The organism is Mycolicibacterium sp. XJ870 (assembly GCF_053483975.1).
Genome location: NZ_JBEFTI010000001.1, coordinates 454,825 through 567,920 on the forward strand (window position 1 = coordinate 454,825; position 113,096 = coordinate 567,920).

Consider the following 113,096-nt stretch of genomic DNA (forward strand, 5'->3'; position numbering starts at 1 on the left):
GACGTGGTGTTCTCGGTCGAGGCATTGAACGCCTACATCGCGGCCAACACCGCGAATACCAAAGAGGAGGTGTCGGCCTGATGGCGACCGTGACCGACCCCCGCGACATCATCCTGGCCCCGGTCATCTCGGAGAAGTCGTACGGGCTGATCGAGGACAATGTGTACACGTTCGTGGTGCACCCCGATTCGAACAAGACCCAGATCAAGATCGCGATCGAGAAGATCTTCAAGGTCAAGGTCGACTCGGTGAACACCATGAACCGTCAGGGCAAGCGCAAGCGGACCCGCAGCGGTTTCGGTACGCGCAAGAGCACCAAGCGCGCCATCGTCACGCTGGCCGAAGGCAGCAAGCCCATCGACCTGTTCGGAGCGCCGGCCTAGCCGGCAGAGAGACCTAGAGAATCATGGGAATTCGCAAGTACAAGCCGACGACCCCCGGTCGTCGCGGTGCCAGCGTCTCCGATTTCGCCGAGATCACTCGTTCGACTCCGGAGAAGTCGCTGGTTCGTCCGCTGCACGGCAAGGGCGGCCGTAACGCACACGGCCGGATCACCACCCGGCACAAGGGCGGTGGCCACAAGCGCGCTTACCGCGTCATCGACTTCCGTCGCCACGACAAGGACGGCGTCAACGCCAAGGTCGCGCACATCGAGTACGACCCGAACCGCACTGCGAACATCGCACTGCTGCACTTCCTGGACGGCGAGAAGCGCTACATCATCGCGCCGCAGGGCCTCAAGCAGGGCGACGTCATCGAGCAGGGCGCCAACGCCGACATCAAGCCCGGCAACAATCTGCCGCTGCGCAACATCCCGGCCGGCACCGTGATCCACGCTGTGGAGCTGCGGCCCGGCGGTGGTGCCAAGCTGGCCCGCTCGGCCGGCGTCAGCATCCAGCTGCTGGGTAAGGAGGGCACTTACGCCTCGCTGCGTATGCCCTCGGGTGAGATCCGTCGCGTCGACGTGCGCTGCCGCGCCACCGTCGGCGAGGTCGGCAACGCCGAGCAGGCCAACATCAACTGGGGTAAAGCCGGCCGTATGCGGTGGAAGGGCAAGCGCCCCACCGTTCGTGGTGTCGTGATGAACCCGGTCGACCACCCGCACGGTGGTGGTGAAGGCAAGACCTCTGGTGGTCGTCACCCGGTGAGCCCGTGGGGCAAGCCCGAGGGCCGCACCCGCAAGCCCAACAAGCCGAGCGACAAGCTCATCGTCCGTCGCCGGCGCACCGGCAAGAAGCGCTAGGAGTTAGATAGCGATGCCACGCAGCCTGAAAAAGGGTCCGTTCGTCGACGACCATGTTCTCAAGAAGGTCGACGTCCAGAACGAGAAGAACACCAAGCAGGTCATCAAGACCTGGTCGCGTCGGTCGACCATCATCCCGGACTTCATCGGGCACACCTTTGCGGTGCATGACGGCCGCAAGCATGTCCCGGTGTTCGTGACCGAGGCGATGGTCGGGCACAAGCTCGGCGAGTTCGCTCCGACGCGCACCTTCAAGGGTCATATCAAGGACGACCGGAAGAGCAAGCGGCGATGACCAGTACAACAACGAATCCATCCACTTATCCTTCTGCGCTGGCGAAGGCGCGCTTCGTGCGCGTCTCGGCCAGCAAGGCCCGTCGTGTCATCGACCTGGTCCGCGGCAAGAGCGTCGAGGATGCCCTCGACATCCTGCGGTGGGCGCCTCAGGCCGCCAGCGAGCCGGTCGCCAAGGTGATCGCCAGCGCTGCCGCCAACGCGCAGAACAACGACGGCCTGGATCCCGCCACCCTCGTGGTGGCCACGATTCACGCCGACGAGGGCCCGACCGCCAAGCGCATCCGTCCGCGCGCCCAGGGGCGGGCGTTCCGGATTCGCAAGCGCACCAGCCACATCACCGTGATCGTCGAGAGCCGTCCGCCCAAGCAGAAGGGCGGGGACAAGGCTTCGGCTTCGTCCGCGACCTCCGCGCGGTCGCGTCGTGCGCAGGGCAGCAAGGCAGCAGCTGCGAAGTCGACCAAGAAGACCACCGAGACAGCAGCTTCTGAAGAAGCGAAGGGAGGCTCGCAGTAGTGGGCCAGAAGATCAACCCCCACGGTTTCCGGCTCGGCATCACCACCGACTGGAAGTCCCGGTGGTACGCCGACAAGCAGTACAAGGACTACGTCAAGGAAGACGTCGCGATTCGTCGCCTGCTGGCCACCGGCCTGGAGCGGGCCGGCATCGCCGATGTGGAGATCGAGCGCACCCGTGACCGGGTCCGCGTTGACATCCACACCGCGCGTCCCGGCATCGTCATCGGCCGCCGCGGCACCGAGGCCGACCGTATCCGCACCGACCTGGAGAAGCTGACCAAGAAGCAGGTGCAGCTCAACATCCTCGAGGTGAAGAACCCCGAGTCGCGGGCGCAGTTGGTCGCCCAGGGTGTTGCCGAGCAGCTGTCCAACCGTGTCGCGTTCCGTCGCGCCATGCGCAAGGCGATCCAGTCGGCAATGCGTCAGCCCAACGTGAAGGGCATCCGGGTGCAGTGCTCGGGCCGCCTCGGCGGTGCCGAGATGAGCCGCTCGGAGTTCTACCGCGAGGGTCGGGTTCCGCTGCACACGCTGCGGGCCGATATCGACTACGGCCTGTACGAGGCCAAGACCACCTTCGGCCGTATCGGCGTGAAGGTGTGGATCTACAAGGGCGACATCGTCGGTGGCAAGCGTGAGCTCGCCGCTGCCGCCGCGCCTGCCGCTGACCGGCCGCGTCGTGAGCGTCCGTCGGGCACCCGACCGCGCCGTAGCGGTGCGTCGGGTACCACCGCGACGAGCACCGAAGCAGGCCGTGCTGCGACTGAAGAGGCACCCGCAGCGCCTGCGATCGCCGAGGCGACCGGTGGGACCGAAGCAGCAGCCGGCGCTACCGAGAGCACGGAGAGCTAAATCATGCTGATTCCCCGCAAGGTCAAGCACCGCAAGCAGCATCACCCGCGCCAGCGCGGCATCGCCAGTGGTGGCACCGCGGTGAGCTTCGGTGACTATGGCATCCAGGCACTGGAGCACGCCTACATCACCAACCGGCAGATCGAGTCCGCTCGTATCGCCATCAACCGGCACATCAAGCGTGGCGGCAAGGTGTGGATCAACATCTTCCCGGACCGTCCGCTGACCAAGAAGCCCGCCGAGACCCGCATGGGTTCCGGTAAGGGCTCGCCGGAGTGGTGGGTTGCCAACGTGAAGCCCGGACGCGTGCTGTTCGAGCTGAGCTACCCCGACGAGAAGATTGCCCGGGACGCACTGACCCGCGCGATCCACAAGTTGCCGATCAAGGCACGCATCGTGACCAGAGAGGAGCAGTTCTGATGGCAGTGGGAACTTCGCCTGGTGAACTGCGCGAACTGACCGACGATGAGTTGACGGACAAGCTGCGCGAGTCCAAGGAAGAGCTGTTCAACCTGCGCTTCCAGATGGCGACCGGCCAGATGTCCAACAATCGTCGGCTGCGCATTGTGCGCCAGGAGATTGCACGGGTCTACACCGTGCTGCGTGAACGTGAGTTGGGCCTGGCATCCGGGCCTGTAGGTGAGGATTCGTAATGGCAGAGACAAAGGGGCCCAAGTACACCCCGGCCACCGAGCAGACGCGCGGCCGTCGTAAGACCGCCATCGGCTACGTGGTGAGCGACAAGATGCAGAAGACCATCGTGGTCGAGCTGGAATCGCGTAAGAGCCACCCGCTCTACGGCAAGATCATCCGGACCACCACGAAGGTCAAGGCGCACGACGAGAACGGCGATGCCGGTATCGGCGACCGCGTCTCGCTGATGGAGACCCGACCGCTGTCGGCCACCAAGCGGTGGCGGCTGGTCGAGGTTCTGGAGAAAGCCAAGTAGAGGCTCGATTCCTCCGCGCGAGCAGACACGAAAGCACCCGAAACTGCAAGGTTTCGGGTGCTTTTGCGTCTGCTGGGCATGATGTGCTGATGGACGAAACCGTCGCGGTGTACGACGCACAGGGCAATGTGGTTGGTACGGCTCCGCGTCCGCGGGTGTATGCAGACGGTTTGTGGCACGCGAGTGCCGGGGTGTTGGTGCGCTCGACCGACGGCCGACGGATCTATGTGCACCGCCGTGCCGACACCAAGGCGGTATTCGCGGGCATGCATGACTGTCTGGCCGGGGGGGTGGTGGATCCCGGTGAAACGCCGCTGCAGGCGGCCACCCGCGAACTGGCCGAGGAACTCGGCATCACCGGGCTGAGTCCCGTTGCGGTGGCGTCCGCGGCATGGAACGGGCAGTGGGCCGGAAAGCCCATGCGCTGCCATCTGTTCGCTTATGAGGTGCGCTACGACGGGCCGATGCGGCACCAGCAGGACGAGATCGCCGACGGATGGTGGTGGACCGACGATGAACTCGCAGACCGGCTCGCAGACCCGAGTTGGCCGTTCGTACCGGACACCCGGGTGCTGATCGCCGAGTTGTTGCGTCTGCAGAACCGTTGACGGCCAATGGCCTCGGCGTCATAGTCTGGTCAGGATGTCTGCGCTGATCGTCATGATCGTTCTGGCTCTGGCCGCGGCGTTTCTCTTCGCGCTCGCGGCGCACCTTCAGCGGCGCGGTGCGCACGAGGTGATGGCCGGAGCCGGTGCGCCGCTGCAGGATTCGTCAGGCGCCAAAAGGCTGTTGAGTGGGCTGCCGGGAAACCGAACATGGTTGACGGGCGTGGCCGCCAACTTCGGTGCTTTCGCTCTCCAGGCTGCGGCGCTGGCAAAAGGATCCGTCGCGACGGTGCAGCCGCTGATCTCGACTCAACTGCTCTTTGTGGTCGCCATGGGCTCGGTCCGGCAACGTGAATGGCCGCCGCTGCGCGACTGCCTGTCCGCGCTTGCGGTATGCGCGGGATTGGCCTGGCTGCTGGCGACCGAGGGCCGGATAGTGCTGCACGGGCAACCTGACCGGGGGCGAATTCTGTTGACCGTGGTTGTGGTCGTCGTCGTGATCGCCGTGCTCGTGGCTGCAGGCAGGGCGTCGCAGGCGTGGCTCGCCAGCATGCTCCTCGGGGTTGGCACCGGGTTATTTCAGGCGATGAGCGCCGGTTTCATGAAATTGGCTCTGCGCGATTACGCGGCAGGCGGGCTGCAGGCCACGGTGCAGGACTGGCCGCTGTACGCCGTACCGGTATCTGTGCTGGGCGGTGTGGTCCTGGGCCAGCTCGCATTCGCCACCGGCAGTCTGCCGCCCGCCGTGGCCGCGATGAGCGTGACCAACCCGGTCGCCAGCCTGACGTTCGCCCTCTTCGCGTTCGAGACCTTCCCGCGTGACGCCGGACTGCTGACCGCTGTCGTGCTGTCAGGTGCTCTGATCGCCGCCGGCATCATCGGTATCGCCACAGCCCCCGGTACCCGGCAAATGTTGAATGCCGACGTCACGCTTCCGGAACGGCCTCATTGACTCGGTAGAGCCGCCAAGTCGGTTGATTGTCACCGTCATTCGGTATCTCGAGTTCCAAAGTCGCGACGTCGGCGCCGGTCTCGTACAGGGTCGGATACCGCAGGTTGAGGGCATCGGATACGCCGCGTCCGGTATTGGGTACGGCGAGCAGGTATTTGACCCCGAATGCCGACGGGTCGTTGAGCACTTTGACGAAGTCGTCGTCCGACGGGATGACGAACGTCTTCGGGTTACGCGCCGCGACGATGACGGCGAATCCGTATACGGTGTCGGTGATCACCGACCCCTCGGGCAGGTTCAGACCGTCGAGATGCTTTGCGATCTCGCGTTCGGTAGAGAATGTCGCTGCGATCCGGCGTTCCGCGGAGGCCTTCGGGCTCACGTCGTGAGGGTCGGGGTTCAGCACTGCGGCCAGCGAGTACTCCTGTGGCGCATACCGTTGCAGGCTCATCCCCCAGCCGGCGACCGGCAGGCAGATCGCGAACACGCACGCCAAACCGACGTATGCGTAGCGCGCCGGTCGCGTTGATGGTTCGGCGGCAGGGGGCACGGCATACTTGCCGCGACGTTTCGGCACGGCGAGCGCACCATCGGGTACGGCCAGCATCGCCAGGCACGCGGCGAAAGGGATGGCGACGATGTAGTACCGCAGGAATCCGAACGTCTGGCCGGTGGCGTAGCTGTACGTCTGGAACGCCAGCACCCCGCCGAACACCACGATGGGGACGACCAGCACGGCCCAATTGGGCCGTTGCCACCGCATGTAGCCCGCCCATATCGCGATCGGGATCAGTGTCGGCGCCAACAACGACATGCAGATGACTGCGTACTGGACGCCGGTGCCGAAGCTCGCGGGCCCGGTACCACCCGACTGGAGGAAGATCGCCGCGTTGCCGTATTGCGAGGAGAACTGGGCGAACGCGTTGCCCGTGATCAGCCAACTTGCGATGGCCCATCCGACGAATGCTATGAATCCGGGACCGCTGACCAGCATGAGGTCAAGAAGTGCACGGCGTATTCGCGGAGGGCGGGGGGCACGGAGATAGGTGGTGAGGGCAACCACGAAGCCGACTGACGCGATCGCGCCGACCGAGTCGTAGCGCACCAGGTACGCCAGGCTCAGCGCGATGAACCCGGCCGCGACGAGGTGGTGCACATCGTCGTCGACCATCCACAGGATCAACCGGCGCACCGTCCAGACGAGAAAGAAGATGAAGGGCGCTTCACTCATTCCGTTGGAGCCGTAAAAGATGATCATGGGATTGAGCGCGAAAAGTGCGGTGATGGCGACGGCGTACGGCCTGGGCAATCCGCGGTCGGTCCCGATCGACAGCACCTGAACGACGGCGCCCGCCATGAACAGTGCCGAGGCGATCGACGCGACGAAACCGTACGTCACGAGGTCCGGCCACAGCTCGCGGAAGAAAATGCCGGGAATGTCGACCATCGCGGTCAGCGGGGTGAAGATGAAGCCGATGGCGGCCAGATGCGGCTGACGACTGTCGATCACGGCCTCGGCGGCCTGCACCCGGGACAGCGCATCACCGATGATGAATCCGTGCCGCACCTGCAACCAGTAGCCTGCCGCAGCGTAGACCAAAAAGCTTGCGGTGAAAGCTACTTGCTTACACCGACGGTCGGTCAGCCAGCCGTTCATTTGGCGGTGGCGAGGTCAGCCGACTCGGACGCGGGTTCTTCGGCCGGACGCTCTGACAAACCGTGGAACGTCTTCTCCCAGTAAGACGGATTGCGGATGAGCTGATAGACGCCCTTGATCGCCGCGACGCTCATCATCACCCAGAACGCCGGTACGGTCAGCGCCGCCACCAGAAGATCGGAGCGGTCGTCCTCGCGCAAGGTGATGAGGTTCATGTACAGGGTCGCGACGTTGCCGAGAATGAGACAAACGAGCGCGGGAAAGTAGACATACCAGGGGAATATCGCGCCCACAGCCGCGGGCTGCCCCAGGAACCACAACACCGTGATGAACCAGAACATCAGGTTGAGCACCGCGATGATCGGAGTCCCGGCGAGTACCAGATTGAACCGCATGAAACTGCGGAAACCCAAGGTGCGCAGCAACCTGATCGGTCGACGGATGTGCACCAGCCAGGTTTGCAGATAGCCCTTGTACCACCGGGACCGCTGCCGAACCCAGTTGATCGGATCGCTGTTGGCTTCCTCCAACGTCGTCGAATCGACCACCGCGGTGTGAAATCCGGATGCGGAGATGCGCAGGCCGAGGTCGGCGTCCTCGGTGACATTGAACGGATCCCAGCTGCCGATCGTGTCGAGCACATCGTGTCGGAGGTGATTGGACGTGCCGCCCAAGGGAATCGGCGATGAGCTGTTCATCATTCCCGGCAGCAGATAGCCGAACCACAGCGCGTACTCGGCGGTGAACCATCCGGTGAGGAGGTTCTGATGACCGTTGTGATACGCCAGTTTCGCCTGCACGCATGCGATGTTGTCGGGAAGCCGGCGAAAGGCGCCCACCACGCGACGCAGTTGCAGGGGGTCGGGGAGATCCTCGGCGTCGTAGATCGTGACGATGTCGCCCGTGGCGAAATGCAGACCGTAATTGCACGCTTTCGGCTTGGTGCGCGGGTCCGCCGGCGGCACCAGAACGATCGTGATGAGGTCCGACTCGGCGCATCCCTTCGCGGCGTTGATCGTGACGTCGTCGTCGGCCTCGAGCAGCAGAAGCACTTGCAACTTGTCCCTCGGGTACTCCATCGCCGCCATGGCGCCGATCAGATCGGCGACGACTTCGGGTTCGTTGTAAGCCGGTACGAGCACGGTGTATCGGGGCAGTTCGGCATCTGGGATCGCGCGGGCCTGCTCATCGGTGATCGTGATCGGTCGCGACGCCAGTCCCTCCTTGAACATCAACACCCTGTCGAGCATGGTCATTACGTAGCCGAGCGTGCACAGACCCATCAGTGCGACGGCGGTACCCGTCGGGTGCCAGATCGCACAACCGATCGTGATCAGCAACAGTGCCCAGAGCACCGGCCGCTGCCAGCCCCACAACGGGACAGCGGCGGACTCGGTCGGATGTTCTTCGCGCAGCCCGTCGATGGCCCGGTGCAACGCGTATTCCCGATGCTCCGGATTGTCCATGTCCAGCGGGGTACGTGTGGTCCCGAACGTCGTCATCGCGCGGCCTCGGGGGGCTCGACTTGGGCGCTCACCAGGGCCCGGCCGAACTCGCTGAGCAGGACCTCATCCTTGATGACGGGATCTACGTCGGCTGTCGCGGAATTACCGCGAAACAGGATGGTGAACAACGAATTCAACGTGCGAACTATTCCTCCAGTCGGCTGCGGGAAAGGCGCGTCGTCGTCGTGGTTGTCCACGGACAAGACTGTCACCCGCTGCTCGACGGAGCCGTTGGTCCAGACCCACGCCATCGCATCCCAGGTGAGGAGAATCTCGTCATCGACCGCCGTGATAAAGGTGCTGGTGACGTCATGTCCGAGGTCCACCTGCAGGGGATCCGAAATTCGAACTCCGTGGACGCGGTACACCATACGTGCAGGAAATGTTGAGAGTGACGGCACGCGCGTGGTGGTGATCGTATCGACCACAACCGCGCGCGGACGCGCGAACTTGTCGAACCGAGGATCGCCCTCATTCGAAACCATCTCTTGGCGCACCAGCTGCGCGCCTTCGCCATAGATGCGAGCAACCCAGGGGTAGGTCTGAGTTTCGGCAATGTGCCAGCCTGCGGGTGTGTTCAGCGTGGGACTGAGCTGCAGTGAGTCGATGCGCACCGGCGGGGGGAGGCCTGAGGCCGGGAGTCGGACGAATGACAGGGCGACAGCGACCACAAGAACCAGCGGCACGGCCGACCAGACCTGTCTGGACGCCAGCGGCTGGATATCGCGGTCCATAACGCGAAAGGGCCTGCGCCACCGACTCAGAAAGAACATGGCACCCGCGGCCACGGTTATTGCCGTAAAAGCTGGGATCAACTGAAAGGCCAGCAGCGGTGCGTCGGTAAGAAACACCGCAAAGAATCCGAGCATGGCCAGACCCCCGGCCCACGACACCAACGCACCAATGACCCCGCGGCCCCAGTTCCAGCCGACCGCGATTGCGGTGCCGACGGCGGCGACGAGCAGCGTGCCCATTCCCGCCGCGACGTGCGAACCACCGAGCGCGAGCACGAGCACGTGGTATGGCAACGGGAAGACCGCGAGCAACAGCAACCACGGCCAGGCGAACCGCGTGACCGGCCGAAGCCCGAACAGCGCGATGCTCGCGCTGAGCATGAACATCCACCACGCCACCAGATCGAGCCTCAGCAGATCGAAGTACAGCGCATACCGCTGCAGCAGCACCGCGTGCAGCAGGAGCGCCAGTACCAGCCCCATGATCGCGACGATGATGTCGGTCTGACGGTCGTGGATGGGCAACTCGGTACGGTTACGTATTGCCACCCCCGCAGCAGCCAGCACGGACGCCGCGGCCACCATCCAGATGTAGCCGTTGAGTCCACCGTGGGCAGTGGTTTCGATCAGGCTGTACAAAGTGCGGTGGAAGGCAATCAGGCCCACGGCCACGATGAAGGCCCACCGCATGGCGGCCTTGGCGATCTTCTTCTGTGAATCCGACCAAGTGCGGTGTTTCACCGCAGCGGGTGGGGGCGACTGGGTGGGGGCCGACATCTCAGCCCTCCGGATTGCGACGCCTGCGGAGCCACAACCACCAGGCGGTTGCTGCCAGCAGCAACACCAGAACACCACCGGCGAACACCCAGGGTGCCAGGGTTGGCGCCGCGCCCCCTTGCGGTGACGGCGGGGTGTTTTGACCGCTGAGCACTGTCACCGGAGCCCGACCGGGCACCGATATCAGCGCAACACCGTCGAGGTTCGCCGGCCGTTGCCGGTTGACGTGGAGCCAGCGCAGCAGCTCATCGAGTTGATCGGGCGCACGGTTCGACGTGGCCACCAACACAGTGCGCTTACCGTCGAGAACCGTTTGGAGCGAACCGAATCGGAATGCCGGGTCGAGTGTCAGCGTGGTGGACTGACCGCTGTCGTCTGTGACATCGATCGTCATCGGAATGACGTGTGGGGCCACCACCGGCAACGTGATCTCCGGATGGTTCCAGTCGTTCGCATCGATCAGCACGGCCGGATTCGGCGATTCGATCGCCTCCTGCAGGGGTACGACCACGGTATCCAGTGGCAGAGCGCTGAGCCGTTGCAGTCCCGCGATGATCGATACAGCGCGAGCGGTGTCGTCCGACGAGTCAGGATTGATGCCGATCTGGAGCCGCGGCATCAACGCTTGAGGCAGCGACTGAAAGCCGAGCGGGACCGGGGGCGACGCGGGCTCGCTCGCCACCTCGGTCTCGCCGTCGATCGTCAGGGTGAGCGGCTGAAATTCGCCGCAGTAACCGGTATTACCGGCGATTTCGAGCTTGACCCGGAGATTAGTGAACCGCTCCAGGAGCCGGTCGGGTATGTCGACCCACCGGTCGATCATGCCTTCGTTCGTGACCTCCCATCGGTCGATCGTCTCCGCTCCGATCGAGGCGACGAGACGACCGCCCATGGCCGCCGGCAGAGGGGTGTACGAACCCCGTAGATGTACCCGCACGTTGTGCGAGGAGCGGCCCAGCCGCGTCTGATCAAGCGCGATGTAGACCTCGGGGCTGACAGCCGACGAATTGACGCCGGGCTGACCGAGTTCGCGGATGGTGGTCAGGTTTTTGGTCAACTGCGGAGCCGGCCGCAGCGGCCCGGCAACCGCCGACGAGCTCAACGCGTACCGTGCCACTCCACTGGTGATCAGGCGAGCCTGATTGGTCAGGTCCGCGGCTGGGCCTGAGACCAAGAGCGACGGCATGCCGCTCTCGTTGGGTTGCAGCGAAACCCCAGCTTTGCCCCCTTCGGCGATCACTATTTGACGTTCGAACGCGCGTCCGGTTCCGGGTGGGGCCTCTGACGCAGGGTTGAGGCGGGCCAACGTGATTTCCGGATACTGCGGGCCGTAGTGGGCGGCAACTGACGCTGCGAGCTGAACAGCCGCGTCGGCCACTCCCTGCGAAACCTGCGGCGCGACGTAGATGGTGAGTCTGCGCAGGATCGGGGGCAGGAAGTCCGCTACCGCGGTGGGGGCCGATTCCGCGCCTTCATAGCCCACTGTCATATCGGTCAGACGCATGGGATTGTTCGGGTCCAGGCAGTACCCCTCCAGCGGTCGCAGGAACGACCGCAGCATCAGCGTCACCGAATTGTCGACCACGCGCACCCCGGGCAGCGGGATCGTCAATGGCACCGGTCCGTCTGTAGGCACGTCGAGCCGCGCGATGACCCGGTCGTCCTGCAGCACCGTGAGTGTCGCTGTTCGGACGAACACCGGCACAAGTGCCGTCATGTTCAGCACCGTGGGTGTCGTGCCCGGCAGCACCGGGATGTTCACCGTCTGGACGCCCGAGTCCCCGTAGAGCTCGATGTCGGGGTCGGAACCCAGATCGCGCAGCGACAGTGTCGGGGCATTCGCCAGGCCGTCGCCCGGCGCTCCCACCGCAGGCGGGCTCAGCAACAACACCAGAGTACCCACCACGGCTACTGCGATTGACCGGCTCAGGAGTCTCGTAAGCATCGATGGTCAGCCTAAAGCGCGCGGGGCCGACATGACTAGCAACTCACCGATTCCTTCATCGTCGACAACATATGGCAAGCGGGCCGGCGCGTCGGCTGCCCGCGCGGGTGCTGCCCAATCACGGTGATTACCAGCGGGATTGGCACCGCCCTATTCGCGGGCCAGCATCGCGTGTGCCTCGATCTCCTCGTTCACGAACTTCTCACCCTCTTCGAGCGTGATGGTGACATGGTCGATGGTGAAACCGTCCGGTTCGAAGCCCGAGCCGTACTCCTTGCTGACCGGATCAGCCGTATCGCGGCCGACCGCGAGCCCCTCACCGGCCAGGCTGAACTTGCCGGGTTGAGTACGCAGGGATCCGGACGCCACCTCGGTACCGTCTACCGACAAGTGCAGAGTGCCGTTGGCAACCCCGGCCGGATCCTCGTTGTCCTTGATGAATTCCGCGGCCACCGAATGCTGGCCCGGGGTGGTGGCCTTGTCGGCGGTAATGAGCGTCTCTTTGATGCCCAGGAAGTTGTACGCGTAGTGCAGCTTCCCGTCCTTGAGGAACAGCGAATACCCGCCGAACCGGCTGCCCTGCGACACCACCACCCCTTCCGCGGCGTCGCCGGTGATCTCGATCTCGGCGCGAACCTTGAACGAGCGGTTGCGCATGTTCGGCGCCACGCCTTCGGGAATGTCGGAAGTCCCCGGATAGTAGGTGAACTCGGTGCGGCCCTCGGTCGCACTGGGTCTGGGCAGGACGAGCCGTTCCCGCGCGGTGCGGTCGTCGAGCGGGAACACGTTGTTGCGCCCGGCGATTGCGAACCACATGCCGACCATCTCGGCGACCTTGTCCGGATGATCGGCCGCGACGTCGTGCATCTCGGCCCGGTCGGTTTCGGTGTGGTACAGCTCCCAGCTGTCCGTCCCGAACTTGCCGACTCCGGACAGCGCGCCATGGCGCGCAACGATTTTCCAGCCGTCGTGGTACAGCGCCCGGGTACCGAGCATCTCGTAGTACTGCGTCGGCCGGGTGCTCTCGGCGTCGGGTTGGTCGAAGCTGTACCGCATCGAGGTGCCCTGGATCGGGTACTGGGTGACGCCGTCGATCGCATCCGGCGGGGTGATCCCAGCGCAGTCATACACGGTCGGCACGATGTCGATCGCATGGTGGTACTGGTCGCGGATCTGCCCGCCGACCGATCCCGTCTGCGTCGGCCAAGAAAGGATCAGCGGATCGGCGATGCCGCCTTCCAGGGTGTAGCGCTTGAACATCTTGTATGGGGTGTTGAAGGCCACCGCCCATCCGCTGGGGTAGTGGTTGTACGTGTCGGGTCCACCGAGCAGGTCGAGCTTTTCGAGGTTCTCCTTCAGATCGTCCGGCCAATTGTTGAAGAACTTGTTCTCGTTGACCGAACCGTTCGGGCTGCCCTCACCACTTGCGCCGTTGTCGGACACGACGACGATGACGGTGTTGTCCAACTGTCCTGACTGCTCGAGGTAGTCGATGAGCCGGCCGAGCTCGTAGTCGGTGTAGCTGGAGAATCCGGCATACACCTCGGCCATCCGGGCGAACAGATTCTTCTCATCGTCGCTCAGTTCGTCCCACGGCCGCACGAGATCGATTTCGGCGATCACGTCCGGTGCCGGCCATGGGTTGATCGGGGCCATCTCGGTATCCGGTGGGACGACGCCCAGTTGCTTCATCCGTTCCAGGGTCTTCTCGCGGTAGACCTCGTATCCCTCGTCGAAGGCGCCCTTGTACTTGTCGACCCACTCCTTCGGCGAGTGATGCGGCGCGTGGTTGGCGCCGAAGGCGAGATACATCAGCCACGGCTTGTCGGGATTGACCTGCTTGCCGTCGCGGATGAACTCGATCGATTTGTCCACCAGATCCTTGGACGGGTGATAGCCGTCGTCGGGTAGGTAGGGCTGGTCTACGGTGTGGTTGTCGTAGACCAGGTCCGGGAACCACTGGTTGCTCTCACCGCCGAGGAACCCGTAGTAGCGCTCGAAGCCGCGGCCCAGCGGCCAGGTACGCCGCGAGGAGCCCATGTTCGACTCGTTTTCTGGGGTCAGATGCCATTTGCCGACGCAGTAGGTGCTGTAGCCGTTGTCCCGCAGTACCTCTGAGACCATGCCGGATTCGCGTGGGATGACGGCGGATTGTCCGGGATAGCCGCCGGCACCTTCGACGATGCAGGCCATGCCGTTCATGTGCGCATTGCGTCCGGTCAACAGTGACGAGCGCGTGGGTGAGCACAGTGCGGTGGTGTGCCAGTTGGAATACCGCAAACCCCGCTCGGCGATCCGGTTCAGCGTCGGCATCTCGATCTGTCCGCCGAACGTGTCCCACGCGCCTATCCCGGTGTCGTCCCACACCACGTACAGCACATTCGGTGCGCCTTGCTGCGCCGCCGGTGGTTCGAACGGACCCCAGTCCTCTTGTGAATCCCGCACATCCATGTTGATCACGCCATTGAACTTCGGAGCCATGTCCACGCCTTCCTCGTCAGATCGTTCGAGCGCTGTACTGCGATCTCGTGCTGTCCCCATGGCAACACGATTTCCGTTGGCACGCAGCGTCATCACCCAAAATTGGGTTGGCGGTAACGCATGAATTCGTGTAGCGACGCAGCCAATCTCAATTGTCTGAAATCGCTACCGCACTCGGAATCGGCGATATCGTCGCAAGCGGGATTGTTCATCCTGAAGTTGTGGCATATGTGAAAAGGCGAAGGACGCTTACATTTTCACTACCCGCTGGGTGAATGAACTACCGAACGAGGTACCGGCATGAGGTCGCGTGATCAATCCTGGCAGCCGCATCGGATCGAGAAGATTTCATGACAGGAGAGACAATGAGTTGGGATATCTCAAGGCGTTTGGCGTTCCGAACAGCGGGATTGGCGGCAGCGTCCGTCAGCGCAGGCCTGGCGATGACGGCGTGCTCAGGTGACAACGACGCATCGCCCGCATCGCCCGAAGCGTCGCCGCCCGCGCCCGACGAACAAGCCGCGCCGGCCCAGGACGCGGCGAAGGTCACCCAACCGGCGACCGGAATCGTGATGACTCCGGGTTATGCCAGGACAATGGCGCAGACCGCGTACATCTGGGGCTGGCCGATGGTGAACATGCTCAACCGGCGAACCTCGATCACCCAAGCACCCGAACCGGGATTGCTCAATGGCGTGCTGCCGGTGGCACCTCAGGGCCGGGTTGCCATGCTGTCGGACTACATCGACCCCGCAGAAACCTTCGTCACCTGCCCCAACCAGGACGTCGTCTACGGTCTGGCGTACTTTTCGCTCGACGAGCAGCCCGTCATCGCCCAGGTACCCGACTTCGGCGACCGATTCTGGGTGTACGCGCTCTACGATGCGCGCACCGATCAGTTCGGCGAACTCGGCAAAGCCTATGGCACCAAGCCGGGGTTCTATCTGCTCGCTGGTCCGAACTGGGAGGGTGAGAAACCCGACGGTGTGGAGGCCGTGGTGCGCAGCTCCACCGCATTGGCCAACGCGATACCCCGTGTCTTCATGGATGACACCCCCGAAGATCGTGCCGCCATTCAGTCGGTGATCAATCAGATCGTGATCTACCCGCTCAGTGATTTCGACGGCCAGATGAAGACGACGGAGTGGGCGAAACTTCCCGCCATCCGCGGACCGGCGTCAGAAGGCGGGGAGACGAAATGGGTTGTCCCGGAACGCTTTTTTGACGAGTTCAGCACGGTGCTGGAGCAGGTTCCGGCTCTGCCCGGCGAGGAAGCGCTCTACGCGCAGTTCCGCGTCCTGCTCGACACCGCCGCCCAGAACCCCGACATCAAGAACACGCTCGTGGAGACGGCCGTTGCCACCGAACGCGATGTCATCGCACCGTTCTTCGCGTGGATGCACAACGGCCGCCCAGTCGGGAACCGCTGGAATCGGTCCACGAACAACGCTCAGTGGGGCATCGACTACTTCAACCGGACGGGCACCGCGAAGTCCAACATGTTCGACAACCGCCCAACTGAGACCCAGTACTTCTACACGGACAACGACGCGACCGGCGCCGGCATGCAGGGCAACCGCAACTACCGGGTTACCTTCCCGGCCGGCCAGGAGCCCCCGGTCAAAGGGTTCTGGTCGCTGACCCTGTACAACGACAAGCACCTCTTCCATCCCAATCCGCTGAACCGCTACTCGCTGGGGACCAAGAACAAGGACCTCAAGCGGAACCCCGACGGCTCGCTAACCCTTCATGCCGGTGCGAAATCGCCTGGGCCCGAAATCGAATCGAATTGGCTGCCCGCGCCCGACGGCCCCTTCTCGCTCTTCATCCGCGCCTACTGGGGAGAAGAAGCAATCCTCGACGGGTCCTGGCAGCCGCCGCCGGTGGAAGTGGTCTAGGGCAACTTGCACTCCTGTTTGCCGCCATTTCGTCACAGCGATATTGCGGGTCCGGCCGGACATTCGCTCACGTGAATTGCATTCCGCGGATGGAACCTGGGAGTGAGTTCGGGCAGCTGTCCAATTGCATTCACTGACAACGCATTTTTGGGCGTTCGAATCGTAATCTGGTCCGGGCCGCGTTTCGCCTGTGAATCTAGGGCCGCATGGGCATAATTCGATTGCATGGATCAAGCCCCGGATACTCAGTCGACTGACATCAGCGATACGAACAGGACTCACGGGCGCGTCACCAGGCGATCAGCCCTTGCGGTGCTCGGGCTCGGCACCGTGGCGGCATCGAGCGTGCTCGCTGCCTGCGACAGCGGAAACGGCGACGGCGGTGGAGGAGCCAACGGCTCGGGAACCATCGAGACCAACAACGAGCCCAAGGCTGCCACCGAGGCGACGAAGGCCGCCAACCAGAAGCTCGTCGATACGCTGCCGTTCAACGACAAGGCCGACTTCGACGACGCAAAACGCGGGCTCATCGCCCGCCCTGAAACGCTGACGATCAAGAACGTGGATGGCGACGTTGTCTGGGACCTGGAGGAGTACAAAAAGTACATCGGAGACGACAAGCCGGCACCGGATACCGTCAATCCGAGCTTGTGGCGAAATGCGCAGCTGTGCATGGAGTACGGGCTGTTCGAGGTTTTGCCTGACCGGATCTATCAGGTGCGTGGCTACGACCTCTCGAATGTCACGTTCATTCAGGGCAACACCGGCTGGATCGTGATGGACACCGCGATCTCGCCGGAGACCGCCAAAGCGGCCTACGATCTGGTCACTCAGCATCGTGGCAACAGGCCGATCCTCGCGGTGATACACAGCCACTCGCACGTCGATCACTATGGCGGAGTTCGAGGCATCATCTCCCAGGCCGACGTCGACTCGGGCAAGGTGAAAGTGATTGCGCCACAGGCGTTTGTCGAGGATGCGGTCAGTGAGAACGTGATCGCGGGCAATGCGATGTCCCGCCGGGCGGTCTACATGTACGGCGCGTTGCTACCCCGTAACGCCCAGGGCGGTGTGAACGGTGGTCTCGGGATGACGGTCTCAACCGGCCTGCCGACTTTGATCATCCCCACTGACATCATCAGCACAACCGGCACGAAGATGACCATCGACGGCGTCGACATGGAGTTCCAGATGACTCCGGGCACCGAGGCGCCCACCGAGATGAACACCTTCTTCCCGCAGTTCAAGGCCATGTGGATGGCCGAGAACACCACCAACACCATGCACAACCTTCTGACTCTGCGCGGCGCGCAGGTACGCGATGCCCTCGTCTGGGCCAGCTTCCTCGATGAAACGATCAGGACCTACGGCCCGAACACTGAGGTGAAGTTCCAGAGTCACCACTGGCCCAAGTGGGGCAATGCCAACATCATCGACTACTGGAAGCGTCAGCGTGACATGTACAAGTACATGCACGATCAGTCCGTCCGAATGATGAACCAGGGCCTCGTCGGCTCCGAGATCGCCGAAGAAATCCAGTTCCCGCCCGAGCTCGACAACTACTGGCCGGACCGCGGCTACTACGGCACCCTCAAGCACAATTCGCGTGCGGTGTATCAGCGCTACATGGGCTGGTACGACGGCAATCCGTCCGACCTGGACGACCTCCCGCCGCAGCAGGCGGCCGAGAAATACGTCGAGTACATGGGTGGTGAGGAAGCCATCCTGGAGAAGGCCAAGAACGATTTCGACAACGGCAACTATCGCTGGACCGCGATGGTCCTCAAGCACGTGGTCTTCGCCAACCCAGACAGCGTGCACGGCAAGAACTTGCTGGCCGACAGCTATGAGCAGATGGGCTACCAGGCTGAATCCGGACCATGGCGGTCGGTGTACCTGCAGGGCGCCTACGAGCTACGCAACGGCGTTCCCAGCGCCGGAGGTACCGATACGGCGAGCCCGGACACCATCAATGCCATGCCGCCGGAGATGATGTTCGACTTCTTGGGAGTGCGGCTCAACGGTCCGAAGGCCGCGGGCAAGAACATCACCCTCAACGTCGATTTCACCGATTTGAATAGGCAGTATGGACTGATCGTGGAGAACGGCGTGCTCAACTACGGGCCTCCGATACCGAACGCCAATGCGAGCCTCAAGCTCACCAAGCCGACCATGAACGATATTCAGCTGGGGAAGTTGAGCCTCACCGACGGCATCGATCAGAACAAAGTGACGCTCGACGGCAATCGTCAATCGGTCGAGGAGTTTGTGGGATTGCTGGACACGTTCTCGCTCTGGTTCAACATCGTGACGCCATAGTTCTCTGCGCACGCTAGTCTGGCCGGTTCCCTTTGTTCACCGGGAAAACGTGGGTGATTCGCCAATGTTGGAGCGTGATCGACGAACTCGTCACTGCGTATGACGCCGCGGCAACGTGCATTGCCCGGCGCCATGTTCACGAGCCGCGGTACACGACAAGCTCGTTCATGCGTGTGCCGGGGTTCAATTTCATTCACTGCCAATGAGTTTTCGGTTTCGAAACGCAAACTGATTGGATGCGCGTTTCGGGCGTCGATATGGGCCGGAATGGGCATAATGCGTTTACATGGAAGAAGCTCGGGACACCCAGCCATTCGACATCAGCGATACGGACCGGACTCACGGGCGCGTCACCAGGCGATCAGCCCTTGCGGTGCTCGGGCTCGGCACCGTGGCGGCATCGAGCGTGCTCGCTGCCTGCGACAGCGGAAACGGCGACGGCGGTGGAGGAGCCAACGGCTCGGGAACCATCGAGACCAACAACGAGCCCAAGGCTGCCACCGAGGCGACGAAGGCCGCCAATCAGAAGCTTGTCGACACGTTGCCGTTCAACGACAAGGGCGATTTCGACGATGCGAAGCGCGGTCTTATCGCCAAGCCCGACACGCTGACCATCAAGGACGCCAATGGCAATGTCGTTTGGGATCTTGAGGAGTACAAGAAGTACATCGCGGACGACAAGCCGGCACCGGACACCGTCAATCCCAGCCTGTGGCGCAACGCGCAGCTGAACATGCAGTACGGATTATTCGAGGTGCTGCCTGACCGGATCTATCAGGTGCGTGGGTACGACCTGTCGAACCTCACGTTGGTCAGGGGTGACACGGGGTGGATCATCGTCGACACGATGGTCTCACCGGAAACCGCCAAGGCTGCTCTGGATTTCGCGAACGAAAAGCTCGGACCGCGACCGGTATTGGCTGTAGTGCACAGTCATTCGCACACCGACCATTACGGCGGTGTCCGCGGCGTTGTCTCGCAGGCTGATGTCGACTCGGGCAAGGTCAAGGTCATCGCGCCCGCTGGTTTCGTCGACCATGCGGTGAGCGAGAACGTGATCGCCGGCAACGCGATGTCGCGCCGCGCGGTGTATATGTTCGGTGCGCAACTGCCCCGCAGCGCCCAGGGCGGCGTTAATGCCGGTCTGGGACAGACCATTTCGAATGGCATTCCCACCCTCATCATTCCCACCGATGTGATCAGCACAACCGGTACCAAGATGACGGTCGACGGGGTGGACATGGAGTTCCAGATGACTCCGGGCACCGAGGCGCCGTCCGAGATGAACACCTTTTTTCCGCAGTTCAAGGCCATGTGGATGGCTGAGAACACAGTCAACACGATGCACAACCTGTTGACGCTGCGCGGAGCGCAGGTGCGTGATCCGCTGAAATGGTCGCAGTTCCTGGACGAGACGATTCGGTTGTACGGCCCGAACACCGAGGTCAAGTTCCAGAGCCACCACTGGCCTAAGTGGGGCAACGCCAACATCATCGACTACTTCAAGCGCGTACGCGACATGTACAAGTACATGCATGACCAGTCGGTGCGGATGATGAACCAGGGCTATGTGGGTTCCGAGATCGCCGAAGAAATCCAGATGCCGCCAGAGCTCAACAACTACTGGCCCGACCGCGGCTATTACGGCACGGTGAAGCACAATTCGCGTGCGGTGTATCAGCGCTACATGGGTTGGTACGACGGCAACCCATCCGATCTCGACGATCTGCCGCCCACCGAGGCGGCGAAGAAGTATGTCGAGTACATGGGTGGTGAGGAAGCCATTCTGGAAAAAGCGAAGAACGACTACGACAACGGCAACTATCGCTGGACCGCGATGGTGCTCAAACAGGTCGTGTTCGCCAATCCCGACAGTGTGCACGGCAAGAACCTGCTCGCCGACAGCTACGAGCAGATGGGCTACCAGGCCGAGTCGGGGCCGTGGCGTTCGGTTTATCTGCAGGGCGCCTATGAGCTGCGCAACGGCGTGCCGGACGTCGCCGCAACCAATTCGGCGAGCCCGGACACCATCAAGGCCATGCCGCCGGAGTTGTTGTTCGACTACCTCGCGGTCCGCCTGAACGGCCCGAAGGCGGCGGGCAAGAACATCACCATGAATGTCAACTTCACCGACCTGAGGAAGGAATACGGGCTGACCGTCGAGAACGCCGTCCTCAACTACGCGCCGGCACCGGTACCCAATGCCAACGTGAGCCTCACTCTCGACAAGGTGACACTCGATGACATTCAGCTCGGGAACCTGACGATGGAGGACGCCATCTCGCAGAACAAGGTCACTATCGACGGCAACCGCGGGTCGTTCGACGAATTCATGGGCCTGCTCGACAATTTCCCGTTCTGGTTCAACATCGTGACGCCCTAGGCCCCTGCTCGCGGGTTAGGTGGGGGTGGGGGTGGGCGGTACCGGCACGGCTGCAGGCGTTCTCCTTCACCTACGGCTGAGCCACCGCACCATCGAGCGTGTCGAAGTATCTGCCCTGCTTCTCGATTTCCTGCCACCACGGCCAGCGCTGCGCCGTCGCGTGGACGTCGTCGCGCATGTTGGCGAAAACCGTGCGCACGTTGTTCTGGGCAAGCTCGGTGTCCATGTCCCGCAGGCCGTCAAGGATCGTCGAGGTGACCAGTGGAAGCTGATGCAGATCCAGTACCACGGTCGTCACGTGCGGCACCGCGGTCAGGGCCATTTCGCGCACGGCCTCGGAGTTGGTGCGCAGATTCGCCGAATACAAGCCGATCTCGAATCGCAGCACCAGCGGATCGCCCGGCGCGCCGTCACGGGCAACCCAGACGTTGTCGCCATAGCGGACCAGTGGTACGACGTGGGCTCGATTGAGTTCGCGCAGCACGAGGTACAGCGTCAGCAGGACGCCGACCGCGACCGCGGGCAACAGGCCCGCGGTCAGCCCGAACAGCGCGACGATGAGCGCCATGGCGAAGTCGACCTTGTCGAATACGTACAGGCGTTTGAACGCACCGAGATCGATCAGGCCGACGACGGCGACCAACACCATCGCGCCCAATGTGGCCTCGGGCAGCTTGCTCAGCACCGGCGCCAACAGCACCGCCACGAGCACCGCCAGCGCAGCGGTCACCAACCCGGATACCTGTGTTCTCGCCCCCGCACGTAGGTTGACGCCGGTCTGGGAGAACCCGCCGGCAGGAGGCAGGGCGTGGAAGAACGAGCCGAGGACCGCCGCAAGGCCGTTGGCCGAGAGCTCCCGATCCGGATCGACCTGCGGTTCACTGGATTTGCGCACGCCGCGAGCCACCGACACGGTCTCCAGGAACGCCATGAGAGCGATGGCCAGGGCCCCCGGTATCAGCCCGCCGATGTGGTCCAACGCAGGCAGGCCGGGTAGCGGGATGCCGCGCGGCACTTCGGGTATGACGGTGACGCCGCGATCGGACAAACCGGTGAAGGCAACCAGGCCGATACCCAACGCGACCACGATGAGAGGTCCGGGAATCGAGGGCAGGAACCGGCCGATGAGTACCAGAACGACGATGGTGCCCGCCGACAACAGCACCGTGGCGAGGTTGGCCTGCGCCAATTGTTCGACGGCCGAATCAACGACGCGGAAGAAGCCCTCCTCCTCTGGATCGGGCTGCACTCCAAGCAGTTTGGGCAGCTGCGCGGCCGCCACCGTCAACCCCACGCCCGCCTTGATGCCCACCAGAGTCGCTTCGTTCACGCTCTCGATCAGCGAGCCGAGCTTCAGCAGCCGGGCGGCCAGCAGGATCAGCCCGACCAGCAAGGTAAGGGTGATCAATTCTGCTTGCGCATCGGGTGAACCGGCGACGATGCCGGCCCCGACCATGGTCGAAGCGGTCAGGGTGGCGATGGTCGACGTGCTGGTGACGCTGGCGGTACGCGATCCGCCGATGAATGCGTAGACCACCAAGGGCACCATGCACGTGTACAGGCCGATCTGTACGGGCATGTTCGCGACGGTGGCGTACGCCATCGCCTGCGGAATGACGACCGCTCCGGTCGCAAGCCCGGCCAGCACGTCGGCCCGCAGCCAGTCGCGGCGGTACGGCAGTAGCCCGGGGGCGGCGCGCAGCGTCATCTAGTGAATGTTGTCAGACCTTCAGTCCTCAGACCGCGCAATCTTGACTGCGATGCCGTCGAGCAACTGTTGCAATCCGGAACGGAATTCGGCACGCGGTGCGTCTTCTGGGCCGTCGAACACCCCGGCCGCGAGCGCGTTGGCCAAGGCGGGGAACCGGGACCCGTCCAGCAGGCGCTGCAGCAGCGCTGTGTAGTCAGCGAAGCCCTCCTTGGCTTCGAGCGCCACCGCTGCCGCGCCGCGGATGTAGTGGAGGACCGCCATCACGGCCGTGAGCTTGTCCCGCTCGGTGAGCCCGGTATCGCCCAGTGTCGCCAGGCCGGCATCCAGCCAGGCCAGCTGCCCGGGGTCGGCGGGTGGACCGGCCGAGGCCGTCTGCAGCACCCACGGATGCCGGTGATAGACGCCCCAGAGCCCATCGGCCCAATTCGACAGGGCGACACACCAATCGGTGCCAGGGGGCGGTTTCGGGGGTTGGCCCGGCGCGGCTGACACCATGAAGGTCACCAGCTCGTCCTTGTTGGCGACGTGGCGGTAGAGCGACATCGTGCCGCAATCCAGCCGTTGGGCGAGCCGGGCCATCGACAGTGCGCCCAGGCCGTCCGTGTCGGCCAACTCGATGGCCGCGTTGACGATGCGGTCGCGGCTGAGCCCGGACGAGCGCCGGGGAACTGCCGGCTCATGCCAGAGGATTTCCAGGGCGCGGGGAATCGGATCGTCGTCAGCCATCACGACCAGATTAGGGGAGTGCCAATCGATTGCGTATGAAGTACGCTTCTGCGTATGACATACGCAACGCGCGCTCCTCGGTGGCTCGCTCCGGCATTGGCGCTCGTCGTGCTCGCCTTCTTGGCGTACTCCCTGCCTCCGTACTTCACCGGCGGCACGCGCGTGCCCTCGACCTTCGGGCTGCATTACCCGCTGCTGGTCGGTCACGTCATGTGCGGAACCGTCGCGATGATCGCCGCCGTGGTCCAGCTCTGGCCTGGCTTGCGACGCCGTCACTCACAGCTGCATCGCCGGGCCGGGCGGATCTATGTGTGGACGGCAGTCCCGGCCGCGGTGTGCGCGGTGGTGATCGGTGCGGCGTCCCCCTTCGGGCCGATCCTCGCGGTCAGCAACGTCGTGTTGGGCACGCTGTGGCTCTGGCTCACCATCGGCGCCTACCTGGCCGCCAGGCAGCGTCGCTTCGCCGAACACCGGCGCCTGATGATCTTCAGCGTGACGTTGACATTGTCGATCATCACCAACCGAATCTGGACCCCGATCGTCTTCATCGCATTGCTTCCCTTGCAGGACAGCATGTTTGGCGGCGACGAAGAGCGTTACATCTGGTTGGTCGCGGGGTTGGTGGGCTGGCTGGGTTGGACCTTGCCGCTCGGTGCGGTGTGGTGGTGGCTCAACCGCGAATCCAAAGCCGTTTCGCCGCCCGTGCCGGCCGGTCAGCGGCTGTAGCGTCGCCTACCCTGAACGCATGCTGACCGAACTCGTCGAGGTCCCCGGTGGGACCTTCCGGATGGGTTCGATCGCGTTCTACCCGGAAGAAGCCCCGGTGCACACCGTGACGGTCGCGGATTTCGCCGTCGAGAGGCATCCGGTCACCAACGCCCAGTTCGCCGAGTTCATCGACGCCACCGGGTATCTGACCGTCGCCGAGCGGCCACTGGATCCCGCCCTGTACCCGAGCGTGGCGGCCGAGGATCTGCAGCCCGGAGCATTGGTGTTCCGGCCCACCGCCGGGCCCGTCGATCTCCTGGACTGGCGGCAGTGGTGGGACTGGGCCCCGGGCGCCAGCTGGCGTCATCCGTTCGGACCGCACCGCGATGGCTGCAAACCGGATCACCCGGTCGTCCAGGTCGCATATCCCGACGCGGTGGCCTATGCGGCGTGGGCCGGACGACGGCTGCCCACCGAGGCCGAATGGGAGTACGCCGCACGTGGGGGAGTCGACGGTGTCTATGCCTGGGGCGACGAACCTTCCCCCGACGGCCGCTTGATGGCCAACACCTGGCAGGGCAGATTCCCGTATCGAAACGACGGGGCCCTCGGGTGGAGCGGCACGTCTCCGGTCGGGACGTTCCCGCCGAATGCGTTGGGCCTGCTCGACATGATCGGCAACGTGTGGGAGTGGACGTCGACCCGGTTCTCAGCGCACCACAGCCCGGGTCACGCCGAACAGGCGTGCTGCCCGCCGGCCGGCGGGGATCCCAGCGTGAACCAGACACTCAAGGGTGGTTCGCACCTGTGCGCCCCGGAGTACTGCCATCGGTACCGCCCCGCAGCACGTTCACCGCAATCGCAGGACAGTTCGACGACCCATATCGGGTTTCGCTGCGTGATCGAGGCGCGCTGAGATTGCACCGAGCGTGCGCACAGATCGCCGAATTGCGCGGAACTGCGATCTGACCGCACACTCGGCGGGCTGGATTGTGCACCGATTTGGTGCATTGCCCGTGCTCACCTACTATGTAGGGGTTGCCTTGGGCAGACCTCGGTTGAGCGCTGTTCTGATCTTCAGTTCCGCCCAGCCCTGCGTGCCCTTCGGTAGCAAAGACCGCGTACGTCCAGGTCGGTATCTGGCGTGCATACAAAACCAGGTCAGGAGATCGAGTGATTCAGCAAGAATCGCGGTTGAAGGTCGCCGACAACACGGGCGCCAAGGAGATCTTGTGCATCCGCGTACTCGGCGGCTCGGGCCGGCGCTACGCCGGCATCGGTGACGTCATCGTCGCGACCGTGAAGGACGCCATCCCCGGCGGCAACGTCAAGCGTGGAGACGTCGTCAAGGCCGTCATCGTGCGCACCGTCAAGGAGCGCCGCCGCGCCGACGGCAGCTACATCAAGTTCGACGAGAACGCGGCCGTCATCATCAAGCCCGACAACGACCCGCGCGGTACCCGCATCTTCGGGCCGGTCGGTCGCGAACTGCGCGAGAAGCGCTTCATGAAGATCGTTTCGCTTGCCCCGGAGGTGCTGTAAATGAAGGTGCACAAGGGTGACACCGTGCTGGTGGTCTCCGGCAAGGACAAGGGCGCCAAGGGCAAGGTCCTGATGGCCTACCCCGAGCGCAACAAGGTGCTCGTCGAGGGCGTGAACCGGATCAAGAAGCACACCGCGCAGTCGCAGAACGAGCGTGGCGCATCGTCCGGTGGCATCGTCACTCAGGAGGCGCCCATCCACGTGTCGAACGTGATGGTGGTGGACTCCGACGGCTCCCCGACCCGCATCGGCTACCGCGTCGATGAGGAGAGCGGCAAGAAAGTCCGCGTCTCCAAGCGCAATGGCAAGGACATCTAGAGATGACTACCACTGAAAGCCCCGCGAAGACCCTTCCCCGGCTCAAGCAGCGCTACCGCGAAGAGATCCGCGACTCGCTGCAACAGCAGTTCGAATTCGCCAACGTCATGCAGATCCCCGGCGTGGTCAAGGTTGTCGTCAACATGGGTGTCGGCGACGCCGCCCGCGACGCCAAGCTGATCAACGGTGCGGTCAACGACCTTCAGCTGATCACCGGTCAGAAGCCGGAGATCCGCCGGGCCCGCAAGTCGATCGCCCAGTTCAAGCTGCGTGAAGGCATGCCCATCGGTGCCCGCGTGACATTGCGCGGCGACCGGATGTGGGAGTTCCTCGACCGGCTCATCTCGATCGCGCTGCCCCGTATCCGCGACTTCCGCGGTCTGTCGCCCAAGCAGTTCGACGGCACGGGCAACTACACCTTCGGGCTGACCGAGCAGTCGATGTTCCACGAGATCGATGTGGACTCCATCGACCGGCCCCGCGGCATGGACATCACCGTCGTCACCACGGCGACGAACGACGACGAAGGCCGCGCGCTGCTGCGGGCGCTGGGCTTCCCCTTCAAGGAGAACTGAGCATATGGCGAAGAAGGCGCTGGTCCACAAGGCCAACAAGAAGCCCAAGTTCGCGGTTCGCGCGTACACCCGGTGCAACAAGTGCGGGCGTCCGCACGCGGTTTACCGCAAGTTCGGGCTGTGCCGTATCTGCCTGCGCGAGATGGCGCATGCCGGCGAGCTGCCAGGCGTGCAGAAGTCCAGCTGGTAACAGCACCGCTCAACACAGACCCAATCCAAACAGGTTGCGGTAGGCCCCCCAAGAAATTGGACACAGTGGGAACCGCCGCGAGGAAGGTGAACCGGTTGTCATGACGATGACTGACCCGATCGCAGACTTTTTGACACGTCTGCGCAACGCCAATTCGGCGTACCACGATGAGGTGACTCTGCCCCACTCGAAGATCAAGGCCAACATTGCCGAGATCCTCAAGAAAGAGGGCTACATCAACGACTACCGCACCGAGGATGCCCGCGTGGGCAAGTCGCTTGTGGTCTCGCTCAAGTACGGCCCCAGCCGTGAGCGCAGCATTGCGGGCCTGCGCCGGGTGTCAAAGCCCGGCCTGCGGGTGTACGCAAAATCCACCAATCTGCCGCGGGTGCTCGGCGGCCTGGGTGTGGCGATCATCTCCACATCCTCGGGCCTGCTGACCGATCGTCAGGCAGCACGATCCGGCGTGGGCGGCGAAGTCCTCGCCTACGTGTGGTGAGGGGGTAGAAGACATGTCGCGCATTGGTAAGCAGCCGGTCCCGGTTCCCGCCGGGGTCGATGTCACGATCGACGGGCAGAACGTCTCGGTCAAGGGCCCCAAGGGCACCCTGGTCATGGACGTCGCCGAGCCGATCACGGTGTCCCGCAACGACGACGGCGCCATCCTGGTGAGCCGGCCCAACGACGAGCGCAACAGCCGCTCGTTGCACGGGCTTTCGCGCACCCTGGTGGCCAACCTGGTCACCGGTGTCACCGAGGGCTACACCCGCAAGATGGAGATCTTCGGAGTCGGCTACCGCGTGCAGCTCAAGGGTTCCAACCTGGAGTTCGCGCTTGGCTACAGCCACCCCGTTCTGATCGAGGCGCCCGAAGGCATCACCTTCGCGGTGGAGACGCCGACCAAGTTCTCGGTGTCGGGTATCGACAAGCAGAAGGTCGGTCAGATCTCGGCGGTCATCCGTCGTCTGCGCCGCCCGGACCCGTATAAGGGCAAGGGTGTGCGTTACGAGGGTGAGCAGATCCGCCGCAAGGTCGGAAAGACAGGTAAGTAACCATGGCTAGCAAAACTGAAGCCGCTCAGCGTAAGCAGGTCGGGCAGAACATCTCCGAGACTCGGCGTAACGCCCGGCTGCGTCGGCACGCCCGCCTGCGCAAGAAGGTCTCCGGCACTGCCGAGACCCCGCGCCTGGTGGTCAACCGGTCGGCACGGCACATCCACGTGCAGCTGGTCAACGACCTGACCGGCACGACGGTGGCTGCTGCCTCGTCGATCGAGCCCGACGTGCGTGCAGTTGACGGCGACAAGAAGGCCCACAGCGTGCGGGTCGGTCAGCTGATCGCCGAGCGCGCCAAGGCTGCCGGTGTCGAGGCTGTCGTGTTCGACCGCGGCGGCTACACCTACGGCGGCCGGATCGCTGCGCTGGCTGATGCCGCGCGTGAGGCGGGGCTGAAATTCTGATGACTGTCAACGAGAGGACTGCATGATGGCCGAGCAGGCAAATAGCGCCGGCGGCCCAGGCGCTTCCGATAACCGTGGTGGCGGCCGTGGCCGCCGCGACGACCGCGGTGGCCGTGGTGGCCGCGACAGCGGTGAGAAGAGCAACTACATCGAACGCGTTGTGACGATCAACCGGGTTTCCAAGGTCGTCAAGGGCGGCCGCCGGTTCAGCTTCACCGCGCTCGTGATCGTCGGCGACGGCCATGGCATGGTCGGCGTCGGCTACGGCAAGGCCAAGGAAGTTCCGGCCGCCATCGCCAAGGGCGTCGAAGAGGCTCGCAAGAACTTCTTCCGGGTACCGCTGATCGGCGGCACGGTCGTGCACCCCGTGCAGGGCGAGGCCGCTGCCGGTGTGGTGATGCTGCGTCCGGCCAGCCCCGGTACCGGTGTCATCGCCGGCGGTGCGTGCCGCGCGGTGCTGGAATGCGCCGGCGTGCACGATGTCCTGGCCAAGTCGCTGGGCAGCGACAACGCGATCAACGTGGTACACGCCACCGTTGCCGCGCTGAAGCTGCTGCAGCGTCCGGAAGAGGTGGCGGCCCGTCGCGGCCTGCCCATCGAGGATGTTGCGCCGGCCGGCATGCTCAAGGCCCGGCGCGAGAGCGATGCGCTGGCCGCTGCGGCTGCGCGTGAGGGATCGGCATAAATCATGGCAGAGCTGAAGATCACCCAGGTGCGCAGCACCATCGGTGCGCGCTGGAAGCAGCGGGAGAGCCTGCGGACCCTGGGCCTGAAGAAAATCCGCCAGTCGGTGGTGCGTGAGGACAATGCCCAGACCCGTGGCCTCGTCAAGACCGTTCACCACCTCGTTGAGGTAGAGGAGGTCAGCAAGTAATGAGCGTCATCAAACTTCACGACCTGCGGCCCGCCGCCGGCTCGAAGACCGCCAAGACCCGCGTTGGTCGCGGTGAGGGTTCCAAGGGTAAGACCGCAGGCCGCGGTACCAAGGGCACCAAGGCCCGCAAGAACGTCCCCGCGACGTTCGAGGGCGGCCAGATGCCGATCCACATGCGGTTGCCGAAGCTCAAGGGCTTCAGGAACCGCTTCCGGGTCGCCTACGAGGTCGTCAACGTCGGCGACATCGCCAAGGCTTTCCCGGAGGGCGGCACCATCGGTGTCGACGAGCTGGTTGGCAAGGGCCTCGTTCGCAAGAACACCCTCGTCAAGGTGCTCGGCGACGGCAAGCTGACGGTCAAGGTCGACGTCACCGCCAACAAGTTCAGCGGTAGCGCCCGTGAGGCGATCACCGCTGCCGGCGGTTCGGCCACCGAGCTGTAATTTTCTCTGCGCGAGCAGACACGGAAGTGCCCCAAAACGCCTGTTTTGGGGCACTTTTGCGTCTGCTCGCGCGGCAAACGGGCGCAGGTACGCTCGAACCATGTTGGACTTTCTCCCCGGACTTCCCGGCCCAGACGATCTGCGTGCGCTTGTTCGCCGAGTAGACACCGTCCGGCACAACGGCGTCCCCAGCGGGTGCGTGCTCGAACTAGATCTGCAGTCGGTACCTCCGGAGACCATCGGGTTCGATCCTTTCGCGATGATCGCCAGCGGCGGGCGGCCGTTGGTGCTGCGCCAGGCCGTCGCCGCGATCCATCGCGCCGCCGAGGACGACCGCGTCGCCGGGCTGATCGCCCGGGTGCAGATTCCCGCCGCGGCACCCGGCCCGGTGCAGGAATTGCGAGATGCGATCGCCGCGTTCGGCGACGTCAAGCCGACGCTGGCGTGGGCGGAAACCTATCCGGGCACACTGTCCTACTACTTGGCATCGGCATTTCGCGAGGTGTGGATGCAGCCGTCGGGAACCGTCGGCCTCGTCGGCTTCGCCACCAGCGCGATGTTTCTGCGCGACGCCCTGGACAAGGCCGGCATCGAGGCGCAGTTCGTGGCCCGCGGTGAATACAAGTCGGCGGCAAACCTTTTCACCCAGGATCGGTACACCGACGCACATCGGGAAGCCGACGGCCGGTTGATCGAAAGCGTGCGCGACCAGGTGTGGCGGGCCATTGCCGAGTCGCGGCACCTCGAGGCGCAGGCACTCAACGCCCTTGCCGACAAGGCGCCGTTGCTGCGCGACGACGCCGTCACCGGCCGGCTGATCGACCGCATCGGCTTCCGCGACGAGGCCTACGCGCGCATCGGTGAGCTCTCGGGCGGTCCGGAGAACGTCGACGCCGACGCAGACGACGCTCCACGGCGTCTCTACCTGTCGCGGTACGCGAAGGCGACATCCCCGAAGCCCAGCCCGCCGCTGCCGGGACGCAAGAAGCCGACCATCGCCGTGGTCACGCTGCACGGTCCGATCGTCAGCGGCCGGGGCGGCCCGCAGGGGCTGCCGCTCGGCAACTCCAGTGCGGGTGGCGACACGATCGCGGCAGCCCTTCGGGAGGCGGCCACCGACGACGACGTGTCGGCGATCGTGCTGCGGGTGGACAGCCCCGGCGGCTCGGTCACGGGCTCGGAAACCGTGTGGCGCGAAGTGGTTCGGACCCGCGAGTCCGGCACGCCCGTGGTCGCGTCGATGGGTGCGGTCGCCGCTTCGGGCGGCTACTACGTGTCGATGGGCGCCAACGAGATCGTCGCCAACGCAGGGACGATCACCGGATCCATCGGTGTGGTGACGGGCAAGCTCATCTCGCGGGAGCTGAAGGACAAGCTGGGCGTCGGCTCGGATGCGGTGCGCACCAACGCCAATGCGGACGCGTGGTCCACCAATGCGCCGTTCACCGACGAGCAGCACGCCCAGGTCGAGGCCGAAGCGGACCTGTTCTACACCGACTTCATCGAGCGGGCTGCCCACGGCCGCAACCTTTCCGTCGAGGCGGTGGACAACGTCGCCCGCGGACGCGTCTGGACCGGGGCCGACGCCAAGGATCGCGGACTGGTCGACGAACTCGGCGGGTTGCGCACCGCCGTCACCCGCGCCAAGGTGCTGGCCGGGCTGGATCCCGACACCGAAGTGCGCGTGGTGAGCTATCCGGGCTCCTCATGGCTGGACATGCTGCGGCCGAAGGCATCGTCGCAACCGGCGGCGGCATCACTGCCACAAGCAGTAGGTGCGTTGCTGGGTCAGTCGGTTGCCGGTGTGCTCGATCAGGCGCAGCGGTCCGTCACCGGCGTCAGCGCATTGTGGCTGGGGGACTACCGGTTCTGACACGCAACACGGACGCGGCAGCGCCACGTCCGGCACAAGGTTGGTAACGTCGGTTTCTGGCAACTACTGAATTGTCGACGAAACGACGGCCTGACCCTGCGGTGTTGATCCCAGTCAGTCCATGCCGTAAGAGAGCGCACGGCGGGAACGGTGTCGTCAGACACTTGGAGGAATCGTGCCTGCGCCAAAACACCCGATGAAGGGCTTCGGCGATAAGCCGGAGATCGATTACAGCGAACCGGCCGAGAACGCGCCGGACCCAAAGGTACTCAAGCGGGCCATCGCGGCGTCGGCGATCGGCAACGCCACCGAATGGTTCGACTACGGCATCTACGCCTATGGCGTGAGCTACATATCCGCTGCTATTTTCCCAGGCGACACTGCGCAGGCGACGTTGCTGGCGCTCGCCACGTTCGCGGTGTCGTTCCTGGTCCGACCGCTGGGCGGATTCGTCTGGGGCCCGCTCGGCGACCGCGTCGGCCGCAGGCAGGTCCTGGCGATCACCATCATCCTGATGGCTGGTGCGACATTCTGCGTCGGCCTTGTTCCCTCCTACGCCGCGATCGGGCTGTGGGCCCCGGCGATCATGGTGGCCCTGCGGATGATCCAGGGCTTCTCCACCGGCGGCGAGTACGGCGGCGCCGCGACATTCATGGCCGAATACGCGCCGTCACGCCGTCGTGGATTCCTCGGCAGCTTCTTGGAGTTCGGCACCCTGGCCGGCTTCTCGTTGGGTGCGATCTTGATGCTGACGTTCTCCTCGGCGCTCAGTGAGGACCAGATGTCGCAGTGGGGTTGGCGGTTGCCGTTCCTGGTGGCCGCGCCGCTGGGCCTGGTCGGTGTCTACCTGCGATCCAAGCTGGAGGACACCCCGATCTTCCGTGAGCTCGAACAGACCGGGGAGCGGGAAAGCGGGCCGGTATCGGAGCTCAAGGACCTGGTGGTCGAGTACTGGGGTCCGATCCTGCGACTCGGCGGTCTGGTCGTCGCCCTCAACGTGGTCAACTACACGCTGCTGAGCTACATGCCGACCTACCTGGAGCAGTCGATCGGCCTGTCGAGCAATCTCGCCCTGATCGTGCCGATCATCGGGATGCTGACCATGATGGTGTTCCTGCCGCTGGCCGGTCATATCTCGGACCGGGTTGGCCGCAAGCCGATGTGGTGGTTCTCGCTGATCGGCTCGTTCGTCATGGGGATTCCGATGTTCCTGCTGATGTCGACGAACATGGTGGGTGCGGTCATCGGGTTCGCTGTGCTCGGGCTGCTCTATGTGCCGCAACTGGCGACCATTTCGGCGACGTTCCCGGCGATGTTCCCCACGCAGGTCCGGTTCGCCGGCTTCGCGATCGCCTACAACGTGTCGACGTCGCTGTTCGGCGGCACCGCACCGGCGGTCAACAATTGGCTGATCAACCTCACCGGCGAGAACCTGGTGCCGGCCTTCTACATGATGGTGGCGTGTGTGATCGGGATGATCGCGCTGATCAAGGTGCCCGAAACCGCCCGGTGCCCGATCAACGGCACCGAGATACCGGGCACGCCGGACGCGCCGCCGCAGCTCGATTACGAGACCGAGCCGCAGGGTTCAGCCGGCCGGTAGCGGTGCGGTCAACCGGTTGACGGCTTCTTCCATGTGGGCGATGAGCAGCTTGTCGGTGAGCTGCTCATCGCCCGATTGGATCGCGGCCGCGAGGGTTCGATGTTCTCCGACCCGATCGTCGGGCGTGGGATAACTGTCGGTAAGCGCGTCGACACACATCCGGGTCTCGACGATGAAAGTCTGGTGCATCCGGGTCAACCGGGGGCTGTCGGCGAGTCCGACGAGGCATTCGTGGAACCGGACGTCGGTCTCGTTGATCTCGGCTGGAGTCGTTGCGGCAGCCATCTCTTCGACGATCGCCAGTAGTGCGTCCCCGGCCAGGACGTGATTGCTCTGCAGGATCTTTCGTGCCGCAGCGCGTTCGATCGCTTCACGCGCAAGGTAGGTATCGCGCACGTCGTCGTCGGTCATGTTGTTGACGAACAGTCCACGGTTGCGGATCGAGACGAGCAACCCTTCCTGGGTCAGGCGCTGCATCCCTTCGCGCAGCGGGCCGCGGCTGACGCCGAACCTGCGGGCCATCTCGGCTTCGGTGACCTGGGTGCCGGGTTCGAGCTCGCCGTGCGCAATGGCCTGCCGAAGCCTGTCGGCAATGATGCTCGGCGTCGACTCCTGTACGACGGGTGCGATGAACTCGGTCACTGCGCCGCTCCGAACAGGCTGCCCAGACCGGGGATCGGCGGAACCGGGGTGATCATTTGCAGGCCTTTCCAGACGGTCACCTGATTGGCGGTGAGAACCGGTTTGCCGACCGCCGATTCCAGACGATCGATGAAACCCAGTGTGTGCATGGCGGTGTCGGGGACCAGCACCGCCTGGGCATCGGGGTGATCGGCCGCACGGACCATCGCGACCACCTGCTCTGGCTCCAATGTGCCGACCTCGGCGGCGGTGATGATGCCGTGGCTGCCCATCGCCACCACGTCGGCGCCCTCGGCCGCCAAGAAAGCCACGAAGTGCCGAGCGACGTCCTCGGGATAGGACGCTGCCACCGCGACCCGGTGAATCCCCAGGTGCCGCAGTGCATCCGCGAAGGCGATCGAGGTGGACGACGCCGGAACACCCGCTGTGGCGGCGAGTTTGTCGACTTGCTCGCGCGCTCCGTCGGGACCGAACACGAAGCTGCCGGACGTACACGCCCACATCATTGAATCGGGCTGCGCCGCGGCCAGCCGCACAACGCCGTCGGCCAGGCGTTCGGCCCCGCCCAGGTCCAGCAGTGCGTCCACACGATGCGCGTCCTCGCCGACCGTGGTGATCGCGACCGGGAGCCGGATTGCGGTGCCCAAACGCGCCTCCAGCGAAGGAAATTCGTCCTCCGCGCTATGACCCGGATAGAGAATCCCGACGGTTGCCATCCTCAAACCTCGAGCAACCGCTGGCCGGTACCGACGGCTTTGCGGCCGGCGACTGCCAGAGCGGCCCACATCGTCACCTGATTGGCGGTGACCACCGGCTTGCCGAGTTCTGATTCCAACCTGGCGATGAGGTCGTAGGTCGGCAGGTTGGTGCAGCTGATGACGATGGCCTGAGCTTCGGGCACGTCGGTGGTGCGTACCAGATCGGCAGTGGTCTCATACGGCACCGCCCAGATCCTGGAGGTCATGCCCAGCCCGGCGGTGGCGACCACCTCGACGCCTGCCTCCATCAGGTAACTGGTCAGGCCGATGGTCAGGTCCGACGTGTACGGCGTGACGGTGGCGACTCGGCTCACTCCCAGATGCCGTAGCGCCGTGAGCATGGCGCCGCTGGTGGTGACCGCTGCGGGGGCGCCCGCCGCGCGCATCGCCGCAACCAAGGCTGCCTCGCCGGCCATGCCCTTGACGAAGCTGCCCGCAGTGCACGCGTACGCGGTGACGAGGGGAGACACCGCGAGCACGTTGGCAGCGCCCGCGACGACCTGCTCGGGTTCGGAGATGTGGACGGCCATATCGACGGTCACCGCGAGAGGGGCGTATCTCAACCGGGTGACGTAGAGGCTCACGTCATCAGGCGTCCAGCGCCAGAGTTCGCGGTCGAGCGCGAAGTCATATGGCGTTACGACACCTATCCCGACCTGCTGCAATGGCGGGGGTAGGACCAGTTCCCCGAGCTTCATTTCCACAGTGTGAGGCCAACGGACCCAACCGGCAACTGATTGTTGACAATAAGACGAACTCGCCTAGCCTCGAAGGGATGCCGACCACCCCCGACCAGGCCGAACGGCCCGTCGTCGCGGTGTTGTGTGAGCGTGCGACAGATCGACCGCCCGGTCTGGCGGGTGTGGACGTGGACTTCCGTTACTGCAGTGCCGACGGCCTGGCCGAGGCCCTCCACGGAGCCAGGGCGTTGCTGATGTGGGATTACTTCTCCACCGCACTGCGCGATGCGTGGCGAGGCGCCGACACCCTGGAATGGATTCACGTCACCGCCGCGGGCGTCGACACCCTGCTGTTCGCTGAACTACGGGATTCCGATGTGGTGGTCACCAATGCCCGCGGCGTATTCGACCGTCCCATAGCCGAATACGTGCTCGGCGCAGTGATCGCGTATGCGAAGGGCAGCCAGCGCAGCTTCGATCTGCAACAGCGTCATCAGTGGCAGCACCGCGAAACCCGGAGTATCACGGGCGCGCACGCACTGGTGGTCGGCACGGGCAGCATCGGTCGGGAGATCGCCCGCCTGCTGCGCGCGGCCGGACTCGTCGTGCGTGGGGCCGGCCGGGTCGCCCGGGCCGAGGATCCCGATTTCGGCGATGTGGTGGCGGCAGCGGACTTGGCCACTGCGGTCGGCTGGTGCGATCACCTGGTGCTGGCCGCCCCGTTGACGGACGCGACCCGCGGACTGGTCGGCGCGACGGTGCTGGCGGCCATGAAACCCGATGCACACCTGGTGAATATCGCTCGCGGCCCGATCGTCGACGAGGCGGCACTTCTCGCAGCGCTGGCCGCCGGAAGTATCGGCGGTGCCACCCTCGACGTGTTCGACACCGAACCGCTGCCGTCCGATCATCCACTCTGGGATGCGCCCGGAGCCGTCGTCACCGCGCACATGTCCGGCGACGTCCTCGGATGGCGGGACACGCTTGCCGCGCAGTTCGCCGACAATGCCCGGCGCTGGCTGGCCGGGCGGCCGATGCTTAATGTGGTGGACAAGAAACTCGGCTACGTACCAACGGGCGCAACGTGATACCGCAGGCGGTCGAGCTGGCGGAAGGCTACCGGACGAAGTCGCTCTCGCCGGTGGAGGTCACGAGGGCTGCCCTGGACGCCATCGACCGCTACGACCGCGCAGTCAACGCCTTCGTCCTTGTCGACGAGGAGGGCGCCCTGGCCGCGGCGCGGGAGTCGGAGGCGCGCTGGCAGGCCGGACGGCCGTTGGGCCCCGCCGATGGCATTCCCACCTCGATCAAGGATGCGTTGTGGACGCGCGGCTGGCCGACGTTGCGCGGCAGTTGGCTCATCGACGCGGCCGGGCCGTGGGACGAGGATGCGCCGTGCGTTGCGCGGCTGCGTGATTCGGGCGCGGTCCTGCTCGGCAAGACCACCACCCCCGAGTACTCGTGGAAGGGTGTCACCGATTCGCCGCGCTACGGCGCGACCGGCAACCCGTGGAATCCCGACGTCACTGCCGGCGGGTCGAGCGGCGGCAGCGCCGCGGCCGTGGGACTCGGGATGGGGGTGTGGTCGGTCGGCACCGACGGCGGCGGTTCGGTGCGCATCCCCGCGGCGTTCACCGGAACCGTGGCGCTCAAGGCGACCTACGGGCTCATACCGCTGTATCCGCCAAGCCCGTTCGGCACACTCGCGCACGTAGGCCCGATGGCCCGGACCGTGGCCGACGTAGCCGCACTGCTGGACGTGATCACCGGATTCGACCCGCGCGACTGGTCGGCGATGCCAACGCCGACAGCCTCATTCCTCGGCGGGCTCGACGGTGGGGCGGCCGGACTTCGGGTCGCCTATTCGCCCAATCTCGGGTTCGGCTCGAACGATCCCGAGGTCGACGCCGCCGTACGAGCCGCAGTGAACGTGCTCGCCGCCGCTGGGGCGCAGGTCGAGGAGGTTGACCCGGGCTTCGCCGACCCGGTGCAGGCATTCCACGTGTTGTGGTTCGCCGGCGAGGCAAAAGTGTTGGAGGGCAAGCTGAGTGGCCGCGAGGCGCAACGGCTCGATCCGGGCTTACGGCGCACCGCCGAACTCGGTGCGACGTTCTCGGCGTCGGACTACCTGGACGCGACCGCGGTGCGGATGAAGCTCGGTGACCTGATGGGGCGGTTCCACCAGGCCTACGATGTGCTCGTCACTCCGACGTTGCCGCTGACCGCGTTCGCCGTCGGACAAGATGTTCCCGACGGCTCGGCCTCGCCGGATTGGACGAGTTGGACGCCGTACACCTATCCGTTCAATCTGACTCAGCAGCCGGCACTTTCGGTTCCGTGCGGGTTCAGCTCGGACGGTCTGCCGATCGGCCTGCAGATTGTGGGTCCCCGGCACGCGGATGCCTTGGTGCTCCGGGTCGGGCAGGCATATCAGAACGCCACCGACTGGCATCACCGGGTGCCGGCATTGCTTACAGAGGAGGTTGGATGAGCCGGTTGATCACGGTGTCGCTGGACAAACGTGGGGTCAGCTGCGTCGCTCGGCTGCTTGACGACGCGGCGCCGCGCACCTGTGCGGCGGTGTGGGACGCGCTGCCACTGTCGGCGCCGGTGTTTCACGGCAAGTACGCCCGCAACGAGATCTACACGTTGCTACCGGCATTCGGTGCCGACCCCGGTAAGGAGAACACCACGGTGACACCGATCCCCGGCGACCTGTGCTGGTTCTCGTTCGACTCCGACGATCTGGGCAATCCGGCGTACGGGTACGAGAACACCACCGGCACCGGGACAACCGGCGGAATCGTCGACCTGGCGCTGTTCTACGGGCGGAACAATCTACTGATCAACGGCGACCAGGGCTGGGTGCCCGGCAACGTGTTCGGGGAGATCGTGGAGGGATTGGCAGACATGGCAGCCGCGTGCCAGGACCTGTGGATGGGCGGAGCCCGTGGTGAAACGCTGAGTTTTGCGCGGGCGACCTGAGGGTGTGTGGGGCTCTGTCGGGGATGTGTCGTTGTGCCCGGCTATTAGCGACAAAGTCGCTGAAATCGACTCACAGGCAACAATAGTCGCGCCAACCACAACGTGTTGGTCCCATCCGTCTCCCTGAAATCAGCGGTCACGCCAGCCTCGTAAACTGCCGTGCCCGCATTGCAGCGACACTGTCGCTGACGCACGTCACGCCAGTAACGGTGTGGCGGAGAATCGCACCTCACACCGCCACAGCGTTACTGGCGCGATTGTGCTGGACCATGTTCGCACAGCCCCCTCGGGCAAAGTGCCGATCATCTGTCGCTATGTCAAGGGTTGCGGTCAGCATGTGGCTGTTGCATTTTCTGCGCGGCTGATGATTCCCCTGGCATGCCTTGGTCCTGCCGGAGGTTCTCCTGTTCCCGGTGTGCTGGCTAGGTGGCCGGCTGTGCGTTGTTGTGGAGGCGCAGGAGGTTGATGACGGCGGCTGCGAGGTGCAGTTCTGCGGTGACGGCGGCCAGTCCTCGTCGGGAGAAGCGGCGGAGTTTGATCTGGTCTTTGAGGTGGGCGAAGACGGGTTCGACGGTGGCGCCGCGGCGTTTGTAGCGTTCGGCGTTGGCGGGGTTGCGGAGTCGGTGGCGCATGGCGTCTTTGGGCGAGAGGTCTGGCGGTGGGGGCCCGTCGGTGGGATCCTGGCGTGCCTCGATGTGCAGGTCACGGTTCTTTCCCGGGGCGATAAGTCGCTCAGGACCCGCGGCGGTGAGGTTTTCGTCGCTGAAGTAGCCGGAGTCCATGAGCACCAGGCCGATCTGCTTGCCCAGCGTGCCGGCCTGTGTGGTGGCTTGGGCGATGGCCGGCAGATAGCAGTGGGTGTCGTTGGCGTCCTGGCTGGTGTGCACGGCGAGGATGTAGTGGTCGTCGGTGACGGCGAACTGGGCGTTATAGGCCTGCACCGATCCACCGCCGGACCCTTCGAGCATCAACCGGGAATCGGGATCGGTGGTGTTGACCGGATCTGCCGGGGCGCCGCGGGCATGTGCCCGTTTGGCCCGAAGATCGCGTCGCTGGGCGGCCCTGCCGCGCAGGTCGGGCTGGTGTCCGGCAGCAATGTCTGCCTGGACCTTGTCCAAGGCCTTCTGCGCGGCCTTGAGCTTGAAGCGGGCATCGCGGCGGGTTTTAGCGGCGGCCGCACCTTTGATGCCTTCGACGGAGTCAACAAGGTTGTGGCAGCGCTGAATTCGTGCCTGATGGTAGCGCACTGGATCCACATTGCCCGGAGGCCGCCCGACCGGGCCACCGGCGACGACCCGAGCCAGGTACTCCTCGGCGGCAGATGCATCGGCGGCATCGGCCTGCGCTTCGGCGTCGCGGCGGCGGTGCAGCTCACTGACGGCTCTAGCGATGTTGGCCGCCCGGCCACTGTGACTGGCGAACTGTTCGGGCAGCCCATCACGCCCCTGGCCGCCGGGTCGACTGTCCTGTTCGGCGTCTTCGGCGGCATCGGTGGCTACCGCTTCAGCCACGACGGTCTCGGCGATCTGTCGGCTGATCCGTTCGACCTCGCGCTGCACCGATTCCGGTGACCGGTTGGCTCCCCGGGACGCGTTGGCGGCGATCTTGCTGCCATCGATGGAGACCACCCCGACCTTGACCATCCCTGCAGCCGAACACAATGCCAGGACCTGGGCGAACAGCGCCGTGAACGCGTCGTGATGGGCGGCGCGGAACCGGGCGATCGAGGTGTGGTCGGGAGCATCCTGGGCACACAGCACCCGGAAGGCCACATGGTCGCAACACAGCCGTTCGATACGGCGTGACGAGCGTTCCCCGCTGGCGTAGGCGTAGATCAGTAGCGCCAGCAGCATGTCCGGGTCATAGGCCCGCCGGCCTGCCCGACCCAGCTTGCGGCCCGCGTGGAACGCCGTCGTATCCAACTGCTCGACGACCGCGATCACGAACCAGACCAGATGATCTTCCGGTAACCAATCAATCATGTTGGGCGGCAACAGGAATTGCTGATCCCGATCCACCGGACGATACCCACGAGCCACACCCCAGTGTCTCGAGAACTCAGCGCCAAGTCACGCACCCCGGCCGGTTCAGCAGCCGCCGATTTTGCAACAGCCACCATGTGGCAGTATTCCTCGGCCTAAACGCTTTTCGATTCCTGGGCTGCATCGACCAATGCACATCCGAAACCGCCGCATTCGCGGCCGCATCGGGGAGCGACTTTGTCGCTGTAATGCGGGCAAGGCAAATCGCGTTGCTGAGGTGACTGGTGAGGCGAGGGGAGTCTCGAGTGACTCGTAGCGTGGGGCTGACGGGACAATCGTTGCGCAAGAGGCATTTTCAGCGACATTGTCGCTAATAGCCGGGCGCAACGGCTCTATTCCAGCGGCCGGGTGGGACTTACGGTGTCAGCCCAACGTCCCACTGATGTAGACGATCTCACCCATCGGATCGTCATCGTCGAATTCCGGCACCGGAAGGCCGTATCGGGCGAACAGGGCTGACCGTGCGACCCCGGTCATCTGCCAACCTTTGGCGCCCAGATAGTCAGCGGCGGAATGCCGTTCGCCGTGATAGATCAGCGACGGCATATCCAGATCCAAACCGAACTGGCGGAAGGTGGCCGTTGCGGCGCGGGCCTTCTCCTCGTCGAAGTCCTTCAATGCGGGCACGAACTCGGTGGCAACAAAGCTACCCGGAGCGCTGAGCTGATTGATGTTGTCGAACAGCCGGTCCTGGGCCTCGGCCGGCAGGTAGATCAGCAGACCTTCGGCACACCATGCGGTCGGCGCGGCCGGATCGAAACCGGCGGCCTGCAGTGCGGCGGGCCAGTCCTCGCGCAGATCGATCGGCACCGTGCGCCGCTCGGCGGTCGGCTCGGCGCCCAGCCCGGCAAGGGTTCGGGTTTTGAACTCGATCACGTCGGGCTGATCGATCTCGTAGACCACGGTGCCCGAAGGCCACGGCAACCGGTAGCCACGCGAATCCAGACCCGAAGCGAGAATCACGGCCTGACGAATGCCGGCCTGGGTGGTCGCCACGAAGTAATCGTCGAAAAACTTTGTCCGCACAGCCATCTCGGCGATGTTCGCTTGAACCCGAGGGGCCGCATCGGGAGCGACATCCTCGATGTTGAGCGTGCCGTCGACCATCATCGTGAAGGCCTCGATGCCGACAGCCCGCACCAGCGGTGCCGCGAACGGGTCGTTGATCAGGCCATCGGGATCCCTACTGACGATTGCGCGCCCAGCCGCCACCAGCGTCGCCGTCGCACCCACGCTGGACGCCAGGTCCCAGCTGTCCCGGTCTGAACGTGTCATCGCAGTCCCTACTTCAGTGTCGCCGACAGGTAGCCCGAATCGCCGGCGATTTCGGCCAGGTCCTCGGGGAGTTCGAAGCCGTAGCCAGCGTAGGCCTCCCGCGTGGACGCCACGTTCGGCTGCCAGCCGTGCGTGCTCAGATAGTCGCGGGCAGTGTGGCGCTCGCCGGAGTAGAACAGGTCCATCAGGTCGACGTCCGAGCCGACGCGCTTCGACCAGTCACTGACCTTCTTCGTCCAGTCCTCCGAGAGCATGTTCATGTCCATGTGCTCGGTGGCCAGCCGGCTGCCCGGGGCGGACAGCGCGGTGATGTTGTCGAAGAGCCGGTCCTGGGCCTCGGGCGGCAGGTAGATCAGCAGTCCTTCGGCGATCCAGGCGGTCGGGGCTGCCGGATCGAAACCGGCGGCCCGCAGGGCGGAAGGCCAATCCTCGCGCAGGTCGATCGCCACCGCGCGGCGTTCGGCGCTCGGCTGGGCACCCAGGTCGGCCAGCGTGCGGGTCTTGAATTCGATGACGCCGGGCTGATCGACCTCGAACACCACGGTGCCTGCCGGCCAGTCCAGCCGGTAGGCGCGAGTGTCGAGCCCGGACGCGAGAATCACCGCCTGCCGGATCCCGGCCGCGCCCGCGGAAGTGAAGAAGTCGTCGAAAAACCGGGTGCGCACGGCGATCTGCTCGCACATCCGCTGCCGGTCGAGCATCTGGTCGCCCTCGACGCACAGCTCACCGCTGGCGAGCTTGATGCAGTGCTCCAATCCGACGGCGCTGACCAGCGCGTCGGCATAGGGGTCGCTGATGAGTGGATCGGGTTGCTTGGTCGCCAGGGCGCGGGATGCGGCCACGCCGGTCGCCGTCGAACCGACGCTGGTCGCCAGATCCCAGCTGTCACCGTCAGTGCGTGCCATCGAACTCCTACTTTCGTGTTGCGGTTATTGCCAACGAGCCACGCATCGCTGCGTTGTCGTCGGTGTCGGGGAAGGTGCGCCCGTAATCGGCGAACACCTCGGTTCGGGGACGCGCGGTGACCTGCCAGCCGCGCTGCTCCAGATATCCGTCCACCGGGTTGCGGTCGCCTTCGTACCAGAGGTCGGACAGGTCGACGTCGAAGCCGTGATCGCGCCACCGCTCACTCATGGCTCGGCCGCGTTCGCGAAACGTCGATCCGACGTCGAGGTGGTATTCGGTTGCCAGTCGGCTGCCTGGGGCGCTCAACGCCGTGATGTTGTCGAACAGCCGGTCTTGTGCGTCGGGCGGCAGGTAGATCAGCAGGCCCTCGGCGATCCATGCGGTCGGCGTCGCCGGATCGAACCCGCCGGCGCGCAGCGCAGCGGGCCAGTCGTCACGCAGGTCGACGGCTACTGCTCGGCGCTGCGCGGTCGGCGTCGCTCCGATCTCCGTCATGGTCGCGCTCTTGGCCTCGATCACCTGCGGCTGGTCGATCTCGTAGACGACGGTGCCTGCCGGCCAGTCCAACCGGTAGGCACGCGCGTCAAGGCCGGACGCCAGGATCACGGCCTGCCGGATGCCCGCAGCGGTCGCGTCACGAAAGAAATCGTCGAAGAACCGGGTGCGCACCGCCATCACCGCGATCATCATCTCCGCCGCGGTCGCGTCCTCACCCTCCAAGGACACCTCGCCGTCGATCAACTTGACGAAGAAGTCGACACCCACGGCGCGGACCAGGGCAGCGGCGTACGGATCGTCGATCAGGGGAGTGCGCTCGACACTGGCGAGCGCGCGGGCGGTGGCCACCATGGTGGCCGTCGCGCCCACACTCGAGGCCAGATCCCAGCTGTCGGTATCTGAGCGGGCCATCTCCGGATTACCTGTCGGCGCTGATGTACATGACCGACGCGAACTGCTCGTCCTCGTCGATCGGCGGGAGACCGGTGCGGATCAACAGGTCGTTGGTGCCGATGCCTGCGGTGCGCCACCCGTGCCCCTCCAGGTAGGACGTGACGTCGGTCCGGTCGCCCAGGAAAATCAGTTCGCTGAAGTCGAGGTCGAACCCGTGCGCCTTCCAGCGGTCGGTGAAGTCCTGCATCCGGGCCCGGAGCGCGTCCTGATCCTGCGCTTTTGAGGTGGGTACGCCTTCGACGCCGACCCGGCTGCCCGGTGCACTGAGCTCGGTGATCTGGTCGAACAACCGGTCCTGAGCCTCCGGGGGCAGATAGCCGAGCAGTCCCTCGGCGATCCATGCCGTCGGCTTGGCCGGGTCGAAACCGGCCTCACACAACGCCGTCGGCCAGTCGAAGCGCAGGTCGATGGCGACCGGGCGGCGGTCAGTGGTGGGAGCGGCGCCCAACCCGGCGAGCGTCTGACCCTTGAAATCGATCACGTCAGGCTGGTCGATCTCGAAGACCACGGTGCCCGCCGGCCATGGCAGCCGATAGGCCCGCGAATCGAGGCCCGCGGCCAGGATCACGGCCTGCCGGATTCCGGCGCGGGCGGCGTCGAGGAAGAAGTCGTCGAAGAAGCGGGTGCGCGCGGCCATTCCGTTGGCGAATCGGGTCAGCGCTTGCGCGCTCTCCTCTTCGACGGCCGTCATGTCGAAGTCGCCGTCCACCAGCTTGGTGAAGAAGTCGACGCCGACGGCGCGCACGAGGGGTGCGGCGAACGGATCGTCGATCACGGGATCGGGCGCGTTGGTCGCCATTGCGCGTGCCGCCGCAACCATCGTCGCGGTGGCTCCCACGCTGGAGGCCAGATCCCACGTGTCGTTTTCCGTCCGCGCCATATAAGGCCCCCTCCGTTTTAGTTAGGTGATGTAACGAGCCATCGCCGACTGTACGCTCCGAAACTGAACGATCCCTTGGCCCGAACCCGGCGCTTAGCGATGCGGGGCGAGTCCGGGGCAACTGTTACTCTCGTAGACTGTTTGACGGCTGACTTCGCAGGCTGTGCGCTTGCCGGGCCGCCGGATATGACTTGACCAATACGCTGGACCCACCAGCCCCATTTGGCACGCCGCGCTGAGAAGTCGGCTGCGCAGGAGGAAAGAGTGCTCTCGGCTTTCATCTCGTCGCTGCGGACAGCCGACTTGAGGCGCAAGATCCTGTTCACGCTCGGCATAGTGATCTTGTACCGCGTCGGCGCCACGCTGCCGTCTCCCGGCGTCAACTACCCGAACGTCCAGAAGTGCATCGAGCAGGTCAGTGGCGGTGATTCCGGACAGGTCTACTCGCTGATCAACCTGTTCTCCGGCGGTGCGTTGCTGCAGCTGGCCGTGTTCGCGGTCGGCGTGATGCCCTACATCACCGCGAGCATCATCGTTCAGCTGCTGACCGTGGTGATCCCGCGGTTCGAACAGCTGCGCAAGGAGGGTCAGGCCGGACAGGCCAAGATGACCCAGTACACGCGCTATCTGGCGATCGCGCTCGCCGTCCTGCAGGCCACCAGCATCGTGGCGCTGGCCGCCAATGGTGGGCTGATGCAGGGCTGCACGCTCGACATCATCGACGACAGCTCGATCTTCGGGCTGATCGTGATCGTGCTGGTGATGACCGCCGGCGCGGCCCTGGTGATGTGGATGGGCGAGCTCGTCACCGAGCGCGGCGTCGGCAACGGCATGTCCCTGCTGATCTTCGCGGGCATCGCGGCCCGGATCCCGTCCGAGGGCCAGATGATCCTGGAGGACCGCGGCGGTCTGGCCTTCGCCGCAGTGTGTGTGGCGGCGTTGGCGATCCTCACCGGTGTGGTGTTCGTCGAGCAGGGCCAGCGACGCATCCCGGTGCAGTACGCCAAGCGCATGGTGGGCCGCAAGATGTACGGCGGCACGTCGACCTACCTTCCCCTGAAGGTCAACCAGGCCGGCGTCATCCCCGTGATCTTCGCGTCGTCGTTGATCTACATCCCGCAGCTGATCACCCAGCTCATCCAGAGCGGTAGCTCCAACCCTGGAACCGGTTGGTGGGACAAGTTCGTCGCCGAGAACCTGACGGATCCATCCGACCCGATCTATATCGGCATCTACTTCGGTCTGATCATCTTCTTCACGTACTTCTACGTCTCGATCACGTTCAACCCCGATGAACGAGCCGACGAGATGAAGAAGTTCGGCGGCTTCATCCCTGGCATCCGACCGGGCAAGCCGACCGCCGACTATCTGCGCTACGTGTTGAGCCGGATCACCCTGCCCGGTTCCATCTACCTGGGCGTGATCGCCGTTCTGCCGAACCTGTTCCTGCAGATGGGTAGCGGGGCTTCGTTGCAGAACCTGCCGTTCGGCGGTGTCGCAGTTCTGATCATGATCGGCGTGGGCTTGGATACGGTCAAACAGATCGAGAGCCAGCTCATGCAACGAAACTACGAAGGGTTCCTGAAGTGAGAGTCGTCCTACTCGGACCGCCCGGTGCGGGCAAAGGCACGCAGGCGGAGAAGCTGTCCGAGAAGCTCGGCATCCCGCAAATCTCCACCGGTGATCTGTTCCGCAAGAACATCGGCGACGGAACCCCGCTGGGCCTGGAGGCCAAGAGTTACCTCGACGCCGGAAACCTGGTGCCCGCCGAGCTGACCAACCGGCTCGTGGAAGACCGGATCGACCAGCCCGACGCCGCCGCCGGGTTCATCCTGGACGGCTACCCGCGCTCGGTCGAGCAGGCCGGCGCGCTCAAGGACATGCTCGCTGCCCGCAACACCAAGCTCGACGCGGTGCTGGAGTTCCAGGTTTCCGAGGACGAGTTGCTCACCCGGCTCAAGGGGCGCGGTCGCGCTGACGACACCGACGAGGTGATCCGCAACCGCATGAAGGTCTACCGCGACGAGACCGAGCCGCTGCTGGAGTACTACCGCGACGATCTGAAGACCGTGGACGCGGTTGGTGCCCTCGACGAGGTGTTCGCCCGCGCACTGCGCGCCCTGGGTAAGTGATCAATCTGCCGGGGCTGCGGAGCCGCAAGGTCGTCGCACAGCGCAGTGCCGCAGAGCTGGACGCGATGGCGGTGGCGGGCGCACTGGTCGCCAGTGCGCTGCGCGCGGTGCGCACCGCTGCCGCCCCGGGAATGACCACGCTGGACCTGGATCAGATCGCCGAATCGGTGATCCGCGACGGCGGTGGAACGCCGTCGTTCCTGGGCTACCACGGCTTTCCGGCGAGCATCTGCTCGTCGGTGAATGACCGTGTGGTTCATGGCATTCCATCGGCCGACGAGGTGCTGGCAGCCGGCGATCTGGTCTCCATCGACTGCGGCGCGATCGTCGACGGTTGGCACGGCGACTCGGCCGTCACTTTCGGCATCGGCACCTTGATCGACGCCGACGAGGCACTCTCGGCGGCGACCAAAGCGGCGATGGAGGCCGGGATCGCCGCGATGGTGCCCGGCAACCGGCTCACCGACGTTTCGCATGCCATCGAGGTCGAGACGCATGCCGCCGAAGCCCGCCATGACCGCAAGTACGGGATCGTCGCCGGATACGGCGGGCACGGTATCGGCAGGCAGATGCACATGGACCCGTTCCTGCCCAACGAAGGTCCGCCCGGTCGCGGCCCCTACCTGGCCCCCGGTTCGGTGCTGGCCATTGAACCGATGCTGACCCTCGGCACCAGCAAGTCCGTGGTGCTGGAGGACGAGTGGACCGTCGTCACCGCCGACGGCACGCGCGCCGCGCACTGGGAGCACACGGTCGCCGTCACCGAAGACGGGCCCCGCATTCTCACCCGATAGCGCTCTTTCAGCAATCACTACCTGTTTTTGCCCGAACTCCGGTGTGGTGTGCGCGCGCAAAGGTAGTAATGAACTGGATCACCGCCAACGTCGTATCAAAGACGGAGGTTGGGAATGGACGATCCGGAGGCTGCCACGATGCGGGCGCTCTATGACGAGCATGCCGGGGCATTGTGGCGGTACGCTCTGCGGCTGACGGGCGACCGGGCCCGGGCCGAGGACGTGGTACAGGAAACGCTGCTGCGGGCTTGGCGTCACCCGGATGTCACCGCCGACGTGGACCGTTCGGCCCGCGCCTGGCTGTTCACCGTCGCGCGCAACATGATCATCGATGAACGCCGGAGCGCCCGGTTTCGCAACGAAACCGGTGTTCCGGATCCAGAACAGGTTGCTGACCACCTTGGGTCGGCAGCCGCCCCTGACCAGGTGGATACCGCATTGGACCGGCTACTGCTGAGCACCGCGCTCAGCCAACTCTCCGAAGAACACCGAGCGGTGATCCGCCGGGCCTACTACCAGGGCTGGACGACCGGGCAGATCGCGACCGATATGCAGATTCCCGAAGGAACGGTGAAATCGCGATTGCACTACGCGGTCCGCGCGCTACGACTCAACTTGCAGGAAATGGGGGTGACACGATGACACGATTCGGTGTACCCCATGGTGCCGATTCAGTTGATCCCGACCGCTACACGACCTGGGACGCGGCCTACGTGCTCGGCTCCTTGTCCGACGACGAGCGCCGTGAGTACGAAACTCACCTGGCGGACTGCCCGCAATGCCGTGGTGCGGTCGCCGAACTGAGCGATATGCCCGCGCTGCTGGCCCTGCTCGATCTGAACGACGTGCGTGCCCTCGACGAGGATCAACCTGACCCGCCACTGCGTCCCGAGGTGCTTTCGTCGGTGCTCGACCAGGTCAGCGCGCGGCGGCGCCGTTCGCGGTGGGTGACCTCGGCAGCGGTCGGGCTTGCCGCTGCGCTGCTGGCGGTCGGGGCGGTGATCGCGATCCGCCCCGAGGTCATCGGCCTACAGCGCGGCACCGAGCAGCAGACTGCCCAGATGCTGGAGATGACCAAGGTGTCCGAAACACCGATCAACGCCAGCATCGCGATGACCAGCTACGGCTGGGGTACCCGCATCGACATGGCCTGCACGTATGGGGACTGGGGCCAGCGCGGCGCCCCGCCGCAGAACCTCGGCATGGTGGTCGTCGGCCATGATGGCAGCCGCGAGGAGATCGCGACGTGGCTCGGGTTGTCCGGAGCGACCGCGCTGCCCAGCGGTAACACCCAGATGCCCATGGAGGAAATCGCTGCGGTGCAGATGGTTTCATCGCCCGACGGGAAAGTGTTGCTGGAAAGGCAGCTCTGAGGGGGTCCGGTAACGCCCGCAATTGAACCGAACCCTACTCGCCGGTCGTATTACCGGCAGAGGACGGGAGTAGGTGGCATATGGCCAACGGGCAGAGGGTGGCCGACCACATCGTCGGCTTTCTCGCAGCGAGCGGCGTCTCACACATCTTCGGCGTCGACGGCGCCAACATCGAGGATCTCTACGACGCGGCGTTCTTCCGTGACGACATCACCGCGGTGCTGGCCAAACACGAGTTCTCGGCGGCGACGATGGCCGACGGCTACAGCCGCAGCGGCGCCGGCCTCGGCGTGTTGGCCGCAACCTCCGGGGGCGGGTGCCTGAACACCGTGCCGGGTCTCGGTGAGTCGCTGGCCAGCCGGGTGCCGGTGCTGGCACTGATCGGGCAGGCTCCGACGGCCCTGGATGGGCGGGGGGCCTTTCAGGACACCAGCGGCGAGAACGGCGCACTCGACGGGCTTGCGTTGTTCTCGGCCGTCTCGGTGTACTGCCGCAGAGTCGTGAGGCCGGCCGATATTCTGACCGCACTGCCGGAGGCGGTGGCCGCGGCACGTACCGGCGGGCCCGCCGTGTTGTTACTGCCCAAGAACATCCAGCAGGCAGTACTCGGCGAGCAGGCGCACACCAACGGCAAGGTCAACGGAACCCACGCGGGCACAGAGCTTTCCGATCCTCGGATGCTGGCCGAGGCGTTGCGCGGCGCGGATGGGCCGATCACCATTTTCGCCGGTGAGCAGGTCGCGAGGGATGATGCCCGCCTCGAGCTGGAACGGTTACGCGCTACCCTGCGGGCGCGCGTGGCGACGGTGCCCGACGCCAAGGACACCGCGGGCACTCCGGGCCTGGGCTCGTCGTCTTCGCTGGGCGTCTCCGGCGTGATGGGGCATCCGGGAGTCGTTGCGGCAGCTGCCCAAAGCGGGATGTGCCTGCTGGTCGGCACACGGATGACAGTGACTGCACGGGCGGGACTCGACGACGTGTTCGGCTCGGTTCCTACTTACTCGATCGGAGCCGCCCCGCCGTATCTGCCGTGCCCGCATGTGCACACCGAAGATCTGCGCGGCTTCCTGACCCTGCTCACCCAGGCGCTGTCCGGAAACGGCCGACCGACCAAGGTCAGTGTTCCGGATATGGTGCCCAGCAGTGAGTTACGACCGCCGTCACATGACGGCCCGGGCATTCGCTACCGCGACGCCATGCGCATACTCGACGACGCGTTGCCCGACGGCACCGACGTCGTCGTCGACGCCGGCAACATCGGGGCCTCGGCCATCCACTACCTACCCGTTCGCAGGGACGGCCGGTTCATGGTCGCGCTCGGTATGGGCGGTATGGGCTACAGCTTCGGTGCCGGGATCGGGATGACCTTCCACCGCGCTCGCGGCGGCCCATACCGCACCGTGGTGATCGCCGGTGACGGCTCATTTTTCATGCACGGCATGGAGATTCACACCGCGCTGCAGTACCGGCTGCCCATCACATTCCTATTGTTCGACAACCACGCGCATGCCATGTGCGTGACCCGCGAGCAGCTGTTCTACGAAGACCGGTACAGCTACAACCGGTTCGGGCCCAGCAGGCTGGGCGCCGGCCTGGCGGCGATGTTCCCCGGCCTGACCGCACTCGAGGTCGACGACATCGATCGGCTGCCTGATGCATTGTGCATCGCGCTGGACTCCGACGGCCCGTCGGTGGTCAGCGTGGAGTGCTCGCCTGACGAAATCCCGCCGTTCGCAGCATTTCTCAACAAGACCGTCAGCACGCCTTCCACAGCAGAGGAGAACACGTCCCATGTCGCTGCCCGCGCTTGATGACATCACGACCCATCGGGGAACCACCGAACCCCTCGACGGGCTCATCCGGATCGAGACCTCGCCCAAAGAGAAGGCGACTCCGATCATCATGGAGATGATGAGGTCGGTCTACCCGCACGACCAGGTGTTCGGCGAGTACTGCACCGTCAACGACTACATCGACTGTCCACCCGCCGAGCTCTTCGACTACCTCGCCGACACCCGGTGCCTGGAGGAGTGGACCTACAGTTTGCGTGGTTTCGCCCCCACCGAGGAATCCGGTCTGTGGGTGGCTCACGACCGGCTCGGCGCGGGCCCCGGGGGGCCGGGAAGTGCGATCTACACCCGCACGGCCGCCAACCGCGAGGCGATGACCGTCGACTACCACTGCGCCTGGGATCAGGGCAAGCACCTGTGGATGATCTACCTGATGCGGATCGTCGACGCCCAGGTGGTGTTCGACAAGCCGGGATCGGTTGTGCTCTGGACGAATTGCCACCACCCCTTCTACGACCACAACCCGTATCCGCAGACCGCGCCGCCAGGACGGCCGGTGTGGGTGGGTGACTTCTGGGACATGTTCGGCCCCGGCCACCTGCTGGAACTGAAGAACCTGAAGGCGATCGCCGAGTACCGGCACCGCAACGGCCTGCCGCTCACCCCGGCCTGGATGAAATGAGCCTGTGCATGAACGAGACCGTGAGCCTCATCGACGTATCGACGTACCTGCCCGGCGATCCGCTCGGCGCCGACTACTACGCACAGTTCGCCGACTCCGACGACTTGCGGGACAACCTGATGTTCCGGGCACCGCGGTTCCGCCACCATGTGGCACCCGACGAGAGCGCCATCGACATGGTCGAGCGCGCCGCCGCGGGGCTGATCGAACGTCACGGTCAGGACGCTGTCACGGGCGCGGACGTCTTGATCACCCACACGCAACTGCCCGATATGCCGTTCTATGGCGGTGGTGGCGGGATGGCCAATCGGCTTGGTATGAAACCCAACTGGGTGATCGACCTGCACAACGGCGGTTGCGCGGCCTTCGTCCTCGGGCTAAAGCTGGCGCGGAATCTGCTGGCGTCCGGAGAGGGACGCACCGCCCTGATCGTGGTGGCGCAGAACGCGGCTGGAACGGTGTTCGATCAGGAGACCGTCCGGTGTAAGGCGCAGGCCTCGGTGCCGGGTGACGGTGCGGCGGTCGGATTGGTGACACTGTCGGACTCCTCGCCGATTCTGGACGTGGAATGCCGCACCTACGGGGAGTACGCCGGCGACATGACGCTGTCCATCGACCCGGCGCGCAAATGGTGGCAGGCCGGACCGGGGGAGGCCTGCATCGGTTTCACCGAAAGCAAGATCACCAAGGTGCTGGCCCGCGGCAACCGGCAGGTGCCCGAGGTGTCCTACGCGGTGTGTGATCGAATTGGCATGCAGCCCAAGAATATCGACCTACTGGTCACCAACCAGCCGAACCGGGTCTTCCTGCGCAACTGGCGTGAGGCGCTGGAGCTGCCCAAGTCGAGACACGTCGATACCTTTGATGAATGCGGAAACCTGTTCGCTGCAGGCATTCCCGTCAACCTGGACCGGGCCGTCTCCGAAGGCCGCGTCAAGGCCGGTGACACCGTGCTGATGGCGGCATTCGCACACGCCGGTGATTTTGCCGGCGCTGCGGCGGTCCGGTGGGGCGGACGAAACTGATGGCCGCACCACCCGGGACCCCGCTCGACGCCGTCGGCGCGCTGCCCGCTGCCATAAACCCGTTGGCATTGTCTCTCAACGAATGCCCCTTTCCGCCACTTCCGGCAGTTCGCTCGGCATTGAGTGCGTCCAACGACGCTGTCAATCGGTATCCGGAGTTTCTGCCCGAACGGCTGCGGACGCTGATCGCCGGTCACGTCGGGGTGTTTGAAGATCAGGTGGTCATCGGCGCCGGCGCCACCGGCGTCGTCATGCAGGTGCTGCACGCGGTCACCAGTCCCGGCGACACCATAGTGATGTCGGTACCCACCTTCGACGGCTACCCGATCTTCGCGCAGATGGCCCGATTGCGATCGGTGACGGTCCCGCTCGACGAGCACGGCCATCACGACCTCGACGCGATGGCCGAGGCCGCGGAGCGGGCGAGGGTGGTGGTGGTGTGCCGGCCGCACAACCCGACTGGGACCGTCGAACCGGCGGAAGACATCGAACGGTTCCTCACTCGGGTCCCCGCGGACACCGTTGTGCTGCTGGACGAGGCCTATGTGGAATTTCTCTCCGCGGAACATCGCATCGACGGGCCGAGCCTGGTCGAGCGGTTCGGCAATGTCGTGGTGGTGCGCACCTTTTCGAAGGCCTACGGGTTGGCGGGGCTGCGGATCGGATACGGTTTCTGCGCCCCAGAATTCGGCCGCCGGCTGTGGACCATGCAGTTGCCGTTCGGGATCGGCCTTAGCGCGCTGGTGGCGGTGGCGGCCTCCTATGATGCGGAAAGTCAATTGCACCAACGTATCCGGATGATTTCCACTGAACGGCGGTACCTGCAGAGGCGGCTGCGGGCCATGGGCATGTACAGCACCGACGCGCAGGCCAACTTCATCTACCTGCCGGCCGGCAGCACACCGTGGCCGGAGGTCTTCGACGGCACCGGGCTTCAGGTGCGCCACTACGCCGACGGCGGCGTGCGCATCACGGTCGGGTCCCGGCAGTCCACCCGGGCGATCGCGCGGGCGTTGGCCAGCGCGTCGGAGTGACTTCCGCTGTATTTGCGCGGGCGGAATGAGGTATGAAGAGGCGTGCCCTCCCCGCCGGATAAGCGTGACCCGATCGCGCTGGCGCGCGCGAACTGGGAAGCCGCTGGTTGGGGCGAGGTGGCCGGCGGCATGGTCGCGGTGACCTCGGTGATGCGGGCCCATCAGATCCTGCTGGCCCGGGTGGAGAGCGCGTTGCGGCCCTACGATCTGAGCTTCTCCCGGTTCGAACTGCTGCGGCTACTGGCCTTCAGTCGGGCCGGCGCATTACCGATCACCAAGGCCTCGGACCGGCTTCAAGTGCACGTCACGAGCGTCACGCACGCCATCCGCCGACTGGAGGCCAATGGTCTGGTGGAACGGATCCCGCATCCCACCGACGGCCGCACCACGTTGGTGCGGATCACCGATCTGGGCCGCTCCACCGTCGAGGACGCTACGGTCACGCTGAACGAGCAGGTGTTCGCTGACGTCGGGATGTCCGATGCGGAATCCCGGGCGCTGGCCTCGTCGATCGAAACACTGCGGCGCAACTCCGGGGATTTCTGAAAACTGTCGCACTACGCTTGAACTCAATCGAGGGGAGCGCGATGACCGCCAGGCATCTGGGGTTGGTGTTGGCCGGTGCCGCGGTGGTGGCAGCCTGCACCACCACGACGACGGGCGTTGCTACGGCACCCGATGATGTAACCCCGTTCACGTCAACGTCCAAGCAGCCGACCAGAACGGCCACCAAGACCGCGACCGCCACTCCGCCGTCCGGGCTGCCACCGGAAGCGTTCGCCGAGGTGCGGGCTGCCGGCATCGACGGGTCGGACGCGGCCATCAGTGATCAGGTGATGATGGCCTGCATCATGGGAGAGGGCAGTTTCAACGATTCGAAGCAGGATGTGGTCGACGTGCTGATCCAGATGGGCAGCCCGCTGCCGGCTGAGGCGCTCATGGTGATCGTGGACGTTGCGCTCAAATACGAGTGTCCCGAACTCGCTGGGAAACTCGGCGGCTAGCCCGGTTGTGCTGGTCCGCGAGATCGACGAAATGGCTGCTGTCGCAACCTGATTACGACCATTGCGTCGATCTCGCGGTGCCGAGTTCTACGGGCGTGCGGGTAGCGCGGCGAGACCCTTGAGGAGCTCCGCATGGAACGCCTGCGGATCCTGCATCTGCGGCGCATGGCCGAGATCGGGGAACTCGACGAGCGTCGCGTCCGGAATGGCCTGCTGGGTGGCCTTGGCCAGTTCCGGGTAGTGGCCGATCTTCGCCTGCACCTCTGGCGGCGCGGCGTCCTTGCCGATCGCGGTCGTGTCTTTGAGGCCGATCAGCAGCAGCGTCGGCACCCGAAGCTGGCCGAACTCGTAAAGCACGGGCTGCGTGTAGATCATGTCGTAGAGGAGTGCCGAGTTCCACGCCACCTGGGCCTTGTCCGGCCCCCGATACATGCCTGCCAGCATTTGCACCCACGGTTCATATGACGGGCTCCACTGCCCGGCGTAATACGTGGCCTGCTCGTAGCGGCGGATGCCGTCTGCCGTCGTCTTGAGCTCCCTGGCATACCAGTCGTCGACGGACAGGGCCGGCACGCCCTTGGCCTTCCAATCCTCGAGCCCGATCGGATTCACCAGCACGAGCTGCTCGGTCTCCTGCGGGTACATCAACCCGTAGCGCACCGCGAGCATGCCGCCTGTCGAATGGCCGATCACCGTCGCGCGGTCGATGCCGAGCGACTCGAGCAGCGCGTGCGTGTTGCGCGCGAGTTGGTGGAAGCTGAACTGGTACGCACCGGGCTTGGTCGACTTACAGAACCCGATCTGATCCGGCGCGATCACGCGATAGCCGGCGGCGGTGAGTTCGCTGATCGTCTGCTCCCACGTCGCGGCGCAGAAGTTCTTGCCATGCATCAACACGGCCGTGCGGCCGTTGGGGTTCGCCGGCTGCACATCCATGTAGCTCATCTGCAGCGATTTCTGTTGCGAGGCGAACGTGAACTCGTGGACCGGATGCGGGTAATCGAAGCCCTCGAGTTCGGCGCCGTAGGCGGGCTCGGCGGAATCCTCGGCAGTGGACTGGCAGCCGGCGACAACGCAGGTGACGATGGCCACGGCGATGACGGCGGAAAGCTTGTGGATCAAGGTCATTGACTATGACTCTACCGTGATACGTCGTGCGAGCCGCCGGCTCAGGAGCTAGCTCGCGATCTCCAGGCTGAGGAATTCCGGTGCTTTGATCACCCGGCGCAGCATGAACCGGATGAATGCGGGCATGTCGGCGGCGGTCTCGTCGCGGTACACCGCGGGGTCGGTGAGTTGGTAGGTGTGGCGCCGGGTTTCCAGTTCGCACCCGCCTGCGGCGAGGACGTTGCGCACCCAATCGGCTTGTGAGCCGTACGTCAGCGCGATCACGTACCCGGGTGGCCGTTTGAACGCCCACAGCGGCGTGCGGAAGGTGCGGCCGGACTTGCGGCCACGGTGTATGACGACTGCCCAACCCGGTGCCCAAGGTGCGATGAACCGCGTGAGCTTGTTCAGGCCGATCTTGTTGGCACGGGCCACCCATCGCGGAGCCGGCATGGCAGAAACTCCTCGGTTGTTGAATTAATGCGTCAAATGTAATGCCGAGGCATTGACAAGTCAACGGTTGTTGAATTCCGTCCTACTCGATGACCGAGGGAAGCGGGATCGTCGCCGTCACCGCCGTGCCGGCCCCGGGCCGGGAGCGGATGTTGAGCCGGCCGCCGACGATCTCGGCCCGTTCGGCCATCGACAGCAGGCCGTAGCCGCCCATCTCGTCGCTGCCCAACGGATGTTCGAAGGTGTCGAAACCTATACCGTCATCCACGATTTCGAGCCGCGCCACATTGTCGTCGACGGCGAAGGTGAGCCGGGCCCTGGTGGCCTCGGCGTGCTTGACGACGTTCTGCAGGCACTCCTGGGCGATGCGGTACAACGCCAGTTCGATGTGATCAGGCACCCGCGTCTCGGCGAGGTCGACCTCAAGTTCGACGCGCGGAATGGACCGGGCCAGGCTGGCCAGCCCGCCGGACAGGCCGAGGTCGTCGAGCACCGGCGGCCGCAGCCCGCTGATCGCGGCGCGCGCCTCCTGCAGGGTGAGATCCACCAATTCGCGGGCCTTCTCGAGTTGTTCGGCCACCGCCTGCGGATCCTCGAACGCCCGCGCCGCGGCATCTAGCCGGTACGACAGGGTCACCAGCCGTTGGGAGATCCCGTCGTGAATGTCGGCCGCCAGGCGACGGCGTTCGAGCTCCTGCGCCTCGATGACCTGCTCGACGAAATTCTCGTGTGCCCGTTCGCGCGCCACCAGCTGCCGGTGCAGCCGGGCCTGGTGCAGCGCGCCGGCGATGAGCCGACCGATCACCACGAGTAGTTCGACGTCGCGGGCGGTGAAATCGCGCCGCTCGACGGTATGCACGTTGAGGACGCCGACCAGCCCGCCCGGACCGGCCTCCATCGGCACCGACACCATCGAGGTGAAATCGCGGCCACGTAGCGACTCGAACGGCAGGTAGCGCGGGTCGGCTTCCTTGCTGTGGCCGATCACCACGGGTTCGCGGTGGCTGGCCACCCAGCCGGAAATGCCGTGCCCGAGTGGGAGCCGGATCTTGCCGACCTCGCTGTCGAACGGCGGAGTGGCCCCGGCCAAAGTGAGGGAGCGGTCTGAATCGTCGAGCACATGCACGAAACACACGTCGGTGGCGGTGGCCGCGGTGATCATCCGCGCCGCGGCGGCGGCAAGCGGCTCCACACCCGGACCACTCGATGCGGCCTGGATGAGCTCGCGCAGAAGCGCGAGCTCGCGGTCGGCGTCGACCAGGTCGCGTACCGGCTTCACTGGGTGGTTGCGGCGTGGAAGCCCCTGAGTTTGGCCGGGGCAGCGGGCGTCGCTTCTCCTTTCGTTGATTTGTCGGTGGTGATCGATATGTTGCCAGTGTGTCGCGGTATCGGTTGCTTCCCACTCGTGAGCAGGCGGTGGTGTTGGCTGAGCATTGCCGTCACGCCCGGTTTGTGTGGAACTTGGCGGTCGAGCAGCACTCGCATTGGCAGCCGGGGCGCCGGGCGCCTGGCTATACCGAGCAGTGTGCTCAATTGACCGCGGCCCGCGCCGAACACGATTGGTTGGCGGCTGGGTCGCAGACCGTGCAGCAGCAGGCGCTGCGGGATTTCGCCCAGGCCATGCGCGGCGTTTTCGCCGGCACGCATCGACGTCCGACGTGGCGTAAAGCCGGTGTGCACGAGGGGTTCCGGCAGGTCGGGGTCAAGCCGCACCACGTCGAGCGGTTGAATCGCCGGTTCGGGCGAGTGTGGGTGCCCAAGGTCGGCTGGGTGCGCTTCCGCATGTCGCGTCAGGTCCCGCTGGGCGTGAAGTCCTACCGGGTCACCTGTGACCGTGCCGGCCGCTGGCATATCGCCTTCGCCCACATCCCAGATCCGATCGCCGGTCCGGGTGATGGCTCGGTGGTGGGCATCGACCGCGGGATCGCGGTGTCGGCGGCGTTGTCGACCGGCGAGCTGCTCCACGCTCCAGGCTTGAGCCCCGGTGAGCACAAGCGGTTGAAGGTCTTGCAGCGGCGGCTGGCGCGCGCCGAGCGCGGTTCCAAGCGGCGCGCCCGCACCAAGCGCGCAATTGCCCGGTTGAGTTCCCGGGAGACCGACCGGCGCAAGGACTGGGTCGAAAAGGCCAGCACGAATATCGTGCGGCGCTTCGACACTATCCGCATCGAGGCCCTTGATGTGCGGGCGATGAGCCGCAGTGCGCGGGGCACCGTGGAGCGGCCCGGACTGCGCGTGGCCCAAAAGCGGGGCCTCAACCGAGGCATTCGCCGATCCGGGTGGGGTCTGCTCGCCGGACGTTTGCAGCACAAGGCTTCTGGTCGGGTCGAGCAGGTCCCGGCCGCGTACACGTCGCAACGATGCTCGGCGTGTGGGCATGTCGCTCCCGGAAACCGCAAGAGCCAAGCGGTATTCCAGTGCCAAGCCTGCGCTGTGGGTCCGTGCAACGCCGACGTGAACGCCGCACGCAACATTGCCGCCGGGCGGGCGGTGACAGCACGGGGAGACTTTGGCGCTGGCCGGTCTGCGAACTGTGAACCTCAACTCTGCCCTCCTGACGCATAGGCAGGAGGTGGGGTTGGAATCCTCTGGCATCCGCCAGCGGAGGACGTCAATGATATATGCCTTCGCGCAGCGCGGTGGCGACCGCGCCCGCGCGGTCGCTGACCCCGAGCTTGCGATAGATGGACCGCAGGTGGGTCTTCACGGTTTCCTCGCCGATCACCAGCTTGTTGGCGATGCCGCGGTTGGACAGGCCGGCGACGACACAGGACAGAATCTCGCTCTCCCGCTGCGTCAGCCCCTGCCGGACCCCTGGCCAGAACTCGTCGCGCTGCAGCCGGGCCGCGGTCCCGGCCGCCCTTGCCGCCATCCCGGGGTCGATCGCGGTCTCGCCGCTGTGGGCGAACTCGAGCTGGCGGACCAGCTCGTCGCTGCTGATGCTCTTGAGCAGATAGCCGGCCGCACCTACCCGCAATGCCTGGAACAGGTACTGCTCGTCGTCGTAGACCGACAGCATGACCACCTTGCGGTCGGGGTCACGCTCGCGCAGCACCCGGCACAGGTCGAGCCCGCTCGAGCCCTGCATCCGCACATCGGACAGCACGATGTCGGGATCGAGATCCTCGACAACACTGAGCGCCCGCTCAGCGCCTACGGCCTGGCCGACCACCTGCACGCGGTCGGCGAACGCGGCGAGCATGGCCTTGAGACCCTCGATGACCATTTCGTGGTCATCGACCAGCACAAGGCGCACTGGGCTGGAGGGCGCCATGGCATCACCCTAGAGGCGGGAATCATTTCCGTAGCGCAACTTGGCCTGCCCAATCCCCCTTAGGGGGGACGCGGGCCCGGTGTGATGTGAGCCACTCTCGTCTGGTGCCCTCAATTCACGAGAAAACATGGCGTGCCGGCCGCTTCTGGTGGGACTGTTCGCAGCAGGCCGACACCAGCGCGTATCCGCTGCGGGCGGTGATCTTCGACCTCGAAGCGCTGTCCGATCTTGACGTCGACGGGCATCGTGTCGTCTTCAACGCTGCCTTCGCCGCACACGCGCTGCCCATCGAATGGAGTGTGACGAGGTACCGGCAGCTGCTGGCATTGCACGATGAGCGCCAGCGGGTCACCGCAGAGCTGCGTAAACGCTGTGTCGGACCGGACTGCGACGTGCTCACCGAACTGCTCGCAGACGAGATCTGCGCGACCAAGGACATGATCTTCGACGAGATGATCCTCGACCTGGGGCTGACGCCGAGGCCCGGCCTGGTGGACCTGGTGATGGATGCCTTCGCCGAAGGAATCCCGGTCGCTGTGGTCTCAGGCGGGCGCCGGCGCTGGGTCGACCCGCTGGTCCGGCAACTGGTCGGTGAGGGTCTGGTCGAGACCATCATCACCGGGGATGACGTGAGCAAGCCCGCTGACGGATACCGCCACGCACTGGGCGAACTCGGAGTGGCGCCGCATGACGCGCTCGCCGTCACCGGCAACGCGACGGGTCTGCGGACCGCCAACTGCGCCGGGCTCGGCACCGTGCTCATCGACCCCGATGCCACTGCGACGGGGGCCCGCTCGGCCGCCGCCGTGCGGGCGGATTACGCCGGGCCGGACCCACTACGGATGTCGACGTGTCAGCGCCTGCACGCGCAATGGTGGGCCCAGCACAACCCGTCAGCCGCGTAGCGTCTCGATCACCGCGCTGAAGTCCTTGTCGGCGTTGTCTTCGGCGAACTTGGCGTAGATCTCGGCGGCGTGGGTTCCCAGTGGGGCGACCGAACCCGTCGAGGAGACCGCCGCCATCGCCAGCCCGAGATCCTTGTTCATCAACGCGGTGGCGAAGCCCGGCTTGAAATCATTGTTGGCAGGGGAGGTCGGAACAGGCCCTGGCACCGGGCAGTTGGTGTGCACGGACCAACAGTTGCCGGTGGCGCCGGTGATCACGTCGAACAGTGACTGCGCGGACAATCCCAGCTTCTCGGCCAGCACGAACGCCTCGCCGATCGCGATCTGCTGCACCGCGAGCACCATGTTGTTACACAGCTTGGCCGCCTGTCCGGTGCCCGACCCGCCGCAGTGGATGATCTTGCCCGCCATGGGATCCAGCACGGGCCGGGCACGCTCGACGGCATCATCGGAGCCGCCGACCATGAACGCCAGAGTGCCCGCCGTGGCACCCTTCACCCCGCCCGAGACCGGGGCGTCGAGGTGTGCGTGCCCGTGTTCGACGGCCAGGGTGTGCATGGCCCTGGCATCGTCGACCGAGATCGTCGAGGTGTCGATGAACAGCGTCCCGTTCGGCGCCGCGGGCAGCACCTCGGTGTAGCACGCCTTGACGACCGCGCCGTTGGGCAGTGAAGTGATGACCACCTCGGCATCCGACGCCGCCTCGGCGCCTGTTCCGAAAACCTTGGCGCCCTTGGCTTCTGCTGCCGACTTCAGTTCAGGAATGGGGTCGAAGCCACGCACGGTATGGCCTGCGGCGACGAGGTTGGCCGCCATCGGGCCGCCCATGTGACCCAAACCCAGGAAAGCAATCGTCGCCACAGTGTCTCCTATGCTGAGGCGCGGGTTCGGGAAGGTGCGGCCGAACTGCGGGCTCCGCCCGCGACCGCCCGCCCGATCACCACGCGCATGATTTCGTTGGTTCCTTCAAGAATGCGATGTACCCGCAGATCGCGGACGATCTTCTCCAAACCGTACTCACGAAGGTAGCCGTAGCCGCCATGCAGTTGCAGGGCCTGATCGGCCACCTCATAGCAGGTGTCGGTGACGTAGCGCTTGGCCATCGCACACAGGGTCACCTTGTCCGGGTGGTCGGCATCGAGCGCAGATGCCGCCCGCCACAACATGTTCCGTGACGTCTCCAGGCCGGTCGCCATATCGGCCAGCGTGAACCGGATGGTCGGTTCGTCGAGGAGTGCACCGCCGAACGCCTGCCGGTCGGCCAGATAGCTCACCGTCTTGTCGTAGGCGGCCTGAGCTCCACCCAGTGAGCACGCGGCGATATTGATGCGGCCACCGTTGAGCCCGTTCATCGCGATGCCGAACCCGGTGCCCTCGGTGCCCCCCAGCAGCGCGTCGGCCGGCACCCGCACCCCCTCGAAGATCACCTGAGCGGTCGGCTGGGCATTCCACCCCATCTTCTGCTCGTCGGCGCCGAAACTCAGTCCAGGCGTGTCCTTCTCGACCACGAACGCCGAGATGCCGCGGGGGCCGTCGGCGCCCGTCCTGGCCATCACCACGTAGACGTCGGACGTTCCGGCACCGGAGATGAACTGCTTGACACCGTCGAGCACGTAATGGTCGCCGTCTCGGACTGCCTTGGTGCGCAAGGCCGATGCGTCGGAGCCGGCGCCGGGCTCGGTCAGGCAGTAGCTCGCGATCGCTTCCATCGAGGCCAGTTTCGGCACCCACGTCTTGCGTTGTTCATGGGTGCCGAAGGTGTCCACCATCCACGCACACATGTTGTGGATGGACAGGAACGCCGCGGTGGTGGGGTCGGCGGTCGCGAGCTGCTCGAAGATGCGCACCGCATCGATACGGCGCAGCCCGCTCCCACCGACATCTTCACGGCAGTAAATCGCCGCCATGCCCAGTTCGGCCGCCTCGCGCAAGATGTCGGTGGGGAAGTGATGGGTCTCATCCCACTCCAACGCATATGGCGCGATGCGTTTTTCGGCAAACGCGGCCGCCGTCTCGGCGATCACACGGTCGTCGTCGTCCAGATCGTGCAGGTTCACGCCCAACTGTCCTTCTCCTCGCGCAAGCGCTCGTCGGCCGCTACTTCATGGTCGGGATGACGAACTCGGCACCGTGGCTACCCGCGGGCCACCGCTGGGTCACGGTCTTGACCTTGGTGTAGAAGATGATCGATGCCGGGCCGTGCTGGTTGAGATCGCCGAAGCCGGACCGCTTCCAGCCGCCGAAGCTGTGGTAGGCCACCGGCACCGGGATCGGCACGTTCACGCCGACCATGCCGACCTGGACGCGGGACACGAAGTCGCGGGCGGTGTCGCCGTCACGGGTGAAAACCGCTACACCGTTGCCGTATTCGTGCTCGGACGGAAGCCTCAACGCTTCCTCATAGTCATGGGCACGCACGATGCACAGCACCGGGCCGAAGATCTCGTCGGTGTAGATCGACATCTCCGGGGTCACGTGGTCGAACAGGGTGGGCCCGATGAAGTAGCCGCCCGACAGGTCCGCGTCGACGCCACTAGCACTGTATGTCAGTTCGTCGGTGGTGCGCTCGCGGCCGTCGACCACCAGCTCGGCACCGGCATCCACGCCCTGGCCGATGTAGTCCTTGACACGTTCCAGCGCAGCGCCGGTGACCAGTGGGCCGTAATCGGCTTTGGGATCGAGGCTGTGGCCGACGCGCAACTGGTTGACCCGCTCGACGAGGCGCGAGCGCAACCGATTTGCAGTCTCCTCGCCGACCGGAACGGCCACGCTGATCGCCATACAGCGTTCGCCGGCACTGCCGTAGCCCGCTCCGATCAACGCGTCGACGGCCTGGTCCAGATCGGCGTCCGGCATCACGATCATGTGGTTCTTGGCGCCGCCGAAGCACTGGGCGCGCTTCCCATTGGCTGCGGCGTTCGAGTAGATGTACTGCGCGATGTCGGAACTGCCGACGAAGCCGACGGCCTGGACGGTCGGGTGCTCGAGGATCGCGTCGACGGCCTCCTTGTCGCCCTGCACGACCTGGAACACGCCCGGCGGCAAGCCCGCCTCGATGAACAGTTCGGCAAGCCGGACCGGGACAGAGGGGTCACGCTCGGATGGCTTGAGGATGAACGCGTTACCGCAGGCGAGAGCCGGCCCGGCCTTCCACAGCGGGATCATCGCCGGGAAGTTGAACGGCGTGATCCCGGCGACCACGCCCAGCGGCTGACGCAATGAGTAGACGTCGATGCCGGTGCCGGCGCCCTCGGTGAACTCGCCCTTGAGCAGATGGGGAATGCCGACGGAGAACTCGATGACCTCGATGCCGCGCTGGATGTCGCCCAATGAGTCGGCCACGGTCTTGCCGTGCTCGAGGGACAACAGCTCGGCCAACTCGTTGGCGTTCTGGTTGACCAGGTCGATGAACTTCATGAAGACGCGAGCCCGGCGTTGCGGGTTGAATGCGGCCCATTCCTTTTGCGCCTCAGCGGCACCGGTCACCGCTGCGTCGACATCTGCCGCAGAAGCCAACAGCACCTGCGCCTGAACCTCGCCGGTACTGGGGTTGAGTACGTCGGCGGTGCGGGTCGACCCGGCGTTGGTGCGCTGGCCATTGATGAAGTGCTGGATTTGAGTGGTCATGACGTCCGTCCAAAGAGGTGTGCGCAGTGACGAGCCTCGGGCGTTACCCGAGATACTTGCATATCCTAGTAATTGGTCGAGGTGTTGGCAAGAGCTGCCGGCGATGGTTCCTCAGCCGATCCGGACCGGGTCGCCGGTCTGCATCGTGCCTTCGGTCAGGACCTCGAGGTAGGTACCGGCGCAGGGGAGAGCGCCGAGGCCGAAGGATTCGACGCGATTCTCGGCCGCGGGTGTGCGGAGTGCATGCGGTGCCCTGGGGAGGCGACCGTGCTCGAGGGTCGGAATGACGCAGCGAGGTGTGGGTCCCATGGCGCGCAACCGCGTCCCACCCACGCTGATGACCTGACCGGTCCACTCGTTCTCGGCGTACGCGGGATAACCGGGTGGCGTCGCGATCACCACGTTGGGTCGATACCGTGCCGCCTCCACGCCGAGCCTCTCCAGGGTCGCAGTGGTGATCGCATGCAAAGGGGCGAGATCGGTGAAGGAATCCCCCGGGGTCGCCTGAGCCAATTCCAGAATCGGAGCGTCGACCTCGGCGTCCACCCCCCGTTCGAGCACCTGGTCGGGGTCTGCGCGCTCGATCGATGCGCCATCCGGCCTGCTGTTGGTCAAGCGGACGGGGCGCCCCAAGACCTGTGACAGCAGATCATCGACGCGGTCGTCAGCTGTGGTCGTTGTGCTGCCGTCCGGCAGGTGGATTCGTACGCTCCCCGTTTCTGTGACGGCGCTGCACAGCAAGAGGTCACGCCACAGCCGAGCTTGCTTGGCGCTGGCTATCCGACCAGTGGCTTCGTCGATCAGTGCCCACCGACGGTCGCCCTTGGCTCCCTGGGCGTCCACGAACAAGGCGTCGACGCCCTCGCCGAGCATGGACTTCACCGGATAGCGGAACAGACTCTCAACGCGGATCGGTTGAATTGCCTCGGTGCTCATAAGGCAAAAGATAGTCGTTTGGGCCAAAGTCTTTTAATTACGAAACGGTACCGTTACGATATGTTGCGTGACTGTCATTGACGCAGACGTCGTTGTCGTCGGGGCGGGGCCCACCGGGCTGACGCTCGCGTGCTCCCTGCGACTGCATGGCCTTTCGGTGCGGGTGGTCGACCGCGCGACCGGCCCGGCGACGACATCGCGGGCCAACTTCCTGCATGCCCGAGGTTCCGAGGTGCTCAACCGGATCGGTGGATTGGGCACCCTGCCGGACGAATCGCTGCGCGCCATGCGCATCACCAACTACCTCGGTGACCGACCCGTGATGACACTGGAATTCGGCGATCCAGGCATGCGTACCGCCGCGCCGCCCATGGTGGTGTCACAGGCGAAAGTCGAGGCAGCGCTACGCGATCGCGTTGGTCAGCTCGGCGTGCGCCCGGAATGGGGGAGGGCGCTTGTCGGGGTACGCGAGGAGGGCGACACCGTGGTGGCAGAGCTCAGCGATGGCGGGGTGATCCGGGCGCAGTGGATCGTCGGTTGCGACGGAACGTCGAGTACGACTCGCGAGTCGGCTGGTATCGGCTTTCCCGGGGTCAAGTTGAGTGAGCGCTTCCTGCTGGCCGATGTGCATCTGGACTGGGACCTCGATCGAAGCGGTACGACGGGCTGGATTCACCCCGACGGGGTGGTCGGTGCGATGCCGATGCCCGACCCCGGCGGCAGTGACGACCTGTGGCGGCTGTTCATCTACGACCCCACTCCGGGTCAAAGGCCAAGCGATGCTGACATTTTGGAGCGGATCCGGCACATCCTGCCAGAACGCACCGGGCGCTCTGTCCGGATCGGCGACGCCGAGTGGTTGTCGGTGTTCACCGTCCACCGCAGGCTGGCCGACACTTATCGACGCGGGCGAATTCTGCTCGCCGGCGACGCCGCCCATGCCCACGCGCCGTTCGGTGGCCAGGGCATGTTGACCGGCATCGGCGACGCCGAGAACCTGGCCTTCAAACTTGCCCTCGTCGTGCGAAACCTCGCCGCCGACCAGTTGATCGACACCTACGAGGCTGAACGCCGGCCGTTGGCCACCGAAGTGCTCCGCGGCACCAGCGCGGTGACGCGCGTCAATATCGCGAATAGTCGGATCGGACGCTTCCTGCGAGACCACGTCGCGCCACGCTTTTTCAACGTCGCATTTGTCCAGCGGTGGACGACCTACACCGCGTCGCAACTGTGGGTGAGCTACCGCAAAGGTCCACTCGGCGGTCGCGGAGGTAAACCTCGGCCCGGCGACCGCATCGCCGACATGCCCTGCACACGCGCGGACGGCACGCGGACGCGCCTGCACAGCGAGCTCGGCGGGAAGTGGGCGTTACTGCTTCCGCCTGGCGCGCCCGGCGTCGACGCTACGCGGCGCCGGCTCGGCGAGTTCGTCGGTGACCTGCGGCACGACGGTGATCAGATGATGCTGATCCGGCCCGATGCCCATCTGGCGTGGCGGGGCAGCCCCGGCGAGGCCGGCGACCTCGATCGTTGGCTCGCTGCCGCTTTGGATACCGGGACCACTAGATGACCGCAGCGGCTTCGCGGGGCAGGCCACGTGATGCCGCAGTGGATTTCGCGATCATGCGGGCCGCGATGGAGCTGTTCATCGAGCGAGGCGTCGAGGGCACCAGCATCGAGCAGATCGCCAAGAAGGCCGCGGTCGGCAAGCCGACCATCTATCGCCGTTGGTCCACCAAAGAGGACTTGATCGCCGCTGCCATGCAGACGCTGATCGCCGACGAGGCGGGGTGGGCCACTCCAGAGGCGATCGAGACCGATTCTCCGTACGCATTGGTCGAGGCGGCGATCGACGCTGCCGCCGCTACCGTGACCACACCGCACTATCGCGCATTGGTCGCGCGGGTATTCGGTTCAGCTGTCAGCCATCCGGGCCTGATGGCTGTTTATTGGGAGCGCTACATTCTGCCGCGCCGACAGCTCGCCGCGCGCCTACTGGAACGTGCCCGCGAGGAAGGTACCGTCGCCGCCGACGCCGATTTCGACGTGGCCATCGACATGATGGTCGGGGCGGTGACTTATCGTGTGCTGCAACCTAATCCGCCGGATACCGAGGAGATGCGGCGGTATCTGCGCGCTATGTACCGTCAAATCGGATTGCTGCCCTGATTCTCCTGTTGGTGCCAGCGGTCGAGTATTGCCGGGATCTCAGCCATCAGGAATGCGTAGAAGTCGCGCATCTGAGTGAGACGACCTCTGGCCAGGTTGTCGTCGTCGATGGCCGCGATGCCGGCATCGGCGGCGGCGAGCATGGCGGTGATCGTTTCGTTCTGGCTGGTGAACATGATCGCCCACGCGTTGTCAGGCAGCCGGAAGTGGTCGCGGCGACTGGCCGGTACCGGCACCCGTTCGGCGAGCCCGACCGAGGTGAGCATCTTGAGCGCGCCGGAGATCGCCCCGGCGCTGGCATTCAGAGTCTCGGCCAACTCACCCATCGTCACACTGGACTGCTCGGTGAACAGGAGGCTGGCGAGCACTCGTGCCGTCATCCGTTGCATCCCGTGATTCGTCAGAACAAGGGCGAGTTGCTCGCCTGCCTGTTGCAGTTCAGACGATGACGACATCCGAATCCTCCTCAACTCAAAGAGTCTTCACAAATTACTGAAAGTTTAGTACATTGGGCGGCGGTGCTCCGGGAAGTCTGGTCGGAAACGGTATCCACCTGCGACAAGGACGACTGATCACCTGATGCGAACCCAATCACCGGCGGTCACACCCGCCGACACCACGACGGACGTCATCCGTGCCCAAGGCCTGACATTCACCTATCCGAAGGCGAGCGAACCCGCGGTGCGCGGGATGGATTTCGCCGTCGGACGCGGCGAGATCTTCGGGTTTCTGGGCCCCAGCGGCGCCGGGAAGTCCACCACCCAGAAGCTCCTCATCGGGCTGCTGCGCGGCCACGGCGGTCAAGCCACGGTGTGGGGCCGCGACCCGCTGGACTGGGGCCCGGACTACTACCAACGCGTCGGTGTCTCGTTCGAGCTGCCGAACCACTATCACAAGCTCACGGGCCTGGAGAACCTGCGGTTCTTCGCATCCCTGTATGACGGTCCGACCATGGACCCGCTGGAACTGCTGGACACCGTCGGCCTGGCTGACGCCGCCAAGACGCGAGTTGGCAAGTACTCCAAGGGAATGCAGATGCGTCTGACCTTCGCCCGGTCGCTGATCAACAATCCCGAACTGCTGTTCCTCGACGAGCCGACCTCAGGACTCGACCCGGTCAACGCACGCAAGGTCAAAGACATCATCCTGGGATTGAAGGCGCGCGGCCGCACGATCTTTCTGACCACCCACGACATGTCGACTGCCGATGAGTTGTGCGACCGGGTGGCTTTCGTCGTCGACGGCAACATCGTGGCGCTCGATACCCCCGCCGAGCTGAAGATCGCGCGCAGCCAGCGCCGGGTGCGGGTGCAGTACCGCGGACACAACGGGGACCTGACTACCGCCGAATTCGGGATGGACGGCCTTGCCGATGATCCGGAATTCGATGCGGTGCTGCGCAATCACCATGTCGAGACGATTCACAGCCGCGAAGCGAGCCTCGACGATGTTTTCGTCGAGGTCACGGGAAGGCAGCTGACATGACGCGGTTGAGCACCGCGGTGCGGCTCGAGCTGACGCTGCAATACAGGCAGAAATTCCTGCACGCCGGTATCTTTTCCGGGCTCATCTGGCTGGCCGTGCTGTTGCCGATGCCGCATACCCTGCGTCCAGTCGCCGAACCCTACGTACTTGCCGGCGATATCGCCATCATCGGCTTCTTCTTCGTCGGGGGCACGGTGTTCTTCGAGAAGCAGGAGCGGACCATCGGCGCCATCATCTCCACGCCGCTGCGGTTCTGGGAGTATCTGACTGCCAAACTCGTTGTTTTGTTGTCGATTTCGTTGTTCGTGGCGATCGTTGTTTCTACAGTCGCCGGCGGGTTCACGTACCGGCCGGTGCCGTTGATTCTCGGGGTGGTACTCGGCACGCTGCTGATGCTGATGGTCGGCTTCATCACCTCGCTGCCCTTCGCATCGGTCACCGACTGGTTTCTCGCCGCCACCATCCCGCTCGCGGTCATGCTCATCCCACCGGTGATCCACTACTCGGGGGTGTGGCCGAACCCGGTCCTATATGTGTTCCCGATCCAGGGCCCGATGCTGTTGCTGGGAGCGGCGTTCGATCAGGTGACATTGTCGAGTTGGCAGGTGCTCTACGCGGTGGGCTATCCACTGGTGTGCCTGGCCGGATTGTGGCGGGCGGCGCACATGCTGTTCGACCGCTACGTCATCGAAAGGTCGGGAGTCCTGTGAGCGCCCTGGTAGCGTTCGGCCGCAACGATATTCGCGGCACCTATCGTGATCCGCTGCTGGTGATGCTCATCATCGCACCGGTCATCTGGACCACCGGCGTCGCAGTCCTCACCCCGATGTTCACCGACATGTTGAGTGAGCGTTACGAATTCGATCTCGTGCCCTATTACCCGTTGGTGCTCACCGCGTTCCTGTTGCTGACCAGCATCATCATCGCAGGTGGGCTTGGGGCGTTCCTGGTCCTCGATGAGCTCGATGCGGGCACCATGGCCGCCCTGCGGGTAACGCCGGTTCCGATGTCGACCTTCTTCGCGTATCGCGCGGGGACGGTCATGGCCGTCACCACCGTCTATGTGGTCGCCACCTTGTCCCTCAGTGGGATTCTCGAGCCGGGATTGGTCCCGGCCCTGATACCGATCGGGATGGTTGCCGGGCTGTCGGCCGTGGTGACCTTGCTGCTGATTGTTGCCTTGGCCAACAACAAGATTCAGGGCATTGCGATGGTGCGGGCCCTCGGCATGCTCATCGCCGGGTTGCCGTGCCTGCCCTGGTTCATCGACTCGGCCTGGAATCTGGCCTTCGGCGTGCTGCCGCCGTACTGGGCGGCGAAGGCCTTCTGGGTTGCCAGCGCTCACGGCACCTGGTGGCCGTATCTGCTCGGTGGGGTCATCTACAACCTGGCCATCGCGTGGCCGCTGTTCCGCCGCTTTGTCGCCAAGAACAGCGGATAGCCTGACGCGGACCGCGGCCGGTTGGCCGCGGGTTTGCCACGGCAAGAATTGGAACGTGTTACAGATTGTGAATGCTCCACAGCGTTTTCTCAGATACGTTCACGCGGTCAGTCACAGCTGACACCTCGCATGAATAGAAGGAGTTCAGTTGAGACGCGCTATGCGACCCTACGTAACGGCTGGAGTCGCTTTGGTCGGCGCCAGCGTCATCGCGGTGACTCCGGTGACCGCCTCACCGTCCGAAATACAAACCCACGCAGTGCAACTCAGTGCCACCGCGATCGACAATCCCATTGACGTCTTCAGCCCGGTCTTCGAGAAGGCCGGCACCGTCATAACGGATGCCATCCAGGCTAGGGTCGATGATCCGTTCCCGATCCTCGATGGCCTGATCGGCAAGGCTCTGGCGGATGGTCAACTCTGGGTGATATTGCAACCGCATTCGGCGAACTCGGCGAGGGCATAGCAACCAAGTTCCCGGCCGCCCTTGCGGCCGCCGCTCAAATGGCCGCCGCCGGCGATTTCACCGGCGCCGTCGGTTCATTCACGCCTGTCTTCATCGGGCCGTTCTTCACCGCGTTCATGCAGTTCCTCAATATCCGAAACTATGTAGAGCATCAGTTCGATGTCGCGGGCCAAGTGACGAGTGTGGTCTTGAACATGGCCTGGTCGACGGGCCCCGGGCAGTTGCTTGGAGTGTTCCAGATCATGGGCGCGGTAGCCGGCACACTGGACGGACTCGCGGAAGCAATCCCGGAGGGCGATCCAGGCAAGGCCTTCAACGCGGTTCAGCACGGCGTTGCCAATATGGCCACCGCGGTGCTCGGAATCGCCGACACCGTCAGATGGACGAACGAGATTTATATCAAGACGATCGCTGACATCCTCAACCCGCCGCCACCGGATCCTGAAGTGTTGTCGACTCGTGCGGCGATCACGGATGCCACGACGTATGCTCTGCAGCCCACGGCGACTGCTACCGAAACACCGGCCGCGGTGACAACCCCCGAAGCTGAGGAAGGGGCGGAACCCGAAGCGGCGACAACCGAGTTGGAAGCGACTGAGCCGGCCAAGGAGATAGCGAAACCCCTTGTCCGCGAAAGCTTCATGGCCATTCCCGGCAAGGGCGGGCTAGACAGCGGGACGAACGATCGCTCGGCGAGGTTGGTTTCGGCATTGAGCGAGGGCATTACGGACACCGTCGGCAAGATCGATGACGGGATCAAGAAGGCCTTCGCAAAGCCCGTAAAGAAGACGTCGGCCGAATCCGATGGCGACAGCACCGATTCAGCCGGCTCGTCCGGGGACACCGAGTAGCTGCACCAAACATCGAGCCTGTAGTTGCCGGTGGCCACGGCAACTACAGGCTCGACCTGTTGGCAGACGGGGGTTAGCCGAGCGGCTCGGCGGGGCTGTGGGACGAACGCACTGCGCCGATGCTGGCGGCGGTCACCAGGGCCACACCGAGGTAACCCAGCACGCCGATCTGCTGCCCGAGCACAATCAGCCCCGCGATCGCCGCGGTCACCGGCGAAAGGCAGGTCAACACCGCGAATGTCGCCGGCGCGAGGTGGCGTAGCGATATCAGTTCCAACGAATACGGGATCACCGACGACATCACCCCGACGGCCGCACCCACGCCGAGGACATGCCAGTGCAGTGCGTCAGACCAATCCACCGAAGCGAACGCGAACGGTGCGACGACGACTGCGCCCAAGACGGTGGCGATCGCCAGCCCGTCGACGCGGCGGAACTCGGCGGCCGCGCGCGCGGAGGCCAGGATGTAGCCTGCCCAGCTGATTCCCGCGACGGCGGCAAAGGCGAAGCCCGTCGGGTCGAAATGTCCACCGCCGTCGCGGGGTAGACCGAGGAACGCGACGCCGGCGAAAGCCAGGACTGCCCATAACCATGCGACGCGTCGGGTGCTCGTCACCACTGAGAGGACCAGCGGGCCCAGTGCTTCAATGGTCACTGCAACGCCGAGTGGGATCCGTGAGATCGCAAGGTAGAAGCAGAAGTTCATGACCGTCAGAGTGGCGGCCAGCGCGGCGGCGGAACCCCAGGCTCGTCGGGTCAGGCCTCGAGTGGACGGGCGCACCGCGATACCCAGGACGACCCCGGCGACGGCGAACCGGGCGAACAAGGCGCCCACGGTGCCCAGCGCAGCGAACAAGCCGACTGCGAACGCCGCGCCGACCTCCTGGCTGACTGCGGCGATGACCACCAGCGACGCGGCCCCGACCGGGGCACGCGGGCCTCCGGTCACATTGCCGCCGGAAGGTTTGCGCCCGTGGCCAACTCGGCGTAGCCGCGCATGAGCCGCAGTGCCGTATCGCGGTTCAGTTCCGGATCGCGGGCAGTGATGCGGTAGCCGAGGTAGTCCTCCATCGCCATCAACGTCATCGCGACGTCGCGCGCAGGAGATTCAAGCCGGAAAGTCCCGTCTCGGGCACCCACGTCGAGGATTCGGGTGTAGAGCCCCACCTGCCGGTGATAGATGTGCTGGACGTCGCGGCGCTGGTCGAGTTCGAAGCCGGCTGCCAGCACCGCCCGCCAGATCGCCCGCCATTCGGCATCCTCCGGCCCGGTCGGCAGGCCGGCGGCGATGGTGAGCGCGAGTTGCTCGCGCACGTCGTCGGTGCGTTCGACGACTGCGAGCCGGTCATCGTAGAAGCGGGTGTCGGACCGCTGCGCGAGCTCGGAGAGCAGCTGGTCCATCTCCTTGAAGTAGTACCGGACGGCGTTGGCGGTCAACCCGATCTCCGCGGCCACATCGGCAATCCGCAGGGTGGCCAGGTCGTGGCGTTCGATCAGGGCGATCGCGGCGTCGAGGATCTCCTCACGCCGCTGTGCCTGTCGATTGGGCCGTCCCACGAACACCATCCTTACCTGATTTCGCCGTTCCTCTTGCGCGATGGGCCCGTCTCGCCCATTATTTTCCAAACGTGAAAAAAACGTCAGGAGACTTCATTGCGCGCACGGGACCTCGGCATCGCCGTCGGTGAACACCCCACCGGCCCGTACAACGCCATCACCGACGTCGCCGGCCTGCGGGTCGGGCACACCACGATCCAAAAGCCCGGCATCAACACCGGGGTGACCGTCGTCGTCCCGCATTCCGATATCTGGACCGAACCGGTCTTCGCCGGCGCGCACCGCCTGAACGGCAGTGGTGAACTCACCGGACTGGAGTGGGTCAGGGAATCGGGCGAACTCACCTCGGCCATCGCGCTGACCAACACGCACAGCGTCGGGGTCGTGCGTGACGCGCTCGTCGACGTGCAGGTCGAGGCCCGCGGCGAGGGGTTGTACTGGTCATTGCCGGTCGTCGGGGAAACCTACGACGGATTGCTCAACGACATCAACGGCCACCATGTGCGTGCCGAGCACGTTCGCGCGGCGCTGGCCGCGGCGACGGACGGTCCGGTCGGGGAAGGCAACGTCGGCGGCGGCACCGGCATGATCTGCCATGGCTTCAAGGGCGGCATCGGCACCGCGTCGCGCGTCACGGACACCGCCGGAGCCCGGTACACCGTCGGTGTGCTCGTCCAGGCCAACCACGGCCGGCGGGAACGGCTGAGGGTCAACGGATTCCCAGTGGGCGAGCTGATCGGTCCCGAGCAGGTGCCGCTACCCGACATGCCCAAGGCATACGCGCCGGGATCTGGCTCGATCATCGTCATCGTCGCCACCGACGCGCCGCTGTTGCCGCACCAGTGCACCCGGCTGGCCCAGAGGTCGGCCCTGGCGGTCGGCCGACTCGGCGGCACCGGTGAGCAGTACAGCGGAGATCTCATGCTGGCCTTCGCAACCGGCAACCGCGGCATCCCGCCGTACTCGTGGGATGAGGACGTCGACACCGAGCGCCCCGAGATCGCGCTGCGAATGGTCGCGCCGCAGTTGATGACCCGGTTGTTCGACCTGACGATCGAGGCCACCGAGGAGGCCATCCTCAACGCGCTCGTCGCAGCCCAGACTCTGACCGGGCGGGACGGCCGCACCGCCCACGCGCTGGACCACAAACTGTTCCGCAGTGCACTTCTCCTGGAGGGCCAATGAACACCAGCATTCCGAGCGTCGACAATCAGCGCCTGCACGGGAAACTCGGCCCGGTCGGCGTCGTCTTCATGGTGGTCGCGGCCGCCGCCCCGCTGACTGTCATCGGCGGCAACATGCCGCTGGCGATGGGCCTGGGCAACGGTGCGGGCGCGCCGGTCGGATTCCTCATCGCCGCACTCGTCCTACTCGTATTCAGCGTCGGGTTCGTCGCGATGACACCGTACGTGCCGGAGGCGGGCGCGTTCTTCTCCTACGTGACGCTCGGACTCGGCCGACGCATGGGCAGCGGCATTGCCGCGGTTGCGCTCATCGCCTACACCGCGATCCAAGTGGGCATCTACGGCTACATCGGCTGGGCGATCGGCGATACGGTGCTGTTCTATGGCGGGCCGCAAATCCCTTGGCCAGTCTACTCATTGGCGATACTGGCGATCGTCGCGCTACTCGGATACCGCCACATCGAGCTCAGCGCCAAGGTGCTGGGTGTCGCGCTGGTTCTGGAGATCGGCATCGTGGTGCTGCTCGATCTGGTGATCGTCGCCAACCCCGGCCCGGCCGGGCTCAGCCTCGCGTCGTTCACGCCAGGGGTGTTCACCGAGGGCGTCCTCGGTATCGCGGTGCTGTTCGCGCTCACCGGGTTCATCGGGTTCGAGGCCACGGCCGTATTCCGTGACGAGGCCCGCGACCCCGAACGCACCATTCCGCGTGCGACATACGCGGCGGTGCTGATCATCGGTGGCTTCTATGCGTTCACCTGCTGGGCGTTCGTCGTGGCGATCGGACCGGATCAGGTCGCCGCGGTCGCGCAGCGCACGCTGGACGGCGAGGCGAACATGCTGCTTGACACCACTGGCGACAACTTGGGGCGCATCGGCCGCGACATCGTCAACGTCTTGCTGCTGACCAGTCTGTTCGCCTGTGTGCTGTCATTCCACAACGTCATCGCGCGCTACCAGTTTGCGTTGGCCCGAAAGGGGTTGCTGCCCAGCCGGTTGGCCGAGGTGCATCCGCGGCATGGCTCGCCGGCGCTGTCGTCTGCGGTCCAAACCGTCACCGCCGCAGTGATTGTCGGGATCTTAGCCGCGTTGGGTGTCGATCCGCTGGTCGGTGTCTTCGGATCGATGGCCGGGGTGGCGACCGTCGGCATGGTCATACTGATGCTCACCACATCGGTCGCCGTGCTGGCCTACTTCGCCCGCGAGCATGCCGGCGGACGGGTCTGGCAGACCCGGATCGCGCCCGCGCTGGCCTGTCTCGGATTGCTGGCCAGCCTGTGGCTGGTGCTGTCCAACTTCACGCTCGTGACCGGTGGCAGTGCGACGCTGAGTGCGATCCTGGCGGCGGTGCCGTTCGTCGGACTGCTCGTGGGGGCGGCGTTGAAGCCGCCGGCACTCTAGCCGCTTCGGCGTGAAACCGACGCAATGGTCGATCTGTCCTTGGCGCAGCAGCCTTTTCGTCAGTCTCGGCGGAGTTCCTCGATAAACGCCTGAGCGTCCTCCCACGTCGGCAACAAGCCTGCGGCGTGGACCTCGTCCAGCGTGGGCGCGGCGGCGTCGCGCTCGGACAGCACCAGTTCGTGACCCTCGGGCCAGTCGATCCCGAGATCGGTCGCCCGGATGGTGTGCTCGCGCTCCGGCGCATAGGGTGCTGAGCACAGGTACATGACGGTCGAATCGTCTTCCAGAGCAAGGAAAGCGTGGCCAAGTCCCTCTGAGAGGTAGATCGAGCGACGGTCGCGGTCGTCGAGCAGCACTGAATCCCACTGTCCGAAAGTCGGTGAACCGACGCGGATGTCGACCACCACGTCGAATACCGCGCCACGCAGGCAGGTCACGTATTTGGCTTGACTCGGCGGCAGTTGGGCGAAATGCACACCTCGCAACACCCCGGCGGCCGACACCGAGCAGTTGGCCTGACGCAGATCGAAGCGGTGTCCGGCGAATTCGGTGAATGCGGCATCGGTGAACCATTCGAAGAACAGGCCACGCGAATCGCCGTGCAGTTGCGGGGTGATCTCCCACGCCCCAGGGATCTTGAGTTCGCGCGCGCTCATTGGCCACGCTCCAGGTATGAAGCCTCGACAGCATCCTTTAAAGGGCCCCACCAGGATTCGTTGGAGCGATACCAGTCGATGGTGTCTTGAAGCCCATCCTCGAAGTCGGTGTGCTTTGGCCCCCAACCTAATTCGTCGTGCAACGTCGACGGGTCGATCGCGTAGCGCAGATCATGGCCGGCGCGATCGGTCACCCGGTCGAAGTCGTCCGGATCGCGGTTCATGAGCCGCAGTAGGGTGCGCATGACAGTGAGGTTGTCACGCTCACATTCCGCACCGATCAGGTAGGTGCGGCCCATCTGGCCATCGGCCAGGATTCTCCACACCGCGCTGTTGTGGTCGTCGACATGGATCCAGTCGCGTACGTTGGCGCCCGCGCCGTAGAGCTTCGGGCGCCTGCCCGTGAGGATGTTGGTGATCTGGCGGGGGATGAACTTCTCCACATGCTGATAGGGGCCGTAGTTGTTGGAGCAGTTCGAGATCGTCGCTCGCACACCGTAAGACCGCACCCAGGCCCGCACCAACAGGTCGGCGGCGGCCTTTGTGGAGGAGTAGGGGCTGGACGGGTTGTACGGCGTGGCTTCGGTGAACCGTGCGGGATCGTCGAGTTCCAGATCGCCGTATACCTCGTCGGTCGAGACGTGGTGCAGGCGTACACCATGTCGGCGCACGGCCTCCAACACCGTGAACGTGCCGATCACGTTGGCGCGCAGGAACGGTTCCGGATCGGCGAGCGCATTGTCGACGTGCGTTTCGGCGGCGAAGTGGACGACGGCGTCGGCGTCGGCGACCAACTCCGAAACGAGGCCGGCATCGGTGATATCGCCTTCTACCAGCCGGATCCGGTCGGCCACCGGCGCGAGTGACTCACGGCTGCCCGCGTAGGTGAGTGCGTCGAGCACCGTCAGCGACGTCGTGCGTGCCTCACGCAAGGCGAGGTGCACGAAGTTCGCGCCGATGAACCCTGCTCCACCGGTGACCAGCAACCGCATGCGTCAACCCTAACGGCAAGCACTTCGTGCACCTTCGTCACGTGCGAGCGTGCGCATCGTGCTGACTTTTGGCGGCGTGTCGCCAGCAGACCCGCACGTTCGCGGTGCGGGGCTCGCGGTGCTGGGGCGAGGGGGGTTACCCCTTCAGCTCCAACGGACCGGCGAGCTCGGTGAGTGTCGGGATCAGCTTGTCCCATCCGCCGAGCACCTGGATGGCCACATGGTCGGCGCCCGCCGCGACGTGTTGACGCAGGCGTGCGGCGATGTTGTCCGCGGTGCCGTGCGCGACGACCGCGTCGATCAACTTGTCGCTGCCCGGCTTGGCGACGTCGCGGTCGGTGAATCCCAGCCGACGCCAGTTGTTCAGATAGTTGCTCAGATTCAGATAGAAGTCGACCGTCTCGCGGCCCACCGCACGCGCCGCCGCGGTGTCGGTGCTCAGCACGACCTTGTGCTCGGGTGCCAGGAACACCGTTTCACCCAAGACCTGGCGGGCGTGTTCGGTGTGCTCCGGCGTGGTCAGGTACGGATGGGCACCTGCGCTGCGCCGCGCGGACAGCTTGAGCACCTTGTCGCCGAGCGCGGCGATCACCAGGCGGCTGGTCGGCACCTTGGCGGCGTCGAGCGCGTCGATGTACTCGACCAGCGCGTCGTACGGTTTGCGGTATTCATCGGTGTGCTCGGGATGGCCCACGCCCACGCCGAGCACGAACCGGCCCGGATGTGCGGCCTCGATGCGGTGGAAAGATTCGGCCACCTCGTTGGCGTCGGCCGTCCAGATGTTGATGATGCCGGTGGCGACCTGCAGCCCCTCGGTGTTCTCCAGGATCGGTTCGACGGACGACAGGTCGGCCGCGGGGGAGCCGCCGATCCACACCGCGCCGTAGCCCAACTGCTCGATCTGGGCGGCCTGGTCGGGTTTTACGGCGCCGAAAGTCCAGACGCCGTAGCGGCCGAGATCGGGCTTGAGCGAAAGTGCATCTGTCATGAAGTCCAGGCCCTTCAGTCAGGCCAGGCCGAGTGGCCCGGCGAGTTCGGCCAGTGCCGGCACCAGTTTGTCCGGTGAGGTCAGCACCTGCACGGGTACGTGGTCGGCGCCGGCGTCCAGATGCTGACGTAGGCGCGCGGCGACGGCATCCACGGTGCCATACGCGACGACGGCGTCGATGAACCGGTCGCTGCCGGGCTTGGCGAGATCCTCGTCGGTGAAGCCGAGCCGTTTGAAGTTGTTCAGGTAATTGGTCAGGCCCAGGTAGACGTCGAGCGCCTTGCGGCCGACCGCCCGTGCCTTGTCCGCATCGGTGGTCAGCACGGCCTTGTGCTCGGGGGCGAGGAAGGCGTCCGGCCCGATCAGTTCGCGAGCCTGTGCGGTGTGCTCGGGCGTGGTCAGGTACGGGTGTGCGCCGGCGGAGCGGTCCGCGGACAGCCGCAGCACCTTCGGGCCCAGTGCGGCGACGACCCGGCGGTGTTCGGGCACCCCGTACTCGTCGAGCTTGTCGAGGTATTCGGTCAGCGCGTCGAGCGGTTTGCGGTACTCGGTGTGCGCTTCGCGGTGTCCGACGCCGATGCCGAGCAGGAAGCGCCCGGGATAGGCGGCCTCGATGCGGTGGAAGGATTCGGCAACCGGACCAGGCGCCGCGGTCCAGACATTGACGATGCCCGTGGCCACCTGCAGCGTGGTGGTGGCCTCCAGGATCGGCTCGACCCACTCCAGCGCTGCCGGCGGTGAACCACCGACCCAGACCGCGCCGTAGCCCAGCGCCTCGATTTCTTTGGCCTGGCCCGGTGTCACGCCCATGCCGAATGAGCCGAACTTGCCGAGATCGGGTTTGGTGCCTGTGTTCTCTGCCATGGTCGAAGTCAACCGCACCCCCGCCGGGGCGTATTCCGAATCGCAGCGATTCGAACTGCGAGGCGCATTACGCGATACTTTTCCGCGCGCGAAGAAAACAGTTCACGCGAGGAGACGACTCATCAGACGGAAGGACCTGTAGTTGCTGGCTGTATTACAGGCCTTCGCTGTCATTGCGACCGTCATCGTGGTCGGCATCATCGTGGGTCGCCGCGGCGTGCTCGGCGACAACGCGAGAATGGTGCTCAATCGCGCGGCGTTTCACATCGGCGTTCCGGCGTTGATGCTGCTCGGGCTCGCCGATGCCGAACTGTCCCAAGTCTTTTCGCCCTTGCTGTTGGCTTCGGCCATCGCTGCGCTCGTCGTGTATGCGCTGTACTTCCTCGTGGCCAAGCTGATGCGTCGCCCTCGCGGCGAAACCGTCATCGGGTCGATGCTGGCCTCCTACGTCAACGCGGGGAATCTAGGCATCCCGATCAGCACCTACGTGCTGGGCAGCACCACCGAAGTGTCGGCGATCATCCTGTTCCAGATCCTTGTTCTGGCACCGATCAGCCTCGGAATCCTCGATGCGGAGAACTCCCAGCACAAGTCGACCGCCCGGCGCCTGGTGAGTTTGTTCACCAACCCGATCATCGCGGCGAGCGCAATCGGGTTGGTTCTCGCCGAGGCGGACGTCGACCTTCCCCAGGTGTTGCGCGACCCTCTGGAACTACTCGCCGCCCTCGCCGTACCCACTGTGCTGCTCGCGTTCGGAATATCGCTGAGTGCTCGCACCCGGGGTGACGGCCACACACCCCGCAGCGAGCTGGTCCTGAGCGTGGGGTTCAAGGTCCTGGTGATGCCGGCCGTCGCCTACGGCGTGGCGTGGGCGCTTGGCGCCGATCATCACCAGCTGGAGATCGTCACCGTGCTGGCTGCGCTGCCGTCGGCGCAGAACATCAACACCTATGCGGCGCTCTACCGCCGCGGTGAAACACTCGCAAGGGACGCGACACTCATCAGCACGATCATGTCCGTACCGGTGATCGTGGCGGTCGTCGCGCTGACCGCGTGACGCTCGGCTTCAGCTGTCGGATCCCGCTGTCGGCGCTGGGGCCTGGATCGGCAACAGCACGATGAAACGCGTGTTGCCCGGTTCGGACTGCACCCGCAGATCGCCGTTGTGCTTCTCCACCACGATGCGCCAGGCCAGATCGAGACCGAGGCCGGTGCCCTCGCCGAACGGTTTGGTGGTGAAGAACGGCGTGAAGATGCGGCCGATGTCCTCCTCGGGAATGCCCGGGCCGTCATCGCAGATCTCGACGCGGATCATCTCGTCGGTCTCGCGCGATGTGCGGATGGTCAGGGTGCCGTGCCCGTCCATGGCCTGGATGGCATTGTCGATGATGTTGGTCCATACCTGATTGAGATCGCCTGGGTAGCACTGCAATTCGGGCAGCGACTTGTCCATGTCCTTGACCAGGATGACCGGCTTGTCCTTGCCGATCTTGCCGCCGAACATCATCAGCGTGCTTCGCAGCAGCTCGTGCACATCGGCGCTCTGGTAGGCGCCCCGGTCCATCTGCGAGTACTGCTTGGCGCCGGCGAGCAGCGCCGAAATCCGCTTGCTTGCCTCGGCGATCTCGTTCATGCGCAGCTCGGTGTCGATCGTGTATTTCAGCCAGCCGATGGCACCCTGCAGCGATGCCGACGCGTCGACATCATCGACCGACGCCTCGATGCGTTCCAGCCAATCGATGTCGAGACCCGCCTCGACGAACGTCGGCGCATAATCCCAGGCGCTCGCGATCCCGTGGTCCTCGAGCCAGTCGCCTATCTGCTCCTCGCGGTCGGCGGTCTCCAGGGCGGTGAGCTCCAGGCCCTTGCTCTTGGCGACCTGCTCGGCCACCTCATCCTGGATGGTGATCAGCACCCGCAACGCTTCCGGGGTGAACTTGCCATCGGCCAGCATCGCCAGCTTGTGGCGCATCTTGCCGACACCTTCGCGCAGGTCGGCGACTGCGCGCCCGGTCGCTGCCGCCGGATTGTTCAGCTGGTGGGTCAGCCCCGCGGTGATGGTGCCCAGGGCCAGCAGCTTCTCACGTTGACCGATGATCTGGCTCTGCCGCCGGCCGCCGACTTTGTGGCCTTCGAGTAGGTGCACGGCCATCGGGAACTGAGCCTGCATAAATGCGGCGAACGCGTTGGCGTCCAGCACGAAGACCCGAGACGGCTGCGTCAGCCGGACCGATGCCTCGTAGATGTGTGCCTCACCGGGGATATAGGCCGACCAGGCGCCGAAGTAGACGCCGCGCTGCGAGGTGCGGTTGGTCTGGATGTCGACGCCTCCGGAGCGCTTCGACATGATGAGCTCGCCCTCGAGCATCACGTAGAAGCAGGTCGCCGGATCACCCTCGGTGACGATCGGCCCGGCGGGAAATATCTCGATGCTCCCGGCCTCGCACAGCGTGTCGAGTTGCTCGTCGGAGAGGTGCTCGAAGAGGAACAGCGTCCGCAGCTCGTCGCGAATACACACTTCGCTCATATCTGTCGTCCAACCGTCCACATCGCTGTTCACTCCTCCGCCAGGTAACGGTGCACCAGCATCACCGCCATCGACCCTTCGCCGACCGCGGCCGCCACTCGTTTGGCGGACTCCGCACGTACATCCCCTGCAACAAACACACCGGGCACACTTGTTTCCAGGTGATGGGGCGGGCGTTCCAGCGTCCAGCCGCACACGTCACGCAGATCCGGCCCGGCCAGGATGAAACCGTGGTCGTCGCGGGCCACCACACCGTCGAGCCAGTCGGTGCGCGGCGTCGCGCCGATGAAACAGCACATCCGGGACGATCGCACCTCCTCGCGTTCCCCGGTGCGCTTGTTGTGCAGCACCAGGCCGACGAGATGGTCGTCCTCACCGATCGCGCCGACCACCTCGGTACAGGTCCTGACGTGAATGTTCGGGGTCTGCTCGATCTGCTGGATCAGGTAGTACGACATCGACGCTTCCAGCGACGGGCCGCGGACCAGCAGCGTCACCGAGTTGGCGCCCCGGGACATGAACATCGCCGCCTGGCCGGCGGAGTTGGCGCCGCCGACGATGTAGACGTCCTCACCCTGGCATTCCGACGCGTCGGAGACCGAGGCCCCGTAGTACACCCCGCGGCCGACGTAGTTGACCGGGTTCTGGGGATCGTCCCAGCAGCCAGGGATCGGAAGCTGGCGATAGTCGACCCCGGTGGCGAGGATGACCGCGCGGGCGCCGATGGTGTCCCCGTCGGCGAACGTGATGGTGCGGGCTGCACCGGCGATGTCGAGCGCGGTGGCCTCGCGCGTGGTGATGACCTCGGCGCCGAACCGTTCGGCCTGCCGGCGCGCCGACGTCGCAAGTTCGGCTCCGGAGACACCGGTGGGGAAGCCGAGGTAGTTCTCGATTCGCGAACTGCGACCGGCCTGCCCGCCCGTGGTGGTGCCCTCGATGAGCACCGTCTTGAGTCCCTCGGACGCGCCGTACACCGCTGCGGCCAGCCCCGCCGGCCCGCCGCCGATAACCGCAAGGTCGTACATGGTCAGCGACGGCGTGGTGGAGAGCCCGAGCATGTCGGCGAGCTCACCGTCAGTGGGCTCGACGAGCGTCTCGCCACCTTCGGTGATCACCACCGGCAACTGCAGGCCGTCAAGCCCGGCCGCGTCCAGCAACTGCCGGCCCTTGGGCTCGTCGGCGGTGAACGCACGGTAGGTGTGCTGGTTTCGGGCCAGGAACTGGCGCACCTCCCAGGACCGCGGACTCCATTGGTGCCCGATCACCTTGGTGTGCGGGATGGCCCGGTCGCCGACGGCTTGCCAGGCCTCGAGCAGAGCGTCGATCACCGGGTAGAGCTTCTCCTCCGGCGGATCCCACGGCTTGAGCAGGTAGTGGTCCAAGTCGACGATGTTGATCGCCGCGATCGCCGCGGTGGTGTCGGCATAGGCCGTGAGCAGCACGCGGCGGGCCATCGGGTAGAGATCCATGGCCGCTTCCAGGAACTCGATGCCGCTCATCTGCGGCATCCGGTAGTCGGCCACGAACACCGCCACGGTGTCGCCGCGCAGCTTCAGCTCGTTGAGAGTTTCCAGGGCGTCCGGACCCGATTCCGCCCGCACGATGCGATACCGCTCGCCGTAGTGCCGGCGCAGGTCACGCGCCACCGCACGGGACACAGCGGGGTCGTCGTCGACGGTGAGGATTACGGGCTTGCGGGGCTGGGGAGCGGGTCCAGTCATATCGCTTGCAATTATGCGCTCCCAGGCCAGCGATTTTCTTTCTCGACCGCTGCTAGTCCACGTGCGACAGCGATCCATTGCCTTCGGTGGGCACCGGTGGTGTCGGAGCGTCGGGGCGATTGAGCATCGCGGCCACGTCGATGCCCGACGACTTGAGTGACTCGATGATCTTGGCCACCGCCAACGGGCTGACCCCCAGCAGACCGCCCACTGCGTCCTGGGTGTCCCCGGCGCCGCCGATGATGGACAGCCGCTCGATCTCGGCGAGCGGCGTCGCGGCCGCCGCGGTGGCCTTGACGACCGACTCCAGCACATCCGGCAACATCAGCATCCGGGCCGCTTCGGCGGTGTAGCTGTTCAGCGCGGCCGCGATCTCCTTCTTACCGTTCGCCTCGGCGAGCAGCTTGGCCTCGATACCGGCGGCTTCGGCGTGCTGCTCGACGCGCAACGCGTCCGCGAGCTCCTTCTTGCCTGCCGCCTCGGCGATCAGCTTGGCCTGCAGGCTGTCCGCCTCGGCCTGCTGTTCGACCCGCAGCGCGTCGGCGGCGGCCTTGCGGGCATCGGCCTCGGCCTGCCCAGCCCGCCGCGCTGACTCCGCGCTGGCTTCCGCGGCCAGGATCGCGGCCTGTCGCTGACCCTCGGCCCTGGCGACGTCGGCCTGCCGCTGCGCCTCCGCCGGGGCGATGACGTCGGCCTGCAGCGCCGCTTGCGCCTGCTCTGCACGACGTTGCTCAACCTCGATGCGAGCCTGCACGCGGGCCGCCTCGGCCTGTTCGGTGGCGATGCCGACGTCCTTCTGGGCCCGTGCGTTGGCAAGCGGTCCGGCCTGGTCAGCTTGGGCGTTCTCGGCCTCGGTTTGCGCACGCAACCGGGCCAGCTCGACATCGCGCTTCTGGTTGGCGCTCGCGATCGCGGTGTCGGCCTCGGCTTGGGCGATCGATCCTTCCTGCCGAGCCTTGGCCGACCTGATCTGTGCGTCGCGTTCGGCCTCGGCGGTGCCGACGGTGGCGTCGCGCTTGACCTCGGCGATGCGCCGCTGCCCCAGTGACTTGAGGTAATCGTTGCCGTCGGAGATACCGGCGATCTTCAGCACATCGACCTCCATGCCGATGCGGGCCAGATCGCCGCCGGCCTCCTCGACCACACTGCGGGCAAGGGTGTCGCGGTTGGAGTTGAGGTCCTCGACGGTCATGGTGGCGGTGATGCCGCGCAGCGAGCCGGCCAGGATCTCGTTGATCTGCCGCTGCAGTTCGTTGAGGTCGGAGGTGAGGAAGCGCTGCACCGCGGTCTGTACGGCTTCGTCGGCCGAGCCGATGCGGACCAGCCCGACGGCCTCCACGTTGACCGGTACGCCGTTGTTGGACAACGCATTCTGCAGGTTGATGCTGACGTTGAACGGTTCCAGGCTCATGATGTCGACCCGCTCGATGCCGGGCATCCGGAAGCGGGCACCGCCGCGGACCACTTTCGGGGTGCCCCGGCCGGTGAACACCGCCACCTCGTTCGGCGGGACCTTGATGTAGTTCTTCACGTACACCAGCGGCAGCACCACCAGGATCAGGATGGCGGCGATGGCGGCCAGGACGACGATCATCAGCGTGGACACTTAGGTGCCTTTCTCGGATCAGTGCTCGGGTACCGCGACGACGTGAACGAAATCGGAGTCGATATCGGCGATATAGATGGGAGTGGACTTGGGCAGGGCGGCCGGTTCGTCGCTCTTGGCGCGAGAGAACACGCGGTTGCCGTCGGCGTCGACGAAGGACACCTCGCCCCAGCCGTCGGCAGGCACCTCAAGAGTCACTGTGCCGAGTAGCCCGATGTACGAGGACCTGCCTTTGTGAGAGTTGGACTGTTGCTTGCGCAGATAAGGCAGGAGCAGACCGTTGAGGACGAACACCAAAACGACGGCGCACGCCGCGGCCACCAGCGCGGTCGCGAAGACGCCCAACCCCAGCCAGGTGCCGATCATGCCGCCCGTTCCTGCTCCGACCAGCGCAGCCGAGATGGCGGTGAGGCTCAGGAACGGCATCCCGTCGCCGTGCCCGACATCGGACAGCAACAGTGCGGACAGCACCGCCACCGCGCCGACGATGAACGCCGCCAGGTACACAGCCATCACGTGTTCTGTCTCCGATTTCAGGCCGCTGGGGCGGCACAACTGGCACGCCGTGGGTGGCGCAGCTCACTATGGACCATTGTCGCGTGTCCCGGGGCGCTTGCGCGCATGAATATTCGGTGGCTCTGCGCTGGCCAGCCGTGATTTTGGCCCAGGCCGATAAGCGGGTATTGTGGACCAACGGTGCGGCTTCCGCCCGACTTTCTGCGTGCCCCGTTCTGGATTTTCTGGAATCTCTCTCGATTCGGCTCACGTTTTTAAGTCGGATAGTCGCTGTGCCGACGGGCGCACGATACGAAACGAAAGCAAGGATCGCCAGACAGTATGGCCAAGAAAGACGGTGCGATCGAGGTCGAGGGTCGCGTGGTCGAACCCCTGCCCAATGCGATGTTCCGCATTGAGCTGGAGAACGGACACAAGGTCCTGGCCCACATCAGCGGGAAGATGCGGCAGCACTACATCCGCATCCTGCCCGAGGACCGGGTAGTGGTGGAGCTCTCTCCCTATGACCTGTCCCGGGGCCGCATTGTGTACCGGTACAAGTGACGAAATAGCCCGACCGCAAACGACGAGAGACAGTGACGAGCGCCAGCGCCCGTCACCGACAGACCTAGAAGGATCGAACAGCCGTGAAGGTGAACCCGAGCGTCAAGCCCATCTGCGATAAGTGCAGGGTGATCCGCCGGCATGGGCGGGTCATGGTGATCTGCAGCGATCCGCGCCACAAGCAGCGGCAAGGCTGAACAGGCCCCGAGCTGCCGGCACCCACAACTGAATGATGACCTCCCAGCGCCAGTGAGTGGATAGGCCGCTCATGCACCCCCGGAACGGAGGCCGGGGCCCCACATAGATGAGGGGACGGACTGGGAAAAGACCTCCGCATAGCAAGAGGAATGCACACATGGCTCGACTTGTGGGCGTAGATCTTCCGCGCGACAAGCGCATGGAGATCGCGCTGACCTACATCTACGGCATTGGCCGTACCCGCTCCCAGGAGATCCTTGCCGCCACCGGCATCGACAAGGAGATGCGCACGAAGGACCTGACCGACGATCAGGTGTCCCAGCTGCGCGAATACATCGAAGGCAACCTCAAGGTTGAGGGTGACCTGCGCCGTGAGGTGCAGGCCGACATTCGCCGGAAGATCGAGATCGGCTGCTACCAGGGCCTGCGGCACCGCCGTGGTCTGCCGGTGCGCGGCCAGCGGACCAAGACCAACGCGCGCACCCGCAAGGGCCCGAAGCGCACCATCGCCGGCAAGAAGAAGGCCAGGTAACCCCGGATGGCACAGGCAAAGAAGGGCGGCACCGCCGCCAAGAAGGGTCAGAAGACCCGCCGCAGGGAAAAGAAGAACGTCCCGCACGGCGCTGCTCACATCAAGAGCACCTTCAACAACACCATCGTGTCGATCACCGATCCCCAGGGCAACGTCATCGCCTGGGCCTCGTCGGGTCACGTCGGCTTCAAGGGTTCGCGTAAGTCGACCCCATTCGCCGCACAGCTGGCCGCCGAGAATGCCGCCCGCAAGGCGCAGGAGCACGGTGTCAAGAAGGTCGATGTCTTCGTGAAGGGCCCGGGTTCGGGCCGCGAGACCGCGATCCGCTCGCTGCAGGCCGCCGGCCTCGAGGTTGGCGCAATTTCCGATGTCACTCCGCAGCCGCACAACGGCTGCCGTCCGCCCAAGCGGCGCCGGGTCTAGAAGGAGATAGCAGACTCATGGCTCGTTATACGGGACCCGTCACCCGCAAGTCGCGCCGCCTCGGCGTCGACCTCGTCGGTGGTGACCAGTCGTTCGAGAAGCGCCCCTACCCGCCCGGCCAGCATGGCCGCGCGCGGATCAAGGAGAGCGAGTACCGCACTCAGCTGCAGGAGAAGCAGAAGGCCCGCTTCACCTACGGCGTGATGGAGAAGCAGTTCCGCAAGTACTACGAAGAGGCCAACCGCCACTCCGGAAAGACCGGCGAGAACCTGCTGCAGATCCTGGAAAGCAGGCTGGACAACGTCGTGTACCGCGCCGGCCTGGCCCGGACCCGCCGCATGGCGCGTCAGCTGGTCAGCCACGGCCACTTCACCGTCAACGGTGTGAAGGTGGACATCCCGAGCTACCGGGTGGCGCAGTACGACATCATCGATGTCAAGGAAAAGTCGCTGAACACCCTGCCGTTCGAGGTTGCCCGGCAGACCGCCGGTGAGCGGCCGATCCCGTCGTGGCTGCAGGTCGTCGGCGAGCGTCAGCGGATCCTGGTTCACCAGCTGCCCGAGCGGGCGCAGATCCAGGTGCCTCTCGCCGAGCAGCTCATCGTCGAGTTCTACTCGAAGTAACCGATTTCGCGGCCGAAGGCCGCACATGTTGAGGGTCGCCCGACCATCAACACCAGACGGCATCAAATAGCGGGTGCCGAGAAGGAGAAGAACACCATGCTGATTTCTCAGCGACCCACACTGTCCGAGGAGAGCGTCGCCGAAAACCGCTCCAAGTTCGTCATCGAACCCCTGGAGCCCGGTTTCGGTTACACCCTGGGCAACTCGCTGCGGCGCACGCTGCTGTCGTCCATCCCGGGCGCGGCGGTCACCAGCATCCGCATCGACGGTGTGCTGCACGAGTTCACCACTGTCCCCGGGGTGAAGGAAGACGTCACCGACATCATCCTGAACCTCAAGGGCCTGGTCGTGTCCTCCGAGGAGGACGAGCCGGTCACCATGTACCTGCGCAAGCAGGGCCCGGGTGCGGTCACCGCCGGTGACATCGTGCCGCCGGCCGGTGTGACGGTGCACAACCCCGACATGCACATCGCCACCCTGAACGACAAGGGCAAGCTGGAGGTCGAGCTCGTCGTCGAGCGCGGCCGCGGTTACGTCCCCGCCGTGCAGAACAAGGCGTCGGGCGCCGAGATCGGCCGCATCCCGGTCGATTCGATCTACTCGCCGGTGCTGAAGGTCACCTACAAGGTGGAGGCCACCCGCGTCGAGCAGCGCACCGACTTCGACAAGCTGATTCTCGACGTCGAGACCAAGAACTCGATCAGCCCGCGCGACGCCCTGGCGTCGGCCGGTAAGACCCTGGTCGAATTGTTCGGTCTGGCACGGGAACTCAACGTCGAGGCCGAGGGCATCGAGATCGGGCCGTCGCCGGCCGAGGCCGACCACATCGCCAGCTTCGCGCTGCCGATCGACGACCTGGACCTGACCGTCCGCTCGTACAACTGCCTCAAGCGCGAGGGTGTGCACACGGTGGGCGAGCTCGTCGCCCGCACGGAGTCCGACCTGCTGGACATCCGCAACTTCGGCCAGAAGTCCATCGACGAGGTGAAGATCAAGCTGCACCAGCTCGGTCTCTCGCTCAAGGACAGCCCGGCCACGTTCGATCCGTCCGAGGTTGCCGGTTACGACGCCGCCACCGGTACCTGGACCAGCGACGCCGGCTACGACCTGGACGACAACCAGGACTACGCCGAAACCGAACAGCTGTAACGGGCACATTCCCACCCAGCTCTACCCGCCCGAACCGTCCCGGTCCTACCTGATACGGGGGCCGGCCCCAATTAGGAGTCTGCAATGCCCAAGCCCACCAAGGGTCCTCGCCTCGGCGGGTCGTCTTCGCACCAGAAGGCGCTTCTGGCCAACCTGGCCACCTCGCTGTTCGAGCACGGCCGCATCAAGACGACCGAGCCCAAGGCGCGGGCGTTGCGGCCCTACGCGGAGAAGCTCATCACCCATGCCAAGAAGGGCACGCTGCACAACCGGCGTGAGGTGATGAAGAAGATCCGCGACAAGGACGTCGTGCACGTTCTGTTCGCCGAGATCGGCCCGTTCTTCGCCGATCGCGCCGGTGGCTACACCCGCATCATCAAGGTCGAGAACCGCAAGGGCGACAACGCCCCCATGGCGGTCATCGAGCTGGTGCGGGAGAAGACCGTGACGTCCGAGGCGGACCGCGCACGTCGCGCCGCCGCGTCGCAGGCCAAGGCTGAGGAGCCGAAGGCTGACGAGGTCAAGGCTGACGAGGTCAAGGCTGACGAGGCAACCGAGGCTCCGGCTGAGGCCGAAGAGGCCAAGGCTGAGACCGAGACGACGGATGAGGCTGACTCCAAGGATGCAGACAAGTCCTAGCGGTAACGCTGTGAACATGCCCGCCACCGATTCCGGTGGCGGGCATGTCGCATTTATCCGCCTGCGGCTCGACGTTGCCTACGACGGCACCGATTTCGCCGGCTGGGCAGCGCAGGTCGGACAGCGGACCGTCGCCGGGGTGATCGACGAGACGTTGTCGACGGTGTTCCGCACTCCGGTGGTGACGCGGACGGCCGGGCGCACCGACACCGGCGTGCATGCCACGGGTCAGGTGGCACACGTCGATGTGCCGACGGATGCTTTGCCGCACGCCTATCCGCGCACCCCACGGGCGTCCGAAGCCGAGTTCACCGCGTTGATCCGCAGGCTGTCGAAGTTCCTACCCGCCGATGTGCGGGTCCGCGATATCGTCCGCGCCCCATCGGGTTTCGATGCGAGATTTTCGGCGCTGCGCCGGCACTACATCTACCGCCTGAGCACTGCGCCATACGGGGTGGAGCCGCAGGATGCGCGCTTTGTGACTCCTTGGTCGCACCCGCTGAACGTCGAAGTGATGACGGCCGCCTCGCAGGAACTGTTGGGCCTGCACGATTTCGCGGCGTTCTGCCGCCATCGGCCCGGCGCCACGACGATCCGGGACCTACAGCGACTGGACTGGGTACGCGAAGGCGACTACGTGACGGCCTACGTGACCGCAGACGCCTTCTGCTGGAACATGGTCCGGTCCCTCATCGGCGCGCTGTTGAAGGTAGGGGAGGGCCGTCGTGAAACGGACTGGACCGCAAGCCTGCTCAGTGCGACGAGCCGGTCCAGTGATTTCGCCGCCGCCCCGGCGCGCGGGCTGACCCTGGTCGGCGTGGATTACCCGCCTGACGATCAGCTTGACGCGCGCAATCGGGTGACTCGCGATGTACGCACCGCCGACTAGAGCCGGCCTGCAACGAAGTCAGCGGCCTGATTGACCATTCCACCGTCGATGTACGCGCCGGCGAGATGATCTGGCCAGTTGTTGCGCCAGGTGTCTGGGTCGGCGGGGTTGCAGATCGGGTCTGCGCCGTGACACAACTCGATGGTCTTGTCGCCGTAGAGCGGGCTGAAGTTCGTGATCGGGCCGATCCACGCGGCGCCGTTGCCGAATAGCGCGACCGCGGCAATGTGGTTCTCGGCACCCGCCGGCAGCGGGGTCTTGAAGCCGAAGCCGGTGAACGGAATGGCCAGCACTACATCGGCGACCGCCGCACCCAACGAGTAGCCACCGATCACCAACCGGGTGTCGGGGCAATTGTCCATCATGTACTGGATGTGCCGGCTCATGTCGTTGGCGCCGACGTCGATCTCGCTGTCGGCGGGGTACCTCACCGCATACGTGCCGATGTTCTTGTCAGTCTTGGAGCGCACGGCATTGACGAACGCGTTGCCGAGCGTTCCGATCCCCGCCGGCTCGGTACGCCCGCGGGCGAACACCACTTCGACGTCGGGGCACGGCGCGGCACTGGCAACGGGCAGGCCCGTGGCTAGGACGGCCGGCGCGACCGGCATGACGGCGGCTACCGCCGCCACGATCGCGACCGCAGAGAACCATCGGCGAAACCGTCGGCGAGCTGGATATTCGGCCACCTACGCGATCGTAGCGGACGACATTGCGGTGTTCGGTGTTCTTGTGGCGCGGACTACAGCAACCGTTCCTGGTTAGTGAGCAGGAGTGTGTCCTGTGCGGCCCGAACGGTGTTGGCCGCCGGTGGGTGTTGTCCGGTGGACCGCCGCGCCTCATGGTGGGCGTGGCGGTGAGCCAGAACTACGGCACCGTCGTGTGGTTCCCGGTGGGTGCTCAGGCCTGGCCGGTGGAGTGCCCGCACCCGTCCGCTGTCGGGTGCGGGGTCCTGCCGGCCGACGCCTGATCGCCACGCCGAGTCCACGTCTACCGATCGCGACCGCCGCCCCATGATGACCAGTCACGGTAGCCGGATCGGAAGTCTGCTGCTGTAACGGTGTGCGCCAGTGCTGAGCGCCCCAGCGGCTGGTGTAGGCAGGGTCCACCCCGATCACCCCGATGCCCCGGCGGGTGGCCATACCGACCAGTCGGCTCCGGAATTTGGCGGTGGGGATCCCGGCGACGGTGCGGCGCAACCGTTTCCCACGCTTTCCGCGGCCCAGCGTTTCGCGGCCGGTCGCCCGGGCGTCGGCGAAATCCAGATTCTCCACCACGACGGCAGCGCAGTTGTGCTGGCCTGCCAGATCCAGCAGGGCGGTAATCGCGGCCCTGACCCGCCCATCGCGCCGCGACGCCCGCAACCCCGCTGTCTCGACTCCGATGGTGACGGGCTCCCCGATCGGGTTACCCGACGCGTCGAGCACACAACACGCCAGATGGTCGGCGTTGAGGTCCACCCCCAGTACCGGCCCGGCCCGCAACTCCTCGAGCTCGGGTGCCGATTCAGGCGCGGTTTTCCAGGACGCGTCCAGATACCAGCGGTCACGGTGCGGGTCGAAAATGATGTCGTAGCGCACCGCCCGCCGCCCAGCCACCCGCTCCGCCCACTGCTCGGCACAGTGGTGAAACGCCACCGGCGCGGCGATCACCAGGTGGCTGCCGAACCGGTCGGCCAAGGCCGCGGGCACTTTGACACGCAGGTGTCCGTGGTCGTCGACGTGGATGGTCTCATTGCCACCCGGTTTGCCGGATTCGCCGTCGGCGGTCAGGAACATCCGCGCGGCATCCCAATTCGCGCGCCACTGTTCTTCTGTCAACTCGGCGGCATCGAGATGGTTGCGGTGACGCCACAACCGCTTCCCGCCCACGGTGACCGACGGCCGCCCCGCCGCCAATGCCGCCTCGGCCGCAGCGAGCCTAATCCGCAGGATCGCCAGGCGGCGGGTCTTGGCGAACCGTTCCGCGGCGCTGCGATAGCCCCGCACCCGCCGCGACCGTCCCCGCCCAGCAAGGTCCTCGCCGTCGGCGGCGGGTGCGAGCTGTCCCGGCCGCAGCGCGCAGCGCGCCTCGAGCACCTCTACCGCGGCCCGCAGATCAGCGACCTGGGCGGCCAGGCACCGCATCCCCAACAGGTACTGATCCTCGACCGCGCGGGTAATCGCCCCGGCCCACCGCGACGACGACACCGCAGTCAACGCCTGCTTGCGTCCGGCCCGCCACCCCCCATGACCCTGAGGATCCAACTGGCCCAGCGCGATCCGCGCCGCCAACTCACCGCGATACACCGACCCCAACAAGTCCCCGATCGCGGTCAACGCCGCTGCCTCATCGGCACTCGGATGGATCCGGGTCCGGATCCGCACCCCCGCCGGGGCCGCCGCCACCACCGGATCAGCGATCCACCGCAACAACCGATTCCCAACCACACCCGCATAATCGCAGCCACCACCGACAAGCACGCTGATCGTCGCGCGACCCCGCTCACTAACGCGCAGTATCAATCACTACCGCTCAACTTGAACGACCTACAGCAACCCCGCAACGAAATTGGCGGCCTCGTTGGACGCGGCGCTCTCGTAGGCGCGGTGCGCGCGCACGCTGTTGCCGTCGGTGCAGACGGGATCGCCTGGGTTGCACAGATCGATGGCGCGCGATCCGTAGACCGGGCTGGAGGTCAGTGGCAGGCCCAGCTTCGCCGACGGGTTTCCGAACACCGCGACCGCCGCGACGTGTGCGGGGACGTTGGGCGGCAGCGGTGAGTTGAAGCCGACAGCGGGGAACGGCACCGCTGCGATCACATCGATCACCGCGGCACCTTGGGAGTATCCAGCCAGCACGAGCCGGGTCGCCGGGCAGTTGTTCACCATCCACTGGATGTGGCCGCTGGCGTCGTTGGCGCCGCCGGCTGCGGCCAGGAAGTCGTAGCTGGCCGGATAGTCCACCGCATACGCACCGACGGAGCGGCCGCCGACCTTGTTGCGCAGCGAGTTGACGAAGGCATTGCCGATCCGCCCGAGGCCGGCTTCTTCATCCGTGCCTCGGGCGAAAACCACCTCGATATCTGGGCAGTCGGCGGCCGCGGCCACGCCCAGACTGCCGGTGGTTGGCGGCGCCACCATGGGGGAGATGGCGGCCGCCGCAGCGATCAGCGCGGCGGTTGCGACGAGCAGGGCGTAACGGCGAACAAGATCGAAGGGCACACCGAATATTAGCGGTTGTTGCCGACTACACGCGTCCGGCGATGAATCCCGCGGCCTGTTGGATGAAGGCCGAGCTCTCGTAATGAGTGTGCGCGAACGGATTACGGCCGTCCGAACAGATCGGGTCGCCATCACTGCACAGGTCGATCGCCCGGCCGCCGAACCTGCTCGACGTCACCGGAATGCCGAACTTGGCGGACGGGTTCCCGAACACGGCGACGGCGGCGACATTGCCGGACAGGTTGCCCGGTAACGGCGGTGCCGAACCGATTTCGCCGACCCGATTACCCAACGGCGGAATGCCCAGCAGCATGTCGACCACTGCCGCCCCCTGGGAGTACCCACCGAGGACGATGCGGGTCGACGGGCAGTCCTGAGCCATCGCCGCGATGTGGTTGGTCGCGTCGCTGGCGCCATCGGCTGCGGCCATGAAGTCGTAGGTGGCCGGGTAATTCACCGCGTAGGTGCTCACGGTGCGGCCACCGACCTGACCCCGTAGCGTGTCGGCAAGTGCCTGGCCGACGCGGCCGACGCCGACGGGCTCACTGGTGCCGCGGGCGAACACCACCTCGATGTCGGGGCAGGGAGCTGCGGCGGCTACCGGGACGGGCGCCACGGCCAGGACGGCACCGGCGCACAGGACTGCTGAGGCGATCGCGGCCACCCGGGCCGGCATCCGGAGGAGAGTCACGCCCGACATCGTCACACAAATTGCTTAGCCACGGCTAATCGTTTGCTCAACCGTCGCATCCTGAACAGGAGTATCGGGCCAGCACGCCTGCGCGATCCGGTCGGCCTCCTGCTCGCTGCGGTCACCCTGACGGGCCAGCGCGAGACCGAGCAGGACCACCGCGCCGCCGATGAACTGGGGCGTCGTCATCGCCTCGCCCAGCATGATCCAGGCGATCAGCACCGCGAACATCACCTCGGACAGTCCCACCAGCGAGGCGAACCGTGGCTTGAGCCGGGCGATCCCGAGGATGCCGAGGGTGTAGGCGATCGCCGTCGGGATCAGACCCAGCGCGATCACCGGCACCAGCCACGAGGTGGTGAAGCCCGCGAGCGCCACCGGGTTGGTGGTGAAGGTCAACGGCATGATGCCGGTGAGGCTGAGCAGTGCCACCGCAGCGGTGCCGACGATGAGACCGCCTGCGGCCAGGCTGATCGGATGCAGCCCGTCGGTCACCTGGTTGGACATCATGAAGTAGCACGCCGCGCACACAGCCGCGGCCAGACCCCAGGTCACGCCGACCACGTTGATGTGCGCCCCGCTGAACACATTGAGCACCAACATGATTCCGGCGACTGCCAAGGCAACGCCACCAAAGGTCATGGCGCCGGGGCGGCGCCGGCTGGTGGCCCAGACCCAGCCGACGACCAGGATCGGTGCGGTGTACTCCAGCAGTAGTGCCACGCCGACCGAGAGGTGCGCGACGGCGTTGTAGTAGCACAGCTGGGCACCGGCGATGGGGATCACACCGTAGGCGATCACTGTTCTGGCGTGGCTGGTGACCTCGCGGATCCAGCCGGGACGGACGATGCTGGCGAAGATGGCCATCGCCAATGCGCCGCCCGCCAGCCGGGCGGTCACCGCCGCGGTCGGGCTCCAGCCCGCCTCCATCAGCGCTTTGGCGAATGGGCCCGATGACCCGAATGCCACCGCTGAGCTGACGGCGAGCAGCAGACCGAGCCGAAAGTGGTTATCGGCGGTTGTTCGGTCGAGCTGGGTCGCTGTGGCCATCGGTGCACCTCCCCGGAGGATGTAATGAGTAAACTCGATTTTGGTCATGACGCTACGACGGAAGGGGGTCATGAGTCAAATGCTTTTTACTTATGACACAGAGCTCACTCTCCGAGCCGCCGCCGTATTGATAAACACCGAACGAGTCGACGGCGAACAACTCGGCGATCTGGCAGCGCTCGACGCATACCTGGACCACTTCGGCTGGACCGGCCGGCGCGACCACGACGACGCCGAACTGGCGGCGGTGCAGCGGCTGCGCGCCCGCCTGGGTGAGATCTGGGCGGTGGCCGACGACGAAGAAGCGGTCGGAAAGGTCAATGTCCTACTGGGCGACACCAAGGCATCCCCGTGGCTGACCAGGCATCCGGAGATGCCGGAGTGGCATCTGCATCTGGCCTCCGCGGATGACCCGCTGTGGCAGCGGATGGGCGCAGAGATCGCGATGGCGCTGGCCGACCTGATCCGTGGCGGTGAGTTGAGGCGGCTGAAGATCTGTGCGGCGCCGGACTGCGAGGCCGTGCTGACCGACCTGTCCCGCAATCGATCCAGGATCTTCTGCGACACCGGAAACTGCGGCAATCGCCAACATGTCGCGGCATACCGGCAGCGTCAGCGCGAGGAGTAAATCGTGCGAAGCAGATGCCTCCGGCGGGGTTAGGGTTCTCGCCGGGGGACACTTATGGCACGGCAACCGGCAACCCGGCTACAGCTCAGCGGGCATCGCTTCCTGATCCGGCGGATGGCACACGCCCTGGTGCGTGGTGACACCAGAATGCTGGACGATCCGCTTCGCACGCAGTCGATTTCGTTCTCCATCGGTTGCGTGCTGGCGGTCGTGGCGATCACGGCGTGCCTGGTGCTGGCACTCGTGCGCCCTGGCAACGCGCTCGGCAGCTCGCCGATCGTCCTGACCCGCGACTCGGGTGCGCTGTACGTGCGCATCGGAGACACCATGCACCCGGTGCTCAACCTGGCCTCGGCACGGCTGATCGCGGGTGTGCCGGCTGACCCGGACTCGGTGAGCGACGCGGCGGTTGCGGCAGCGCGCCGAGGGCCGCTGGTGGGCATCGCCGGTGCCCCGACGCAGATCGACCCTCCCTTGGCTATCGACGAGTCAGGCTGGTCCGTCTGCGATTACGATGGCACCACCGCCTTCGCCGCCGGCCGGCTGGATGGGGAAGTCACGCAACTGCGCGGCGGACAGGCATTGTTGGTCGCGCCGCATGGCGAATCGGCCGCGACGACGTATCTGCTGTTCGACGGCTGGCGAGCCGCTGTCGATCTGCGGAACATCGCCGTGGTACGGGCGTTGCGCATGGAAGGTATTGCACCACTGCCGGTCTCGCGTGCATTGCTGCACAGCGTGCCCGAGGCACCGCCCATCCAGGTGCCCTTGATCGCGGGGGCCGGCTCACCCGGACCGGCGGCACTGCGTGGCCAAACCGTCGGCAGCGTGGTGCAGGTGGTGCGGACCAGTCCTGACACCGATGAGTTCTACGTCGTCCTCGCCGACGGGTTGCAACGCGTCAGCAGAATCGTCGCCGACCTCATCCGGTTCACGGTGCCGCAACCGGCCGGTGAGCCGCCGGTGATCGCCGCGGATGTGGTGGCCGCCGCGCCGTTCGTGGAAAGCCTTGCCGTGGCGACATTTCCGCAGCGAGTTCAGCGGCGCGCCGGCGCTGTGGTGTGTGCCGGTTGGGATCCGCGCCAACCACAGCCCGGCACCAATACAAAGCTGCTCGTGGGCGATTCCCTGCCCGATGCCGGTCTGCAACTGGCCCAGGCAGACGGAGACGGCCCCAACATCGACCGAGTCCGCATTCCGCCGGGGCGCAGCGCGCTCGTGCGTTCGACAGGTCTCGCCGGCAATCAGGAACCTCACGGACCGCTCTACCTCCTCAACGACCTCGGAGTGCTCTTCGGAATTCGCGACAGCACGGCCGCAGAACATCTGGGCCTGACTGTTCCTGCCGTCCCGGCGCCGTGGCCGATGCTGGCAATGCTGCCGCGCGGGCCGGAACTGAGCCGCGACGCCGCCTCAGTCGTGCGCGACGGGTTGGTGTCCGCCAGGGCTACGCCGTAATCGCTTGGTGGACAACGCCAGCGCAACCAGGGAAGCCGCGGCGACACAGACGGCCGCCCCGACGAACGCGGTGGTGCGCGGCCGTGCGTCGACGGGTGCAACGGCGGGCTGCGTCACCGTCGGCAGGTTCCGCGCCTGTGCGTCGGTTGCCGGTGGCCCACCACTCACGGCAGCCAGGGGATCGATGGTTCCGTTGCCTATGAACGGGTCCCAACCGCCCGGCGGTCGGTGTGCGGTGGTCTCGATGCGGCGCATCACCTCCCGAGCGGTCAACTGCGGGAACCGTGATCGCACCAGGGCGGCGAGACCGGCGACCATCGGTGCGGCATAACTCGTGCCCGAGATCGGCTTGGCGTCACCCAGTACATCGATGAGCTGATCGCCGTCGGGATGCAGCGACACGATGTCCTCACCGACAGCGGCGACATCCACCCATGGCCCACCGAGGCTGAAGATCGATGCAGCGCCGCCGCGTCCGACAGAGCCTACGCAGAGCACCAGTTCGTCGTACCAGGCCGGACTGGCCACGGACTGAAGGTTGTCCCAATCCGGCCTGTCGGAGGGGTTCTGCTGCGGGCAGTGGCCGGGCCCGCCGACGTTTCCGGCCGCGGCCACGACCACGACGTTCTTGACGTCGACGGCGTAGGAAAGCGCCGCCCCGAGCGTACGGTCGTCGAGCGTGGTGACGGCATCGTCGGCGGCGACGCAGGCCACCGACGAGATGTTGATGACGGAGGCACCGAGATCGGCTGCCGTCCGTACCGCCTTGGCGAGGGTGCTCACGTCGCCGACGCCGCGGGATCCGGTCCCGACGGCGAATTTGTTGCTGGACTGCCGAATAGCCAGAATCGTGGCGTCGGGCGCGACGCCGCTGAAGCCCTCAGCGGTGGGCGCGCCACCGATGATTCCAGCGACGATGGTGCCGTGTCCGTCGCAGTCCGCGGTGCCGTCGCCGGAGGACACATAGTCTCCGCCGCCTACGAGGTGAGGCAGCAACCGGTGGCGTGCTACGCCGGTGTCGATGACCGCAACCGTCTGACCGCTGCCCCGGGTCAGCCGCCACACCGCCTCAAGACCGAGTGGGGTGCCGACGGTGACGGTGTCCCGTGTGGGCGTTCCGAAGCACTGCTCGCGCTGTTCGGTCCGATGCGCGGGTGCGGGTGCCGCCGGCGCGGGTAGTAGGGTGCTGTCGACAACGGGCGGCACGATCGCTGTGGCCGATGGCGCCACCGCCACCGCTAACGGCACCGGCATTACCGCCAACGCGGCCACCATGAGTCGACATTGCGCCCTCACAGCGGCCCCAGACCGCCGACCAGGTCGAAGATTCCGGCGAGCCAGCATGCCAGCGGTGCGATCGCGGCCAGTGCGCCGTACTCGAGCGCATGGACGATGCGCACGGCGAGTGGGCTCGTGATGGCGGCGGGCATCAGCGTGGCAAGCCCGACGCTGACAGCCGCGACTCCGGTCCAGCCGCCGTAGGCCGGAGCCCATGCCGCCACTAGCACGAACATCGAACTCAGCGAACAGAATCCGGCGACGTTCAGCGCAGTGCGGCACTGGCCGGAGGCGTAGGACCGGGAGCGCAGGAGCAGCGCTACGCCGACCGCCGCGGTGAACGCCATTGCGGCGCCGGTGACCGGGTCCCGGCCCCCGGTAGCCACCAGCAGGGTGCCCAGCGCCGCTGCACCGGCACAGCCTGCCACCAAGCCGATCAGTATCCGGTGGCCACGGTCCGCGACGAAGTCGACGTGAATGGTGGTGTCGCCCAGAGGTTCCCCCGGGTCGTCCACATCAGGCATCCGCGGCGTCAGACCGGCCAGCGCGATCGAGAGCCGTGGTGTCAGGGACAATCCGCCCATCGCCAGCGCGCTGAGCACCGCGCCGACCTGTGGGACGCCCATCGGCCACAGCACCGCGCACGCTGTCACCACAGCCGCTGCCGCAGCAAGTGTGACGATCGCGAGCAGAACCTCTGTGCCACAGCTCGATAGCCGGATGAGAACAACGCCGAGCGAGGCGGCGGCCACCGCGGCGAGGAAGAAGTTGGCCGGGCCCGGCCCCGCGGGCACCACGAGAAGTCCGAGGACGGCTGCGTGGGCCACCGCGGTGACGTTCAGTGACGTCGCGCCCGGCCGGCCGAGCCCGATCCGCTGCGCCGCCAACGCGGCCGCGATGAGAACGGCGGTCAGTACGACAACGGCAACAATACGCCCCGGGCCTTCGGTGCCGAGGCCGGCGCATACGACCGCCGACGTGCCGAGCAGGCTGGCCCACAGGAAGCCCGCCGAACGCAGTGCGGGATGTGGTTCGACAGGCGCCTCGGTAGTGAGCGCGACGGTTATTCCATGCGAGCGTGGCGGCTGAACGACGGCCTCCGACAGCAGAAGCAGGTCGCCATCATGAATATCGTTCTGCACCAGTGTCATCGCCTCGTTCAACAGCACTCCGCCCAGCTTGCCGAGACGCCAATGCCGCACGGTGTCACCGTTGGCGCCCACCGCATCCAGGATCGGCGGGATCAACCGGCCCACGGGCATCCACGCGGGTAGCGTCAGATCTACCGGCGCGGGGCAGTCCTGCCCGGCGATGACCGCTTCGCAGTGAATCGATACGTGGCGCAACGTATCCGGCACAACTTCACCCCCCGGTAGACGTCTGTGCAGTTCACCGTAACCGACCACCGCGGCCGCCCTGCGCACGAAAATTCACCGTTGTCGGTAGGGAACCGATCGGCACCGGCGTGCGTCCAAACAGTTGATGGAGCTTTCTGACCGACGACAGCTGGCCACCTGCCCGGGCCCACCCGCAGAGGTGCTGATCGACGCGCCACCACCGGTACCGCGGGTCACGCCGGTGAACCCGCTGGCGCGGTTGCTTCCGGTAGTACTGGTGGTCGCGATGGTGGGAATGATGGCCGTCTACTTCGGGTCCGGAGCGGCCGCGTCGCGGGGCCCGGGGTTCATGTTCTTCCCGGTGATGATGGTGATGTCGGTGCTCGGCACGCTGGTGTACAGCCTGCGGGGCAACGGCCGAGGAGCTGAGCTGACCCGCGACCGGTGCGAATACCTGCGATATCTGGACGGACTCGATACGGTGGCGGCCGCTACCGCGCGGGCGCAGTGGGAAGCGCTGCATTCGGCCCATCCCGGTCCCGACACGTTGTGGACGCTCGCCGGCACTCGGCGCAGGTGGGAGCGCGGACCTGACCATCCCATGTTCTGTGAAGTCCGGATCGGAGTAGGTGAGCGGCCCTTGGCCACCCGTCTGGTGACGCCTGAGCCCCGCGTGGGAGAAGACACTGACCCCGTCACCGCGACCGCGTTGCAGCAGCTGATCCGTACCCGCTCCACCGTCACCGGTGTGCCGATCACCGTGAACCTTTGTGAGTCGGGATATTTGGCCATCGGGGGCGGGCGCGAGAACGCCCGCGCACTGCTGCGCGCTGTCATCTGCGAATTGGCCACGCTGCACAGCCCGCACCATCTGAGGATCGCCGCGGTCGTCGGGTCCTCTGCCGCCGAAGTGTGGGATTGGCTGAAATGGCTGCCGCACCACCGCTGCGAGGGGGCCGGCGCGCTGAGGTACCACACATTGGCGCAAGCCTGCACTGACAAGTTGCCGATGCACACTGTCATCATCATCGATGGTGTTGCAGCCGGACCGATATCGTGCCCCGCCAGGGTCACAGTGCTCACAGTCGGCGCCGAAACCGAGGCCGATGTACAGGTGGAGGTCGGCCAAGAAACGGTCCGCTTCGGAGATGCTGTCGCACGGCCCGACGGGCTGACAATCGAACAGGCATTGACGTGTGCCCGCCGGCTGGCCCGCTACCGTACGGCAGAACTGCCCGCCGAGCGGTCCGGCTGGCTGCAGCTCATCGGCGCTGGCGATCTTGACCGCATCGACCCGCCCGCCTGCTGGCAGATACCCGATGAGCAGCGTCTCCTGCGGGTGCCGATCGGTACCTCCGACGACGCCGGCCCGGTCTATCTGGATCTGAAGGAGGCTGCGCGGAACGGCATCGGCCCGCACGGACTGTGCGTCGGCGCCACCGGTTCGGGTAAGTCGGAGTTCCTGCGGACGCTGGTGCTCGGCCTCGTCACCACGCATCCACCCGAGATGCTCAACCTCGTACTCGTCGACTTCAAGGGCGGCGCAACCTTTCTCGGTCTGGAATCAGCGCCTCACATCAGCGCGCTGATCACCAACCTCGCCGACGAGGCGCCGCTGGTGGCCCGCATGGCCGATGCGCTGGCCGGCGAGATGACCCGCAGGCAGGAGCTACTCCGGGCGGCAGGCAACCTGGCCAACATCTCCGAATATCAACGCAGGTGCCGGGACCTGCCCGCGCTGCCTGCCCTACTGATCGTGGTCGACGAATTCTCCGAACTGCTGCACCAGCATCCAGACTTCGCGGAACTGTTCGTCGCCATCGGCCGACTCGGCAGGTCGCTGGGGATGCATCTGTTGCTGGCCAGTCAACGCCTCGACGAGGGGAGGCTGCGCGGCCTGGAGTCCCATCTGTCATATCGAATCTGCCTGAAGACGTTCTCGCCCAACGAGTCGCGTGCGGTGCTCGGAATCGCCGACGCCTACCAGTTGCCCAACACGCCGGGGGCGGCCTATCTGAAGGCGCCTTCCGGCGACGTGACCCGGTTCCAGACTGCGTTCGTCTCCGACGGCTACACCGTCGCGACACCAGATGTGCCGGAGGCCGGGCCAACCGATGTTCGCCCGTTCACCGCGCGCTGGGCGGCTACGGGTCAGATTGCGGCACAGACGTCTTCGACGACCGTGCTGGAGGCGGTGCTCGCCAGATTGGCCGGGCACGGCACGCCGGCACATCAGGTGTGGCTGCCGCCGCTGCCGCGTGCGGTACCGCTCAGCGATGTGCTCATGCCTGCGGCCGAGCCGCTCACCGTGGCGATCGGCCTGGTCGACCGACCCTTCGAGCAGCGCCGTGACCGGCTCGTCGTGACGCTTGCCGGCGCTGCGGGCAACGTCGCAATCGTCGGCGGACCGCAATCGGGGAAGTCGTCGGCGGCAAGGACATTGGCACTTGCCCTGGCCGCCACCCACTCTCCGCGCGATGTGCAGCTCTACGGCCTGGATCTCGGCGGTGGAGCACTGGCCGCACTGCGACCCTTGCCGCACGTCGGTGCGGTCGCGGGGCGTCGCGACGTCGATCTGGCGCGGCGCACGGTCGCCGAGCTGGAAACGTTGGTGCGGGAACGGGAAAAGCGTTTCCGCAGCCTCGGCATCGATTCGATGGCCGAGTACCGGACGCGGCGAACCGGCGCTGGCGCCGATGCCGACCCGTTCGGCGACGTGTTCCTGATCGTCGACGGCTGGTCCACGCTGCGAGCCGAGTTCGAGAGTCTCGAAGCTCCGATCACCGCACTTGCCCTGCAAGGACTCTCGTTCGGTGTGCATGTCGTGGCGACCGCGTCGAGGTGGGCGGAGTTCCGACCGGCGCTCAAAGACCAACTCGGTAGCCGCATCGAGCTGCGGCTCGGCGACCCGGCTGAATCAGAGATGGACCGGAAGCGGGCCCGCCAGCTTGGCCAGTGCCCGCCGGGCAGGGGCATGACCCGCGAGGGTCGCGAACTGCTGATTGCCCTGCCCAGGCTGGACGGCTCGGCCACCGACGTCGGCATCGGTGCCGCGTTGTCCCGTACCGCAGGCACATTACGGGCGCAGCATGCCGATGCCGCAGCCCCCGAGATCCGCTTATTGCCTGCGACTGTGCCGCACCACACCCTGGCGACGGTCGCTAGTCGGAACCCGGCCACCCAGGTGATTCTGGGATTGGGTGAGCGCGAACTGGCGCCGGCACTCATCGATTTCGCCGAGCAGCCCGATCTCGTCATTCTCGGTGACACCGGCTGCGGCAAATCGACGGCGCTGCGCACCCTATGCCGTGAGCTGGTGCGGACCAACGACCCGGCGGCGGTGCAATTGTTTGTCGTCGACTTTCGCCGGTCCCTGCTCGGCGTGGTCGAATCGGGCCATCTGGCCGGCTATGCGATATCCACTGGGGCGCTGCAGACTGCGTTGCCATTGCAGCTCGACACGTTGCACCGACGAATGCCTGGCCCAGAAGTCACCCAACGTCAGTTGCGCGACAGGTCCTGGTGGTCCGGTCCGGAGCTCTACGTCATGGTGGACGACTACGACCTGGTGGCCGGAGCCGGTGCGAACGCACTGGCGCCGGTGCTCGAATTCCTCCCGCACGCACGCGATATCGGCCTGCATCTGGTGGTGGCCCGGCGATCCGGAGGTGCGGCACGTGCGATGTTCGACCCGGTGCTGGCCCGGCTGAAGGAACTCGGCTGTATGGGGCTGATGATGAGTGCGAGCCCCGACGAGGGCGTACTGCTGGGATCGACACGGCCCGGACCGTTGCCGCCCGGGCGGGGCACCCTGATCACCCGTGCGGCCCCCGACGAACTCGTCCAGGTGGCATTTGGACCGGAGTGCGACCTCCAGTGAGCACCGCGGTGGTGGAAGTGGGCCCGGTGACCGTGCGCGGACCCGGAACCGTGCCCACCGAGTCCGCGATGACTGCGGTGGCCTGCATTGACGACGCGCTCGCCCTGATCGATGACGCGCCGGTCTCGGTCGACGAATTGTGGGCTGACGTTATCGGTGCGGCCGTCGGACTAGAAGTGGACAGGCTGACTCTGGTGTTCCCGACGTGGTGGACGGTCGATCAGGTCGCTCGGGTCCGCAATGCTGTCGCCGTCGACTGCGCTGTGACGCAACGTGTTCAGGCGTTCCGCACGAGCCTCGGCGGTCGCCGGTGGTCGGTGGTGGAGATTGCGATGGACCTGGTGGTGGTGGCGCGCGGTCAGGGGGACCCGGTGGTGCTGGCGCGCTGTGGCGATGCCGACGCGCTGGTGCGGGCCGTGGTCACTGCGGTGCAGTGTCCAGGCCAGGCGGTCATCGACGCGCCCGTCGAAGTCGCAGGTGCCGTGGCGCTTGGCCGCGCGATTGCCGACCGGCTTCGTGACCGCGGTGTGCAGGTGTCGATGGCCGATTCCGCGATGCTGCGGCGGGAATTCACGCAGTCGTGCGATGACACCGGCGACAGGGGTGCTATTTCGCTCCTCGCGGGAACAGATCGTGGCAGGCGGGGCGGAACCGTGACATGCGCGGCGCTGATCGTGTCGGCGCTCTGCGCCGGCACCGCGGTCGTGGCGGGTGACCGGCCAGATGCGGGGCAACCGATGGCCGTACTGGTGGAGGGCCGCGTCGGGCTGCAGATCCCCCTCGGCTGGACCGTGCAGCGCGTCACGGATGGACCGGGATCAGCTCGGGTACAGGTGGTTTCGGCGTCAGACCCCGACGTGATGATCCATCTCACCCAATCCGGGGTCGCCGATGGCCCACTGGCTGACACGTTGCGCCAGGCGTTCGACGAGCAGCCTGCCGGCGCGTTCGTCGACTTCAACCCGGTGGATCGCATCGCCGACCGTCCAGTGCTGAGTTACCGCGAGGTCCGCGATGAGCGCCAGGTCCGGTGGGCGGTGCTGGTCGACGGGCCGGTGCGCATCGCGATCGGTTGCCAGAGTGCGGTGGGACGCGATGAGTTGGTCCGCCGGGCTTGTGAAACGGCGATTCGGTCCGCGCATGCGGTTCGCTGAAATCAGATGGAACCGAATGGGGCTGTGCTGCGTCGAAATGTTATATCCCGCAATACAAGACCGGAAGGGTACCGATGGCTGAATCAACGGGACCACTTAGCGCCGATTTCGACGTCATGACCAATGTGGCCGGGCGGATCGACGTGCTCAATGACGATATCCGCGCCATACTGCAGTCATTCATCGGCCGGATGAGCAGTGTGCCACCTTCGGTGTGGGGAGGCGTTGCGGCGACCCGCTTCCGCGATGTGGTCGACCGGTGGAACAGCGAGTCACTCAAACTCCACACCGCGTTGCAGCGGATCGCGGAGACCATCCGCTACAACGAACGGACCCTGCGAGAAGCCGCCGACGGTCATTCGCAACGGCTCGGCACAGTCGGCGACAACCTCTAACCCCGATCGGAGAAACTCGTGAACCAAGTGCTCTCATACGATTTCGGCGAGATCGAATACACAATCCGTCAGGAGATTCACACCACCTCGAGCCGGCTCAACGCGGCATGCGAAGACCTGCGCGCACAGATCGCGCCGTTACAGCAGGTCTGGACGAGGGAGGCCGCCGAGGCGTACCAGGTAGAGCAGGCCCGGTGGAATCAGGCCGCGGCGGCCCTCAACGAGATCCTGTTCAACCTGGGTAACGCGGTTCGGGATGGGTCCGATGATGTCGCCGCTACCGATCGCAGCGCGGCCAATGCATGGGGGTCCTGAGTATCGCCCCCACCAAAGACTGTGCGGTCCCGCCGGACTGGAGAGACCAGCGGGACCGCACACTTTGGCCGCCCGCATGAAGCAGGGCGGGTCTGAAATCCTTAGTGCGACGCGGAGTCGTTCGACCGCCGCGGCCGGCGTGCGCCGCCGCCACGGTGTGCACCGGAACCTGACCGGTTCGCAGGACGCGGCCGGCGCGACTGGCCCGGACCCGATGAGCGGTCAGACCGGTGCGGCGGCTGTGACTCGGGACGTGCCGGAGCCTTCGGCTCACCGAAAACCCGGTCGCCCGGGGCGATTTCCTGCAGTACCGGATGATCGATGCCGTTGACCCGGGTGACCGTCGCTTTCACCCCGGCCTTGCGGGTGAGGGTCCGCACGTCCGACACCTGAGCGTCGTGCATCAGCGTCACCACGGTGCCCTCGGCGCCGGCGCGGGCCGTCCGCCCGGACCGGTGCAGATATGCCTTGTGCTCGACGGGCGGGTCGGCGTGGACCACCAGGCTGACGTCGTCGACGTGGATGCCGCGGGCCGCGATGTCGGTGGCGACGAGCACGGTAGCGGATCCGTCGGAGAACGCCGTCAGGTTACGGGTACGAGCATTCTGGGACAGGTTCCCGTGCAGCTCGACAGCCGAGATGCCACGTGAATTGAGTTGGCGGGTCAGGTTTTTCGCGCCATGCTTGGTCCTGGAGAAAACGATGGTGCGGCCCGGCGCCGCGGCCAGGTCGGCGACCACGTTGATGCGGGCGGCGTTGTCCACGTGCAGCACGTGATGGACCATCTCCGAAACGGGCGACTGCGCGGAATCGACGCTGTGCACCACCGGATTGTGCAGGTAACGCTTGACCAGCACATCGACGCCGGCGTCGAGCGTGGCGGAGAACAGGAGTCGCTGGCCGTTTTTCGGAGTGCGGTCCAGCAGGCGCTTGACGCCCGGCAGGAAGCCGAGGTCGGCCATGTGGTCGGCTTCGTCCAGCACCGTGATCTCAACCGCGGACAGATCGGCATGACCGGATTTCATATGGTCTTCGAGCCGGCCGGGGCAGGCGATGACGATATCCACGCCGCGCTTGAGGGCGGCGATCTGCGGTCCGGGGCCGACGCCGCCGAAGATATTGATCGAACTCAGTCCGGTCGCGGCGGCGAGCGGAAGCAGCGACGCCTCGATCTGGCTCACCAGTTCGCGGGTAGGGGCAAGAATCAGGGCGCGCGGACGGCTGGGGGACCGGCGGGTGTCGCTGGTCGACAGGCGGGCTACCAGCGGCAGCAGGAACGCGTAGGTCTTGCCGGACCCGGTGCGGCCGCGGCCGAGCACATCGCGACCGGTCAGCGAGTCGGGCAGGGTGGCGGCCTGGATCGGGAACGGCGTATCCACGCCGTTGGCGGCCAGGGCCGCGACGATTTTGGCGGGCATGCCAAGGTCAGCAAAAGTTATTTGCGCAGACAAAAGAAGAACTCCGAAGAATGGTAGGCGGTCGTCCTGCCCGGCGCGGGTGATTCCCGCGGCGCTCGGTTGACGATCGAGAAGGCGACAAAGGCAGAACAGACATGCCGCCGTGACACGACTATACCGGTAGCTGGTCTATTCACCGCCTCGGAGCGGCTGTCCGTTACCGGCGTCACACTCAGGTCAACTATCCTGGCGGGCACGCGAAGGGCCAGCTGATGGCCCTGCGTCCAGGAGCGTGATCGTCGTGGCCACATCGAAGAATGCGGGCGGACGGGTATTGGCCCGGGTCCCGCCTGCGAAGGTGCGTGCCGTGCATGACCTCTTCGTCGAGGGCCAGGTGGATGCCGCCTACCTCGACTCCACCCCGCTACGTCGGGTCGTGGTGGAAAGCTGGCAGCGCAGCCTGGCCACCGGGGTGGATCCCGATCGCGGTGGGCAGACCGCGGCCGCCGTGGCAGCCCTTGCCGAGCTGCGCGAATCGCACCCACTCGCGCCGACGTTGCCGTTGATCCGCCGATTGCTCGTCGACGACGCAGTCGATACGGGCGTGGTGGTCGCGATCAGCGCGGCAGACGGCACCCTGCTGTGGGTGGAAGGCGATCGTGGCGCGTGCCGGAAGGCCGAGGCGATGAACTTCGTGCCCGGCACAGATTGGAGCGAACGCACCGCCGGAACGAACGCGCCCGGAACCGCCCTGGCGCTGGACCGTGAACTGCAGATTCTCGGCTCCGAGCACTTCTCGCGCGTCGTGCATTCCTGGAGCTGCACGGCGGTGCCCGTCCACGATCCGGCCACCGGGATGCTGGTGGGCGCGATCGATCTCACCGGCGGCGCCGCAGTCGCCTCCCCACAGACACTCGCGCTGGTGCGGGCCACCGCTGTCGCAGTCGAGAATCAGCTTGCCCTGCTGCAATTGACACGCCCGGCCACCGCCGACCCGGCCACCGTCCGATTGTCCGTGCTGGGGGGCGACCGCCCACGTTGGCGAGTGCGCGACGACGACGGACAACCTCGATTCAGCGCGCTGACGGGACGGCACGCCGACATCCTGGTGCTCCTCATCCGGCACCCCGAAGGGCTCAGCGCCGATCACCTCGCGATGCTGCTCGACGACAAGGATCTCGACGTCGTGACCATTCGCGCCGAGATGTCGCGGTTGCGCCGGGTCATCGGCTCCAACTACATCGCGTCGCGCCCCTACCGGCTGCTTGCGCCCGTCGCCAGCGACATGGGCGATGTCTTCGACGCGCTGCAGGCCGGCGACGTGGCCGCGGCACTGTCGGCCTACACCGGCGCGCTGCTACCGCAGTCGGTCTCGCCGGCCATCGCGCGCCTGCGCACTGAACTGACCGCCAGCCTAAGGGCCGCCGTGTTGTCACAGTCGGCCCGCGGAAACCTGGCACTCCTGCGGCAGTGGCTCCAATTGCCGGACGGCCGCGACGACCGCGACGGCTGGCGGATGCTGCACGACCATCCCAGGGCCGATCCGGTGGCCCGAGCGCAGGCCCGGGGTCACCTCGCGGGCCTCGACTCCGAACTGGGCTAGCCCCGTTGCACGTGCGTGCAACCGTGCTGCAACCTCCCATTGCCTACCTTGAGTGACGACCGACACATTTCGGTGTCCGAACGCAGGAGAATGCCATGACTGTTTACGCACGTCCGGGCGCAGAGGGCGCCCTGATGTCGTTTGAATCCCGCTACGGCAACTACATCGGTGGTGAGTGGGTGGCGCCGGCCGAGGGCCGGTATTTCGAGAATCCGACGCCGGTGACGGGTCAGGTGTTCTGCGAGATCGCCCGGTCAACCGAGGCTGATGTCGAGAAGGCGTTGGATGCGGCTCATGCGGCTGCCCCGGCGTGGGGTAAGACCGCGCCCGCCGAGCGTGCGGTGATTCTGAACAAGATCGCCGATCGGATCGAGCAGAATCTGGAGTCGATCGCGCTGGCCGAGTCGTGGGACAACGGTAAGCCGATCCGCGAGACGCTCAACGCCGATATTCCGTTGGCGGTGGATCATTTCCGGTACTTCGCCGGGGTTTTGCGGGCTCAGGAAGGTTCGCTCTCCCAGATCGATGAGGACACGGTTGCCTATCACTTCCATGAGCCGTTGGGTGTGGTCGGGCAGATCATTCCGTGGAACTTTCCGATCCTGATGGCGGTGTGGAAGTTGGCGCCGGCGTTGGCCGCGGGTAATGCGGTGGTGCTCAAGCCGGCTGAGCAGACTCCGGCGTCGGTGCTGTATCTGGCGTCGTTGATCGGTGATCTGTTGCCGGGGGGTGTGCTCAATATTGTCAACGGGTTTGGGGTGGAGGCCGGTAAGCCGTTGGCGTCGAGCAATCGGATCGCCAAGATTGCGTTCACCGGGGAGACCACCACGGGTCGGTTGATCATGCAGTACGCCAGCCAGAACCTGATCCCGGTCACCCTGGAGTTGGGCGGCAAGTCACCGAACATCTTTTTCTCCGATGTGATGGCTGCCGGTGACGACTTCCAGGACAAGGCGCTGGAGGGCTTCACGATGTTCGCCCTCAATCAGGGTGAGGTGTGCACCTGCCCGTCGCGCTCACTGGTCCAGGCCGACATCTATGACGAGTTCCTGGAGTTGGCGGCGATCCGGACCAAGGCGGTGCGTCAAGGCGATCCGCTGGATACCGAGACGATGATCGGGTCGCAGGCGTCCAACGATCAGTTGGAGAAGATCCTTTCGTACATCGAGATCGGGAAATCCGAAGGTGCCAAGCTGATTACCGGTGGTGAGCGGGCGGATCTCGGCGGTGACCTGTCGGGCGGGTTCTATGTGCAGCCGACGATTTTCACCGGCAACAACAAGATGCGGATCTTCCAGGAGGAGATCTTCGGTCCGGTGGTGGCTGTCACGTCGTTCACCGATTACGACGACGCGATCTCGATTGCCAACGACACGCTCTACGGCCTGGGTGCGGGTGTGTGGTCCCGTGACGGCAACACCGCCTACCGGGCCGGGCGCGATATCAAGGCGGGCCGGGTCTGGACCAACTGCTATCACGCCTACCCCGCGCACGCGGCGTTCGGCGGCTACAAGCAGTCCGGCATCGGCCGGGAGAACCACAAGATGATGCTCGACCACTACCAGCAGACCAAGAACCTGCTGGTGAGCTACAGCAACAAAGCCCAAGGCTTTTTCTGATCCAGAAGCCACCGTTGAACGTGGGCTTGTGTGCGAAAAACCCCACCAATCTCGTACACAAGCCCACGTTCGCGGTCCACCCGAAGGGACATCCATGACATCACTGCCGCTGGCGACAGCGCAGAAGGTCGTCGACGCCGCCATTGCCAAGGCGAATGAAATCGGTCAGCCGATGAACATCGCTGTCGTCGACGACGGTGGCCATCTGGTTACGTTCGTGCGGATGGACGGCGCCATCAAGGCCAGCATCGATATCGCCATCCGCAAGGCGCGGACCTCGATCATGATGAATCTGCCCACCAGCGCTCTGATGGCGGCTGTGCAGCCCGGCGGTGAGCTCTACGGTCTGGAGCAGACCTCCGGAGGGCTGGTGGTGTTCGGCGGTGGGCTGCTCCTGGAGTCCGACGGCGTGGTGGTCGGGGCGGTCGGGGTCAGCGCGGGCAGCGTCGAGCAGGACGTCTCGGTAGCCGAGGCCGGCGTGGCTGTCCTCTGAGGGCTTTAAACCAGCACGCAGTCACCGCAGTAACCGCCGCCTGGCACCTGGTAGAACAGGCAGCAGTTTCGTCGCCGGAATCGCCCGTCGGCGATCTCCGCCGCATCGCGCAGAACATCCGTCACCATGAGTGCCGCGATCAGCGCGCGGCCGCGATGCTCATCGGCGGGCCGGGATTGCGCCAGCACGGTCACCGCACCGTTGGCGGCCGATGCCACGTTGCCCCACAGCACTTGTGGGGACAACGCGACCGCCCGTCGCATGGTCTCGTTCAGCGGGCCGAGCACCTCGCCGACGACGGTGCCGGCGATGGTCGCTGCGGTCTGGGCTGATCCGGTCGCCGCGATCCACTGCAACCGCGTTACCGCGAGGAGTGGCCGGTGTGACGAATCTCGTTGCCACACCAGTGAGTCTGCGTCGAGCACCGGGATTTTCGACAGGGTGATCGCGGCGCCGATGACGGGGGAGAGCAGCCGGGACGCGATCGACAGGTGCACCGATGATGCGGCGGCCTTGAGGGGCACGTCGGCCTCATCAAGCCTGAGCGCAGAAGCCATCGCCGAGCGGGCGTGAAGCGCGTACTCGTGGACGATCGCAGTGTCGGTGAGCAGGGTATTGATCGGCAACCAGGGTCCGTCGTCCGCCGTCGGCAAGACGAAGAATTCGCCGAGCTCGGCGATCGAGCTCAGGTCCGCATCGTTCATCGCCGCACAGGCTAGCTCCGGGCAAGCACACCGGACGCCTCATTGAAACGATTCAGCCGCTGACCTGCGGCGCAACGTTCGTGCAACGTGATGTAGCGCACAATCAAGGGTGCGCGATTGCCGTGCCATACCAAGGAGCAGTGCATGACGGAACCGAACCTGGATCCCTCGGTGGATTATCCGCTGAGCCTCAATCGCAAGGACTTGCTGTTCACGCCCAACGGCAAACCGATCGACGACATCACCATGGATGCGGTGATGGCCGGTGACGTGGTTGCCTCGGATCTGCGGATCACGCCGCAGACGCTGCGTTTGCAGGCGCAGATTGCCGAGAAGGTCGGTCGTAAGCAGCTTGGCGCGAACCTGCGGCGGGCCGCTGAGATGACCGCGATAAGCGACGAGCGGGTGCTGCAGATCTACAACGCGCTGCGGCCGAATGCGTCGACCAAAGCCGAACTGGACGCAATCGCCGACGAACTCGACACGCAGTACGGCGCGGCCTTGCTGGCCGGGCTTGTCCGTGAAGCCGCCGACGTCTATGAGCGTCGCGACATCCGGGCCACCAGCGAATAGGAGACACCGGTGACGGCAGTATCGCCAAGAGCTACGGGTCAGCGGCGGCAGTCCGAACGGACGAAAGTCCTGGAGGACCGCCCGGTCAACCTCGATGGTTTCGTCGAGGAGTGGCCCGAGGTCGGCATGGTCGCGATGGACAGCGCGTTCGATCCTGAGCCGAGCGTGCGGGTGGTCGACGGTGTGATCGTCGAGATGGACGGCCGGGCGCGCGCTGATTTCGACTTCATCGACCAGTTCATCGCCGATCATGCGATCGACGTGGGCACCACCGAGCAGTCGATGGCGATCCCGGCCGCCGAGATCGCCGGCATGCTCGTGGATCCGCGCGTGACTCGCGACGAGGTGATCGCGGTGACGGGCGGGTTGACTCCGGCCAAGCTGCTGGAAGTCATGAAGACGATGAACATCGTCGAGATCATGATGGGCATGCAGAAGATGCGTGCCCGCCGCACTCCGGCGAACCAGGCGCACTGCACCAGTGCCCGCGACAACCCGCTGCAGGTCGCCTGCGAGGCCGCGGAGGCGTCGCTGCGTGGATTCTCCGAAGTGGAAACAACTTTGGGCGTGGTCCGCTATGCGCCGCTGGTCGCGATGGCCTTGCAGATCGGCAGCCAGGTGGGCACGGGTGGGCGGCTGACCCAGTGCGCGCTGGAGGAGGCCACCGAGCTCGAGCTGGGTATGCGCGGTATCACCGCCTACGCCGAGACCATCTCGGTGTACGGCACCGAGTCGGTGTTCGTCGACGGCGACGACACCCCGTGGTCGAAAGCGTTTCTGGCTGCGGCGTATGCGTCGCGGGGTATCAAGATGCGCTTCACCTCCGGAACCGGCTCCGAGGTCCAGATGGGCAACGCCGAGGGTCGGTCGATGCTCTACCTGGAGATCCGCTGCATCCTGGTGGCCAAGGGCGCGGGTGTGCAGGGTCTGCAGAACGGCTCGATCTCGTGTATCGGGGTGCCCGGGGCGGTGCCTGCAGGCATCCGCGCGGTCGCCGCCGAGAACCTCGTCGCCTCGGCGGTGGACCTGGAATGTGCATCGGGTAACGACCAGTCGTTCTCGCATTCGCCGATGCGCCGCACGGCCCGGCTGCTGCCGCAGATGATGCCCGGTACCGACTTCATCACCTCGGGGTACTCGGCAACACCCAACTACGACAACATGTTCGCCGGATCCAACGTGGACGCCGAGGATTTCGACGACTTCAACACCATCCAGCGCGACCTGCAGATCGACGGCGGGCTTCGGCACGTGAACGAAGCCGAGATTCTCGCCGTGCGGGCGCGGGCCGGCAAGGCGCTACAGGCCGTGTTCCGGTATCTGGATCTGCCGGCGATCTCCGACGCCGAGATCGACGCGGCCACCTATGCGCACGGCAGCCGTGAGCTGATCCCGCGCGATGTCCTGGAGGATCTCAAGGGCGCGCAACAGGTGATGGATCGCAACGTGACGGGCTTGGATCTGGTGAAAGCGCTGGAATCGACCGGCTTCTCCGACATCGCCGAAAATTTGTTGAGC

General features: G+C 65.6%; 116 protein-coding genes (2 of these 116 only partly in view). 73 read left to right on the top strand and 43 right to left on the bottom strand.

Annotated elements, in window-relative coordinates; genetic code table 11:
* From rplD to ABQF30_RS02290, 11 genes are all read left to right on the top strand, one after another.
* On the top strand, positions 1–81 hold the 3' end of the coding sequence (gene rplD / locus ABQF30_RS02240; protein WP_448460708.1) for a 50S ribosomal protein L4. It extends 576 nt beyond the left edge of the window; the window shows 81 of its 657 coding nt (coding positions 577–657); its start codon lies beyond the left edge, outside the window; it ends in the stop codon at positions 79–81.
* Positions 81–383 carry a 50S ribosomal protein L23 gene (rplW, locus tag ABQF30_RS02245; protein ID WP_448460709.1) on the top strand — a complete coding sequence of 101 codons (303 nt, stop codon included), beginning with the start codon at positions 81–83 and terminating at the stop codon, positions 381–383. Before rplD ends, rplW begins: the two co-directional genes overlap by 1 nt.
* 23 nt (positions 384–406) lie before the next feature.
* A complete protein-coding gene (gene rplB, locus ABQF30_RS02250; protein WP_448460710.1) occupies positions 407–1,243 on the top strand; it encodes a 50S ribosomal protein L2 in 837 nt (278 codons plus the stop codon).
* 13 nt (positions 1,244–1,256) lie between these two features.
* Positions 1,257–1,538 (top strand): 30S ribosomal protein S19, encoded by a 282-nt coding sequence (gene rpsS / locus ABQF30_RS02255; RefSeq protein WP_448460712.1) that lies wholly within the window; start codon positions 1,257–1,259, stop codon positions 1,536–1,538.
* Positions 1,535–2,053 carry a 50S ribosomal protein L22 gene (rplV, locus tag ABQF30_RS02260; RefSeq protein WP_448460714.1) on the top strand — a complete coding sequence of 173 codons (519 nt, stop codon included), beginning with the start codon at positions 1,535–1,537 and terminating at the stop codon, positions 2,051–2,053. The genes rpsS and rplV overlap by 4 nt, the downstream gene beginning before the upstream one ends.
* On the top strand, positions 2,053–2,904 hold the full coding sequence (gene rpsC / locus ABQF30_RS02265) for a 30S ribosomal protein S3 (protein ID WP_448460716.1): 852 nt from the start codon (positions 2,053–2,055) through the stop codon (positions 2,902–2,904). Before rplV ends, rpsC begins: the two co-directional genes overlap by 1 nt.
* Positions 2,905–2,907: 3 nt before the next feature.
* Entirely contained in the window at positions 2,908–3,324 is a 417-nt protein-coding gene (rplP, locus tag ABQF30_RS02270) for a 50S ribosomal protein L16 (protein ID WP_448460718.1), read from the top strand.
* Positions 3,324–3,557, top strand: a complete 234-nt coding sequence (gene rpmC, locus ABQF30_RS02275; RefSeq protein ID WP_448460720.1) for a 50S ribosomal protein L29 — start codon at positions 3,324–3,326, stop codon at positions 3,555–3,557. Before rplP ends, rpmC begins: the two co-directional genes overlap by 1 nt.
* Positions 3,557–3,853 carry a 30S ribosomal protein S17 gene (rpsQ, locus tag ABQF30_RS02280; RefSeq protein WP_448460722.1) on the top strand — a complete coding sequence of 99 codons (297 nt, stop codon included), beginning with the start codon at positions 3,557–3,559 and terminating at the stop codon, positions 3,851–3,853. Before rpmC ends, rpsQ begins: the two co-directional genes overlap by 1 nt.
* Positions 3,854–3,942: 89 nt before the next feature.
* Positions 3,943–4,461 (top strand): NUDIX hydrolase, encoded by a 519-nt coding sequence (locus ABQF30_RS02285; protein WP_448460724.1) that lies wholly within the window; start codon positions 3,943–3,945, stop codon positions 4,459–4,461.
* 34 nt (positions 4,462–4,495) lie between these two features.
* Complete coding sequence (locus ABQF30_RS02290; RefSeq protein WP_448460726.1) at positions 4,496–5,410, top strand: DMT family transporter; 915 nt, start codon at positions 4,496–4,498, stop codon at positions 5,408–5,410.
* On the opposite strand, the gene ABQF30_RS02295 is transcribed toward ABQF30_RS02290, so the two are convergent.
* The 5 genes from ABQF30_RS02295 to ABQF30_RS02315 all read right to left on the bottom strand — a co-directional run bounded on the left by ABQF30_RS02295 (position 5,385) and on the right by ABQF30_RS02315 (position 14,509).
* Positions 5,385–6,977 carry a glycosyltransferase family protein gene (locus ABQF30_RS02295; protein WP_448460728.1) on the bottom strand — a complete coding sequence of 531 codons (1,593 nt, stop codon included), beginning with the start codon at positions 6,975–6,977 and terminating at the stop codon, positions 5,385–5,387. The genes ABQF30_RS02290 and ABQF30_RS02295 overlap by 26 nt on opposite strands.
* A gap of 86 nt (positions 6,978–7,063) precedes the next feature.
* The gene (locus ABQF30_RS02300) at positions 7,064–8,569 is read right to left on the bottom strand and encodes a glycosyltransferase (RefSeq protein WP_448460730.1); all 1,506 of its coding nucleotides are present in this window, start codon (positions 8,567–8,569) and stop codon (positions 7,064–7,066) included.
* Positions 8,566–10,083: a hypothetical protein gene (locus ABQF30_RS02305; RefSeq protein ID WP_448460732.1), complete on the bottom strand. Its 1,518-nt coding sequence runs from the start codon at positions 10,081–10,083 to the stop codon at positions 8,566–8,568. The genes ABQF30_RS02300 and ABQF30_RS02305 overlap by 4 nt, the downstream gene beginning before the upstream one ends.
* 1 nt (position 10,084) lies before the next feature.
* On the bottom strand, positions 10,085–12,028 hold the full coding sequence (locus ABQF30_RS02310) for a hypothetical protein (RefSeq protein WP_448460734.1): 1,944 nt from the start codon (positions 12,026–12,028) through the stop codon (positions 10,085–10,087).
* Between the two features lie 150 nt (positions 12,029–12,178).
* Positions 12,179–14,509, bottom strand: a complete 2,331-nt coding sequence (locus ABQF30_RS02315; RefSeq protein WP_448463374.1) for an arylsulfatase — start codon at positions 14,507–14,509, stop codon at positions 12,179–12,181.
* Between the two features lie 350 nt (positions 14,510–14,859).
* Between ABQF30_RS02315 and ABQF30_RS02320 the strand changes: the two genes are divergently transcribed.
* The 3 genes from ABQF30_RS02320 to ABQF30_RS02330 all read left to right on the top strand — a co-directional run bounded on the left by ABQF30_RS02320 (position 14,860) and on the right by ABQF30_RS02330 (position 21,109).
* Positions 14,860–16,407: a DUF1254 domain-containing protein gene (locus ABQF30_RS02320; RefSeq protein WP_448460736.1), complete on the top strand. Its 1,548-nt coding sequence runs from the start codon at positions 14,860–14,862 to the stop codon at positions 16,405–16,407.
* A 225-nt stretch (positions 16,408–16,632) separates the two neighbouring features.
* A complete protein-coding gene (locus tag ABQF30_RS02325) occupies positions 16,633–18,726 on the top strand; it encodes an alkyl/aryl-sulfatase (protein WP_448460738.1) in 2,094 nt (697 codons plus the stop codon).
* Between the two features lie 286 nt (positions 18,727–19,012).
* Complete coding sequence (locus tag ABQF30_RS02330) at positions 19,013–21,109, top strand: alkyl/aryl-sulfatase (protein ID WP_448460740.1); 2,097 nt, start codon at positions 19,013–19,015, stop codon at positions 21,107–21,109.
* 70 nt (positions 21,110–21,179) lie between these two features.
* Here the strand turns inward: ABQF30_RS02330 and ABQF30_RS02335 are convergent, their stop codons facing one another.
* Entirely contained in the window at positions 21,180–22,817 is a 1,638-nt protein-coding gene (locus ABQF30_RS02335; protein WP_448460742.1) for a SulP family inorganic anion transporter, read from the bottom strand.
* 21 nt (positions 22,818–22,838) lie between these two features.
* Positions 22,839–23,546, bottom strand: a complete 708-nt coding sequence (locus tag ABQF30_RS02340) for a TetR/AcrR family transcriptional regulator (RefSeq protein ID WP_448460744.1) — start codon at positions 23,544–23,546, stop codon at positions 22,839–22,841.
* Between the two features lie 54 nt (positions 23,547–23,600).
* Between ABQF30_RS02340 and ABQF30_RS02345 the strand changes: the two genes are divergently transcribed.
* The 14 genes from ABQF30_RS02345 to ABQF30_RS02410 all read left to right on the top strand — a co-directional run bounded on the left by ABQF30_RS02345 (position 23,601) and on the right by ABQF30_RS02410 (position 33,131).
* On the top strand, positions 23,601–24,272 hold the full coding sequence (locus tag ABQF30_RS02345; RefSeq protein ID WP_448460746.1) for a DUF2306 domain-containing protein: 672 nt from the start codon (positions 23,601–23,603) through the stop codon (positions 24,270–24,272).
* A 19-nt stretch (positions 24,273–24,291) separates the two neighbouring features.
* Positions 24,292–25,170 (top strand): formylglycine-generating enzyme family protein, encoded by an 879-nt coding sequence (locus ABQF30_RS02350; RefSeq protein WP_448460748.1) that lies wholly within the window; start codon positions 24,292–24,294, stop codon positions 25,168–25,170.
* Between the two features lie 257 nt (positions 25,171–25,427).
* Positions 25,428–25,796 (top strand): 50S ribosomal protein L14, encoded by a 369-nt coding sequence (gene rplN, locus ABQF30_RS02355; protein ID WP_137148880.1) that lies wholly within the window; start codon positions 25,428–25,430, stop codon positions 25,794–25,796.
* Positions 25,797–26,114, top strand: coding sequence for a 50S ribosomal protein L24 (gene rplX, locus ABQF30_RS02360; RefSeq protein WP_448460750.1), 318 nt, complete (start codon positions 25,797–25,799; stop codon positions 26,112–26,114). It abuts the gene before it with no gap.
* Between the two features lie 2 nt (positions 26,115–26,116).
* On the top strand, positions 26,117–26,689 hold the full coding sequence (gene rplE, locus ABQF30_RS02365; protein ID WP_448460752.1) for a 50S ribosomal protein L5: 573 nt from the start codon (positions 26,117–26,119) through the stop codon (positions 26,687–26,689).
* Between the two features lie 4 nt (positions 26,690–26,693).
* Entirely contained in the window at positions 26,694–26,879 is a 186-nt protein-coding gene (locus ABQF30_RS02370; protein WP_448460754.1) for a type Z 30S ribosomal protein S14, read from the top strand.
* Between the two features lie 100 nt (positions 26,880–26,979).
* Positions 26,980–27,378 carry a 30S ribosomal protein S8 gene (gene rpsH, locus ABQF30_RS02375; protein ID WP_358021012.1) on the top strand — a complete coding sequence of 133 codons (399 nt, stop codon included), beginning with the start codon at positions 26,980–26,982 and terminating at the stop codon, positions 27,376–27,378.
* A gap of 13 nt (positions 27,379–27,391) precedes the next feature.
* On the top strand, positions 27,392–27,931 hold the full coding sequence (rplF, locus tag ABQF30_RS02380) for a 50S ribosomal protein L6 (RefSeq protein ID WP_448460756.1): 540 nt from the start codon (positions 27,392–27,394) through the stop codon (positions 27,929–27,931).
* Positions 27,932–27,933: 2 nt separating this feature from the next.
* Positions 27,934–28,338, top strand: a complete 405-nt coding sequence (gene rplR / locus ABQF30_RS02385) for a 50S ribosomal protein L18 (protein WP_448460758.1) — start codon at positions 27,934–27,936, stop codon at positions 28,336–28,338.
* A 25-nt stretch (positions 28,339–28,363) separates the two neighbouring features.
* Entirely contained in the window at positions 28,364–29,023 is a 660-nt protein-coding gene (rpsE, locus tag ABQF30_RS02390; RefSeq protein ID WP_448460760.1) for a 30S ribosomal protein S5, read from the top strand.
* A gap of 3 nt (positions 29,024–29,026) precedes the next feature.
* A complete protein-coding gene (gene rpmD, locus ABQF30_RS02395) occupies positions 29,027–29,212 on the top strand; it encodes a 50S ribosomal protein L30 (RefSeq protein WP_448460762.1) in 186 nt (61 codons plus the stop codon).
* Positions 29,212–29,655 carry a 50S ribosomal protein L15 gene (gene rplO, locus ABQF30_RS02400; protein ID WP_448460764.1) on the top strand — a complete coding sequence of 148 codons (444 nt, stop codon included), beginning with the start codon at positions 29,212–29,214 and terminating at the stop codon, positions 29,653–29,655. The genes rpmD and rplO overlap by 1 nt, the downstream gene beginning before the upstream one ends.
* Positions 29,656–29,755: 100 nt before the next feature.
* The gene (sppA, locus tag ABQF30_RS02405; RefSeq protein WP_448460766.1) at positions 29,756–31,528 is read left to right on the top strand and encodes a signal peptide peptidase SppA; all 1,773 of its coding nucleotides are present in this window, start codon (positions 29,756–29,758) and stop codon (positions 31,526–31,528) included.
* A gap of 196 nt (positions 31,529–31,724) precedes the next feature.
* Complete coding sequence (locus ABQF30_RS02410; protein WP_448463376.1) at positions 31,725–33,131, top strand: MFS transporter; 1,407 nt, start codon at positions 31,725–31,727, stop codon at positions 33,129–33,131.
* On the opposite strand, the gene ABQF30_RS02415 is transcribed toward ABQF30_RS02410, so the two are convergent.
* The 3 genes from ABQF30_RS02415 to ABQF30_RS02425 are packed head-to-tail and all read right to left on the bottom strand — an operon-like array spanning position 33,117 to position 35,229.
* Positions 33,117–33,773 (bottom strand): GntR family transcriptional regulator, encoded by a 657-nt coding sequence (locus tag ABQF30_RS02415; RefSeq protein ID WP_448460768.1) that lies wholly within the window; start codon positions 33,771–33,773, stop codon positions 33,117–33,119. The genes ABQF30_RS02410 and ABQF30_RS02415 overlap by 15 nt on opposite strands.
* The gene (locus ABQF30_RS02420; RefSeq protein ID WP_448460770.1) at positions 33,770–34,489 is read right to left on the bottom strand and encodes a maleate cis-trans isomerase family protein; all 720 of its coding nucleotides are present in this window, start codon (positions 34,487–34,489) and stop codon (positions 33,770–33,772) included. The genes ABQF30_RS02415 and ABQF30_RS02420 overlap by 4 nt, the downstream gene beginning before the upstream one ends.
* A gap of 2 nt (positions 34,490–34,491) precedes the next feature.
* Complete coding sequence (locus ABQF30_RS02425; protein WP_448460771.1) at positions 34,492–35,229, bottom strand: maleate cis-trans isomerase family protein; 738 nt, start codon at positions 35,227–35,229, stop codon at positions 34,492–34,494.
* 77 nt (positions 35,230–35,306) lie between these two features.
* On the opposite strand from ABQF30_RS02425, the gene ABQF30_RS02430 reads away from it, so the two are divergent.
* From ABQF30_RS02430 to ABQF30_RS02440, 3 genes are read left to right on the top strand one after another with little or no spacing between them, the layout of a single operon-like run.
* Entirely contained in the window at positions 35,307–36,299 is a 993-nt protein-coding gene (locus tag ABQF30_RS02430) for a D-2-hydroxyacid dehydrogenase (RefSeq protein ID WP_448460773.1), read from the top strand.
* Positions 36,296–37,702, top strand: a complete 1,407-nt coding sequence (locus tag ABQF30_RS02435) for an amidase (protein WP_448460775.1) — start codon at positions 36,296–36,298, stop codon at positions 37,700–37,702. Before ABQF30_RS02430 ends, ABQF30_RS02435 begins: the two co-directional genes overlap by 4 nt.
* Entirely contained in the window at positions 37,699–38,196 is a 498-nt protein-coding gene (locus tag ABQF30_RS02440; RefSeq protein ID WP_448460777.1) for a DUF3830 family protein, read from the top strand. Before ABQF30_RS02435 ends, ABQF30_RS02440 begins: the two co-directional genes overlap by 4 nt.
* Positions 38,197–38,618: 422 nt before the next feature.
* Here ABQF30_RS02440 and ABQF30_RS02445 read toward each other — a convergent pair whose 3' ends face one another.
* From ABQF30_RS02445 to ABQF30_RS02465, 5 genes are all read right to left on the bottom strand, one after another.
* Positions 38,619–40,178 carry a transposase gene (locus ABQF30_RS02445; protein ID WP_448460779.1) on the bottom strand — a complete coding sequence of 520 codons (1,560 nt, stop codon included), beginning with the start codon at positions 40,176–40,178 and terminating at the stop codon, positions 38,619–38,621.
* Between the two features lie 423 nt (positions 40,179–40,601).
* Positions 40,602–41,513, bottom strand: a complete 912-nt coding sequence (locus ABQF30_RS02450; RefSeq protein WP_448460781.1) for a class I SAM-dependent methyltransferase — start codon at positions 41,511–41,513, stop codon at positions 40,602–40,604.
* Between the two features lie 8 nt (positions 41,514–41,521).
* Positions 41,522–42,418: a class I SAM-dependent methyltransferase gene (locus ABQF30_RS02455; protein WP_448460783.1), complete on the bottom strand. Its 897-nt coding sequence runs from the start codon at positions 42,416–42,418 to the stop codon at positions 41,522–41,524.
* Positions 42,419–42,425: 7 nt separating this feature from the next.
* Positions 42,426–43,328, bottom strand: a complete 903-nt coding sequence (locus ABQF30_RS02460) for a class I SAM-dependent methyltransferase (protein ID WP_448460785.1) — start codon at positions 43,326–43,328, stop codon at positions 42,426–42,428.
* Positions 43,329–43,335: 7 nt separating this feature from the next.
* The gene (locus ABQF30_RS02465) at positions 43,336–44,250 is read right to left on the bottom strand and encodes a class I SAM-dependent methyltransferase (protein WP_448460786.1); all 915 of its coding nucleotides are present in this window, start codon (positions 44,248–44,250) and stop codon (positions 43,336–43,338) included.
* 264 nt (positions 44,251–44,514) lie between these two features.
* On the opposite strand from ABQF30_RS02465, the gene secY reads away from it, so the two are divergent.
* From secY to ABQF30_RS02520, 11 genes are all read left to right on the top strand, one after another.
* Positions 44,515–45,840 carry a preprotein translocase subunit SecY gene (gene secY, locus ABQF30_RS02470; RefSeq protein ID WP_448463378.1) on the top strand — a complete coding sequence of 442 codons (1,326 nt, stop codon included), beginning with the start codon at positions 44,515–44,517 and terminating at the stop codon, positions 45,838–45,840.
* Complete coding sequence (locus tag ABQF30_RS02475) at positions 45,837–46,382, top strand: adenylate kinase (RefSeq protein WP_448460787.1); 546 nt, start codon at positions 45,837–45,839, stop codon at positions 46,380–46,382. Before secY ends, ABQF30_RS02475 begins: the two co-directional genes overlap by 4 nt.
* Complete coding sequence (map, locus tag ABQF30_RS02480) at positions 46,379–47,176, top strand: type I methionyl aminopeptidase (protein ID WP_448460789.1); 798 nt, start codon at positions 46,379–46,381, stop codon at positions 47,174–47,176. Before ABQF30_RS02475 ends, map begins: the two co-directional genes overlap by 4 nt.
* Positions 47,177–47,290: 114 nt before the next feature.
* Positions 47,291–47,818 carry a sigma-70 family RNA polymerase sigma factor gene (locus ABQF30_RS02485; protein ID WP_448460791.1) on the top strand — a complete coding sequence of 176 codons (528 nt, stop codon included), beginning with the start codon at positions 47,291–47,293 and terminating at the stop codon, positions 47,816–47,818.
* A complete protein-coding gene (locus tag ABQF30_RS02490; protein WP_448460792.1) occupies positions 47,815–48,549 on the top strand; it encodes an anti-sigma factor family protein in 735 nt (244 codons plus the stop codon). Before ABQF30_RS02485 ends, ABQF30_RS02490 begins: the two co-directional genes overlap by 4 nt.
* Before the next feature lie 80 nt (positions 48,550–48,629).
* Complete coding sequence (locus ABQF30_RS02495) at positions 48,630–50,360, top strand: thiamine pyrophosphate-binding protein (RefSeq protein WP_448460793.1); 1,731 nt, start codon at positions 48,630–48,632, stop codon at positions 50,358–50,360.
* Complete coding sequence (locus ABQF30_RS02500; RefSeq protein WP_448460795.1) at positions 50,341–51,021, top strand: SRPBCC family protein; 681 nt, start codon at positions 50,341–50,343, stop codon at positions 51,019–51,021. The genes ABQF30_RS02495 and ABQF30_RS02500 overlap by 20 nt, the downstream gene beginning before the upstream one ends.
* 8 nt (positions 51,022–51,029) lie before the next feature.
* Positions 51,030–52,046 carry a 3-oxoacyl-ACP synthase III family protein gene (locus tag ABQF30_RS02505; RefSeq protein WP_448460797.1) on the top strand — a complete coding sequence of 339 codons (1,017 nt, stop codon included), beginning with the start codon at positions 51,030–51,032 and terminating at the stop codon, positions 52,044–52,046.
* Positions 52,046–53,080, top strand: a complete 1,035-nt coding sequence (locus ABQF30_RS02510; RefSeq protein WP_448460799.1) for a pyridoxal phosphate-dependent aminotransferase — start codon at positions 52,046–52,048, stop codon at positions 53,078–53,080. Before ABQF30_RS02505 ends, ABQF30_RS02510 begins: the two co-directional genes overlap by 1 nt.
* A gap of 42 nt (positions 53,081–53,122) precedes the next feature.
* Positions 53,123–53,626: a MarR family winged helix-turn-helix transcriptional regulator gene (locus tag ABQF30_RS02515; RefSeq protein ID WP_448460800.1), complete on the top strand. Its 504-nt coding sequence runs from the start codon at positions 53,123–53,125 to the stop codon at positions 53,624–53,626.
* Positions 53,627–53,667: 41 nt separating this feature from the next.
* Positions 53,668–54,084, top strand: coding sequence for a hypothetical protein (locus ABQF30_RS02520; RefSeq protein WP_448460802.1), 417 nt, complete (start codon positions 53,668–53,670; stop codon positions 54,082–54,084).
* Positions 54,085–54,171: 87 nt separating this feature from the next.
* On the opposite strand, the gene ABQF30_RS02525 is transcribed toward ABQF30_RS02520, so the two are convergent.
* The 3 genes from ABQF30_RS02525 to ABQF30_RS02535 all read right to left on the bottom strand — a co-directional run bounded on the left by ABQF30_RS02525 (position 54,172) and on the right by ABQF30_RS02535 (position 56,923).
* Complete coding sequence (locus tag ABQF30_RS02525) at positions 54,172–55,212, bottom strand: alpha/beta fold hydrolase (protein WP_448460804.1); 1,041 nt, start codon at positions 55,210–55,212, stop codon at positions 54,172–54,174.
* A gap of 48 nt (positions 55,213–55,260) precedes the next feature.
* Complete coding sequence (locus ABQF30_RS02530) at positions 55,261–55,644, bottom strand: nitroreductase family deazaflavin-dependent oxidoreductase (RefSeq protein WP_448460805.1); 384 nt, start codon at positions 55,642–55,644, stop codon at positions 55,261–55,263.
* A gap of 82 nt (positions 55,645–55,726) precedes the next feature.
* A complete protein-coding gene (locus tag ABQF30_RS02535) occupies positions 55,727–56,923 on the bottom strand; it encodes a GAF domain-containing sensor histidine kinase (protein ID WP_448460807.1) in 1,197 nt (398 codons plus the stop codon).
* Positions 56,924–57,021: 98 nt separating this feature from the next.
* On the opposite strand from ABQF30_RS02535, the gene ABQF30_RS02540 reads away from it, so the two are divergent.
* The gene (locus ABQF30_RS02540) at positions 57,022–58,206 is read left to right on the top strand and encodes an RNA-guided endonuclease InsQ/TnpB family protein (protein WP_448460809.1); all 1,185 of its coding nucleotides are present in this window, start codon (positions 57,022–57,024) and stop codon (positions 58,204–58,206) included.
* Between the two features lie 46 nt (positions 58,207–58,252).
* On the opposite strand, the gene ABQF30_RS02545 is transcribed toward ABQF30_RS02540, so the two are convergent.
* Entirely contained in the window at positions 58,253–58,915 is a 663-nt protein-coding gene (locus ABQF30_RS02545) for a response regulator (RefSeq protein ID WP_448460810.1), read from the bottom strand.
* Between the two features lie 104 nt (positions 58,916–59,019).
* Here ABQF30_RS02545 and ABQF30_RS02550 point away from each other — a divergent pair, with 104 nt between their 5' ends.
* A complete protein-coding gene (locus ABQF30_RS02550) occupies positions 59,020–59,820 on the top strand; it encodes an HAD family hydrolase (protein WP_448460812.1) in 801 nt (266 codons plus the stop codon).
* On the opposite strand, the gene mmsB is transcribed toward ABQF30_RS02550, so the two are convergent.
* From mmsB to ABQF30_RS02570, 4 genes are all read right to left on the bottom strand, one after another.
* Entirely contained in the window at positions 59,809–60,681 is an 873-nt protein-coding gene (gene mmsB / locus ABQF30_RS02555; RefSeq protein ID WP_448460814.1) for a 3-hydroxyisobutyrate dehydrogenase, read from the bottom strand. The two genes, ABQF30_RS02550 and mmsB, sit on opposite strands and share 12 nt — an antisense overlap.
* Before the next feature lie 8 nt (positions 60,682–60,689).
* Entirely contained in the window at positions 60,690–61,877 is a 1,188-nt protein-coding gene (locus ABQF30_RS02560; RefSeq protein WP_448460816.1) for an isobutyryl-CoA dehydrogenase, read from the bottom strand.
* 40 nt (positions 61,878–61,917) lie between these two features.
* Positions 61,918–63,447 (bottom strand): CoA-acylating methylmalonate-semialdehyde dehydrogenase, encoded by a 1,530-nt coding sequence (locus ABQF30_RS02565; RefSeq protein WP_448460818.1) that lies wholly within the window; start codon positions 63,445–63,447, stop codon positions 61,918–61,920.
* A gap of 111 nt (positions 63,448–63,558) precedes the next feature.
* The gene (locus ABQF30_RS02570) at positions 63,559–64,383 is read right to left on the bottom strand and encodes an MOSC domain-containing protein (protein WP_448460820.1); all 825 of its coding nucleotides are present in this window, start codon (positions 64,381–64,383) and stop codon (positions 63,559–63,561) included.
* A gap of 67 nt (positions 64,384–64,450) precedes the next feature.
* On the opposite strand from ABQF30_RS02570, the gene ABQF30_RS02575 reads away from it, so the two are divergent.
* Both ABQF30_RS02575 and ABQF30_RS02580 read left to right on the top strand, forming a co-directional pair.
* The gene (locus tag ABQF30_RS02575) at positions 64,451–65,953 is read left to right on the top strand and encodes an FAD-dependent oxidoreductase (protein WP_448460822.1); all 1,503 of its coding nucleotides are present in this window, start codon (positions 64,451–64,453) and stop codon (positions 65,951–65,953) included.
* Positions 65,950–66,552 (top strand): TetR/AcrR family transcriptional regulator, encoded by a 603-nt coding sequence (locus ABQF30_RS02580; protein ID WP_448460824.1) that lies wholly within the window; start codon positions 65,950–65,952, stop codon positions 66,550–66,552. Before ABQF30_RS02575 ends, ABQF30_RS02580 begins: the two co-directional genes overlap by 4 nt.
* Here ABQF30_RS02580 and ABQF30_RS02585 read toward each other — a convergent pair.
* The gene (locus tag ABQF30_RS02585; protein ID WP_448463380.1) at positions 66,531–66,989 is read right to left on the bottom strand and encodes a GbsR/MarR family transcriptional regulator; all 459 of its coding nucleotides are present in this window, start codon (positions 66,987–66,989) and stop codon (positions 66,531–66,533) included. The two genes, ABQF30_RS02580 and ABQF30_RS02585, sit on opposite strands and share 22 nt — an antisense overlap.
* A gap of 142 nt (positions 66,990–67,131) precedes the next feature.
* On the opposite strand from ABQF30_RS02585, the gene ABQF30_RS02590 reads away from it, so the two are divergent.
* The 5 genes from ABQF30_RS02590 (at position 67,132) to ABQF30_RS02610 (ending at position 70,795) form a co-directional block, all read left to right on the top strand.
* Positions 67,132–68,037, top strand: coding sequence for an ABC transporter ATP-binding protein (locus tag ABQF30_RS02590; RefSeq protein ID WP_448460825.1), 906 nt, complete (start codon positions 67,132–67,134; stop codon positions 68,035–68,037).
* Entirely contained in the window at positions 68,034–68,747 is a 714-nt protein-coding gene (locus ABQF30_RS02595; protein ID WP_448460826.1) for a fluoroquinolone export ABC transporter permease subunit, read from the top strand. Before ABQF30_RS02590 ends, ABQF30_RS02595 begins: the two co-directional genes overlap by 4 nt.
* On the top strand, positions 68,744–69,478 hold the full coding sequence (locus tag ABQF30_RS02600) for an Rv2686c family ABC transporter permease subunit (RefSeq protein ID WP_448460828.1): 735 nt from the start codon (positions 68,744–68,746) through the stop codon (positions 69,476–69,478). The genes ABQF30_RS02595 and ABQF30_RS02600 overlap by 4 nt, the downstream gene beginning before the upstream one ends.
* Positions 69,479–69,638: 160 nt before the next feature.
* On the top strand, positions 69,639–69,944 hold the full coding sequence (locus ABQF30_RS02605) for a hypothetical protein (protein ID WP_448460829.1): 306 nt from the start codon (positions 69,639–69,641) through the stop codon (positions 69,942–69,944).
* 38 nt (positions 69,945–69,982) lie between these two features.
* Positions 69,983–70,795, top strand: a complete 813-nt coding sequence (locus ABQF30_RS02610; RefSeq protein ID WP_448460831.1) for a hypothetical protein — start codon at positions 69,983–69,985, stop codon at positions 70,793–70,795.
* Positions 70,796–70,868: 73 nt separating this feature from the next.
* On the opposite strand, the gene ABQF30_RS02615 is transcribed toward ABQF30_RS02610, so the two are convergent.
* On the bottom strand, positions 70,869–71,744 hold the full coding sequence (locus ABQF30_RS02615) for an EamA family transporter (protein ID WP_448460833.1): 876 nt from the start codon (positions 71,742–71,744) through the stop codon (positions 70,869–70,871).
* The gene (locus tag ABQF30_RS02620; RefSeq protein WP_448460835.1) at positions 71,741–72,352 is read right to left on the bottom strand and encodes a TetR/AcrR family transcriptional regulator; all 612 of its coding nucleotides are present in this window, start codon (positions 72,350–72,352) and stop codon (positions 71,741–71,743) included. The genes ABQF30_RS02615 and ABQF30_RS02620 overlap by 4 nt, the downstream gene beginning before the upstream one ends.
* Positions 72,353–72,448: 96 nt before the next feature.
* On the opposite strand from ABQF30_RS02620, the gene ABQF30_RS02625 reads away from it, so the two are divergent.
* A complete protein-coding gene (locus ABQF30_RS02625; RefSeq protein WP_448460837.1) occupies positions 72,449–73,537 on the top strand; it encodes a DmpA family aminopeptidase in 1,089 nt (362 codons plus the stop codon).
* A complete protein-coding gene (locus ABQF30_RS02630) occupies positions 73,534–74,934 on the top strand; it encodes an APC family permease (protein ID WP_448460839.1) in 1,401 nt (466 codons plus the stop codon). The genes ABQF30_RS02625 and ABQF30_RS02630 overlap by 4 nt, the downstream gene beginning before the upstream one ends.
* 59 nt (positions 74,935–74,993) lie before the next feature.
* Here ABQF30_RS02630 and rfbC read toward each other — a convergent pair whose 3' ends face one another.
* The 4 genes from rfbC to ABQF30_RS02650 all read right to left on the bottom strand — a co-directional run bounded on the left by rfbC (position 74,994) and on the right by ABQF30_RS02650 (position 78,434).
* Positions 74,994–75,590: a dTDP-4-dehydrorhamnose 3,5-epimerase gene (gene rfbC, locus ABQF30_RS02635; protein ID WP_448460840.1), complete on the bottom strand. Its 597-nt coding sequence runs from the start codon at positions 75,588–75,590 to the stop codon at positions 74,994–74,996.
* The gene (rfbB, locus tag ABQF30_RS02640; protein WP_448460842.1) at positions 75,587–76,582 is read right to left on the bottom strand and encodes a dTDP-glucose 4,6-dehydratase; all 996 of its coding nucleotides are present in this window, start codon (positions 76,580–76,582) and stop codon (positions 75,587–75,589) included. The genes rfbC and rfbB overlap by 4 nt, the downstream gene beginning before the upstream one ends.
* A gap of 136 nt (positions 76,583–76,718) precedes the next feature.
* Positions 76,719–77,570 (bottom strand): LLM class F420-dependent oxidoreductase, encoded by an 852-nt coding sequence (locus tag ABQF30_RS02645; protein ID WP_448460844.1) that lies wholly within the window; start codon positions 77,568–77,570, stop codon positions 76,719–76,721.
* A gap of 18 nt (positions 77,571–77,588) precedes the next feature.
* Positions 77,589–78,434, bottom strand: a complete 846-nt coding sequence (locus ABQF30_RS02650; protein WP_448460846.1) for an LLM class F420-dependent oxidoreductase — start codon at positions 78,432–78,434, stop codon at positions 77,589–77,591.
* Between the two features lie 142 nt (positions 78,435–78,576).
* On the opposite strand from ABQF30_RS02650, the gene ABQF30_RS02655 reads away from it, so the two are divergent.
* A complete protein-coding gene (locus ABQF30_RS02655; RefSeq protein WP_448460848.1) occupies positions 78,577–79,491 on the top strand; it encodes an AEC family transporter in 915 nt (304 codons plus the stop codon).
* A 9-nt stretch (positions 79,492–79,500) separates the two neighbouring features.
* Here ABQF30_RS02655 and ABQF30_RS02660 read toward each other — a convergent pair whose 3' ends face one another.
* Genes ABQF30_RS02660 through ABQF30_RS02675 form a run of 4 tightly spaced genes read right to left on the bottom strand, consistent with a single transcriptional unit; the run spans position 79,501 to position 84,801 of the window.
* Entirely contained in the window at positions 79,501–80,961 is a 1,461-nt protein-coding gene (locus ABQF30_RS02660; RefSeq protein WP_448460850.1) for a sensor histidine kinase, read from the bottom strand.
* Between the two features lie 29 nt (positions 80,962–80,990).
* Positions 80,991–82,682, bottom strand: coding sequence for an NAD(P)/FAD-dependent oxidoreductase (locus ABQF30_RS02665; protein WP_448460852.1), 1,692 nt, complete (start codon positions 82,680–82,682; stop codon positions 80,991–80,993).
* 52 nt (positions 82,683–82,734) lie between these two features.
* A complete protein-coding gene (locus ABQF30_RS02670; RefSeq protein ID WP_448460854.1) occupies positions 82,735–84,288 on the bottom strand; it encodes a flotillin family protein in 1,554 nt (517 codons plus the stop codon).
* Positions 84,289–84,306: 18 nt separating this feature from the next.
* A complete protein-coding gene (locus ABQF30_RS02675; protein WP_448460855.1) occupies positions 84,307–84,801 on the bottom strand; it encodes an NfeD family membrane protein in 495 nt (164 codons plus the stop codon).
* Positions 84,802–85,125: 324 nt separating this feature from the next.
* Between ABQF30_RS02675 and infA the strand changes: the two genes are divergently transcribed.
* From infA to truA, 8 genes are all read left to right on the top strand, one after another.
* On the top strand, positions 85,126–85,347 hold the full coding sequence (gene infA / locus ABQF30_RS02680) for a translation initiation factor IF-1 (protein ID WP_003418601.1): 222 nt from the start codon (positions 85,126–85,128) through the stop codon (positions 85,345–85,347).
* 83 nt (positions 85,348–85,430) lie between these two features.
* Positions 85,431–85,544, top strand: a complete 114-nt coding sequence (rpmJ, locus tag ABQF30_RS02685; protein ID WP_003879483.1) for a 50S ribosomal protein L36 — start codon at positions 85,431–85,433, stop codon at positions 85,542–85,544.
* 158 nt (positions 85,545–85,702) lie between these two features.
* A complete protein-coding gene (gene rpsM, locus ABQF30_RS02690) occupies positions 85,703–86,077 on the top strand; it encodes a 30S ribosomal protein S13 (RefSeq protein WP_448460857.1) in 375 nt (124 codons plus the stop codon).
* A 6-nt stretch (positions 86,078–86,083) separates the two neighbouring features.
* The gene (gene rpsK / locus ABQF30_RS02695; RefSeq protein WP_019512358.1) at positions 86,084–86,500 is read left to right on the top strand and encodes a 30S ribosomal protein S11; all 417 of its coding nucleotides are present in this window, start codon (positions 86,084–86,086) and stop codon (positions 86,498–86,500) included.
* Between the two features lie 17 nt (positions 86,501–86,517).
* Entirely contained in the window at positions 86,518–87,123 is a 606-nt protein-coding gene (gene rpsD / locus ABQF30_RS02700) for a 30S ribosomal protein S4 (protein ID WP_448460859.1), read from the top strand.
* Positions 87,124–87,219: 96 nt separating this feature from the next.
* Positions 87,220–88,272, top strand: a complete 1,053-nt coding sequence (locus ABQF30_RS02705) for a DNA-directed RNA polymerase subunit alpha (protein ID WP_067842444.1) — start codon at positions 87,220–87,222, stop codon at positions 88,270–88,272.
* A gap of 84 nt (positions 88,273–88,356) precedes the next feature.
* On the top strand, positions 88,357–88,911 hold the full coding sequence (gene rplQ / locus ABQF30_RS02710) for a 50S ribosomal protein L17 (RefSeq protein WP_448460861.1): 555 nt from the start codon (positions 88,357–88,359) through the stop codon (positions 88,909–88,911).
* Between the two features lie 16 nt (positions 88,912–88,927).
* Positions 88,928–89,800, top strand: coding sequence for a tRNA pseudouridine(38-40) synthase TruA (truA, locus tag ABQF30_RS02715; RefSeq protein WP_448460863.1), 873 nt, complete (start codon positions 88,928–88,930; stop codon positions 89,798–89,800).
* Here truA and ABQF30_RS02720 read toward each other — a convergent pair.
* The 5 genes from ABQF30_RS02720 to ABQF30_RS02740 all read right to left on the bottom strand — a co-directional run bounded on the left by ABQF30_RS02720 (position 89,797) and on the right by ABQF30_RS02740 (position 94,744).
* Positions 89,797–90,411 (bottom strand): cutinase family protein, encoded by a 615-nt coding sequence (locus ABQF30_RS02720; protein ID WP_448463382.1) that lies wholly within the window; start codon positions 90,409–90,411, stop codon positions 89,797–89,799. The two genes, truA and ABQF30_RS02720, sit on opposite strands and share 4 nt — an antisense overlap.
* A 228-nt stretch (positions 90,412–90,639) precedes the next feature.
* Entirely contained in the window at positions 90,640–92,229 is a 1,590-nt protein-coding gene (locus ABQF30_RS02725; protein WP_448460865.1) for a hypothetical protein, read from the bottom strand.
* 99 nt (positions 92,230–92,328) lie between these two features.
* The gene (locus ABQF30_RS02730) at positions 92,329–93,003 is read right to left on the bottom strand and encodes a cutinase family protein (RefSeq protein WP_448460866.1); all 675 of its coding nucleotides are present in this window, start codon (positions 93,001–93,003) and stop codon (positions 92,329–92,331) included.
* A gap of 25 nt (positions 93,004–93,028) precedes the next feature.
* Positions 93,029–93,703: a cutinase family protein gene (locus tag ABQF30_RS02735; protein WP_448463384.1), complete on the bottom strand. Its 675-nt coding sequence runs from the start codon at positions 93,701–93,703 to the stop codon at positions 93,029–93,031.
* Positions 93,704–93,718: 15 nt separating this feature from the next.
* Positions 93,719–94,744 carry an EamA family transporter gene (locus ABQF30_RS02740; RefSeq protein ID WP_448460867.1) on the bottom strand — a complete coding sequence of 342 codons (1,026 nt, stop codon included), beginning with the start codon at positions 94,742–94,744 and terminating at the stop codon, positions 93,719–93,721.
* Between the two features lie 79 nt (positions 94,745–94,823).
* Between ABQF30_RS02740 and ABQF30_RS02745 the strand changes: the two genes are divergently transcribed.
* Positions 94,824–95,372: a CGNR zinc finger domain-containing protein gene (locus ABQF30_RS02745; protein WP_448463386.1), complete on the top strand. Its 549-nt coding sequence runs from the start codon at positions 94,824–94,826 to the stop codon at positions 95,370–95,372.
* 54 nt (positions 95,373–95,426) lie between these two features.
* The gene (gene eccB / locus ABQF30_RS02750; RefSeq protein WP_448460869.1) at positions 95,427–96,830 is read left to right on the top strand and encodes a type VII secretion protein EccB; all 1,404 of its coding nucleotides are present in this window, start codon (positions 95,427–95,429) and stop codon (positions 96,828–96,830) included.
* Here eccB and mycP read toward each other — a convergent pair.
* The gene (gene mycP, locus ABQF30_RS02755) at positions 96,786–98,105 is read right to left on the bottom strand and encodes a type VII secretion-associated serine protease mycosin (protein ID WP_448460871.1); all 1,320 of its coding nucleotides are present in this window, start codon (positions 98,103–98,105) and stop codon (positions 96,786–96,788) included. The two genes, eccB and mycP, sit on opposite strands and share 45 nt — an antisense overlap.
* 17 nt (positions 98,106–98,122) lie before the next feature.
* Positions 98,123–99,466: a type VII secretion integral membrane protein EccD gene (gene eccD, locus ABQF30_RS02760; RefSeq protein ID WP_448460873.1), complete on the bottom strand. Its 1,344-nt coding sequence runs from the start codon at positions 99,464–99,466 to the stop codon at positions 98,123–98,125.
* A 124-nt stretch (positions 99,467–99,590) separates the two neighbouring features.
* Here eccD and eccCa point away from each other — a divergent pair, with 124 nt between their 5' ends.
* The 4 genes from eccCa (at position 99,591) to ABQF30_RS02780 (ending at position 105,189) form a co-directional block, all read left to right on the top strand.
* Entirely contained in the window at positions 99,591–103,325 is a 3,735-nt protein-coding gene (gene eccCa / locus ABQF30_RS02765; protein WP_448460875.1) for a type VII secretion protein EccCa, read from the top strand.
* Positions 103,322–104,479: a type VII secretion-associated protein gene (locus ABQF30_RS02770; protein WP_448460877.1), complete on the top strand. Its 1,158-nt coding sequence runs from the start codon at positions 103,322–103,324 to the stop codon at positions 104,477–104,479. Before eccCa ends, ABQF30_RS02770 begins: the two co-directional genes overlap by 4 nt.
* A gap of 74 nt (positions 104,480–104,553) precedes the next feature.
* The gene (locus tag ABQF30_RS02775) at positions 104,554–104,874 is read left to right on the top strand and encodes a WXG100 family type VII secretion target (RefSeq protein ID WP_448460878.1); all 321 of its coding nucleotides are present in this window, start codon (positions 104,554–104,556) and stop codon (positions 104,872–104,874) included.
* Between the two features lie 18 nt (positions 104,875–104,892).
* Positions 104,893–105,189: a WXG100 family type VII secretion target gene (locus tag ABQF30_RS02780; RefSeq protein ID WP_448460880.1), complete on the top strand. Its 297-nt coding sequence runs from the start codon at positions 104,893–104,895 to the stop codon at positions 105,187–105,189.
* A gap of 101 nt (positions 105,190–105,290) precedes the next feature.
* Here the strand turns inward: ABQF30_RS02780 and ABQF30_RS02785 are convergent, their stop codons facing one another.
* On the bottom strand, positions 105,291–106,607 hold the full coding sequence (locus ABQF30_RS02785; protein ID WP_448460882.1) for a DEAD/DEAH box helicase: 1,317 nt from the start codon (positions 106,605–106,607) through the stop codon (positions 105,291–105,293).
* Between the two features lie 271 nt (positions 106,608–106,878).
* Here ABQF30_RS02785 and ABQF30_RS02790 point away from each other — a divergent pair, with 271 nt between their 5' ends.
* The 3 genes from ABQF30_RS02790 (at position 106,879) to ABQF30_RS02800 (ending at position 110,301) form a co-directional block, all read left to right on the top strand.
* Positions 106,879–108,189 carry a helix-turn-helix domain-containing protein gene (locus ABQF30_RS02790; RefSeq protein ID WP_448460884.1) on the top strand — a complete coding sequence of 437 codons (1,311 nt, stop codon included), beginning with the start codon at positions 106,879–106,881 and terminating at the stop codon, positions 108,187–108,189.
* 95 nt (positions 108,190–108,284) lie between these two features.
* A complete protein-coding gene (gene adh, locus ABQF30_RS02795) occupies positions 108,285–109,808 on the top strand; it encodes an aldehyde dehydrogenase (protein WP_448460886.1) in 1,524 nt (507 codons plus the stop codon).
* Between the two features lie 94 nt (positions 109,809–109,902).
* Positions 109,903–110,301 carry a GlcG/HbpS family heme-binding protein gene (locus ABQF30_RS02800; protein WP_448460888.1) on the top strand — a complete coding sequence of 133 codons (399 nt, stop codon included), beginning with the start codon at positions 109,903–109,905 and terminating at the stop codon, positions 110,299–110,301.
* Positions 110,302–110,306: 5 nt separating this feature from the next.
* On the opposite strand, the gene ABQF30_RS02805 is transcribed toward ABQF30_RS02800, so the two are convergent.
* The gene (locus ABQF30_RS02805) at positions 110,307–111,005 is read right to left on the bottom strand and encodes a (2Fe-2S)-binding protein (protein WP_448460890.1); all 699 of its coding nucleotides are present in this window, start codon (positions 111,003–111,005) and stop codon (positions 110,307–110,309) included.
* 144 nt (positions 111,006–111,149) lie between these two features.
* On the opposite strand from ABQF30_RS02805, the gene ABQF30_RS02810 reads away from it, so the two are divergent.
* Both ABQF30_RS02810 and ABQF30_RS02815 read left to right on the top strand, forming a co-directional pair.
* Complete coding sequence (locus ABQF30_RS02810; protein ID WP_448460892.1) at positions 111,150–111,578, top strand: diol dehydratase small subunit; 429 nt, start codon at positions 111,150–111,152, stop codon at positions 111,576–111,578.
* A gap of 9 nt (positions 111,579–111,587) precedes the next feature.
* Positions 111,588–113,096 carry the 5' portion of a propanediol/glycerol family dehydratase large subunit gene (locus ABQF30_RS02815; protein WP_448460893.1) on the top strand. Its footprint extends 204 nt past the window's final position, so only the first 1,509 of its 1,713 coding nucleotides appear in the window; it begins with the start codon at positions 111,588–111,590; its stop codon lies off the right edge, out of view.

Excerpts from the sequence above, each read along its gene's own strand:
- rplW (WP_448460709.1), top strand. The coding sequence starts at position 81 with ATGGCGACCGTGACCGACCCCCGCGACATCATCCTGGCCCCGGTCATC.
- rplB (WP_448460710.1), top strand. The coding sequence starts at position 407 with ATGGGAATTCGCAAGTACAAGCCGACGACCCCCGGTCGTCGCGGTGCC.
- rpsS (WP_448460712.1), top strand. The coding sequence starts at position 1,257 with ATGCCACGCAGCCTGAAAAAGGGTCCGTTCGTCGACGACCATGTTCTC.
- rplV (WP_448460714.1), top strand. The coding sequence starts at position 1,535 with ATGACCAGTACAACAACGAATCCATCCACTTATCCTTCTGCGCTGGCG.
- rplP (WP_448460718.1), top strand. The coding sequence starts at position 2,908 with ATGCTGATTCCCCGCAAGGTCAAGCACCGCAAGCAGCATCACCCGCGC.
- rpmC (WP_448460720.1), top strand. The coding sequence starts at position 3,324 with ATGGCAGTGGGAACTTCGCCTGGTGAACTGCGCGAACTGACCGACGAT.
- rpsQ (WP_448460722.1), top strand. The coding sequence starts at position 3,557 with ATGGCAGAGACAAAGGGGCCCAAGTACACCCCGGCCACCGAGCAGACG.
- ABQF30_RS02285 (WP_448460724.1), top strand. The coding sequence starts at position 3,943 with ATGGACGAAACCGTCGCGGTGTACGACGCACAGGGCAATGTGGTTGGT.
- ABQF30_RS02290 (WP_448460726.1), top strand. The coding sequence starts at position 4,496 with ATGTCTGCGCTGATCGTCATGATCGTTCTGGCTCTGGCCGCGGCGTTT.
- ABQF30_RS02300 (WP_448460730.1), bottom strand. The coding sequence starts at position 8,569 with ATGACGACGTTCGGGACCACACGTACCCCGCTGGACATGGACAATCCG.
- ABQF30_RS02305 (WP_448460732.1), bottom strand. The coding sequence starts at position 10,083 with ATGTCGGCCCCCACCCAGTCGCCCCCACCCGCTGCGGTGAAACACCGC.
- ABQF30_RS02310 (WP_448460734.1), bottom strand. The coding sequence starts at position 12,028 with ATGCTTACGAGACTCCTGAGCCGGTCAATCGCAGTAGCCGTGGTGGGT.
- ABQF30_RS02315 (WP_448463374.1), bottom strand. The coding sequence starts at position 14,509 with ATGGCTCCGAAGTTCAATGGCGTGATCAACATGGATGTGCGGGATTCA.
- ABQF30_RS02320 (WP_448460736.1), top strand. The coding sequence starts at position 14,860 with ATGACAGGAGAGACAATGAGTTGGGATATCTCAAGGCGTTTGGCGTTC.
- ABQF30_RS02325 (WP_448460738.1), top strand. The coding sequence starts at position 16,633 with ATGGATCAAGCCCCGGATACTCAGTCGACTGACATCAGCGATACGAAC.
- ABQF30_RS02330 (WP_448460740.1), top strand. The coding sequence starts at position 19,013 with ATGGAAGAAGCTCGGGACACCCAGCCATTCGACATCAGCGATACGGAC.
- ABQF30_RS02335 (WP_448460742.1), bottom strand. The coding sequence starts at position 22,817 with ATGACGCTGCGCGCCGCCCCCGGGCTACTGCCGTACCGCCGCGACTGG.
- ABQF30_RS02340 (WP_448460744.1), bottom strand. The coding sequence starts at position 23,546 with ATGGCTGACGACGATCCGATTCCCCGCGCCCTGGAAATCCTCTGGCAT.
- ABQF30_RS02345 (WP_448460746.1), top strand. The coding sequence starts at position 23,601 with ATGACATACGCAACGCGCGCTCCTCGGTGGCTCGCTCCGGCATTGGCG.
- ABQF30_RS02350 (WP_448460748.1), top strand. The coding sequence starts at position 24,292 with ATGCTGACCGAACTCGTCGAGGTCCCCGGTGGGACCTTCCGGATGGGT.
- rplX (WP_448460750.1), top strand. The coding sequence starts at position 25,797 with ATGAAGGTGCACAAGGGTGACACCGTGCTGGTGGTCTCCGGCAAGGAC.
- rplE (WP_448460752.1), top strand. The coding sequence starts at position 26,117 with ATGACTACCACTGAAAGCCCCGCGAAGACCCTTCCCCGGCTCAAGCAG.
- ABQF30_RS02370 (WP_448460754.1), top strand. The coding sequence starts at position 26,694 with ATGGCGAAGAAGGCGCTGGTCCACAAGGCCAACAAGAAGCCCAAGTTC.
- rpsH (WP_358021012.1), top strand. The coding sequence starts at position 26,980 with ATGACGATGACTGACCCGATCGCAGACTTTTTGACACGTCTGCGCAAC.
- rplF (WP_448460756.1), top strand. The coding sequence starts at position 27,392 with ATGTCGCGCATTGGTAAGCAGCCGGTCCCGGTTCCCGCCGGGGTCGAT.
- rplR (WP_448460758.1), top strand. The coding sequence starts at position 27,934 with ATGGCTAGCAAAACTGAAGCCGCTCAGCGTAAGCAGGTCGGGCAGAAC.
- rpsE (WP_448460760.1), top strand. The coding sequence starts at position 28,364 with ATGGCCGAGCAGGCAAATAGCGCCGGCGGCCCAGGCGCTTCCGATAAC.
- rpmD (WP_448460762.1), top strand. The coding sequence starts at position 29,027 with ATGGCAGAGCTGAAGATCACCCAGGTGCGCAGCACCATCGGTGCGCGC.
- rplO (WP_448460764.1), top strand. The coding sequence starts at position 29,212 with ATGAGCGTCATCAAACTTCACGACCTGCGGCCCGCCGCCGGCTCGAAG.
- sppA (WP_448460766.1), top strand. The coding sequence starts at position 29,756 with ATGTTGGACTTTCTCCCCGGACTTCCCGGCCCAGACGATCTGCGTGCG.
- ABQF30_RS02410 (WP_448463376.1), top strand. The coding sequence starts at position 31,725 with ATGAAGGGCTTCGGCGATAAGCCGGAGATCGATTACAGCGAACCGGCC.
- ABQF30_RS02420 (WP_448460770.1), bottom strand. The coding sequence starts at position 34,489 with ATGGCAACCGTCGGGATTCTCTATCCGGGTCATAGCGCGGAGGACGAA.
- ABQF30_RS02425 (WP_448460771.1), bottom strand. The coding sequence starts at position 35,229 with ATGAAGCTCGGGGAACTGGTCCTACCCCCGCCATTGCAGCAGGTCGGG.
- ABQF30_RS02430 (WP_448460773.1), top strand. The coding sequence starts at position 35,307 with ATGCCGACCACCCCCGACCAGGCCGAACGGCCCGTCGTCGCGGTGTTG.
- ABQF30_RS02440 (WP_448460777.1), top strand. The coding sequence starts at position 37,699 with ATGAGCCGGTTGATCACGGTGTCGCTGGACAAACGTGGGGTCAGCTGC.
- ABQF30_RS02445 (WP_448460779.1), bottom strand. The coding sequence starts at position 40,178 with ATGATTGATTGGTTACCGGAAGATCATCTGGTCTGGTTCGTGATCGCG.
- ABQF30_RS02450 (WP_448460781.1), bottom strand. The coding sequence starts at position 41,513 with ATGACACGTTCAGACCGGGACAGCTGGGACCTGGCGTCCAGCGTGGGT.
- ABQF30_RS02455 (WP_448460783.1), bottom strand. The coding sequence starts at position 42,418 with ATGGCACGCACTGACGGTGACAGCTGGGATCTGGCGACCAGCGTCGGT.
- ABQF30_RS02460 (WP_448460785.1), bottom strand. The coding sequence starts at position 43,328 with ATGGCCCGCTCAGATACCGACAGCTGGGATCTGGCCTCGAGTGTGGGC.
- ABQF30_RS02465 (WP_448460786.1), bottom strand. The coding sequence starts at position 44,250 with ATGGCGCGGACGGAAAACGACACGTGGGATCTGGCCTCCAGCGTGGGA.
- ABQF30_RS02485 (WP_448460791.1), top strand. The coding sequence starts at position 47,291 with ATGGACGATCCGGAGGCTGCCACGATGCGGGCGCTCTATGACGAGCAT.
- ABQF30_RS02490 (WP_448460792.1), top strand. The coding sequence starts at position 47,815 with ATGACACGATTCGGTGTACCCCATGGTGCCGATTCAGTTGATCCCGAC.
- ABQF30_RS02495 (WP_448460793.1), top strand. The coding sequence starts at position 48,630 with ATGGCCAACGGGCAGAGGGTGGCCGACCACATCGTCGGCTTTCTCGCA.
- ABQF30_RS02500 (WP_448460795.1), top strand. The coding sequence starts at position 50,341 with ATGTCGCTGCCCGCGCTTGATGACATCACGACCCATCGGGGAACCACC.
- ABQF30_RS02505 (WP_448460797.1), top strand. The coding sequence starts at position 51,030 with ATGAACGAGACCGTGAGCCTCATCGACGTATCGACGTACCTGCCCGGC.
- ABQF30_RS02510 (WP_448460799.1), top strand. The coding sequence starts at position 52,046 with ATGGCCGCACCACCCGGGACCCCGCTCGACGCCGTCGGCGCGCTGCCC.
- ABQF30_RS02520 (WP_448460802.1), top strand. The coding sequence starts at position 53,668 with ATGACCGCCAGGCATCTGGGGTTGGTGTTGGCCGGTGCCGCGGTGGTG.
- ABQF30_RS02525 (WP_448460804.1), bottom strand. The coding sequence starts at position 55,212 with ATGACCTTGATCCACAAGCTTTCCGCCGTCATCGCCGTGGCCATCGTC.
- ABQF30_RS02530 (WP_448460805.1), bottom strand. The coding sequence starts at position 55,644 with ATGCCGGCTCCGCGATGGGTGGCCCGTGCCAACAAGATCGGCCTGAAC.
- ABQF30_RS02545 (WP_448460810.1), bottom strand. The coding sequence starts at position 58,915 with ATGGCGCCCTCCAGCCCAGTGCGCCTTGTGCTGGTCGATGACCACGAA.
- ABQF30_RS02565 (WP_448460818.1), bottom strand. The coding sequence starts at position 63,447 with ATGACCACTCAAATCCAGCACTTCATCAATGGCCAGCGCACCAACGCC.
- ABQF30_RS02570 (WP_448460820.1), bottom strand. The coding sequence starts at position 64,383 with ATGAGCACCGAGGCAATTCAACCGATCCGCGTTGAGAGTCTGTTCCGC.
- ABQF30_RS02580 (WP_448460824.1), top strand. The coding sequence starts at position 65,950 with ATGACCGCAGCGGCTTCGCGGGGCAGGCCACGTGATGCCGCAGTGGAT.
- ABQF30_RS02590 (WP_448460825.1), top strand. The coding sequence starts at position 67,132 with ATGCGAACCCAATCACCGGCGGTCACACCCGCCGACACCACGACGGAC.
- ABQF30_RS02595 (WP_448460826.1), top strand. The coding sequence starts at position 68,034 with ATGACGCGGTTGAGCACCGCGGTGCGGCTCGAGCTGACGCTGCAATAC.
- ABQF30_RS02605 (WP_448460829.1), top strand. The coding sequence starts at position 69,639 with ATGCGACCCTACGTAACGGCTGGAGTCGCTTTGGTCGGCGCCAGCGTC.
- ABQF30_RS02610 (WP_448460831.1), top strand. The coding sequence starts at position 69,983 with ATGGCCGCCGCCGGCGATTTCACCGGCGCCGTCGGTTCATTCACGCCT.
- ABQF30_RS02630 (WP_448460839.1), top strand. The coding sequence starts at position 73,534 with ATGAACACCAGCATTCCGAGCGTCGACAATCAGCGCCTGCACGGGAAA.
- rfbC (WP_448460840.1), bottom strand. The coding sequence starts at position 75,590 with ATGAGCGCGCGCGAACTCAAGATCCCTGGGGCGTGGGAGATCACCCCG.
- rfbB (WP_448460842.1), bottom strand. The coding sequence starts at position 76,582 with ATGCGGTTGCTGGTCACCGGTGGAGCAGGGTTCATCGGCGCGAACTTC.
- ABQF30_RS02645 (WP_448460844.1), bottom strand. The coding sequence starts at position 77,570 with ATGACAGATGCACTTTCGCTCAAGCCCGATCTCGGCCGCTACGGCGTC.
- ABQF30_RS02650 (WP_448460846.1), bottom strand. The coding sequence starts at position 78,434 with ATGGCAGAGAACACAGGCACCAAACCCGATCTCGGCAAGTTCGGCTCA.
- ABQF30_RS02660 (WP_448460850.1), bottom strand. The coding sequence starts at position 80,961 with ATGAGCGAAGTGTGTATTCGCGACGAGCTGCGGACGCTGTTCCTCTTC.
- ABQF30_RS02665 (WP_448460852.1), bottom strand. The coding sequence starts at position 82,682 with ATGACTGGACCCGCTCCCCAGCCCCGCAAGCCCGTAATCCTCACCGTC.
- ABQF30_RS02675 (WP_448460855.1), bottom strand. The coding sequence starts at position 84,801 with ATGGCTGTGTACCTGGCGGCGTTCATCGTCGGCGCGGTGGCGGTGCTG.
- infA (WP_003418601.1), top strand. The coding sequence starts at position 85,126 with ATGGCCAAGAAAGACGGTGCGATCGAGGTCGAGGGTCGCGTGGTCGAA.
- rpsM (WP_448460857.1), top strand. The coding sequence starts at position 85,703 with ATGGCTCGACTTGTGGGCGTAGATCTTCCGCGCGACAAGCGCATGGAG.
- rpsK (WP_019512358.1), top strand. The coding sequence starts at position 86,084 with ATGGCACAGGCAAAGAAGGGCGGCACCGCCGCCAAGAAGGGTCAGAAG.
- rpsD (WP_448460859.1), top strand. The coding sequence starts at position 86,518 with ATGGCTCGTTATACGGGACCCGTCACCCGCAAGTCGCGCCGCCTCGGC.
- ABQF30_RS02705 (WP_067842444.1), top strand. The coding sequence starts at position 87,220 with ATGCTGATTTCTCAGCGACCCACACTGTCCGAGGAGAGCGTCGCCGAA.
- rplQ (WP_448460861.1), top strand. The coding sequence starts at position 88,357 with ATGCCCAAGCCCACCAAGGGTCCTCGCCTCGGCGGGTCGTCTTCGCAC.
- truA (WP_448460863.1), top strand. The coding sequence starts at position 88,928 with ATGCCCGCCACCGATTCCGGTGGCGGGCATGTCGCATTTATCCGCCTG.
- ABQF30_RS02720 (WP_448463382.1), bottom strand. The coding sequence starts at position 90,411 with ATGCCGGTCGCGCCGGCCGTCCTAGCCACGGGCCTGCCCGTTGCCAGT.
- ABQF30_RS02735 (WP_448463384.1), bottom strand. The coding sequence starts at position 93,703 with ATGTCGGGCGTGACTCTCCTCCGGATGCCGGCCCGGGTGGCCGCGATC.
- ABQF30_RS02740 (WP_448460867.1), bottom strand. The coding sequence starts at position 94,744 with ATGGCCACAGCGACCCAGCTCGACCGAACAACCGCCGATAACCACTTT.
- ABQF30_RS02745 (WP_448463386.1), top strand. The coding sequence starts at position 94,824 with ATGCTTTTTACTTATGACACAGAGCTCACTCTCCGAGCCGCCGCCGTA.
- eccB (WP_448460869.1), top strand. The coding sequence starts at position 95,427 with ATGGCACGGCAACCGGCAACCCGGCTACAGCTCAGCGGGCATCGCTTC.
- mycP (WP_448460871.1), bottom strand. The coding sequence starts at position 98,105 with ATGGTGGCCGCGTTGGCGGTAATGCCGGTGCCGTTAGCGGTGGCGGTG.
- eccCa (WP_448460875.1), top strand. The coding sequence starts at position 99,591 with ATGGAGCTTTCTGACCGACGACAGCTGGCCACCTGCCCGGGCCCACCC.
- ABQF30_RS02775 (WP_448460878.1), top strand. The coding sequence starts at position 104,554 with ATGGCTGAATCAACGGGACCACTTAGCGCCGATTTCGACGTCATGACC.
- ABQF30_RS02785 (WP_448460882.1), bottom strand. The coding sequence starts at position 106,607 with ATGCCCGCCAAAATCGTCGCGGCCCTGGCCGCCAACGGCGTGGATACG.
- adh (WP_448460886.1), top strand. The coding sequence starts at position 108,285 with ATGACTGTTTACGCACGTCCGGGCGCAGAGGGCGCCCTGATGTCGTTT.
- ABQF30_RS02800 (WP_448460888.1), top strand. The coding sequence starts at position 109,903 with ATGACATCACTGCCGCTGGCGACAGCGCAGAAGGTCGTCGACGCCGCC.
- ABQF30_RS02805 (WP_448460890.1), bottom strand. The coding sequence starts at position 111,005 with ATGAACGATGCGGACCTGAGCTCGATCGCCGAGCTCGGCGAATTCTTC.
- ABQF30_RS02810 (WP_448460892.1), top strand. The coding sequence starts at position 111,150 with ATGACGGAACCGAACCTGGATCCCTCGGTGGATTATCCGCTGAGCCTC.